Source organism: Acinetobacter sp. YH12052, from assembly GCF_013419835.1.
Classification (GTDB): Bacteria; Pseudomonadota; Gammaproteobacteria; order Pseudomonadales; family Moraxellaceae; genus Acinetobacter; species Acinetobacter amyesii.
Genome location: NZ_VOZI01000005.1, coordinates 1 through 115,343 on the forward strand (window position 1 = coordinate 1; position 115,343 = coordinate 115,343).

The 115,343-nt window shown below is 39.8% G+C and carries 104 protein-coding genes, 1 tRNA gene and 5 pseudogenes (1 of these 110 running past the window's edge); 62 read left to right on the top strand and 48 right to left on the bottom strand.

Translation table 11 applies throughout. The features are described 5' to 3' along the window. The 13 genes and pseudogenes from FTU06_RS04575 to FTU06_RS04630 all read left to right on the top strand — a co-directional run. A pseudogene (locus tag FTU06_RS04575) lies at positions 1 to 108 on the top strand (IS5/IS1182 family transposase); the annotation flags it as partial. Positions 109 to 247: 139 nt separating this feature from the next. Continuing rightward, positions 248 to 562, top strand: a complete 315-nt coding sequence (locus tag FTU06_RS16750; protein WP_257234267.1) for a hypothetical protein — start codon at positions 248 to 250, stop codon at positions 560 to 562. Positions 563 to 969: 407 nt separating this feature from the next. Continuing rightward, complete coding sequence (dnaE, locus tag FTU06_RS04585) at positions 970 to 4,542, top strand: DNA polymerase III subunit alpha (RefSeq protein WP_180145217.1); 3,573 nt, start codon at positions 970 to 972, stop codon at positions 4,540 to 4,542. A 51-nt stretch (positions 4,543 to 4,593) separates the two neighbouring features. Further along, entirely contained in the window at positions 4,594 to 5,436 is an 843-nt protein-coding gene (locus FTU06_RS04590) for an RNA methyltransferase (RefSeq protein WP_078193553.1), read from the top strand. Further along, positions 5,429 to 6,238 (top strand): serine O-acetyltransferase, encoded by an 810-nt coding sequence (gene cysE / locus FTU06_RS04595; RefSeq protein ID WP_180088464.1) that lies wholly within the window; start codon positions 5,429 to 5,431, stop codon positions 6,236 to 6,238. The genes FTU06_RS04590 and cysE overlap by 8 nt, the downstream gene beginning before the upstream one ends. Positions 6,239 to 6,343: 105 nt before the next feature. Further along, the gene (locus tag FTU06_RS04600) at positions 6,344 to 7,258 is read left to right on the top strand and encodes an ABUW_2363 family tetratricopeptide repeat lipoprotein (RefSeq protein WP_168377627.1); all 915 of its coding nucleotides are present in this window, start codon (positions 6,344 to 6,346) and stop codon (positions 7,256 to 7,258) included. Positions 7,259 to 7,425: 167 nt separating this feature from the next. Next, positions 7,426 to 9,393, top strand: a complete 1,968-nt coding sequence (locus FTU06_RS04605; protein WP_373684690.1) for an esterase/lipase family protein — start codon at positions 7,426 to 7,428, stop codon at positions 9,391 to 9,393. A 558-nt stretch (positions 9,394 to 9,951) separates the two neighbouring features. After that, positions 9,952 to 10,074, top strand: coding sequence for a hypothetical protein (locus FTU06_RS16755; RefSeq protein ID WP_257234273.1), 123 nt, complete (start codon positions 9,952 to 9,954; stop codon positions 10,072 to 10,074). Positions 10,075 to 10,412: 338 nt separating this feature from the next. Then, a pseudogene (locus FTU06_RS16760) lies at positions 10,413 to 10,595 on the top strand (diguanylate cyclase domain-containing protein); the annotation flags it as partial. A gap of 286 nt (positions 10,596 to 10,881) precedes the next feature. After that, on the top strand, positions 10,882 to 13,512 hold the full coding sequence (gene mutS, locus FTU06_RS04615) for a DNA mismatch repair protein MutS (RefSeq protein WP_180145223.1): 2,631 nt from the start codon (positions 10,882 to 10,884) through the stop codon (positions 13,510 to 13,512). A 386-nt stretch (positions 13,513 to 13,898) separates the two neighbouring features. Beyond that, positions 13,899 to 14,222 (top strand): ferredoxin FdxA, encoded by a 324-nt coding sequence (fdxA, locus tag FTU06_RS04620; RefSeq protein WP_004651686.1) that lies wholly within the window; start codon positions 13,899 to 13,901, stop codon positions 14,220 to 14,222. Positions 14,223 to 14,360: 138 nt separating this feature from the next. Next, positions 14,361 to 15,083 carry a D-Ala-D-Ala carboxypeptidase family metallohydrolase gene (locus FTU06_RS04625; protein WP_078188751.1) on the top strand — a complete coding sequence of 241 codons (723 nt, stop codon included), beginning with the start codon at positions 14,361 to 14,363 and terminating at the stop codon, positions 15,081 to 15,083. Between the two features lie 131 nt (positions 15,084 to 15,214). Then, positions 15,215 to 15,880: an O-methyltransferase gene (locus tag FTU06_RS04630; protein WP_180054458.1), complete on the top strand. Its 666-nt coding sequence runs from the start codon at positions 15,215 to 15,217 to the stop codon at positions 15,878 to 15,880. Positions 15,881 to 16,091: 211 nt separating this feature from the next. Here FTU06_RS04630 and FTU06_RS04635 read toward each other — a convergent pair whose 3' ends face one another. The 8 genes from FTU06_RS04635 to FTU06_RS04670 all read right to left on the bottom strand — a co-directional run bounded on the left by FTU06_RS04635 (position 16,092) and on the right by FTU06_RS04670 (position 21,942). Further along, entirely contained in the window at positions 16,092 to 16,934 is an 843-nt protein-coding gene (locus FTU06_RS04635) for a universal stress protein (RefSeq protein ID WP_078188753.1), read from the bottom strand. A 130-nt stretch (positions 16,935 to 17,064) separates the two neighbouring features. Further along, the gene (locus FTU06_RS04640) at positions 17,065 to 17,682 is read right to left on the bottom strand and encodes an acyltransferase (protein ID WP_180088222.1); all 618 of its coding nucleotides are present in this window, start codon (positions 17,680 to 17,682) and stop codon (positions 17,065 to 17,067) included. Continuing rightward, positions 17,675 to 18,274 carry a YigZ family protein gene (locus FTU06_RS04645; RefSeq protein ID WP_180048898.1) on the bottom strand — a complete coding sequence of 200 codons (600 nt, stop codon included), beginning with the start codon at positions 18,272 to 18,274 and terminating at the stop codon, positions 17,675 to 17,677. Before FTU06_RS04645 ends, FTU06_RS04640 begins: the two co-directional genes overlap by 8 nt. A gap of 269 nt (positions 18,275 to 18,543) precedes the next feature. After that, on the bottom strand, positions 18,544 to 19,287 hold the full coding sequence (gene lptB / locus FTU06_RS04650) for an LPS export ABC transporter ATP-binding protein (RefSeq protein ID WP_180027056.1): 744 nt from the start codon (positions 19,285 to 19,287) through the stop codon (positions 18,544 to 18,546). Beyond that, complete coding sequence (gene lptA, locus FTU06_RS04655; protein ID WP_180145227.1) at positions 19,287 to 19,853, bottom strand: lipopolysaccharide transport periplasmic protein LptA; 567 nt, start codon at positions 19,851 to 19,853, stop codon at positions 19,287 to 19,289. The genes lptB and lptA overlap by 1 nt, the downstream gene beginning before the upstream one ends. After that, complete coding sequence (gene lptC, locus FTU06_RS04660; RefSeq protein ID WP_180145230.1) at positions 19,843 to 20,385, bottom strand: LPS export ABC transporter periplasmic protein LptC; 543 nt, start codon at positions 20,383 to 20,385, stop codon at positions 19,843 to 19,845. The genes lptA and lptC overlap by 11 nt, the downstream gene beginning before the upstream one ends. 35 nt (positions 20,386 to 20,420) lie before the next feature. Continuing rightward, a complete protein-coding gene (locus FTU06_RS04665; RefSeq protein ID WP_078188762.1) occupies positions 20,421 to 20,960 on the bottom strand; it encodes an HAD family hydrolase in 540 nt (179 codons plus the stop codon). Positions 20,961 to 20,964: 4 nt separating this feature from the next. Continuing rightward, on the bottom strand, positions 20,965 to 21,942 hold the full coding sequence (locus FTU06_RS04670; protein ID WP_180027059.1) for an SIS domain-containing protein: 978 nt from the start codon (positions 21,940 to 21,942) through the stop codon (positions 20,965 to 20,967). Positions 21,943 to 22,297: 355 nt separating this feature from the next. Between FTU06_RS04670 and cysS the strand changes: the two genes are divergently transcribed. The 3 genes from cysS to FTU06_RS04685 all read left to right on the top strand — a co-directional run bounded on the left by cysS (position 22,298) and on the right by FTU06_RS04685 (position 26,541). Continuing rightward, positions 22,298 to 23,719 (top strand): cysteine--tRNA ligase, encoded by a 1,422-nt coding sequence (gene cysS / locus FTU06_RS04675; protein WP_180094295.1) that lies wholly within the window; start codon positions 22,298 to 22,300, stop codon positions 23,717 to 23,719. Between the two features lie 62 nt (positions 23,720 to 23,781). Further along, positions 23,782 to 23,857: transfer RNA gene (locus FTU06_RS04680), tRNA-Gly, on the top strand. Positions 23,858 to 24,444: 587 nt separating this feature from the next. Beyond that, complete coding sequence (locus FTU06_RS04685) at positions 24,445 to 26,541, top strand: TonB-dependent siderophore receptor (RefSeq protein ID WP_180145233.1); 2,097 nt, start codon at positions 24,445 to 24,447, stop codon at positions 26,539 to 26,541. An 87-nt stretch (positions 26,542 to 26,628) separates the two neighbouring features. Here FTU06_RS04685 and FTU06_RS04690 read toward each other — a convergent pair whose 3' ends face one another. Continuing rightward, positions 26,629 to 26,904, bottom strand: coding sequence for a hypothetical protein (locus tag FTU06_RS04690; RefSeq protein ID WP_078193570.1), 276 nt, complete (start codon positions 26,902 to 26,904; stop codon positions 26,629 to 26,631). A gap of 419 nt (positions 26,905 to 27,323) precedes the next feature. Between FTU06_RS04690 and FTU06_RS04695 the strand changes: the two genes are divergently transcribed. Continuing rightward, positions 27,324 to 28,031: a glutamine amidotransferase gene (locus tag FTU06_RS04695; RefSeq protein ID WP_180145236.1), complete on the top strand. Its 708-nt coding sequence runs from the start codon at positions 27,324 to 27,326 to the stop codon at positions 28,029 to 28,031. A 66-nt stretch (positions 28,032 to 28,097) separates the two neighbouring features. Continuing rightward, a complete protein-coding gene (locus tag FTU06_RS04700; protein ID WP_180145239.1) occupies positions 28,098 to 28,727 on the top strand; it encodes a LysE family transporter in 630 nt (209 codons plus the stop codon). An 81-nt stretch (positions 28,728 to 28,808) separates the two neighbouring features. Here FTU06_RS04700 and FTU06_RS04705 read toward each other — a convergent pair whose 3' ends face one another. Further along, a complete protein-coding gene (locus FTU06_RS04705) occupies positions 28,809 to 29,405 on the bottom strand; it encodes a YceI family protein (RefSeq protein ID WP_078188771.1) in 597 nt (198 codons plus the stop codon). A 293-nt stretch (positions 29,406 to 29,698) separates the two neighbouring features. Here FTU06_RS04705 and FTU06_RS16765 point away from each other — a divergent pair, with 293 nt between their 5' ends. Then, positions 29,699 to 30,214: a hypothetical protein gene (locus FTU06_RS16765; protein WP_257234280.1), complete on the top strand. Its 516-nt coding sequence runs from the start codon at positions 29,699 to 29,701 to the stop codon at positions 30,212 to 30,214. 66 nt (positions 30,215 to 30,280) lie between these two features. Here FTU06_RS16765 and FTU06_RS04715 read toward each other — a convergent pair whose 3' ends face one another. From FTU06_RS04715 to FTU06_RS04730, 4 genes are all read right to left on the bottom strand, one after another. Further along, on the bottom strand, positions 30,281 to 30,724 hold the full coding sequence (locus FTU06_RS04715) for a GNAT family N-acetyltransferase (RefSeq protein WP_180145243.1): 444 nt from the start codon (positions 30,722 to 30,724) through the stop codon (positions 30,281 to 30,283). A 205-nt stretch (positions 30,725 to 30,929) separates the two neighbouring features. Further along, positions 30,930 to 31,145, bottom strand: a complete 216-nt coding sequence (locus FTU06_RS04720) for a hypothetical protein (RefSeq protein WP_180010149.1) — start codon at positions 31,143 to 31,145, stop codon at positions 30,930 to 30,932. A gap of 183 nt (positions 31,146 to 31,328) precedes the next feature. Then, positions 31,329 to 33,317: a transketolase gene (gene tkt / locus FTU06_RS04725; protein WP_180145246.1), complete on the bottom strand. Its 1,989-nt coding sequence runs from the start codon at positions 33,315 to 33,317 to the stop codon at positions 31,329 to 31,331. Between the two features lie 477 nt (positions 33,318 to 33,794). Beyond that, entirely contained in the window at positions 33,795 to 34,220 is a 426-nt protein-coding gene (locus tag FTU06_RS04730) for a pilin (RefSeq protein WP_180145249.1), read from the bottom strand. Between the two features lie 444 nt (positions 34,221 to 34,664). Here FTU06_RS04730 and metK point away from each other — a divergent pair, with 444 nt between their 5' ends. From metK to FTU06_RS04755, 5 genes are all read left to right on the top strand, one after another. Continuing rightward, a complete protein-coding gene (gene metK / locus FTU06_RS04735; protein ID WP_078188779.1) occupies positions 34,665 to 35,831 on the top strand; it encodes a methionine adenosyltransferase in 1,167 nt (388 codons plus the stop codon). Positions 35,832 to 36,000: 169 nt separating this feature from the next. Continuing rightward, entirely contained in the window at positions 36,001 to 36,441 is a 441-nt protein-coding gene (locus FTU06_RS04740; RefSeq protein WP_180003833.1) for an SMI1/KNR4 family protein, read from the top strand. Positions 36,442 to 36,592: 151 nt separating this feature from the next. After that, positions 36,593 to 36,937, top strand: a complete 345-nt coding sequence (locus FTU06_RS04745) for a hypothetical protein (protein ID WP_078188782.1) — start codon at positions 36,593 to 36,595, stop codon at positions 36,935 to 36,937. A 146-nt stretch (positions 36,938 to 37,083) separates the two neighbouring features. Next, positions 37,084 to 37,785 carry a VIT family protein gene (locus FTU06_RS04750; protein ID WP_180007742.1) on the top strand — a complete coding sequence of 234 codons (702 nt, stop codon included), beginning with the start codon at positions 37,084 to 37,086 and terminating at the stop codon, positions 37,783 to 37,785. A 135-nt stretch (positions 37,786 to 37,920) separates the two neighbouring features. After that, on the top strand, positions 37,921 to 39,132 hold the full coding sequence (locus FTU06_RS04755; RefSeq protein WP_180145253.1) for a YeeE/YedE family protein: 1,212 nt from the start codon (positions 37,921 to 37,923) through the stop codon (positions 39,130 to 39,132). A gap of 39 nt (positions 39,133 to 39,171) precedes the next feature. On the opposite strand, the gene FTU06_RS04760 is transcribed toward FTU06_RS04755, so the two are convergent. The 3 genes from FTU06_RS04760 to FTU06_RS04770 all read right to left on the bottom strand — a co-directional run bounded on the left by FTU06_RS04760 (position 39,172) and on the right by FTU06_RS04770 (position 41,807). Continuing rightward, the gene (locus tag FTU06_RS04760; protein ID WP_180145256.1) at positions 39,172 to 39,693 is read right to left on the bottom strand and encodes a hypothetical protein; all 522 of its coding nucleotides are present in this window, start codon (positions 39,691 to 39,693) and stop codon (positions 39,172 to 39,174) included. 65 nt (positions 39,694 to 39,758) lie between these two features. Next, a complete protein-coding gene (locus FTU06_RS04765) occupies positions 39,759 to 40,538 on the bottom strand; it encodes a TIGR03915 family putative DNA repair protein (RefSeq protein WP_180145259.1) in 780 nt (259 codons plus the stop codon). A 9-nt stretch (positions 40,539 to 40,547) separates the two neighbouring features. Continuing rightward, entirely contained in the window at positions 40,548 to 41,807 is a 1,260-nt protein-coding gene (locus tag FTU06_RS04770; protein WP_078193581.1) for a putative DNA modification/repair radical SAM protein, read from the bottom strand. Between the two features lie 214 nt (positions 41,808 to 42,021). Between FTU06_RS04770 and FTU06_RS04775 the strand changes: the two genes are divergently transcribed. After that, positions 42,022 to 43,065, top strand: coding sequence for a nitronate monooxygenase family protein (locus FTU06_RS04775; protein ID WP_180145262.1), 1,044 nt, complete (start codon positions 42,022 to 42,024; stop codon positions 43,063 to 43,065). A gap of 220 nt (positions 43,066 to 43,285) precedes the next feature. Here FTU06_RS04775 and dusB read toward each other — a convergent pair whose 3' ends face one another. Further along, the gene (gene dusB / locus FTU06_RS04780; protein ID WP_373684692.1) at positions 43,286 to 44,290 is read right to left on the bottom strand and encodes a tRNA dihydrouridine synthase DusB; all 1,005 of its coding nucleotides are present in this window, start codon (positions 44,288 to 44,290) and stop codon (positions 43,286 to 43,288) included. Between the two features lie 475 nt (positions 44,291 to 44,765). Here dusB and FTU06_RS04785 point away from each other — a divergent pair, with 475 nt between their 5' ends. Both FTU06_RS04785 and FTU06_RS04790 read left to right on the top strand, forming a co-directional pair. Further along, a complete protein-coding gene (locus FTU06_RS04785; RefSeq protein WP_257234281.1) occupies positions 44,766 to 45,140 on the top strand; it encodes a hypothetical protein in 375 nt (124 codons plus the stop codon). A gap of 315 nt (positions 45,141 to 45,455) precedes the next feature. Beyond that, positions 45,456 to 45,626 (top strand): hypothetical protein, encoded by a 171-nt coding sequence (locus tag FTU06_RS04790; protein ID WP_171262568.1) that lies wholly within the window; start codon positions 45,456 to 45,458, stop codon positions 45,624 to 45,626. Between the two features lie 93 nt (positions 45,627 to 45,719). Here FTU06_RS04790 and FTU06_RS04795 read toward each other — a convergent pair whose 3' ends face one another. Together FTU06_RS04795 and FTU06_RS04800 are read right to left on the bottom strand one after the other, a co-directional pair. Beyond that, positions 45,720 to 45,929, bottom strand: coding sequence for an acyl-CoA thioesterase (locus FTU06_RS04795; protein WP_180145267.1), 210 nt, complete (start codon positions 45,927 to 45,929; stop codon positions 45,720 to 45,722). 119 nt (positions 45,930 to 46,048) lie between these two features. Continuing rightward, a complete protein-coding gene (locus FTU06_RS04800; protein WP_257234283.1) occupies positions 46,049 to 46,318 on the bottom strand; it encodes a hypothetical protein in 270 nt (89 codons plus the stop codon). A gap of 190 nt (positions 46,319 to 46,508) precedes the next feature. Here FTU06_RS04800 and FTU06_RS04805 point away from each other — a divergent pair, with 190 nt between their 5' ends. From FTU06_RS04805 to FTU06_RS04815, 3 genes are all read left to right on the top strand, one after another. Further along, entirely contained in the window at positions 46,509 to 47,714 is a 1,206-nt protein-coding gene (locus tag FTU06_RS04805; protein WP_180003816.1) for a DUF1615 domain-containing protein, read from the top strand. Beyond that, positions 47,681 to 48,310 carry an HAD-IB family hydrolase gene (locus FTU06_RS04810; protein WP_180145270.1) on the top strand — a complete coding sequence of 210 codons (630 nt, stop codon included), beginning with the start codon at positions 47,681 to 47,683 and terminating at the stop codon, positions 48,308 to 48,310. Before FTU06_RS04805 ends, FTU06_RS04810 begins: the two co-directional genes overlap by 34 nt. A 176-nt stretch (positions 48,311 to 48,486) precedes the next feature. Continuing rightward, the gene (locus FTU06_RS04815) at positions 48,487 to 48,690 is read left to right on the top strand and encodes a hypothetical protein (RefSeq protein WP_078188800.1); all 204 of its coding nucleotides are present in this window, start codon (positions 48,487 to 48,489) and stop codon (positions 48,688 to 48,690) included. Between the two features lie 87 nt (positions 48,691 to 48,777). On the opposite strand, the gene FTU06_RS04820 is transcribed toward FTU06_RS04815, so the two are convergent. Together FTU06_RS04820 and FTU06_RS04825 are read right to left on the bottom strand one after the other, a co-directional pair. Next, positions 48,778 to 49,872 (bottom strand): acyl-CoA desaturase, encoded by a 1,095-nt coding sequence (locus FTU06_RS04820; protein ID WP_180040084.1) that lies wholly within the window; start codon positions 49,870 to 49,872, stop codon positions 48,778 to 48,780. A gap of 12 nt (positions 49,873 to 49,884) precedes the next feature. Next, positions 49,885 to 50,952 carry a ferredoxin reductase gene (locus tag FTU06_RS04825; protein WP_180145274.1) on the bottom strand — a complete coding sequence of 356 codons (1,068 nt, stop codon included), beginning with the start codon at positions 50,950 to 50,952 and terminating at the stop codon, positions 49,885 to 49,887. A 168-nt stretch (positions 50,953 to 51,120) separates the two neighbouring features. On the opposite strand from FTU06_RS04825, the gene fabR reads away from it, so the two are divergent. Further along, positions 51,121 to 51,795 (top strand): HTH-type transcriptional repressor FabR, encoded by a 675-nt coding sequence (gene fabR, locus FTU06_RS04830; protein WP_372491111.1) that lies wholly within the window; start codon positions 51,121 to 51,123, stop codon positions 51,793 to 51,795. A 64-nt stretch (positions 51,796 to 51,859) separates the two neighbouring features. Here fabR and FTU06_RS04835 read toward each other — a convergent pair whose 3' ends face one another. Together FTU06_RS04835 and FTU06_RS04840 are read right to left on the bottom strand one after the other, a co-directional pair. Continuing rightward, positions 51,860 to 52,657, bottom strand: coding sequence for an alpha/beta fold hydrolase (locus FTU06_RS04835; protein WP_180145277.1), 798 nt, complete (start codon positions 52,655 to 52,657; stop codon positions 51,860 to 51,862). 106 nt (positions 52,658 to 52,763) lie between these two features. Further along, a complete protein-coding gene (locus FTU06_RS04840; RefSeq protein WP_078193592.1) occupies positions 52,764 to 53,027 on the bottom strand; it encodes a PAAR domain-containing protein in 264 nt (87 codons plus the stop codon). 514 nt (positions 53,028 to 53,541) lie between these two features. On the opposite strand from FTU06_RS04840, the gene FTU06_RS04845 reads away from it, so the two are divergent. Next, positions 53,542 to 53,979: a hypothetical protein gene (locus tag FTU06_RS04845; RefSeq protein WP_180145280.1), complete on the top strand. Its 438-nt coding sequence runs from the start codon at positions 53,542 to 53,544 to the stop codon at positions 53,977 to 53,979. Positions 53,980 to 54,089: 110 nt separating this feature from the next. Here FTU06_RS04845 and rapA read toward each other — a convergent pair whose 3' ends face one another. The 6 genes and pseudogenes from rapA to FTU06_RS04870 all read right to left on the bottom strand — a co-directional run bounded on the left by rapA (position 54,090) and on the right by FTU06_RS04870 (position 66,623). Continuing rightward, positions 54,090 to 56,927 (bottom strand): RNA polymerase-associated protein RapA, encoded by a 2,838-nt coding sequence (rapA, locus tag FTU06_RS04850; protein ID WP_180145282.1) that lies wholly within the window; start codon positions 56,925 to 56,927, stop codon positions 54,090 to 54,092. Positions 56,928 to 57,068: 141 nt separating this feature from the next. Continuing rightward, complete coding sequence (locus FTU06_RS04855; protein ID WP_180145285.1) at positions 57,069 to 57,713, bottom strand: RluA family pseudouridine synthase; 645 nt, start codon at positions 57,711 to 57,713, stop codon at positions 57,069 to 57,071. A gap of 133 nt (positions 57,714 to 57,846) precedes the next feature. Then, on the bottom strand, positions 57,847 to 58,551 hold the full coding sequence (locus FTU06_RS04860; protein ID WP_180007925.1) for a phosphopantetheine-binding protein: 705 nt from the start codon (positions 58,549 to 58,551) through the stop codon (positions 57,847 to 57,849). A 119-nt stretch (positions 58,552 to 58,670) separates the two neighbouring features. Further along, positions 58,671 to 59,001 (bottom strand): annotated as a pseudogene (locus FTU06_RS16775) (IS3 family transposase); the annotation flags it as partial. A gap of 338 nt (positions 59,002 to 59,339) precedes the next feature. Beyond that, positions 59,340 to 63,860: a translocation/assembly module TamB domain-containing protein gene (locus FTU06_RS04865; protein ID WP_180145288.1), complete on the bottom strand. Its 4,521-nt coding sequence runs from the start codon at positions 63,858 to 63,860 to the stop codon at positions 59,340 to 59,342. A 21-nt stretch (positions 63,861 to 63,881) separates the two neighbouring features. Then, positions 63,882 to 66,623, bottom strand: coding sequence for an autotransporter assembly complex family protein (locus FTU06_RS04870; protein ID WP_180088185.1), 2,742 nt, complete (start codon positions 66,621 to 66,623; stop codon positions 63,882 to 63,884). Between the two features lie 177 nt (positions 66,624 to 66,800). On the opposite strand from FTU06_RS04870, the gene FTU06_RS04875 reads away from it, so the two are divergent. Together FTU06_RS04875 and coq7 are read left to right on the top strand one after the other, a co-directional pair. After that, positions 66,801 to 68,120, top strand: coding sequence for an MFS transporter (locus FTU06_RS04875; RefSeq protein ID WP_180027036.1), 1,320 nt, complete (start codon positions 66,801 to 66,803; stop codon positions 68,118 to 68,120). Between the two features lie 3 nt (positions 68,121 to 68,123). Continuing rightward, positions 68,124 to 68,759: a 2-polyprenyl-3-methyl-6-methoxy-1,4-benzoquinone monooxygenase gene (gene coq7, locus FTU06_RS04880; protein ID WP_078188555.1), complete on the top strand. Its 636-nt coding sequence runs from the start codon at positions 68,124 to 68,126 to the stop codon at positions 68,757 to 68,759. A gap of 69 nt (positions 68,760 to 68,828) precedes the next feature. Here the strand turns inward: coq7 and FTU06_RS04885 are convergent, their stop codons facing one another. From FTU06_RS04885 to FTU06_RS04910, 6 genes are all read right to left on the bottom strand, one after another. Then, the gene (locus FTU06_RS04885) at positions 68,829 to 69,509 is read right to left on the bottom strand and encodes a hypothetical protein (RefSeq protein WP_180145291.1); all 681 of its coding nucleotides are present in this window, start codon (positions 69,507 to 69,509) and stop codon (positions 68,829 to 68,831) included. Between the two features lie 77 nt (positions 69,510 to 69,586). Further along, positions 69,587 to 70,039 carry a DedA family protein gene (locus FTU06_RS04890; protein WP_373684691.1) on the bottom strand — a complete coding sequence of 151 codons (453 nt, stop codon included), beginning with the start codon at positions 70,037 to 70,039 and terminating at the stop codon, positions 69,587 to 69,589. A 286-nt stretch (positions 70,040 to 70,325) separates the two neighbouring features. Continuing rightward, entirely contained in the window at positions 70,326 to 70,775 is a 450-nt protein-coding gene (locus FTU06_RS04895) for a 2-amino-4-hydroxy-6-hydroxymethyldihydropteridine diphosphokinase (protein WP_078193947.1), read from the bottom strand. Further along, positions 70,732 to 71,112, bottom strand: a complete 381-nt coding sequence (gene folB, locus FTU06_RS04900) for a dihydroneopterin aldolase (RefSeq protein ID WP_168377722.1) — start codon at positions 71,110 to 71,112, stop codon at positions 70,732 to 70,734. The genes FTU06_RS04895 and folB overlap by 44 nt, the downstream gene beginning before the upstream one ends. A gap of 83 nt (positions 71,113 to 71,195) precedes the next feature. Beyond that, the gene (locus tag FTU06_RS04905; RefSeq protein WP_180145297.1) at positions 71,196 to 72,494 is read right to left on the bottom strand and encodes an AarF/ABC1/UbiB kinase family protein; all 1,299 of its coding nucleotides are present in this window, start codon (positions 72,492 to 72,494) and stop codon (positions 71,196 to 71,198) included. A gap of 58 nt (positions 72,495 to 72,552) precedes the next feature. Beyond that, entirely contained in the window at positions 72,553 to 73,281 is a 729-nt protein-coding gene (locus FTU06_RS04910; protein WP_180145417.1) for a HesA/MoeB/ThiF family protein, read from the bottom strand. A gap of 662 nt (positions 73,282 to 73,943) precedes the next feature. Between FTU06_RS04910 and FTU06_RS04915 the strand changes: the two genes are divergently transcribed. Further along, the gene (locus FTU06_RS04915; protein WP_180145301.1) at positions 73,944 to 74,459 is read left to right on the top strand and encodes a pyridoxamine 5'-phosphate oxidase family protein; all 516 of its coding nucleotides are present in this window, start codon (positions 73,944 to 73,946) and stop codon (positions 74,457 to 74,459) included. Positions 74,460 to 74,621: 162 nt separating this feature from the next. Here the strand turns inward: FTU06_RS04915 and FTU06_RS04920 are convergent, their stop codons facing one another. The 3 genes from FTU06_RS04920 to FTU06_RS04930 form a co-directional block, all read right to left on the bottom strand. Next, positions 74,622 to 76,265 (bottom strand): AMP-binding protein, encoded by a 1,644-nt coding sequence (locus tag FTU06_RS04920; RefSeq protein ID WP_180145304.1) that lies wholly within the window; start codon positions 76,263 to 76,265, stop codon positions 74,622 to 74,624. A 310-nt stretch (positions 76,266 to 76,575) separates the two neighbouring features. Beyond that, a complete protein-coding gene (locus tag FTU06_RS04925) occupies positions 76,576 to 77,712 on the bottom strand; it encodes an acyl-CoA dehydrogenase family protein (protein WP_180145307.1) in 1,137 nt (378 codons plus the stop codon). 318 nt (positions 77,713 to 78,030) lie between these two features. Next, positions 78,031 to 78,801 carry a 3-hydroxyacyl-CoA dehydrogenase gene (locus FTU06_RS04930; protein ID WP_078188564.1) on the bottom strand — a complete coding sequence of 257 codons (771 nt, stop codon included), beginning with the start codon at positions 78,799 to 78,801 and terminating at the stop codon, positions 78,031 to 78,033. Between the two features lie 141 nt (positions 78,802 to 78,942). Between FTU06_RS04930 and FTU06_RS04935 the strand changes: the two genes are divergently transcribed. Together FTU06_RS04935 and FTU06_RS04940 are read left to right on the top strand one after the other, a co-directional pair. Then, positions 78,943 to 79,977 carry an AraC family transcriptional regulator gene (locus tag FTU06_RS04935; RefSeq protein ID WP_180088166.1) on the top strand — a complete coding sequence of 345 codons (1,035 nt, stop codon included), beginning with the start codon at positions 78,943 to 78,945 and terminating at the stop codon, positions 79,975 to 79,977. A gap of 200 nt (positions 79,978 to 80,177) precedes the next feature. Continuing rightward, positions 80,178 to 80,531, top strand: a complete 354-nt coding sequence (locus FTU06_RS04940; protein ID WP_078188566.1) for a hypothetical protein — start codon at positions 80,178 to 80,180, stop codon at positions 80,529 to 80,531. 69 nt (positions 80,532 to 80,600) lie between these two features. Here FTU06_RS04940 and prmC read toward each other — a convergent pair whose 3' ends face one another. After that, positions 80,601 to 81,419, bottom strand: coding sequence for a peptide chain release factor N(5)-glutamine methyltransferase (gene prmC, locus FTU06_RS04945; protein ID WP_180063547.1), 819 nt, complete (start codon positions 81,417 to 81,419; stop codon positions 80,601 to 80,603). Beyond that, on the bottom strand, positions 81,419 to 82,507 hold the full coding sequence (prfA, locus tag FTU06_RS04950; RefSeq protein ID WP_078188570.1) for a peptide chain release factor 1: 1,089 nt from the start codon (positions 82,505 to 82,507) through the stop codon (positions 81,419 to 81,421). Before prfA ends, prmC begins: the two co-directional genes overlap by 1 nt. A 368-nt stretch (positions 82,508 to 82,875) precedes the next feature. Between prfA and FTU06_RS04955 the strand changes: the two genes are divergently transcribed. The 5 genes from FTU06_RS04955 (at position 82,876) to FTU06_RS04975 (ending at position 86,836) form a co-directional block, all read left to right on the top strand. Then, positions 82,876 to 83,304: a glycine zipper domain-containing protein gene (locus tag FTU06_RS04955; protein WP_078193959.1), complete on the top strand. Its 429-nt coding sequence runs from the start codon at positions 82,876 to 82,878 to the stop codon at positions 83,302 to 83,304. A gap of 286 nt (positions 83,305 to 83,590) precedes the next feature. Next, on the top strand, positions 83,591 to 84,106 hold the full coding sequence (locus FTU06_RS04960) for a hypothetical protein (RefSeq protein WP_078188572.1): 516 nt from the start codon (positions 83,591 to 83,593) through the stop codon (positions 84,104 to 84,106). Positions 84,107 to 84,285: 179 nt separating this feature from the next. After that, positions 84,286 to 85,293: an LLM class flavin-dependent oxidoreductase gene (locus tag FTU06_RS04965; protein WP_180114051.1), complete on the top strand. Its 1,008-nt coding sequence runs from the start codon at positions 84,286 to 84,288 to the stop codon at positions 85,291 to 85,293. A gap of 231 nt (positions 85,294 to 85,524) precedes the next feature. Further along, positions 85,525 to 86,001 carry an inner membrane protein YiaA gene (gene yiaA / locus FTU06_RS04970; RefSeq protein WP_180145310.1) on the top strand — a complete coding sequence of 159 codons (477 nt, stop codon included), beginning with the start codon at positions 85,525 to 85,527 and terminating at the stop codon, positions 85,999 to 86,001. 262 nt (positions 86,002 to 86,263) lie between these two features. Continuing rightward, on the top strand, positions 86,264 to 86,836 hold the full coding sequence (locus tag FTU06_RS04975) for a flavoprotein (protein ID WP_180133139.1): 573 nt from the start codon (positions 86,264 to 86,266) through the stop codon (positions 86,834 to 86,836). A gap of 997 nt (positions 86,837 to 87,833) precedes the next feature. Here FTU06_RS04975 and FTU06_RS04980 read toward each other — a convergent pair. Continuing rightward, positions 87,834 to 88,670 (bottom strand): pyruvate, water dikinase regulatory protein, encoded by an 837-nt coding sequence (locus tag FTU06_RS04980; protein WP_168377735.1) that lies wholly within the window; start codon positions 88,668 to 88,670, stop codon positions 87,834 to 87,836. Between the two features lie 153 nt (positions 88,671 to 88,823). Between FTU06_RS04980 and ppsA the strand changes: the two genes are divergently transcribed. The 14 genes from ppsA to alr all read left to right on the top strand — a co-directional run bounded on the left by ppsA (position 88,824) and on the right by alr (position 104,325). After that, complete coding sequence (gene ppsA, locus FTU06_RS04985) at positions 88,824 to 91,202, top strand: phosphoenolpyruvate synthase (RefSeq protein WP_111884281.1); 2,379 nt, start codon at positions 88,824 to 88,826, stop codon at positions 91,200 to 91,202. Between the two features lie 82 nt (positions 91,203 to 91,284). Next, positions 91,285 to 92,067 (top strand): RDD family protein, encoded by a 783-nt coding sequence (locus FTU06_RS04990; protein WP_180145314.1) that lies wholly within the window; start codon positions 91,285 to 91,287, stop codon positions 92,065 to 92,067. Positions 92,068 to 92,369: 302 nt separating this feature from the next. Further along, positions 92,370 to 93,437 carry a ubiquinol oxidase subunit II gene (gene cyoA, locus FTU06_RS04995; protein ID WP_180145317.1) on the top strand — a complete coding sequence of 356 codons (1,068 nt, stop codon included), beginning with the start codon at positions 92,370 to 92,372 and terminating at the stop codon, positions 93,435 to 93,437. A 3-nt stretch (positions 93,438 to 93,440) separates the two neighbouring features. Beyond that, the gene (cyoB, locus tag FTU06_RS05000) at positions 93,441 to 95,429 is read left to right on the top strand and encodes a cytochrome o ubiquinol oxidase subunit I (RefSeq protein ID WP_078193968.1); all 1,989 of its coding nucleotides are present in this window, start codon (positions 93,441 to 93,443) and stop codon (positions 95,427 to 95,429) included. Positions 95,430 to 95,433: 4 nt separating this feature from the next. Next, positions 95,434 to 96,054, top strand: a complete 621-nt coding sequence (cyoC, locus tag FTU06_RS05005; RefSeq protein WP_078188581.1) for a cytochrome o ubiquinol oxidase subunit III — start codon at positions 95,434 to 95,436, stop codon at positions 96,052 to 96,054. Continuing rightward, complete coding sequence (locus FTU06_RS05010; RefSeq protein ID WP_078188582.1) at positions 96,054 to 96,380, top strand: cytochrome o ubiquinol oxidase subunit IV; 327 nt, start codon at positions 96,054 to 96,056, stop codon at positions 96,378 to 96,380. Before cyoC ends, FTU06_RS05010 begins: the two co-directional genes overlap by 1 nt. Positions 96,381 to 96,390: 10 nt before the next feature. Next, a complete protein-coding gene (gene cyoE / locus FTU06_RS05015; protein WP_180145320.1) occupies positions 96,391 to 97,269 on the top strand; it encodes a heme o synthase in 879 nt (292 codons plus the stop codon). Positions 97,270 to 97,371: 102 nt separating this feature from the next. Then, on the top strand, positions 97,372 to 99,489 hold the full coding sequence (locus FTU06_RS05020) for a hypothetical protein (protein WP_180145323.1): 2,118 nt from the start codon (positions 97,372 to 97,374) through the stop codon (positions 99,487 to 99,489). A gap of 6 nt (positions 99,490 to 99,495) precedes the next feature. Next, positions 99,496 to 100,284, top strand: coding sequence for a DUF3142 domain-containing protein (locus FTU06_RS05025; protein ID WP_180145420.1), 789 nt, complete (start codon positions 99,496 to 99,498; stop codon positions 100,282 to 100,284). A gap of 157 nt (positions 100,285 to 100,441) precedes the next feature. Then, positions 100,442 to 100,828 carry a 30S ribosomal protein S6 gene (rpsF, locus tag FTU06_RS05030; RefSeq protein ID WP_004696436.1) on the top strand — a complete coding sequence of 129 codons (387 nt, stop codon included), beginning with the start codon at positions 100,442 to 100,444 and terminating at the stop codon, positions 100,826 to 100,828. Positions 100,829 to 100,840: 12 nt separating this feature from the next. Next, complete coding sequence (gene rpsR, locus FTU06_RS05035) at positions 100,841 to 101,068, top strand: 30S ribosomal protein S18 (RefSeq protein ID WP_004278792.1); 228 nt, start codon at positions 100,841 to 100,843, stop codon at positions 101,066 to 101,068. Between the two features lie 9 nt (positions 101,069 to 101,077). Further along, entirely contained in the window at positions 101,078 to 101,524 is a 447-nt protein-coding gene (gene rplI / locus FTU06_RS05040) for a 50S ribosomal protein L9 (RefSeq protein ID WP_078188585.1), read from the top strand. Between the two features lie 239 nt (positions 101,525 to 101,763). After that, positions 101,764 to 103,203, top strand: coding sequence for a replicative DNA helicase (dnaB, locus tag FTU06_RS05045; RefSeq protein ID WP_078188586.1), 1,440 nt, complete (start codon positions 101,764 to 101,766; stop codon positions 103,201 to 103,203). Positions 103,204 to 103,251: 48 nt separating this feature from the next. Further along, positions 103,252 to 104,325 carry an alanine racemase gene (gene alr, locus FTU06_RS05050; RefSeq protein WP_180145327.1) on the top strand — a complete coding sequence of 358 codons (1,074 nt, stop codon included), beginning with the start codon at positions 103,252 to 103,254 and terminating at the stop codon, positions 104,323 to 104,325. Between the two features lie 95 nt (positions 104,326 to 104,420). On the opposite strand, the gene FTU06_RS05055 is transcribed toward alr, so the two are convergent. The 4 genes from FTU06_RS05055 to FTU06_RS05070 are packed head-to-tail and all read right to left on the bottom strand — an operon-like array spanning position 104,421 to position 108,121. Beyond that, a complete protein-coding gene (locus FTU06_RS05055; protein WP_180145330.1) occupies positions 104,421 to 105,155 on the bottom strand; it encodes a proteasome-type protease in 735 nt (244 codons plus the stop codon). A gap of 17 nt (positions 105,156 to 105,172) precedes the next feature. Continuing rightward, positions 105,173 to 105,952 carry a transglutaminase family protein gene (locus tag FTU06_RS05060; protein ID WP_180145332.1) on the bottom strand — a complete coding sequence of 260 codons (780 nt, stop codon included), beginning with the start codon at positions 105,950 to 105,952 and terminating at the stop codon, positions 105,173 to 105,175. Continuing rightward, on the bottom strand, positions 105,949 to 106,551 hold the full coding sequence (locus FTU06_RS05065; RefSeq protein WP_168377743.1) for an alpha-E domain-containing protein: 603 nt from the start codon (positions 106,549 to 106,551) through the stop codon (positions 105,949 to 105,951). The genes FTU06_RS05060 and FTU06_RS05065 overlap by 4 nt, the downstream gene beginning before the upstream one ends. A gap of 22 nt (positions 106,552 to 106,573) precedes the next feature. After that, positions 106,574 to 108,121, bottom strand: coding sequence for a circularly permuted type 2 ATP-grasp protein (locus FTU06_RS05070; RefSeq protein WP_180145335.1), 1,548 nt, complete (start codon positions 108,119 to 108,121; stop codon positions 106,574 to 106,576). 260 nt (positions 108,122 to 108,381) lie between these two features. On the opposite strand from FTU06_RS05070, the gene FTU06_RS05075 reads away from it, so the two are divergent. From FTU06_RS05075 to FTU06_RS05090, 5 genes and pseudogenes are all read left to right on the top strand, one after another. Next, the gene (locus tag FTU06_RS05075) at positions 108,382 to 109,380 is read left to right on the top strand and encodes a YafY family protein (protein WP_180007905.1); all 999 of its coding nucleotides are present in this window, start codon (positions 108,382 to 108,384) and stop codon (positions 109,378 to 109,380) included. An 837-nt stretch (positions 109,381 to 110,217) separates the two neighbouring features. Then, positions 110,218 to 110,427 (top strand): annotated as a pseudogene (locus FTU06_RS16780) (FMN-binding glutamate synthase family protein); the annotation flags it as partial. Between the two features lie 71 nt (positions 110,428 to 110,498). Beyond that, a protein-coding gene (locus tag FTU06_RS05080) for an IS3-like element ISAba20 family transposase (RefSeq protein ID WP_087514472.1) occupies positions 110,499 to 111,574 on the top strand; the annotation gives its coding sequence in 2 pieces (ribosomal slippage) (positions 110,499 to 110,751 and positions 110,751 to 111,574; 1,077 coding nt in all). Between the two features lie 54 nt (positions 111,575 to 111,628). Further along, a pseudogene (locus FTU06_RS05085) lies at positions 111,629 to 111,946 on the top strand (SMI1/KNR4 family protein); the annotation flags it as partial. 177 nt (positions 111,947 to 112,123) lie between these two features. Continuing rightward, the gene (locus tag FTU06_RS05090) at positions 112,124 to 112,705 is read left to right on the top strand and encodes a hypothetical protein (RefSeq protein WP_257226769.1); all 582 of its coding nucleotides are present in this window, start codon (positions 112,124 to 112,126) and stop codon (positions 112,703 to 112,705) included. A gap of 202 nt (positions 112,706 to 112,907) precedes the next feature. Here FTU06_RS05090 and FTU06_RS05095 read toward each other — a convergent pair whose 3' ends face one another. Next, on the bottom strand, positions 112,908 to 113,219 hold the full coding sequence (locus FTU06_RS05095; RefSeq protein ID WP_168369453.1) for a 3-hydroxybutyryl-CoA dehydrogenase: 312 nt from the start codon (positions 113,217 to 113,219) through the stop codon (positions 112,908 to 112,910). Between the two features lie 636 nt (positions 113,220 to 113,855). Here FTU06_RS05095 and FTU06_RS05100 point away from each other — a divergent pair. Next, a complete protein-coding gene (locus FTU06_RS05100) occupies positions 113,856 to 114,899 on the top strand; it encodes a hypothetical protein (RefSeq protein ID WP_180145338.1) in 1,044 nt (347 codons plus the stop codon). A gap of 50 nt (positions 114,900 to 114,949) precedes the next feature. Here the strand turns inward: FTU06_RS05100 and FTU06_RS05105 are convergent, their stop codons facing one another. Further along, a protein-coding gene (locus tag FTU06_RS05105; RefSeq protein ID WP_180145341.1) for a DNA cytosine methyltransferase crosses the window boundary here: on the bottom strand, positions 114,950 to 115,343 show its 3' portion. Its footprint extends 815 nt past the window's final position; the window shows 394 of its 1,209 coding nt (coding positions 816-1,209); its start codon lies off the right edge, out of view; it ends in the stop codon at positions 114,950 to 114,952.

Sequence of the window (115,343 nt, forward strand, 5' to 3'; positions counted from 1 at the left end):
AAAACCTTCAAAATTCTTGCTGAGCGATATCGCAATCGAGGCAAAAGACTAGCATTAAGATTCAATCTAATTGCTGGAATTTATAACTTGGAGCTGAGTGAAAAATGACTTATGAAAGAAATCTAATATTACGTTTACAAAAACTTGAATGAGTACAAAATATCAAAAGAACAGGATTTTATATTCCCCATGGAAACTACACTGACAGCAAAAATTTTCCGCTTAAATTTTTTTCACAACAGCAATATTGATCACTTCAGCAGCATCTGCATCCATTGCTGATTATAACTATGTGACTAGTATTAAAGTAAATGATATTGACTTAGCCTTACCCTTGCCTGCATCAAAAGCAAATGCATTAATCAGCAAAAATCCAGTAAAGCTTAAATATGAATATTCAGAATGTGCCGGCAATACTGAGTTTCATGTCACATCAAAAGGTAAATTTCTAAAATTTGAAATTTATGCTGAGGACAATCCTCAAGTTAAAAATGATTCATTCTATAAAAATAAAAGCAGCTTCGCCCAACTTGGACAAACCAAAGGGGTTGTTTGGATGTAATGGCATAAATCCACTCAAATACGCGATAAAATTCAAATTGGGTCAAAACATCTGATAAGCCAAAATGACTATCAACAATTTGTAAAAGACTTTACCAAAAGTGCAAAATTGGCCAATCCAAATGAAGTTGCATATATGATTTTACTCTCACCACTCATGCAAAATCCGTATTGAAAGAGCCGCATAACTATGATTTACCCTATATTGGCAATCTAGCCTTCAACTTTAAAAATAGCAAATTAATAGCTTTTTCAGTTAATCAAGGTATTGCTTGCTAAACCGTGATTGTCATACAGCGTTTATTGCTTAAACAGTGAATTTATAAATCTGCATAAAGCCATGCAATAAACGCAAGTTTGATCTCAGAGCATGCTAAAATCAGCAGCTGTTTTCGCAGGGACTCATCTATGCACTTTGTACATCTTGGTATTTTTACAGAATTTTCCATTACTGAATCTATTGTACGTATACCTGATCTTGTAAAAGCTGCAGCTGCAGATGAAATGCCCGCTCTGGCCATTACTGACCTTTCAAATCTACATGCTGCTGTAAAATTCTATAAAAAGTGCTTAGATAAAGGCATTAAACCCATATTTGGTTCAACCATTCGTCTGAATGATGCTGAACACAAAGCTACTCTTCTAGCGATGACCAATAAAGGTTGGCGCAGTCTAACAGAGTTGGTTTCTGAAGGTTATATTTCAGGTCAACAGCTTGATATTCCTTGCGTAAAAAAAGATTGGATTTTAAATCAACACCAAGACTTGATTGTTTTACTGGGTATGCAAAGTGATGTCGGCAAAATGCTTTGCTCTTCTAACCCGCAAAAAGCTGAACCCCTGTTAGCTGAATGGGTCGAAAAATTTGGCAATCGTGTTTATCTAGCGATTACACGAACTGAGCGCTCGGGTGAAGAAGACTTTATTCACGAAGCAGTAAAACTTGCGAAGAAATTTAACATTGGTGTAGTTGCTCATAACGATGTGCATTTTATACGTAAAGAAGATTTCGAGGCACATGAAGCACGCGTTTGTATTGCTGATGGCTATGTCCTCGGTGACAATCGTCGCCCTAAAAATTACAGTCCTGAACAGTATTTTAAAACTGCCGAGGAAATGACGGAGCTGTTTGCAGACATTCCAACGGCTATAGAAAATACCTATCACATTGCGCGACGCTGTAATGTGTCATTACGTTTAGGCTTCCATGACCTTCCCGATTATCCAATTCCTGAAGGTCATACAATTGACACTTATTTTGAACATTTATCAAAAGAAGGTTTAGAAGAACGTTTAGCGCATTTGTACCCTGTCGAACAACGTGGTGACGACTGGCCAGAAATTCGTAAGCCTTATGATGAACGTTTAGCTTATGAAGTCGGGATCATCCTGACCATGCAATTCCCAGGTTATTTCCTAATTGTCATGGACTTTATTCAATGGTCTAAAGGTAATGGCGTCCCTGTTGGTCCAGGCCGTGGTTCGGGTGCAGGTTCCTTGGTTGCCTATAGTTTAAAAATTACCGACCTAGACCCACTACGTTATGACCTACTGTTCGAACGTTTCTTAAACCCTGAACGTGTATCAATGCCCGACTTTGACGTCGATTTCTGTATTGCAGGTCGTGACCGTGTTATTGACTATGTTGCACGCACTTATGGTCGAGATGCGGTCTCTCAGATTGCAACTTTCGGTACCATGGCGGCAAAAGGTGCAATTCGTGACGTAGCCCGTGTCTTGGGTAAATCTTATGGTTTGGCTGACCGTATTTCTAAAATGATTCCGACCAAGCCTTTAGGTTTAAGTTTGGAAGAATCCATTGAGGCCGAACCACAGCTAAAAGATATTGTCACCAACCCATCAAATCCTGATAACGACGATGCAGCCGAAATTTGGGAAATGGCACTCAAACTTGAAGGCATTACCCGTAATACAGGTAAACACGCCGGTGGTGTGGTTATTGCACCAACCAAGTTAACCGACTATTCCGCTGTCCTATGTGATGCAGATGGAACTAACCGTGTAGCCCAATTCGATAAAGACGATGTGGAAGCAGCCGGCCTAGTCAAATTCGACTTCTTGGGCTTACGTAACTTAACGGTAATTGAAGATGCCATTAAGCACATTAATGCCCGTCCAGATATCACTACACCTGTCGATATTTCCCTGATTCCTTTGGATGATAAACCTGCCTATGCCGTGTTCGCAGATGCGAATACCACAGCGGTCTTCCAGTTTGAATCCGTCGGCATGAAAAAAATGCTGAAAGAGGCTCGTCCAAGTAAGTTCGAAGAAATTATTGCTTTCGTGTCTTTATACCGTCCAGGCCCCATGGATCTGATTCCTGACTTTATTTTCCGTATGCATGGTGGCGAGTTTGAATACTTACATCCATTGCTAGAAAGTGTTCTTGAACCGACATACGGCATTATGGTTTATCAGGAACAGGTCATGCAGGCAGCGCAGTTCTGTGCTGGCTATAGCTTGGGTGGCGCGGATTTACTTCGTCGTGCCATGGGTAAAAAGAAAGTCGAAGAAATGATTAAGCACCGTCAGATCTTTACTGAAGGTGCTGCAACCAAAGGTATTGATGCAGATACGGCCAACCATATCTTCGATTATATGGAAAAATTCGCAGGCTATGGTTTTAACAAATCCCATGCCGCAGCCTATGCCCTTGTTGCATATCAAACCGCTTGGTTAAAAGCACATTTCCCTGCTGAATTTATGTCAGCAGTGATGACCTCGGAAATGCAGAACACGGACAACGTGGTGTTCTTAATCGATGACTGTCGTATTAATGGTCTTGAAGTCTTACCACCTTCGGTCAATATGTCTTTATATAATTTCCATGCCAGCGATCCAAAAACCATCGTCTATGGTTTAGGTGCGATCAAAGGTGTCGGTGAAGCTGCCATGCAGTCTGTGATTGACTCACGTATCCAAGATGGTCCCTATAAAGACCTGTTCGACTTCTGTCATCGTATTGACCTGAAAAAAATCAATAAACGTACCCTTGAAGCATTGATTCGTGGTGGCGCACTGGATTGTTTAGGTTTAGAACGTGCTGACTTGATGGCACAGCTCCCTGAAGCCGTTCAAGCGGCGGATCAAGCACGCACTAACCGCGAAACAGGCATGATGGACTTGTTTGGCGAAGTGGAAGAAGTTCAGCGTAAACCTGCCAAACCTGTCAAACCGTGGTCAGATGAAGTTCGTCTCAAAGGTGAAAAAGACACACTCGGCCTTTATTTAACAGGTCACCCGATTGATGTGTATCGATCAGAGCTAAAAGCCTTTATTTCACAGCGCATTAATGAGCTTACGCCTACACGACGTGGTGTCACTACAGTATTTGCAGGCCTAGTCGTCGATATTGCCAACTTCCCGAACCGCATGATGGTGACGCTCGATGATGGTACTGCACGTATAGAAGTGTCTGCGAATCACGAACGTTTTAACCGCTTCAAAGATGTGATTCAAAACGAAAAAGTGGTGGTCATTGAAGGTGAAATTTACGAACGTGAAGGTTTTGATCGGCCAATGGGTCGCTTAACTAAAGCCTTCAGTTTGAATGAAATCCGTCAAAAACGTGCCAATGCCATTCAAATTAAATTAACACCTGAACATTTTAGTAAAACGCTATCACGCGACATCCAAAATATTTTACTGCCTTTTTGCAATGTCGATATGTGTACGCATATCCCTGTGCAGTTATATATTGACTATCCATATGCGACGGCTGACATTCATTTGGGCTTAAACTGGAAAGTTGCCCCACTAGATGAATTACTGTCTAAGCTGCGTGACTACTTCGGTAAAGAATCTTTGCATGTCGAATATCATGTCAAATCCAAAGCTGCCAAAGCGGTAAGTTATGAACAAGCCTCTATTCCTGCGCAGGTTCCGCCACCGCCAGATGGGATGAGCATGGATGATGCCATGGATTTATACCAAGCAGAAGCCAATCAATTTTCTTAAAGTTTAAACGCTGTTTGAACTGCTTTTTTAAATAAACATATTGGAAATATCATGAATCAAACTGACAATGCTGCGGTTTCAGCACATCTCTCCCATGTGCGTATTGTCATGGTGAACACAACATTACCCGCAAATATTGGTAGTGCATTACGTGCCATGAAAACCATGGGACTTTCAAAGTTAGTCTTAGTTGCACCGAAGACTTACCCGCATCCGGACATTAATGCCTTAGCTGCCGGTGCTGTCGATTTAATTGATCAAATTGAAATCGTTGAATCACTAGAAGATGCCATTAAAGATTGTCATATTGTCTTTGGTACTAGTGCGCGTAGTCGTACCATCCCATGGCCATTACTTGACGCTCGCCCTGCTGCCGAAATGTCTCTCAAAGCAGTCTGCGAACAACAACAAGAAATTGCCGTAGTATTTGGCCGTGAAGACCGTGGTTTGACCAATGAAGAATTGGCAATGGCCAACTACCATGTCACTATTCCAGTGAATACTGAATATGGCGTCTTAAACGTTGCCCAAGCGATTCAAGTCATTTGCTATGAAATGCGCATGGCCGCCCTTGCACATACTGAGTTAACTGCAAATCCTGATGCCAATATGCATGTTACCGATGACATCGATATGGAATGGGATGAACCTTTGGTGACCCATGAAATGATGGAACAGTTCTACCCGCATATTGAAAAAATGCTGGCAGAGATTGAATTTATGGATCCAAAAAATCCAAGATTATTACCTTTACGCTTGCGTCGCCTATTTGGACGTATACAATTAGATCGTATGGAATACCACTTATTACGTGGCATCTTTAGCCGAGTACAGGCTTTAAATAACGGAACATGGAAAAAATCTACAGACAATGAGGATCAATCTAATGCTTAAGCAGCTCAAAGAAGATATACAGGCTGTATTCGCGCGCGATCCTGCTGCACGAAATACGCTCGAAGTCTTAACCACTTATCCAGGAATTCATGCCTTGATCATGCATCGTATGGCACATGAACTTTGGAAAAAAGAGTGTAAAGGCTCAGCTCGCTTATTGTCTTCTTTTAGCCGCTTTGCCACAGGCATTGAGATTCATCCGGGTGCGAAAATCGGTCGTCGTTTCTTCATTGACCACGGTATGGGTGTGGTGATTGGTGAAACAGCTGAAATTGGTGATGATGTCACCCTTTACCATGGTGTGACCTTAGGGGGCACAACTTGGAATAAAGGCAAACGTCACCCCACCTTGGAAGATGGCGTAGTGGTTGGCGCTGGTGCAAAGATCTTGGGCCCATTTACGGTGGGTAAAAATGCCAAAGTCGGTTCAAATGCCGTCGTGACTAAAGAAGTTCCTGCAAATACTACTGCTGTGGGCAATCCAGCACGCTTTATCACCAAAGATAAACCAAAAGATGAAGCGGAAACACGTCGTCGCGACTATGCAGAAAGTATTGGTTTTCAGCCTTATGCTGCAACCCAAGACCAAACTGACCCGATGTTAGAAGGTATGCGTGTATTGTTAGATCGTATTCAGCACAATGAAAAACGTATGAATAATTTGTGTCAGCGTTTGTCTCTCCTTGACCCAACGTTCAAAAAGCAACAGCTTAATGAACAACCTTTTAGTCAGGAAGAACTTAAAATCATTGAAGATGTGCGCCGCGAATGCGAAGCTCAAAGTAATCAATCTAAAGCTTAACCAAAAGCAATCATAATAAGTTGCCTTTAACTTGCATGTTGTTCAGAGTTTTTTTAGACTGACCAACATGCTTTTTTGTATAAAATAAATTAATGGATGAATCATATGACGCTTAAGCCCTTGGCAGTTGCTTGTATTGCTTTAACCCTTGCCGCTTGTGGAAGCGCCCCAACTAAAAATAATGCTCCTAAAGATGCCATGATTTTTGTAGAGCCTGAACTGACTCCACCGTTCTACGCACTCAACCCATTTAACTACGATGCACCACCTCCTTTTGAATTAAATTTACAAAAAGCTGCAGCACAGCCTGTGACTAAGATGGTGGTAACTAGCCCGACCGACCCATCTAAACAACTGACACTTGAAGAAAACCGTCTGATTATTCCAATTGTAGACAGCAAAGTACGTTCAATGAAATTTGCTGCTTTAGCGGGTGACAATGAAATCGACATTACTGAAATTGATGATTTCTTACAGCTTGTTGAAGGTAAAGCACGTCACTATCCACCACGTTTTGTTCAACGCCAAGAACGTAAAGGGTTTGAACTTAAACTTAAAGAAGTGACGCAAAAACTAGATACCCTTGCATCTAAAGACAACGCATCTTTTGATGTTTTAGTTCGTGCTTTTAAAGCCAGTGTGATGGCACGTAACCTCGACTTAGGTTCTGTATACACCACTAAATCATTAACTTACGCACAGCGTATTTTAAAAATCAACCAAGATGATGCTGAAGCAAACTTCTGGTTCGGTTTTGGTTTATCTGAAGGTGGTGGTCAACGTGAAGCGATCCCATACTTAGACAAAGCGATGAAAGCGGGTGTTCAAGAAGCGTATCTTTCTGCAGCAAATAACTACATTGCGATGGAACAAAAAAAGAACGCAATTCAGGTCTTAAAGAACTATAAAGTGAAATACCCACAAGAAGGCGAAGTCGCTGACCGCTTAATTCAAGAAATTGAAAAGCAAGGCCGTTGGAATGTTTGGCAAGTTCTAAATCCACCTAAAGCTACATCTTAATTGTAACGATTTAGAAAATTCTTTTGAAAAAAGACCGTTTTAACGGTCTTTTTTCATTTAAGGCGAATTGAAAATCCTGACAATTATCGTATGATTTGAAAATATTCAACCCAATGTGCGACCCCTTTATGCAGCTAAATACTAAAACAATACTGCTCCTTGGAATCATGAGTACCAGCGTACTGAGTGGATGTCAGGTCGTCAGTGTCAAAAACCAAAAACTGAACGTCTCCATTGCCAATGAACGTGAAAGTATTATTTCTCGAAACAAACTCAGTGAAGCCAGTTTAAATGTCTTGTCGATGACTGGTCGTGAAGCCAAAGCGTGTATAGAAGACCCGAAAGCCTGTGTTGAGGAACTACAACAGATCCCTCAAATTCAAGACGAACAATTATTGTCTACGGCAAGTGAATTATATTTAGCCAAAGCCATCGAATATGAGTCTTCTTCTGCCTGTAAATTAGGTTTACTGAGTAGCCACAAATCAGAAGAAAAACAAAAAATTGAACAAGACACATATAACAAATGTTTAGATCAACAGCTGACGCTACTGGATAAAAGTATCCGCTATAGCTATGCCTATATGTTTAAAACCAAACGTGCGCCTGCTGACCGTATTTTTGATAACCGCCAAGTTCAAATCCGAGATTTCTATAATCAAGGGATTGCCAAACTGGTCAGCAGCTATGCGCTACGTTATAAACCGCAAGAAGTCACCCAACAGATCAAAGTCGGACAAACCACCTATCATATTGACTTCAGCCACTATCCTGAACTCAAAAATCGTAAAATTGAACAATTGATGTCAACCTATAACCTTAACTTCTCAGGTTTACGTTCAATTACCCGACGAGATGGTTTTGGCTCCGAATTTCTTGTAGTTTTACCCGAAGAACATACGATTGAAACAGGCAAAGCAAAATATATTATCAACCCGATTGATTTTAAATATCCGTCTGGTTCAAATCCTAATATCCATCAAGCGCGCTATTTAGCTGCAACCTTAACGGCTGAACCACTAAGCGCTACAACTACAGTTGATCAAATTTTGAATCAACATGAGTTTCAAATTAAAGCTTACGACCCGTATAAGTATGAACAGGTCAATATTGCCAATAAAAACTATGCGCTTGCTGCCAATTTTTCTGCTCCATATGGTCTTTGGTTAGCACAAAATAACTTGGGTAAGGCAGCTTATTTATCACTGATTGACCGAGATGAAAAACTGACGATGCCGCATCTCTACATGCTTGAACCATATAATCCTGACAAGAAAGTTATCGTCTTGGTACATGGTCTTGCTAGCAGCCCTGAAGCATGGATTCGTCTGACTAACGATATTATGGGCGATTCAGTGCTACGTGAACATTATCAAGTATGGCAAGTCTTCTATTCAACTAATATGCCGATTATTGAAAGCCGCTTCCAAATTTATTCCATTTTGACTCAGACCTTTAGCAAAGTAGACGCCAATGCCGCAGCTAAGAAAGATGCTGTTCTAGTCGGTCATAGTATGGGCGGCATTATTGCACGACTACTGGTCAGCCAAGCCGATACCACACAAGCAGCTTTGAAAATGATGAATTCACGTCAATTAAATCAGTACCGAAATATTCCAGTAGTGAAGCAACGTATGGTGATTGAAGATATTCCAAATTTCAGCCGCGCAATTTTTTTAGCTGCACCTCATCGCGGTACAGAATATGCAGATCGCTGGTTTACCAAAGCCGCTCGAAAAATTATTAAACTCCCAGGAGCTTTTTTATCGGCCATGGGTGATGTGTTAACTCAAGAAGAAGACCTGAAAGATTTATTTCGTGAAATTGACCATGGCTTGATCCAAAATGGACCAAGTGACTTAAGTCATCAATCAAAATTTATCGCGCTCACTGAAGATATTCAGCCACGTAAGGGTTTGAAGTTTCATTCAATTATGGGAAATAACACCAACAGTCAAGATAAAAATATTATGACGGATGATATTGTACCATACACTAGTGCTCATCTAGAGGGTGCTGTTTCAGAAAAAATCATTAAAGGGGGTCATTCAATTCAAGAAACCCCTGAAGCTGTACTCGAACTACGCCGTATATTACGTTTGCATTTGATTGAACTTGGCCTCTATAAACCATAAGGCAATACAGCATTTAAATCGATCTACATATTTTAAAACCGATCTCAGGATCGGTTTTTTTATTTCTGCATTTACTTGAATATGCCATTATTCACGTAATTACTATATAAGCTTTTTTAATCATTTTAAAACTCAAAGGCACTCGTTAAACTTTACATAAACCTCATATTGGAGATAAATTATTGTAAAATAAAGACAAAATATTGTGCCCATTTCCTGATTTTTTATGAGCATATCGAATTATGAAATTATAAGGCTTTAAGTCCCTTCATCTAGACGAAATTGGGGTTAAATCATAACTATATTGAATAAAGTATATATTACGTCAAGTTTATAATCCATTTATCAACCGCTCTACCGCGATGAAGCGGCGAAAAAATTTTGTTTTCGCGGAATCATTATTTTTCTCCTGTATGCCCTGTCATGTACGGGGATTTATCAAGTGATTCCATAACGCAGTTTTGTAGATTCCTCTGTATATTTGGGTAGTGTTTATCACTCTGATCGCATGGGATTTTTCTTTTTTTCCGCATTAACCCCTTATTTTAATGTTTATACTTGTCTAGGCTCGATGTGCGCTGTTGCGATCATATATTACATGCAGCCATGAAGTATGCCTTGGTCATCATCTATGCCTTTGTTGGTATGCGTTTTTATATTGCCATGGTTGCGGGTTGGTAGAACATGACCCACTGACTGGGCTAGCAAACCGTCGTCCGTTATAAGGAGCTTTAGAACAGCTATGGCATTATGCCCTACGCCATCAACAGCCTTTAAGCATCATGGTGATCGATATCGATTTTTTGAAAATTAAAATGATCATTTAGGTCATCAGGCGGGTGACATCTGCCTCACATAAATTACTGAGGTTTTGTCTCAAATCACTAATCGAAATGGTGAGTTAGCTGCACACTATGGCAGCGAAGAGTTTTTACTCCTCTTTAGGGTGTTAACTGAAGCTAAAAATTGAACCTTTGGCAGCCGATTTATTATGCAGAATTTAATCACTCGAACTTCCACATCCAGCCAACCATATGTCTAAATTTGTGAAGATTAGCATCGGTACGGAAACGATCATTCCATCTACATCTGATCAAATTCAGAAATTTATATTGGCTGCCGATCAAGCGCTTTACCTTGCAAAAGGCAGCGGTCGCAACCAATATCGATTAGCTCAGGCTGAAGCGCAGCTTGATGTTTGAGTCAGTCTATCGCTTTGTAAATGTATCCATTGTTGAATTTACACACAGACTTTTTAGCGTTTATAAATAATATTTTGACTGCTTTTTTTACATGCAGACAAACCTTTTCTGGCATTTTCCTGTCACTTTTTTTGCTAGAATCAGCAACACGATTTGTTAACGTACACCTGTGGTTTTGAACGAAGAGACAATATAAATATAAGGACTTTTTCTAAATCCAATTTTCATCAAAACAGTGTTTTTCGTTTAGCAGCGCACAAATTTTTATTTTAAGGTATTTCGTTTCATGCAAGCTGATAATTCCAAAGTTGACCTTTCAACCCTGACCCCGATGATGCAACAGTACATGTCAGTCAAAATGCAAAATCCGCATTCACTGATGTTTTATCGGATGGGTGATTTTTACGAGCTCTTTTTTGAAGATGCACATAAGGCAGCAAAACTTTTAGGAATTACACTAACACATCGTGGTAAAGCCAATGGTGAACCTATTCCTATGGCTGGTGTCCCATACCATGCTGCTGAAGGCTATTTAGCCCGCCTTGTAAAAAAAGGGGAAACGGTGGTGATCTGCGAGCAAATTGGTGAAGTGACAGGCAAAGGGCCGGTTGAGCGCGGAATTGTCCGTATCATTACCCCGGGGACATTAACGGACGATGCACTGATTGCCTCCCATCAAAGTTCAAATTTAGTCGCGATCTGCTTACAACAAAATCAAATCGGGATTGCTTTACTAGACCTCAGTGCAGGTATTTTCAAAGTTCAGCAAATGGACTATCAACTGGAACAATTGGCAATCGAACTTTCTCGTTTAATGCCGAGCGAAATTTTGATTGATGAAGATCTTATTGATCCGAATATTGTCGAGCAAATTAAACGTCAATTAGACTGCCCTGTCACTAAACGTCCAAACGTCGACTTCAATTTAAATAACGCACAAAAAACGCTGTGTGACCAATTTGCAGTTGCCACACTTTCAGGTTTTGGTATTGACCATTTACCTTTGGCGAAAGCTGCCGCAGCGGCTTTGATTCACTATGCAAAAGTGACTCAAAAAACTGCTTTACCACATATCCGCAGCATTCAACTCGAACAAAGTAGTGATTTTGTGGCGCTCGACCCCGTCACTCGTCGTAACTTAGAACTGATTGATCCCCTATTTGAACATGGCACTTCCCTGTTCCAACTTATCAATGATTGCCAAACTGCGATGGGTGGCCGTCTATTAAGTCGTACCTTAATGCAGCCTTTACGAGATACCGCTTTATTGGATGCACGTTTAGATGCATCACAAGCGATGCTGCAAGGCTATCATGAGTCTCCGATCCGCTTAGTTCTCAAAGAAATTGGTGATATTGAACGTGTGCTATCTCGTGTAGCTCTCGGCAGTGCTCGTCCACGAGACCTAGTTCAGTTACGTCAAACTTGTGCACAAATTCCCTATCTTCGACATGCACTTGAACCGATCATTCAGTCACACCAATCTAAGCTGATCGCTCAGTTAAATGATGAAATGGGTGATTTTCACGGCTTACATGAGCGTCTCATGTCTGCCATCGTAGAAAACCCGCCGGTGCTTTTACGTGATGGTAATGTGATTGCTGAGGGCTTCGACACTGAACTCGATGAACTGCGTAAAATTCGTGACCATGCAGGACAATTCCTCATTGATCTTGAAATTAAAGAACGTGAACAAACCGGCATTGCAACCTTAAAAATTGGCTATAACCGTGTCAGTGGCTACTATATTGAACTCACTCGAGCGCAGGCTGAGCAAGCACCTGATCATTATATTCGCCGCCAAACCCTAAAAAATGCGGAACGCTACATTACCCCTGAGCTGAAATCGTTTGAAGATAAGGTGCTTTCGAGTGAGTCACGGGCATTAGCGCGCGAAAAAATGCTCTTTGAGCTATTACTTGATGAGTTACGTGCAGATATTGGCAACTTACAAATGATGAGCGCCGCTATAGCGCAAATTGATTTATTAGCCAATTTTGCCCATCAAGCTCGATTACGAAATTGGTCACGTCCTGAATATAGCCCTGAAGTTGGGATCAAAATCAAAGCCGGTCGTCACCCAGTTGTGGAATCTCTGAGCAAATCAGCATTTACTCCAAATGATACTAGTTTGGACTTTAATCACCGCATGGCGATTATCACAGGGCCAAATATGGGCGGTAAATCGACCTTTATGCGCCAAACTGCCTTAATCAGCTTATTGGCCTACTGTGGTAGCTTTGTCCCTGCCCAATCTGCCATTTTAGGGCCTATCGACCGGATATTTACCCGTATTGGATCTGCCGACGACTTATCTACAGGCAAATCAACCTTCATGGTGGAAATGACTGAAACCTCTCAGATTCTTCATCATGCAACCAATCAATCACTGGTACTGATGGATGAAGTCGGACGTGGTACGAGTACCTATGACGGCTTATCTTTGGCATGGGCATGTGTACTCGATCTCACGCGTCGCATTAAATGTTTATGCTTATTTGCAACGCATTATTTTGAGCTCACTGAATTAGGCAAAGACGCTAATATCGATAACTATCATGTGACTGCTCGTGAGCTTAATGGCAACTTGATCCTGCTACATAAAGTTCAACAAGGCCCTGCGAGTCAAAGTCATGGTCTACAAGTAGCAAAGCTTGCGGGGATTCCTGCAGCTGTGATCAAAGAAGCGCAAAATCGCCTTCGTATATTAGAAACTCAGCAAAAACAGCAACTCAATACGGCTGTACAAACCGATCTATTCTCGGCACTCGCAGAGCCTGAAGTCATCGAACGCGTAGTTGAAGTTGAAAAAACATCGCCCGTACTTGATGCTTTAGCAGATATAGATATCGATAACTTAAGTCCACGTGAAGCACTACAACAGCTTTACGCCTTAAAGGATTTACTTAAGATCTAATTGAGCAATAACGATAGATGAGATATGCAAAGAGCACCTATGAAGGTGTTCTTTGCATTGACTCCATTCAAACGCGTAAATTAGTGAATGTTTGCTATCTACTACTGCGGCTATTCAGCAATAAATTGATAAAAAATTAATGTTGTTAAATGTTTCATGCTTAAAATACACATTAAAAATATTGTTCGATAAACAGATGTAATTTAATCAGTTTTTTGAGTATGATTCTCATTCATTGTGAAATTTACATAAATTGTTCAGTTTTTAGTGATTTTAACAGCACTGCATATAATAATTATCAATAAAAGGAATTGTTAGTTACCCTATTTTTTGCCTAAAATACACCATTAGTTTATTAGAACCATATTTTTTAGGTAGCTGTCGCCATGACCTTTGTTGTCACTGAAAACTGTATTAAATGTAAATATCAAGACTGCGTAGAAGTTTGCCCTGTTGACTGTTTCTATGAAGGTCCAAACTTCCTTGTTATTAATCCAGATGAATGTATCGACTGTGCGCTATGTGAACCTGAGTGTCCAGCTAACGCGATTTTCTCTGAAGATGAGTTACCTGAAGGTCAAGAAGTATTTATCGAACTTAATACTGAACTTTCTCAAAAATGGCCGAACATCACTCAAATTGGTGATCAACCTGCCGACCGTGAAGAGTGGAACGGTAAAGCTGATAAATTACAATATCTTGAAAAGTAATTTTACGCTTTCATGAAAAGATCAGCACATGCTGATCTTTTTTTATACTTAAAGCACACATTTCATTGCAAATTATTCAAATTTTCTCAATCAAATTGGATTAAAATAGAACGAGTTTATAAATAATTGATTTCTATAATGAAGCATTTACTCAAGGGATTATTGTCCGTTGCAATATTCCCTCTTGTTTTCATTGGTTGTACAACTACACCACAAAAACAAGGTCACACTATTACAACTCCCGACGGTAAACGTATTTACATACCTCAAGAAAAAGTGACGACCATCAGACAAGCCCCGCCTAAAGTGGTGCCTTATGCATACAACTCATGGGTCGCGTCTGTTGATAATTTACGTCGCGTTCGAGACTATGAAGTCTTTTTAGAGAAAAATGGTGTAGGCAATATCATCCCTTCATTTGAGCTGATGCGTACTGCACGTGATTGGCAAAAATGTGGTCGCTCAGAATATATGGTGCCTAACCGTGAATTATGGCAAAACCAAATTGCAACCTTACGTGTCTTTAAATATTTAGTTGCGGCCAATATCTTAACGGACTTTGAAGTGACTTCGGTTTATCGTGATTTGCCTTTGAACCAATGTGCCGGTGGTGCAAGTTCATCTCGTCACCTATATAACTCGGCGATTGATTTCCGTATTGGACCTGCGTACCCGCAGCCCGAAGACTACAGTTATATTGAAAATACCAAGTTCCGTTTATGCCAATTTTGGTCACAACACGGGCAGAGTCTCAATATGGGATTAGGTTTATATGCCAGCGGACAAATTCATATTGATACTCAAGGCTACCGTACTTGGGGACCTGATCACTCAAGTCGCTCTTCAATGTGTAATTACTAAAACATTACATCGTCATATCAAGACCTCTTCGGAGGTCTTTTTTGTACATAAAATATTCAAATATAGAACAATAAATTGCGATGTTGGTGGAAAGGTTTAAAATGCTTGCATCAATCACGAGGTGCGACAACATGCAACAAATGTGGACAGACATTGATGCTTACATCGATTCACATTTAATTCCTGAAGATCCAATATTGACCCAAACACTTCAACATACGGATGAACGTGGCTTTCCTGATCATCTTGCTGTAGCGGCTAATCAAGGCATGCTGCTTCAAATGTTAATCCAAATGAACAAGTGTAAACGCGTTTTAGAACTTGGAACTTTTGCAGCCTATAGCACCATGTGGTTAGCACGTGCATTACCTGAAGATGGTTACATTCTGACCATTGAAGGTCGTGATACACATGCTGCCCTCGGTCAAGAAAATATTGATAATGCAAAGCTTGCACAAACGATAGAACTGAAATGTGGTCGTGCGGCAGATATTTTACGTGCCCTTCCTGAAGATACCGAACCTTTTGACTTTATTTTTATCGATGCAGACAAACAGAGCTACCCTGAATATTTAGAATTAAGCTTAAATTTATCTCATTCAGGTACAGTGATTGTTTTAGACAATGTAATTCGTGCAGGTGAGATTCTAAATGCTGAAAACCACAAACCAAGCATTGAAGGTATCCGTGATATGTTCAAAGCCATGCAAAATCATCCGAAAATTTTATCCTGCACGGCACTTCAAACTGTAGGTTGTAAAGGTCATGATGGTTTTGCGATTGCAATCGTCAAATAATCTCAATCGAGGTGTTTTTTAAACACCTCGAATAAAGGTATAAAAAACAATCAATATAATATTTTATTTTAAAAACAATTACCTACAAATACTACACACAGAGTTATCCACAATTTTTGAGGATAACTCTGATTATTTTTAAATCAACAACTTATTATTTATTTACTCGTAATTGTCCGTCTATTAAATCAACTCTGTTCGTTTGCTCAACTTATTTTACAACCAACAATGGAACACTCGAATTTCTGAAAATACTGGTGGTGATACTGCCCAAGAAGAACTGATGGATTTTACTGTGACTAAATGCCCCCAGTACGATTAACTGGATACCATGCTCTTGTTGATAGTCCAGAATATTTTCCGAAACATCGCCATAGCGGTATTCCGTCACCACATCGAGCCCCGCATTGGTTAAATAATTTTTTGGATCATCCAAGATTTGTGGGTGATCTCCAACATAGACCAAATGACATTGCAAAAGTTTAAGTAGGTCACTTTGTGCCACACGCTTCATTAGCTCAACGCATTTAGGCGAATATTCATAGGCAAAAATAAAACGTGTCGGTGGTTTAAACGTTGGCCCTACGGTCATAACGGTACAACTTGCACCACGTATAAAGTTTTCAACATTACTACCAAGCGGCTTATTGCGCTCTGCTGAACGTTCACCCACGCGACCAATTAAAACAATATCGTCATCTTGCAGTACATTAAAACTTTGCTCTAAAAAGTCGCCCTTTTCCTGAATATGGGTGGTTTGAATACCATGCTTATCTTGGATCATTTCAGAAATGTGTTTGAGCAAGTTATTACTATAATCTAACGCTAAATCACTTTGTTTTTGTTCTAACTCCGCGAGTTCTTTCAAGAGCATAGCATTACTTTCAAACCCAATCACTCCACTGATTTCACCTAAGTGATAACTTGCCGGATAGTAATCAAGTATTTGCAGTAAAACCAACTCACGGTGAGTTTGTTTAGCAACCCAAGCAGCAGCATCAGCTAGTGCATTAATGCATGGAGAAGAGTCGATACAGGCGATAACTCGTTTCATGATTAGCCCTCGTTTTATTATTGCTTGGCTATAAAATGTTGTTTGTTATTTTTAACTTATCACAACTCTGTTTCACTGTGCATGCATTTGTGTAAGCATAAAAACGATTTATGACCTATTTGGCGATTATTTATTCACGATATCGAATGAGTTTTGCAGGATTTCCCGCAATGATTGCACGCGCTTCGACATTTTTCGTCACCATACTGTTCATGCCGACCACAGCCTGCTCAGCAATGTGAATGCCATCCTTGATTCCAACATGCGCACCTAGCCAAACATCACGCTCTATCTCAATCCCTTGTGATCGTACAGCTTGCTGATAGATCGGTTGATTGACATCCATTCCATGATCAAAAGCGTATAAATGGCAATATGCCGCCATACGAACCTGATCGTGAATTTTGATACCCACTCGCCCACCATCTAAAATACAGTGATGATTGATCGCCACTTCATTGCCAATTTCAATTGGGCCATGCAGGGTGCAATCTGCAGCGATAAAGCTGTTATCTCCAATGACAATCTTACGTCCTGGTTCGGCAAAAATATGAGCCAATGGCGATATAAAACAGTTTTTACCAATTTCAACAGTTTCCATCGATTTGAGATAGTCTTGATATTCCTGTTGCCAAGCTTCAGCCCAACCACGATTTTTCGGTTTGAGTGACCAATACAACCAAGGCATATAATTCAGACGATGCTTATGTTGCTCTCGATATTTCAATAATGGATCTATTTCATTCACCTTCAGCAGCCTCGATGATATGCAATTGTTCACGTCCGCGAGTTATATCCTGAATTTTTAACTGTAGCGGTTGGATTTGATGAATTTGCAATGATGTAAGTACATTTACGCCCTGCGCTGTATAGTCTTCCTGAAATTCAATTTGCTGCTGATTGAGTTCATATTGGAAAATTGCCCATTCATTAAACTGACAACTAAATTGCACTTTTTTCTTCTCAATAAGTTCAATTTTTTCAGCCTGCAACAGGCATTGACCTGCACAGCCACCATAGGCACGTACCAATCCCCCTGTCCCGAGCTTAATTCCACCATACCAACGATTAACCAAGACCAACACGTTGGTTAGGTCATTCCCTTCTATGGTTGCTAGAATGGGCCGACCTGCTGTGCCTGAAGGCTCACCATCATCATTAAAACGTACGGTATGTCCAATTTTCCATGCCCAACACTGATGTGTTGTTGAGATATCTTTATTGGCTTCGAGAAATTCTTTAACGGCTTGTTCATTTTCCACAGGAACTGCGATGGCTTGAAAACGACTTTTTTTAATGTCTTCTTCATATTCAAACTGTGCGGCGAGTGTAAATGGCATAACGTCTTTAGATCCTCTATCAACGGATATTATAGCGTTTTTTGAAAGACTTACATCCACAAAAAAGCCCCCAATACTGGAGGCTTGATTGAAGACCATTCATCTTTCGTAATCGCATGATTTTTGCAGGTCGTATTTTTAGTTTAAAGTATACTGAATTCTTGTTAATTTTTTAGATTAATCGCTCAGTTTTTGTCATTTCAGACAATAACATAAACCCGTTGAATGAAACTAGCGCCATTCAACGGGAAATTCCTTATTTTATTCAATTAAACAGTAAAATCATCACCAAGATAAACTTTACGTACCGTCTCATCTGCAAGCACTTCTTCTGGAGTACCTTCTGCAATCACTGAACCTTCGCTCACGATATAAGCATGCTCACAAATCGCTAGAGTTTCACGCACATTATGGTCGGTAATTAATACACCAATACCACGATCTTTCAATGTTCTGATAATGTCTTTGATATCACCCACTGAAATAGGATCGACCCCTGCAAAAGGTTCATCTAGCAACATAAATTTAGGGTCTGCCGCTAACGCACGCGCGATTTCCGCACGACGACGCTCACCACCCGATACACTCATACCAAGAGAATCTTTGATGTGTGTGATTTTAAAGTCGGCAAGCAATTCCGTTAAACGTTGCTGACGTTGTTGCTTATTTAGATCTTTACGGGTTTCTAAAATCGACATGATATTTTCAGAAATGGTTAATTTTCTAAAAATAGATGCTTCTTGAGGTAGATAACCAATACCTTTACGTGCGCGCTCATGCATTGCCAAGTCAGACAAATCAAGATCATCTAAATGAATCTCACCTTTATCCATACGCACTAGACCAACAACCATATAGAAACTTGTGGTTTTACCTGCACCATTTGGACCAAGTAAACCCACAATTTGACCACTTTGCATGCTAAAGGACACATCCTTTACCACCCAACGCTTGCTGTAGTTTTTGGCTAAATGCTTAATACATAAAGTTTGAATTTGCGAGGTTTGCTCCATTAATCACGTGCTCCTGGGAAGGACTTAGTGCTTGACGGTGGAATCACGATTTGTACACGACCTGAAGAAGATCCAGATTTATTTGGTGTGCCTTCAGCAACGATGTCACCTTTATTCATACTGTATTTCAGGCTATTACCGCGAATACTGGCACCATCTTGTTGTAACAAAGCACTACCTGTCATGGTGATAATACCTGTTTCAGCATTGTAGACGATTTTCTGTGCTTGACCTTTCGCATAGCCTTTGGCAGGGTCAGTTTTTTGTTGGAAATGTGCTGGCCCACCCGTTGCTGTAATCGTACTGATCTCTTTTTTGCTGTTTAAGTTCGCAACGATTGAGTTTGCCTGAAGCTTCATCGAACCCTGTTCAATGATGACATTACCGGTATACGTCGTAATCCCAGTTTTTTCATTGAATGTTGCACGATCGGCAACCAATGAAATCGGTTGATTACGATCTGAAGGCAAAGCAAAAGCTGCAACCGAACATATCGCCAGTGAACCGAGTAGCACTGTACGTTTTAGGAAAGTTTTTGCAGTTTTTCGATTAAAATTATGGTTCATACTTTCCTCGAATATTAAAAAATTCGTATTGACCGTCGTTTAAATTTGCTTTTAAACCTTGGCTGACAAATTCGGCTTGTGGTGAAATCACCGTTACAGTCTTGTCCGTTTCTATTTCACGCTTTTTTGGAAAAGCAGTTAGTTCCTCAGTACGAAACTCCATTTGCCCTTCACGCATCAATTTCGTTGCAACCACATTGTCACTCAGTACGACTTTTTGGTTATCATCCATACCATTGGCGTGTTTGGCAAAGAACGTGGCATCGACAGCACCATCTTGATAGGTCGATGCTTTCAGATTGACCAAATGAGAAGTTTGCTTTTGCAAATCCTGCTCAAGTCGATCGACTTGCGCACGAATATGCAATTTTCCCTGCTCATCAGTCTGCGTCAGGTTAATGTTTTCAGCTGAGTAAGTCATACTTTTCGAAGAGTCCGCCTGAAGCTTATTACCCTTTCCACCGAAATAGTAAAAACCACCGCTTACTGCAGCAATGACCACAGCTGTCACGTATAAAACTTTAGTATCCATAAGCGGAGATTCAATCCAATGACTGCATCAATTTATTAATAAGGTGCACTTGCATATTTTTCAAGTAGTTCCTGGTATACACCTTTAGAAACTAAAAGCATATCGCAGATTTCACGAACAGCACCACGTCCACCCATCGCCTGAGTAACAAGATCTGCACGACGACGTACTTCTAAATGTCCATTCGGTACGGTCACTTTCATCCCTGCAATAGCAAAGGCTGAAAGATCGGGCCAATCATCACCCATATATAGGCAATCTGAAGGATCAATACCAAACTGTGCACAGGCTTCAGTCAAGGCAACACCTTTGTCTTCACGTCCTTGAAAGACCAAATCGACACCTAAGTCAGACATGCGTTTTTCAACAATATTACTTTTACGGCCGGTAATAATGATGACTTTGATACCCGCTTTTTGCACTAACTTCATGCCCAAGCCATCACGAATATCAAAAGATTTGATTTCATCGCCGCTATTGGTCAACGTTACAAATCCATCACTTAAAATTCCATCTACATCCAGTACCAGTGCTTCTATGTGACGCGCTTGTTCTAGCAATACATACGATGCCATTTTCTTAATTTACCCCAGCCTGAATCAGATCATGCATGCTGATAATCCCAATCACTTTATTGGCATCATCAACAACTACAAATTGTGTAATTTTCTTATCGTTCATGCGTTCTAAAGCATGTACCGCTCGTTCTTCTTGTGAAATCGTCAAAGGATTTTTAATCATCACTTCTAAGACTTTCATATTCACATCAAAGCCTTGCTGTTTATCAATCAAACGACGTAAGTCACCGTCGGTAAAGATACCCAATAAGGTATCGTTTTCATCGACGATCGTGGTGAGACCCAAACGTTTATTTGAAATTTCGTACAGGACTTTATTCATTGGTGTCTCTGGCGACACTTTGGGTAAGTCTTCACCTGTATGCATAAGATGTTTTACATGCAATAACAAACGCTTACCCAACGCTCCAGCAGGATGAGAACGTGCGAAATCATCTGAGGTAAAGCCACGTGCATCCAATAATGCAACTGCAAGGGCATCACCTAAGGCTAATGTTGCAGTGGTACTTGAAGTCGGCGCTAGACCCAAAGGGCATGCTTCTTGAATATTACCCAAGGTCAATGCGACATCAGCATTTTGTGGCATTGGGCCTTTATTGTCGCCACTCATGGTAATTAGAGGAATGCCCAAATGTTTGATCAACGGCATGAGCATCATAATTTCATCACTCTTACCTGAGTTTGAAATTGCAATGAGCACATCACCTTTTACCAACATGCCCAAATCACCATGTCCCGCTTCACCCGGATGCATGAAGAAAGATGGTGTACCTGTCGAGGCAAACGTAGCGGCCATTTTACGACCGATATGACCCGATTTACCCATACCAGTAATCACTAAACGCCCTTTGCACTGTAAAATGATTTCGCAGGCTTGGCTAAAACGATCATCTATTTGCGTCGCTAATACTTGTAAAGCATGCTCTTCAATACGCAAAGTTTCTAATGCGACTTTCTGAAAATCGACTTGATTCGGCATATTTGGTGGATTCAAAGTTGTTATACCTTAAGCCGTGAGAGGTGCGCTCTCACTTTCAAAATAAAAAATTTTCACAATTTTATCATATCTATGCAAATAGCACGTTTCCAAATGTATAAGAATTCATGAATTATGCAGAAAAGATGCATTTCTTCATTTTTATCTTACGGACAGATAAATCAAATTCAGTATTCGAATTAGATTCAGCCCGAACCCAATGATCCTTAAACTCTATTTTTAGCGGCGCAAAGACATCAAGCATTAAAAAATATCTGCTTTTTTGGGTTTTAACTTTATGAAAAAAAATGCTTAGGTTAAGATGAGCCATCTTTTGGTAGAAACAATTTGAAGACCTATGCAACCTTTTGTTCTATATAACTCAGAGCAACGTAAAAAAGTAGAATTCGTACCTCGCAAAGAAGGACATATCGACATGTATGTCTGTGGAATGACCGTGTATGACTACTGTCATATTGGTCATGCTCGAGTTATGGTTGCATTCGACTACATTATCCGTTTCCTGCGCAGTCAGGGCTGGAACGTTAAATACGTTCGCAACATTACCGATATTGACGACAAAATCATTGCCCGTGCCAATGAAAATGGCGAAAGCATTACTGCTTTAACCGATCGCTTTATCAAGGCCATGAACGAAGATGCTGCCAATTTAGGTTGTGCAGCACCTGATGAAGCACCACGTGCAACAGACTATATCGATCAAATGCAGAATATGATTGGTAACTTGGTTAACAAAGGTACAGCATATCCATCTGCAAATGGCGATGTTTATTTTGAAGTTGAAAAGTTTGCCAAATATGGTCGTCTTTCGGGTCGTAAACTTGACGATATGCAGGCTGGTGCTTCTGAACGCGTTGATGTAGAAGTAGAAAAGAAACATCCTTTTGACTTCGTGCTTTGGAAACATGCCAAAGAAAATGAACCTTCTTGGGCTTCACCTTGGGGCAATGGCCGTCCGGGCTGGCATATTGAATGTTCAGCGATGTCGACCTGCTGCTTAGGCAACCATTTTGATATTCATGGTGGCGGTTCAGACTTAACTTTCCCGCATCATGAAAATGAAATTGCGCAATCTGAGGCATCTACTGGTGAACAGTATGTTAATTACTGGATGCATGTCGGCTTTATTAATGTCGATGGCGAAAAAATGTCGAAGTCTTTAGGTAACTTTTTCACTATTCGTGATGTCATGGATAAATTCCACCCTGAAGTGATCCGCTTCTTTATTGTGTCATCACATTACCGTAGCCCAGTAAACTTCTCTGACACTGCTTTAAAAGAAGCGAAAAATACCCTTTCCCGTTTCTATCATTCATTTAAAGCTTATCAGCAAGTCTATGGTGAAAAAACCGTAGAAACTTTGGATGATGCTTTAGTTGAGCGCTTTAATGCCGCTATGCGTGATGATTTCAACACCGCAGAAGCAATTGCGGTATTGTTTGAAGTCAACAAAGAATTGAACCGTGCCGTAAAAGATGAAAATGCTGAACAAGCGGCTGTGTATTATTCGACATTGCGTCACTTGACCAATATTTTAGGTTTGGTGCAACACAACGTAGATGATTTCCTGAAATCTGATATTGGTCAAGAAGCACTAGGCCTCTCTGAAGCACAAATTGAAGATTTAATTCAACAACGTAAAGATGCGAAAAAGGCTAAAGAATTTGCCAAAGCAGATGAAATTCGTCAGTCTTTACTGGATCAGGGCGTAGTTCTGGAAGATACACGTCAAGGTACTATTTGGCGCCGTGCTGATTAATTAAGCAAACAGAAGCATAGAGAGTTGACAGCTGTGTGAAATTCTCTATAATTCACCTCATTGCGGGAATAGCTCAGTTGGTAGAGCATAACCTTGCCAAGGTTGGGGTCGGGAGTTCGAGTCTCCTTTCCCGCTCCAGAATACGAAAAACCCTCATCGAAAGATGAGGGTTTTTTTATGTCTAAATTTTTCTTCAAAGGCTTGTTTTTAGATTTATTTACTCATGTTATGCACATAAAAGTAATTTCGCATTTAGGGATTGAATAAAGAGATTAGCCTTCGGCTGGAGGTACTCTTACGAAACGTTGTTTTTCATTCGGCAAAATGAGATGCGAAGCTTCGCAAGGAAACCATCTTGCGGTGCAATGCACCTCACCAACAAAACTCGTTCACTACCGTCAAATTATTCAACGTATCGCAAAAACATTTTTGATTAGAAGTCGTCCTGTCTCAAACAATTGCGCGTGACATTACCGCGTATCTTTATTATTTGAAGCAAAGTACGCTTCTGATGTTACTGCGTCACCTCAGTTATTTATTATATTGTAGCGACGTTAATAGGCCTTAATTTTCCCCAACGAATAAGGCTTCCCCTATTGCCACACGACCTTTCACCTACCTGTTAAAAAATAATCTGATGAAATGCTCATCTCGCCAATTTTCCTCAATTTTTCTCCATAATTTTCCGTTATTCTTTGCCAAAATTACATTTGGACAACCAAATAATGCACGGCGCGTACACCACACTCAAACTGACCAGCTTAAGTTACGCATTACTTACAATATCAACATCAATTTGGGCCGCAGATACTGTTCAAAATCCGCAAGAATCTGCAGCAGTTCAGCAAATGGAAGCTTTAACATTTGAAGTTCCAACAGCAAGCACTAAGCCCAAAGACCCAGATATCAGTGCTGTAGCAAAAACTATTATAAGCCGTGATGAAATGTTGAAATTTGGCGATCAGTCCATCAATGATGCGCTGCGTCGTGCTGCAGGATTTCAACTCCCCGGTGCTGGCGGTGGTCCACGTGGTGGTGCAGGTGCTGGCGGCATGCGTTTCCGTGGTGGTGCACCCGTTTTCTTAATCAATGGTGAACCTGTACAAGGTGGTCCTCGTGGTGGCATGTCAGTTGTTGATAGCATTACGCCCGAAATGATCGAACGCCTTGAAATCACCAAACAACCGAGCGTCGCTCAAGGCTCTGTTGCTTCATCTGCAGTCATCAATATTATTTTAAAAGAACCATTGAATGGCACGCGCTTAAGTGGATCTGTACGTGCTGGTTATGGCCTAACCAAATCAAATACACGTGAAGAAGAACGCACCAATTTAAACTTTCAAATGGATGGTCGTTCAGACCCTTGGATCTATAGTTTATCTGGCAGCCGAATGTGGAATGATTCAGATACGCTCACCCGTACACAAGATGCAACAGGAACGAAAACCCAGAAACGCATCACCAATCGTACGTCGCAAATGCTCACCCCACGTGTTGAATATCAACTTGATGATCAACAAAAATTGGTCGCTGAAATGTTTTATCGCAACAATAAAAGCAAAGGCACAAGTGGCACCCAAGTCCAAAAAGATAAAAATGACAGCATTCGACTCAACACACGATATGAGCGTAAAGACCAAGGAAATTCCGACAAAATTCGCTTATCAATCGAGCAGCAAAATGAAACAGAATTAACAGAGTATAGAGATTCCCAATCATATATTGATGAACAAATTAATGAATATGGCTTGGGCTACGACGGGGTCCGCAAGTTCGACTCAAAACGCCAAATAAAATTTGGTACTGATCTACGTAGCAATGAACTTGAAAGCAATATTGCAGAGACCTTAGATGAACAATTGTATGCTGCCTATGTTGAAGGAAGTTGGAAATATACGCCGCGCCAAACCTTAACTCTAGGTGTACGCCAAGAGTGGATTGATCGTTCCGGTTTAGAGGATTATCAAGATCAGCATTTGAGTCCTGTATTAGCACACCGTTTTGACTTTAATGAGCAATGGTCACTCCAAACCAACTTGAGTCAGGCTTTTAAAAACCCACGTAGCAATCAATTGATGCCGACTGTTTCAGTTTCTACAGATAGCGATGCAGGGACACTAAACAACCCTGACCGTGGGGGTAATCCTGACTTACGACCTGAAACCATCAATGCTTACGAAACAACCATAGGCTATAACACCCCTGCTGGCGGCGTAAATATCACTGCATATTATCGAGAAATTAATGACTATATCGAAAAATCGATCCTGTCAGAAAATGCTACAGGCGGTCGTTGCGAAACAGGAAATACCGATTGCCGTTTTGTCGAACGCCCATATAACCAAGACAGTGCAACTACTTATGGTGTGGAAATTGCTGGACGTTATGCACTGAAGCAAACGGAGAATGGTCATTCATTTATGTTGAATGCTCAGCTTTCAACTGTACGTGCAAAAATTGAAGAAACTGACGGCTCTGATCGTTTGGCAAGCGATGTTGCACCTTATACCGCAAGTGCTGGTTTATCTTATAACTATCAACCGTGGCGTATTGCAACAAGTGTGAACCTCAATTACACCCCTGAATATACGCGTGCGCTGAGTAATGAACCGTACAATCGCACCAGCAATGAACGTGTTAACATGGATGTGAGTTTTACTAAACGCTTTGATCAAAATTGGTCTGCATCAGTCAATGCACGTAATATTCTCAGCTCAGATTATAAAGAAGTGTTAAAAGAACAAAGTTCTGGCGCGCTATACCAATCTCGTATCAATGAATCAATTCCAAGCTTTATGTTTACCTTAGAAAAGAAATTTTAAACCGTTTCTAAGAGACTGCTAAGAGATTCAAAATAAAAAACCGATACGGACAACGTATCGGTTTTTTTATGCATACACGACCGCAAACTAGCGCTCTATTGCCTTCAACATTTTCGCAATTTTGAGGGTATGTTCCTTCTGCCCTTTTTTCTCTAAGACCTTTTGCTCAACCCACCATAAATATTCAAAAATTTCTGATTCACTTGAATCCTCTTGAATTAATTTAAAAATATTGGGCAAATAATCATCATATTCATCACGTAAAGCAGGAATACGGCGAATCCCTAAGGGGTCCCATTCCTTCAATAAAATTTTATGTATCGCATGCAAGAGACTAGCATCTCGATTATGTTTTGACTGCATACAAGTTCCCTGGCTTATATTTTTTACTTTTAAAATCAGTTATCTAATTATGTGATGATATTAAAAGAAAAATGAACTGTTGTTTGTCGAAGATTTCATCATACGCATCTCTAAACGCTTTTCCATTGGTTTTTCATCTTTTTTTTATAGCAAACCAAAGCTTTATCAAAGTTTCATGCACTTTTTCTCATAAATTTTGCCAATAAAGCCTTTCGGGAATCCCTTACTTCACAGTACAAAGGTTTTAAATGCTAAGTTCAACGATCGAACATAATCACTCAAAGAAAAAAAACAATACGCTTCAGCCAACTTCTATATTTATCTCTTTTCGATTTTGTGAAAAATTTACAGTTTTCCTTTTTATTCTCAGACAATTCAAGCTACATTCTATTTTGAAATCTTAATCCTGAAAAATCCCCATGAGTACTGCATTAAACGAAACCATCTACGTCATTCAACACCTTGCATTTGAAGATCTAGGTTCATTGGAAAATGTATTTTACCAACTGGGTTATCGGGTGAGATACTTCGAAGCTGGTGTCAATGACCTGAGTAAAGCTATGCAACATACAGGGCTTACCATAATTTTGGGCGGCCCGATCGGAGTCTATGAAACTAATGACTACCCTTTCCTACAAAAAGAAATAGACTTACTTAAAGTACGTTTAGAGAGTAATTTACCGACTTTAGGCATTTGCTTAGGTGCTCAGCTTATTGCACACGCATTGGGAGCGAAAGTCTATGCAGGTCATAGCAAAGAAATCGGTTGGAGTACCTTAGAACTTGAAGCCATTACTAACAATATATTAGCGCCGTTAGATCAAGTGCCTGTACTGCATTGGCATGGCGATACTTTTGATTTACCTGCAAATGCACAACTACTCGCCAGCTCGGCAATTTACCCGAATCAAGCGTTTAGCTATGGGCCCAATATTTTAGCCCTACAGTTTCATATTGAAGCAGAAGCACAGGCCATGGAAAAATGGCTGATTGGGCATACATGTGAATTACATAAAGCACAAATTAACATCTCAAATTTACGCATGCAAAGCCAACAACAAGCACCTCATTTAGAACGTGTTGCTCCCCTTATTTTGCAGCAATTTTTACAACAACTTCAGCTTTAAAACAGCTATTAATTTAATGCTAAATGGCTTATAACAGTTGCACTTCAAAACGTATAAGCCATTAGAATGACTCCCTTACTCAGCATTGCGCTCATCCACTTTTTTGCTCTCATCAGCCCAGGCCCAGACTTCTTTTTTGTCACTCAAAGTGCTATTCGACAATCCAGATCACATGCATTATTTGCCGCGTTAGGTATTTCACTCAGTATTTTAGTTTGGTCAATTTGTGCAATAAGTGGCTTACATTTTCTATTTCAGAAAATGGCTTGGTTACAACAATGCCTCATGATTTTGGGAGGCCTATATCTTTTATATTTAGGCTCTCAGTTATTAAAGTCTGCATGGAGTAAAGACCTCGGCACAATAACAAAACCAACCGAGCAAGCCGTACAGAAAAAATCGCCTTTGACGCTGTTATTCCAAGGTTTCTTGACCAATATGGCCAATCCTAAAGCATTGGTTTATTTCACTAGTGTATTTTCCATCGGGATCAGTGCAAAGGTCAGCATTTTTGATCAAAGCTCTTTATTGGCTTTAGTCTTTATTGAAAGTTTGATTTGGTTTGCATTGGTTGCGGTCTTATTCTCAGCACCTAAAATGACCCATTACTATCAAAAATTGAGTAAAAAAATTGACGCAATTACTGGTGGAATCTTCATCAGTTTTGGCTGCCTATTGCTGCTCAATCGCGATTGACCACTCATCAAATACTCATCTACGAGACATAAAAAAGCACCCAAATGGGTGCTTTCCTAACTTAGCTGAGGTAGCTAAATCTTATTTCGCTGCTGCCTTTGCTGTAGACACAGCCGCTTCAGTCGTAATATTTACCGTAATTTTGTCGCCTACATTCGGTACATATGCACCTACACCAAATGCTGAACGATCAAAAGAAGTCGTTGCATTGAAACCAATCGTTTCCGCCTTAGTCATTGGGTGAACGGCTTGCTTGTTCAATACAGCGTCCAATACCACTGGTTTAGTCACATTTTTAACTGTTAAATCACCCGTGATTTTGTATTTAGTTTTGCTGATCGCTTGAACTTTTGTGCTTTTAAACGTGATATTTGGATATTTTTCAGCATCAAAGAAATCAGCAGTTTTTAAATGATCATCTAATGCTTTGACATTAGTATTTAAGCTTGATAATGGAATCGTCACATTCACAGACGAATTTGCAGGTTTTGCATTATCGACATTGATTGTTCCTTGAATGTCACTAAAGTTTGCAGAAGGCGTTGAGAAACCAAAATGATTCCAAGTAAATACTGTTGCTGTATGAGTAGGATCAATTTGATAGGCAACAGGTTTTGCCATAGAAATTGTTGTAACTGATGCTACCGCCAAACCGATTGTTAATGCTTTAAAGTTCATGTTTTTATCTCACTTTCGAATACCAATAAGTCTATAGATTTTTAGCCGTATTACAGCTTTAAAGATAAAACGTTTTGTTGCATGTTTAGAACGATAGTTTTGTAAAATCTGTAGCAGCATCTACAACTACTCTTAATTATTAAATTTCCCATATATTTCAAATAATTAATAATTTATTTAGGCTATGAGCTATTTATCCTAAATTTAGGAAACATCAACCCATCTGAGTCGTAGGTTTTCAAAACAAATCCACTTAAGATTTTTAGACATCATAAAAATCTGAGTACCGAAAAATGACAGAACAATCGCTGGCTATTGAAAAAGCATTAAACACTAAAACGCCCAAAGATGTCGTTTTAGCATTTCTCATGAATACGTCAAAAGAACTCGTTGAAAATGCAACTCAGCTACTGGTAGCTGAAGACGCAGCGTATGTTTCCCTAAACTTCAGCAACCCAGAACTGAAACAAATTGAGCCATGGGCGGGGTCTGGAACAGGCAGAGACATTTATATTTATATCTTTGCCAATGTCGGCACCTACTGGAATATCGACGATTTTCAAATCATGGATATGATCGCTGAAGATGAAACCGTAGCTGTATTTGGTCAATTCACCTACACCTCAGTGTATGCAAAAAATACTTTCACCTCACCTTTTTCAATCAAAGCCAAAGTTCAAAACGGTTTAATCAGCTTTTTCCAATTTATGGAAGACACCTACGCCTCAGCATCATCATTCCGCGTAGGTGGAGAATGGATCATTCAGCAAGAAGCCGACTCAGCTAAAAACTTTAAAGTTTCAGCTTAAATGCTCAGATCCAGCAGCTCTTCACGCAAGAGCTGCTGTTCATTTAGAATAGCCTTTTACATTGAGTTAATGACAGCGATATTGGATAAATCCTGTTTTTTTCGCGATTTGATCATACAGTTTTTGCGCAGTTTCATTATCCTGATGCGTAAGCCAACACACACGGTCACACTGCCGCTGATCACAATATTCTTTCACTTTCGCGATCAGCGCCTTGCCGATGCCCTGCCCGCGATAATCTTCATGGGTATATAAATCCTGCAAATAGGCATAAGGCTGTAATGTCCAGCAGCTCTCATGTTCAATGACATGCACGATCCCAACTACTTGATGATCAATCATAGCTGCAAAGCCATACATATGTTCGCAGTCAGCAGCATTTAACCTGTGCCACGTTCGCTCAGTCACTTCATCTGGCACCTGACTTTTATAAAATTTTAAATACAGCTCCCAAAGCGGCTGCCATTGGTTTTTTGAAATTTCTGTTAAATTTTTAATCTGTATTTGCACGTTTGATGTCTTTTTTAAATGAGCACTGGATTTTTATAACTGAAATAAAGCTTCATGTGTTTAAAACACTTTATTTAATGCGCTCTTTTTTAAGAATAATGAGTCTTGAAAGGACGTTTTCTTATTTGTTTTATAAACTTATCTTTTTTATAAATACGATAGGCAAATAAAAAGCCCGAACAATCGGACTTTTTAACCATTTAGCTTATAGCTTCTCAACCAAAATGCGGTCAACTTGCTTCAACCCTGTATGCTTTTCATGGTTCTTACGGCGAATCTTAATCACTTTGTCTTCTTGCAAATCTTGCAGCATCAATTCTACTGCAACCATGGCTTCAAGCGCTAAGTCCGTGCCTATCCATTTCTGTTCACCAGCATCCATCAGTACAATTTCATCATTTATCTGATCGTAAAGGCTCATCGTTTCCTCACTTGGGGCAACATTGCACCCGTGGCTGAATACTGCATGAATGAATTAATTTTAAACCAATGCTTTAATTCATTCGTTACAAATCGTTATTTCACAATTAAAAATAAATTTAATCTCTGCAATAAAAAACGCCCCTTCTCTGGGGGCGTCTTTATTAAGGTTAATCTTTACAGATTAAGCGGTAATTTCTTTCACAGCAGCAACAACAGCATCAGCTGTGATACCAAAGTGTTGGTACAAGTCTTTTGCTGGAGCAGATTCACCGTAAGTCGTCATACCGATTACACGACCATCAAGACCTACAAATTTCCACCAGTAGTCCACATGCGCAGCTTCAACAGCAACACGCGCACGGATCGCAGCTGGAAGAACCGCTTCACGGTAAGCAGCATCTTGTTTTACAAATTCTTCAGCACATGGCATAGAAACAACACGTACGCCTTCAAGCTGTGCGTAAGCATCCATTGCCAATGAAACTTCTGAACCTGTCGCAATGATGATTGCTTTCAATTCACCTTTTTCTTTTGCAAGAACATAACCGCCTTTCGCAACGTCAGCAATTTGATCTGCTGTACGAGTTTGGAATGGCAAGTTTTGACGAGAGAAGATTAATGCTGTAGGGCCTTCTGAACGAAGCAGCGCAGATTTCCAAGAAATAGACGCTTCTACAGTGTCACATGGACGCCAAGTGTTCAGATTTGGTGTACCACGTAAAGATGCAATTTGCTCTACAGGTTGGTGTGTAGGACCATCTTCACCTAGACCAATTGAGTCATGGGTATACACATGAATCACACGCTGTTTCATCAATGCAGACATACGTACTGCATTACGCGCATATTCCATGAACATTAAGAATGTTGCTACATAAGGAACGAAACCGCCATGAAGTGCAACACCGTTAGCAATCGCAGTCATACCGAATTCACGTACACCGTAATGAACGTAGTTACCCGCTGGGTTAGATTCAACACCTTCTGCGCCTTTCCATAAAGTCAGGTTAGAGCCTGCAAGGTCAGCAGAACCGCCTAGAATTTCTGGAAGCTGCGGCGCAAATGCTTGAATGGCATTTTGGCTAGCTTTACGAGTAGCGATTGTTTCAGCTTTAGCATTTACTTCAGCAATATAAGCATCCGCTTTTGCTGCGAAGTCAGCAGGAAGATCACCAGAAAGACGACGTTTTAGTTCAGCTGCTTCTGCTGGATATTTAGCAGCATAAGCAGCAAATGTGTCGTTCCAAGCAGATTCAGAAGCAGTACCTTTGGCTTTTGCATCCCAAGCTACATAAACATCAGCAGGAATTTCAAATGGACCTTCTGCCCAGCCCAAAGCTTCACGAGTTAAAGCGATTTCATCATTACCAAGCGGCGCACCGTGGCAATCTTCTTTACCTTGTTTGTTTGGTGAACCTAAACCAATAATGGTTTTACAGATAATTAAGGTTGGTTTCGCAGTTTCAGCTTTTGCTTCAACAGTTGCCGCACGGATTGCATCTGCATCATGGCCGTCAACTTTCAGTACTTGCCAGCCGTATGCCAAGAAACGCTGTTCTGTATCATCAGAGAACCAGCCTTCTACTTCACCGTCAATTGAGATGCCGTTGTCATCGTAGTAAACAACTAATTTACCTAGACCCAAAGTACCAGCCAATGAACATGCTTCGTGAGAAACACCTTCCATTAAACAGCCATCACCTAAGAAACAGTAAGTGTTGTGATCTACAACTGTGATGTCTTCTTTGTTGAATTGAGCCGCTAAAGTTTTTTCAGCAAGTGCAAAACCTACAGCGTTTGCAATACCTTGACCCAATGGACCCGTAGTTGTTTCGATACCCGGTGCATAGCCCAATTCTGGGTGACCTGGAGTTTTAGAATGCAATTGACGGAAAGATTTTAAATCTTCAATAGACAGGTCATAACCTGTTAAGTGCAATAGCGCATATTGCAACATAGAGCCATGGCCGTTTGACAATACGAAACGGTCACGGTTTGCCCATTGTGGGTTTGCAGGGTTGTGGTTGAGGAATTCACGCCATACCACATCAGCAATATCTGCCATCCCCATTGGAGCACCTGGATGTCCTGAATTTGCTTTTTGCACAGCATCCATTGCCAATACACGAATTGCGTTTGCAATACGACGTTCGTTAAGCGGGGTTGTCATAGGTCAGAGTCCAAACAAATGGTTTAAAAGAGTAAGATGAATAAGAATTCAAAGATGCGCATATTGTCTTAAAAAAAGCGGAATGGGTAAAGCCTCAGGGGCAAATTTTCGCTAATTATTCCTGCACCACCCGTATTTTGGGCGCTTATTGCTCAATTTCAAGCCTATGCATGTCGTTTATTTTGTATACAGTGACGCTTTTATATGGCGAATCAATGACAGCGCAATGCATATTTAGAGTTTAGTGGCGAAAGCAAACGCTTCGTAATTGATAAAAGTCCAATACATCGAATGGAAATTGTGAATATAAATAGCAGCCAAAGCCGATCCAGATAAATGGCCATTAGAAATATGAAATATGAAATATGAAATATATTCAATAAAAAAACCTATGAATATTTATGAAACTCTAAGAGCATACTCATCCCTGTGAAATCAACACTGATCCAATATCTTCGAGACCCTAGATACAGAACTTTAGATACCACGACATGTAGCAGGTAAATTTCGCTGCGAAATATCATCCGATTGACAATTCCAAGCACCATTTAAATCATCTGGAATATTAAAATAGATCTGCTTTGAGCGAAGAGCAAAATTGACATCTGTTGATTTAAACGTAAAAACCACTGAACACGTTCCTGCCACATCAATAATGTCACTACTCGCAATATATTTGGTACTGATACTTTCATTCAGCGCTGTATTCAAATCTACACAGCTTTGCTCCACTGAATAATTTTCAATCAGTTTTAATTTATAGGGTGAAATCATTGTTAATACTTCAGCCACTTGCGCCCGAGCGACATAGCCATTGTAAGATACAGTAGCAATTGCAGCCAAAATACCGATGATTGCCACCACGATCATAATTTCAATGAGTGTAAAACCAGACTGTTTCATTACGTTTCCCCATTCAACGTAATGACAAATAGGCAATTTGCGTACCAAGTCTCAAAAGCCCGCACTTATTGTGTTTTATTTTTCAAATTAAACGAATAATTGTCGTTTACAGTCATATTCTGGCAGTTCATGACATTCATTATTGATAAATCTCAGGATATTGATTTGATTTTTTCTTATAATTGATTCACTTAAAATGCCACTTTAGGCATTTTAACGCCTAATCCCATTGTTGCTTGTGCCAAAACAAAATATCTCAGTTTTATCTCATCATAAAAAATTAAATTGAGAAATCCATAGCTCATATCAATTTTTTAGATGCCTATATCAATTAAAAAGTCATTGAAATGAATTAATTTCATCCAATTTGGTCATGTTGAGCTAGTCCTAAACGCTTTCTCGATGTAACATATTGCGTCTTTAAATTTAACTGTGATAGGACTTATGCGCGAGTACGCTGTATTTACCTCGGAATCTGTAAGCGAAGGCCATCCGGATAAAATGGCTGACCAAATCAGTGATGCTATTTTGGATGCAATCTTAAAAGAAGACCCATATGCACGGGTTGCTTGTGAAACGCTTGTAAAAACGGGTGCGGTTGTACTTGCCGGTGAAATCACAACAACTGCAAATGTTGACTTTGAAGCGATTGTTCGTAATACCGTAAATGGTATCGGATACCATCATTCAGATCTTGGCTTTGATGGTTCAACTTGTGCCGTGATCAACATGATCGGTAAACAATCACCTGAAATTGCTCAAGGTGTAGACCGTCAAAAACCAGAAGATCAAGGTGCGGGCGACCAAGGTTTAATGTTTGGTTATGCAAGCCGTGAAACTGATGTGCTTATGCCAGCACCGATTTCATATGCGCATCGCTTAATGGAAAAACAAGCTGAACTACGTAAACAAGGCAAACTTGCTTGGTTACGTCCTGATGCAAAAAGCCAAGTAACATTTGCTTATGAAAATGGCATGCCAGTTCGCTTAGACGCAGTTGTACTTTCAACTCAGCACGATCCAAAAATTACTCAAGCTCAATTGAAAGAAGCGGTAATTGAAGAAATTGTGAAAAAAGTGATTCCTGCTGAAATGTTCCATGCAGACACTAAATTCCATATCAACCCAACAGGTATGTTCGTGATTGGCGGCCCTGTAGGTGACTGTGGTTTAACAGGCCGAAAAATCATTGTAGATACTTACGGTGGTATGGCTCGTCACGGTGGTGGCGCGTTCTCTGGTAAAGATCCATCAAAAGTTGACCGTTCTGCTGCTTATGCAGGTCGTTATGTTGCTAAAAACATTGTGGCTGCTGGTTTGGCTGACAAATGTGAAATTCAAGTGTCGTACGCGATTGGTGTTGCAGAACCAACATCTATCTCGATCAACACATTCAATACTGCAAAAGTATCTGAAGATTTGATTATTGCACTTGTACGTGAACACTTTGACTTACGTCCATACGGTATTACTCGTATGTTGAACTTGATCCAACCGATGTACCAACAAACTGCTGCGTATGGTCACTTTGGTCGTGAAGGTTCTGATACCGCATTCACATGGGAAAAAACTGACAAAGTGGAAGCGCTTAAAGCATCTGCTGGTCTTTAATCTTAATGGATTAATTTCTCAAAAAAGCCTGCATTGATTGCAGGCTTTTTTATGGCCCTTATGTCCATAACTAAAACATCTAGGATAAAAATAACTAGTGTAAAAAATATTGACTAAAATTTACGCCTAGCTTATTCATAAAATATCAAAATAATTTAAGAACAATATCATGCCCTTTCCATTAGACTTAAAATTTATTACGGCAACTGAAGAACAATTAGGATTTAAGTTTCCAGAAAAATATAAAGCCAAAATGCAAATTGAAAATGGTGGCGAATTCGGCATTAGCTTTTCTAGTGCGGATGAATTTGAAGATGGTGATGATATCGAAGCATGGTGGCTCTTCCCCTTCCAGGACACCAGCGATGTGAAAAGAATAAAACGTACAACGAATCATCTAGCCGCAGAACATCAATCCATAAGTGAAATCGAAGACTTCCCTGAAAACAGCGTTGCCATTGCACATAACGGCGATGGTAATTATTTATTGATGCGCACGGTTGACGATACACAATTGGGGGAAGAAATATATTTATGGCGCCATGAAGACAGTGAATTTATCTATCTACTTGTGACTTCAATTGAAGAATTATTTAGTCAAAACCCTTAACGCCATAAGTAGATATAAAGCCTTTCAAACTACAAAATATGCTGGATAAAATTACACTAAATCAACAATTTTTGATCGATTTTTGAATATTTTTTCAGCTAATATAAATTCAGCCCATGCTACGGGCATAACAAAAAAAGGAAAGATCAAAATGAATAAATTACTTGTTGCTTTAGGTTTGGCTGCAACTGTTGCACTTGTTGGCTGTAATAAAGACAAAGCGCCAGAAACAGGTGCAACAACTGGTGAACACCTAGAAAACGCTGCTGACCAAGCAGGCCATGACATTGCTGATGCAACTTCAGAAGCGGCTACTGCGACAGCTACTGCTGTAGATAATGCTGCAACTGCAACTGCGACAGCAGCTGATAATGCAGCAGAAAATGCTGAAGCTGCTGCACACAATGCAAAAGAAGCAGCTAAAGATGCGACTGCTGCAACAGCAGGTGCTGTTGAGCAAGGTGCAGCAAACGTGAAAGAAAAAGCTCAACAATAAGCATTCTTTAAAAAAAGCACCTTCGGGTGCTTTTTTTATATTTGTCTTTTGCTCAGCGTGTTGTTTCAATCCATTTTTAACTTGAAATTTAACTGATATCAGGTCAATCTTATGAGGTCATATATATAACAAATTTAGAGAAAAGAATGTCTTATTCACATCATACCGAAAAACATTTTATGGAACGTACAGGTTGGCTACGTGCATCTGTACTCGGTGCAAATGATGGCATTATTTCCGTCACCAGTTTAATTATGGGCATGGCCGCAAGTGGTGCTTCTAGCCATACCTTACTCATTACCTGTATTGCAGGACTCATCTCTGGTGCAACCTCTATGGCTGCGGGCGAATATATCTCTGTGAAATCTCAAGAAGACGTCGAAAAAGCAGATCTTCACATGGAGCATAAAGAATTACAACGTAACCCAGAAATGGAGCTTAAAGAGCTGACTCAAATTTATGTAAATCGTGGGTTAGAGCCAACCCTAGCCCATGAAGTTGCAGTCCAATTGACAGCCCATGATGCACTAGAAGCCCATGCGCGAGATGAAATTGGAATCCATGACAATACCGCAGCAAAACCCGTTCAAGCAGCACTATCATCGGCTTTAGCATTTTCAATTGGTGCACTATTTCCGATGGTTGCGATCTTGATCAGTGCTGACATGCATATTGAAAAAACTGTTATGGCCGTTGGCGTGATTTCCCTAGCACTCCTCGGTGCCTTAGCCAGTTATGCAGCAGGCACTTCTATGTTGAAAGGCAGTCTACGTGTTGCTCTGTGGGGCATTGCAGCCATGCTATTTTCTAGTTGGATTGGTTCTTTATTTAATGTAAATCCAGTTTAATGTTTCTTTTATCAGTTTTACAAATATTGAAAATCAATTATACACAGTAATGTTTGTGTGATTTTTCAACAATATTCATTTTTACAATATATAAAAACCGTAAAATAGAGATACATTTTTTAAGCTTTTTTCTCCATGTCTGTTATTGCTGCGCCAGCCAATCGATCCAATGTATCGATTTGGGTGGCTTTTGTTTTATTAATTTTAGGCACCATTGGTGCTTATCTGGTTGTAGGCGTTAACCAAGCATTGCTATTTTTAATTGGCGGTGCTTTGGGTATGACCCTTTATCACGCATCTTTTGGTTTTACCTCAAGTTGGCGTGTCTTTATTAAAGAGCGTCGTGGTCGTGGCTTGCGTGCACAAATGATCATGTTGGCTTTGGCTGTACTGCTCTTCTTCCCTGCTTTAGGTGCGGGTGAATTATTTGGCAACCCAGTCAAAGGTAACGTTAATCCTGTTTCAATGTCCGTGATGATCGGTGCCTTTATTTTTGGTATTGGTATGCAAGTCGGCGGCGGCTGTGCATCAGGCACCTTGTACACTGTGGGCGCAGGTAGTGCACGCATGATTGTAACGCTGATCTTCTTCTGTACAGGTTCATTGATTGCAACTTCGCATATTCAATGGTGGTTTGACCTTCCCCACTTTGAGCCGATTTCTTTAGTCAAAAGCTTTGGTGTAGTTCCTGCACTGGCATTAAACTTTGTAGTTTTTGCAATCATTGCAGCAGCAACAGTTTACTTTGAAAAGAAACGCCATGGTCAGCTTGAGGTTGAGCCGCAAGCAATGCAACACGGCTGGAAACGTTTTCTACGTGGACCATGGCCATTGGTTTGGGGCGGAATTATCCTAACTTTACTGAACTTTGCCACACTCGCACTTGCAGGCCGTCCTTGGGGCGTGACCTCTGCCTTAGCCGTTTGGGCCGCAAAATCAGCAAGTGTTATGGGGATCGATGTTGCATCTTGGGCATATTGGCAGCAACCTGCAAATGCCAAAGCACTGACCGAATCATTATGGTTTGATATCACGTCGATGATGAATTTCGGCATCATGCTCGGTGCATTACTTGCAGCGAGCCTAGCAGGCAAATTTGCACCGAACTTTAATATCCCAAAACGTTCACTGTTAGCGGCTGTGATCGGTGGTTTGATGTTAGGTTATGGCGCACGTTTAGCATACGGCTGTAACATTGGAGCGTATTTCAGCGGTATTGCTTCAGGTAGTTTGCATGGCTGGTTATGGTTAGTATTTGCCTTCATTGGGAACGGTATCGGCGTCAAACTACGTCCAATCTTCTTCCCTGGCGAACGTCCACAACCTGAAAAACTTACAGGCTGCTAATTTCTGTGAAATAAAAAGCCCCTCAAATGAGGGCTTTTTTTAATCTTTCAGTGCGCCTTTTAGATTACAACCATATTGCATGGTTTCTTGTGCCTGTTTGTATGTGGTATAGCGGTTGATAATAAAATCATAAAATTGGTCAGCATTCGCAAACACCTGACTCAAATCTTCATTTGCGGCATTTGGCAGTTTAACGTCTTTCACCAAGGCTAAGTTCACATGTCCAAGATGATACATTTCAGAAAAATAATGATTCATTACTTCGCAATAGGCAATTTTTGAGCTTTTTAAAGCGGTGTTGGCAACAAAATGCTGATTTAAAGTTTTTAAGTTATGAACATCTAAAGCGGATTGATCTGAAAAAGCCATACTTTCTACTTTTTTTAGTTGGCTAAAATCTTTTGCTAAGGTTTGATTTAATTGTTCAAAGCGTTGTTGTAATCCCGCTGTATCGGCAACTTGATAACTTTGCGGATTGAATGTTTTCTTTTCTTGTTCATTTGCAGAACACGCCGTGAGCGTCATTGCCGTCAGAACGGTTGTAACAAGAAATAATTTCATCAAGGTCTCACTTAAACAATCAAAAGCGCAATCATTATGCCCGAAAACAACTAGATGATTCACACTTAAATCGCTTTCTCATTCATATAACGCCAATAACGACGTGGCACATACTGCACATGTAATTTCATATTACGTCGGGCTTCAATATTGACACTTCTAAAATAATCTTTCCAAAGCTGATCATACAAAACCTCATCATCATCCAGTTCGATATTAAAGGATTGACTATGGCCGGACTGTATTTGCCTATCTATGGTTGTGGCATCCATATCCACTTGATGCACCTGTTTTAAATCATAATAAATGCCATAATTACGTTTTTCATCGTAAATCAGCCAACGTTGATCTTGATAGCGTGATTTGAAATGCCGTTCGATCAAAGGCAATACATTAAAGTCAGGTGAGACTAAACTGATAAACAAGCCATCCTGACATTTTTTAAAGCGCACAAAAGCTTCCATTCGGTGCTTTTCACGCCCCACTTGCTTCGCCCATTGGCTCATCCCTAATACATCAGCATGGCCATAGTTTTTAGACACATCACGCTGTTGCTGGAAGGCATAAATCGCAAAATTAAAACAATATTGAAAAGCCTGCTGCTGCTCGGATAAAAACGCATAATAAAACTGCTTCAAAGCACTTTCAGATGCTTTGAGTTTTAAACCCTGCCATACCCGCTGTGCTTGTTCATCGTGACTAGCCACATCAATGACTTCGGCGAAAAGACCTGCCTGCACTTGCCCATCTGTACAAATCTGAATGTCAAATTGCTTAAATTGAAAGGCCCGAAAAACACAACTTAACAATCCTGTCATCGTGCCATCAAAGACATAAATACTCACGACTGTATCCTAAAAACCGAAGTTCAATTGTGGAGAAATTTGCTGCGTATATTTCGACTGGCCACTTTGCAAAATCTGCTGTCTTATTTGATGAGGCTGTTGTTCACGAATAAATTTGGGTGAATCTTCACAGCGTATAAAGTGCTGCGCCCTATTGTAGGAAATACCCATACGTTTTAATTGGTCGATATGAATTTTACCAAAACGTCGTGCTTGAACAATTTTTTTAGCAGAACGCACACCGATGCCCGGCACACGTAAGATCATTTGATATTCAGCACGATTGATATCCACGGGAAATTGCTCGGGATGACGCAGTGCCCACGCTAATTTAGGGTCAATATCCAATTCTAAATTTGGATGCTCTTCATCGACCAATTCCGTCGCTTCAAACCCATAAAAACGCATCAACCAATCACTTTGATACAGCCGATTTTCTCGTAATAAAGGTGGCGCAGACCCCACAGCTGGCAGCGCACGCTCCTCTTCATTAATTGGAATATAACCCGAGTAATACACACGCTTGAGCTTAAACTCTTTGTAATGACGGTCTGCCATCAGTATGACATCACGGTCAGACTCTTGATGTGCGCCCACCACCATTTGCGTCGTTTGTCCTGCGGGTACAAATTTGGGGACTGTACGTATTATTTTTCGTTCATCTTTGAATTGAATCAAACGATCTCGCACAATACCTAAGTCTTTTTGGACTTCGACATGACTTTTTTCAGGTGCAAATTTTTTTAAACCATCTTCTGTCGGCATTTCTAAATTAATGCTCATACGGTCAACATATAAACCTGCTTCGGTAATGATTTCCTGAGATGCCCCCGGAATGGTCTTCAGATGAATATAACCATTAAAATTTTCTTCTAAACGCAGTTTTTTTACCACCTGCAACATACGTTCCATGGTGTAATCCGCAGATTTAAAAATCCCCGAACTTAAAAATAGCCCCTCAATATAGTTCCGACGATAAAAGTTCATGGTCAAATCGACCACTTCCTGTACCGTAAATGCTGCGCGCTTTACATCGTTACTCCGACGGGACACACAATATGCACAGTCAAAAATACAGACATTGGAAAATAGAATTTTTAACAATGATACGCAGCGGCCATCTTCGGTATAGCTATGGCAAATACCGTTTCCAGTGTTACCCAGACCTTTGTCTTTATTTTGGCGCTTGCTACCACTCGAAGAACATGAGACATCATATTTGGCAGCATCGGCTAAAATTTGCAGTTTTTCACGGATACGTTCAGACATGGGAGAGTTTTAAAACTTAAAATGATCAGAGCATTATTTTAAAATGATCAAGTTCAAAAGTCGGGTCATACATCATCAATACGACATGAGGTGTCGCTTAATTTTAAGTACAGCATTGGTGCAGGCTCCAGACCATTTTGATAAGAAATAACGAATATTATTTGCTTAATTTCACTCGCTTGGGCAAAGTAATTAGAGTGATTGGAGTATGCACATGACTTTATTAGAAAAACTTGGCATCAAACACCCTATATTTCTTGCCCCGATGGCAGGTGTTTCTACACCTGAGCTTGCTGCAGAGGTGTCAAATCAAGGTGGACTTGGTTCACTGGGTTTAGGTGCAAGCAGTGTTGAGAATGCACGTCAGCAAATATTACAAACTCAAGAACTTACTGAACAACCTTTTCAGGTCAATTTTTTTTGTCATGACACAGTAGAACTCGATGAACAAGTTGCTGCCAAATGGATCATGCAATTTAAATCACGCTTTGCTCAATATAATGCAGAAGCTCCAGAAGCACTGAACTGTATTTATCCAAGCTTTAAAGATAATGACCATTTTCTAAACCTCTTACTGGAAACGCGCCCCAAAGCGGTGAGTTTTCATTTTGGCATTCCGCACCCACATCAAATTCAGGCCTTAAAACAAGCGGGTATTTTGACTCTAGTTTCTGCAACCAATTTAGCAGAAGCTAAACTGATTGAAGCTGCGGGTATTGATATCGTGATTGCTCAAGGTATTGAAGCTGGTGGTCACCGTGGCATTTTCAATGAAAACTTCGATAGCAGCGTTAAAACTCGTGACTTAGTTCAGCTCTTGAAACGCCATATTCAATGCCCCGTTGTTGCAGCTGGTGGCATTATGAATGGACATCAGGCCTATCAAATTATGGAGTTGGGTGCAGATGCTGTTCAACTGGGCACTGCTTTTGTGCAATGCAAAACATCAAATGCAAATGAGGCTTATCGCAAAGCACTATTTGATGCGCCCATCACGCAGATTACATCAAGTATTTCAGGCCGGCCTGCACGTGGCATTATCAATAACTGGCACACAGATATTGATACGCCGACTCGCCCAACCGTTCCGGCTTACCCATATAGCTATGATTTAGGCAAACAATTACATGCAGCAGCCAGCAAGCATGGCGTACGTGAATATGGTGCATTTTGGGCAGGAACTAATGTCTCTCAAATACGTGAATTGGAAGCACCCGACTTGATCAATCAATTGGTTTTAGAAATGCGCTTTAACTAAGACCTCGCTCAACGGGTCATTCAAACATGAATGCCTAATAAAAAGCCCTCAACATTGAGGGCTTTTTATGTGCAATTTAGGCTGTCATCGATGCACAATTTAAATATTTGTTTTAGATCATTTGAATAAAGTTAGTTAAATCTATTTCAAATAAATCTAACTAGCTTAAATCGACTTACTTTGTATCACATTGCACAGATCTATTTCGTTTGACTTTAAGTTACTTGGTTTCAAGCAAATTGACCTGATCAACTTGAACATCACTCATGATCTGACCATGATCGAGTAAGTGATTAAAATAGTTCTCGACGACTTTATATTGATCTGCTGTAGATTCAACTTTATACATATTTTGGCGGAACTCATTACTAGAGCGTAAACCTTTGGTATACCAAGCAATATGTTTGCGTGAAATTCGACAACCTGAATATTCACCATAAAAACCATATAATTCAGACAAATGTCCAAGCAATACGTCACGAACCTCCATAATACTTGGCGCCGCCATATGCTCACCCGTCGTCAGGTAATGTCCTATTTCACGGAATATCCATGGGTGACCTTGAGCTGCACGGCCAATCATGACTGCATCGGCACCAGTATAATCCAGTACATATTTGGCTTTTTCAGGTGTATCAATATCACCATTGGCAATCACAGGAATGTTGATCAACGATTTCACATCTTTAATTAAGCTATAACGCGCCGTATTCAGATACATATCTTCACGTGTACGACCATGAAGTGCCAATGCAGCAATGCCAGCTTCTTCGGCGCGTTTCGCAACGCGCATAATGTTTTCATGACCATTGAGATAGCCCAAACGGGTTTTTAAGGTCACTGGCACATCAACTGCATCAACCACAGCATCTAAAATGCGAGCCACCAAGTCTTCATCTTTGAGCAGCGCGGAACCTGCCAACTTATTACAGACTTTCTTCGCCGGACATCCCATATTAATGTCGACAATTTGCGCACCATTTGCCACTTGATAGCGAGCAGCTTCAGCCAGTTCAGCTGGATCTGACCCTGCAATTTGAGCAGAAATAGGCGCTATTTCACCATCAAAATTGGCACGATAAAGACTCTTTTTACTCATGCGTAAGGTCTTATCTGCTGTCATCATTTCACTGACCGCATGACCTGCGCCAAAATATTTGCAAAGTGTACGAAATGGGCGATCTGTAACCCCTGCCATGGGAGCCACCCACAGTTTTCTCTCGATGGGACGATCGAATAATTCTTGAATGACAGGATGTTGACTCAATGTTTTAACCTCTAGCTATATTTAGCAAATGATGCGCGAACCACATTCGAAATCTTCGAAGCCACTTTTAACAATGCTAAATTCAAATGTATGTTCGCAAAATCTGTTGAGCGAAAAAACGTTTTATGGCAATGATTATGCAATTGAATGATGACAATGAACATCAACATCGTTCAACGCTTAAATTGAGGAATTTGAAGCTTCGGAATTGGACGGCAAATTTGCAATGCGATAGTTTAGTAATTCCAAACAAAAATTTCTACGCTTTTGCTTAAGAGTCGTTGAAAGTTATGCATCAGCCATGTAGTTAACACACTATCGATTCAACATCAGACTTTCAGCAGATCTGCCTGTACAGGTGTTACTATAGAGGGATACTGCTAAAATCATTGAAAACTTAAATCTATAAATTCACATCAGTGAGTTAAACTTTATGAAAAAATTGAAAATTCTCTCTTTTATATTTTTCGCTACTTTTCTGACTGCCTGCCAACAACCGAATGACGAGGTGGCTGCAGCTGAAAACCAAAACGCTGATTTAACAACGGAACAAGCGACTCAACAATTTGAGCAGTCAGATGCGCAAATCAGTCAATACCTTGATGTTTTAGATGCTCCAAGCACATCAATCAAGGAAAAAACCCAAGTCTTATGTCATGACTACCCTCATGAATATAAAACTAACTACATGCCTGCCATGCTCAAACTCGCAGCCAAAGACTATACTCAAGATAAAATGTTAAATGATTTGAAGATCGCACAGGACTATTACAAAGAAAAACTCAAAATTGCATGCCCTGCTGAATAACCTCCCTTTCATCATGGCGTCATAATTGTGCGATAAATTGTTATTAAGCGAAAAGTGTGTAAGTTTCGCTGTAATAACAACGTAAAATACACTTCCCGATTTATTCGGGTTTTTCTTTTTTAAAGCCTTTCAAATATAAAACGACAATTGAATGACACATATTATTTTGTGATATATTTCAAACTATTGATTTTTTTGATAAGTTTTTCGTAAATGTTCACAATCTAGACACATAACAACCCATTTTAATTACACTTTTATCATGATTAATACATTAAGTTGTTTTTTCCAAAAAAATAGACTGAAGATTGAATCATGAAAACTTTAAACAAAGTACTTTTCGCTACACTTATCTCTGCTGCTGCTGCAACTACATTTGCTGCTGAAGAACAAAAAGTTGAAGCTGCTGCATCTGAAGCTCAAACAACTGAAGTTGCTCAAGACGCAACTGAAGCGGCTCCTGCTTCTGAAGCTGTTGCAAAATAATTGAGCAAAAATTTAAAAGCCCACAGATTGTGGGTTTTTAAATTCACAGGCATTTTTTAAGTCTTTCGCAGCTGTCAATGAATTTGACTTCAATTATTTAAAATATAAACGTTGAATTTGACGTGCCCGCCGGTTTAAACCCAATACTTTTTTTCTTTGTAAAATGTCTTCTTCACTAAATCCCAAGTGCTGGATTAATTCAGACATAGCTAAATCTGCATGTTCGATCAACACGGCATCTTGTTCAGTTGACCAAACCACTTTTGATACCGTTAATTTGTGCTGGCGTTTTAACTTTCTCATTTGCACAGTATAAAAGACTTTAGACACATCAACAAAAAGCCCACCCGATGTGAGCTTTTTGCACAGACTGAGTATTGATCATCTATCGGATTGAAAAATAGATTTACTGAACGATGATGTTAAAGATTTTCATCCTTCGTGATCATCACTGAGGTTAAAATTGGAACGGCAAAACAAGGTAGTAAGAGTAAGATCCAATATTCCACCATCGGTTTAGCCACAACAAAGTTTATAACGATTGCCCCCAATACCATAACTAACGCAATCAAACCCAAGAAACGACTGAAAAATTTAGCTGGCATAATAATCCCCTTAAAAAATTTATGGATTTCAGCTAGTATATACCTGCATTTTTTATAATCTGTTGAAAATGATATTGGAATATTCATCTATTTAGCTCAAAAAGCATTCTTTTTCCAATCATCCTGACAGAACTGCTTGTTTTTACACGCGTAGATCTCCATAAATAGATTGACAGTCCCCTATGAGGCATATACATATTTATTCATTACTTATGTATTTTGCATAGTATACTGCTCCTGCTTTGTCGCCCCCATATGGCTGAGTTTATTGGAAAATATGAACAAAACTTTTTCGACCACATTATGCTTTAAATCCCTTTCTGTACTGGCTTTATCCATTGGCTTGGCTGCTTGTGGTAATGGTTCATGGTGGAGCAAAGATGAACCCACTATGGAAGCGGAACAGATTAAAAAAGCCATTCCACCTCGCGTGAATGAACGTCTGTCATGGGCCAATGATATCTACGACATTAGTGATCAGCTCGGTATTCCGACCACGAAAGAAAATGTCTGTACGATTGTTGCTGTGGTCGATCAAGAGTCCAATTTTGTTGCTGACCCACATGTGCCGGGACTCGGTGAAAAAGCCGTTAAAGAAGTTCAAGATCGTCTTGAAGAAAAGTTTAAAGATAAATTGGGTGATGGCATCGGTGGTACAGTCGCTGGCTATTTCCAAGATGTGTTAAAAAATCAGCCAAGTCCAGAAGATAACTATTTGAGCCAAATGCGCCGTGTTCAAACTGAACGTGAACTAGACGAACTATATCGTGAAATTTTTGACTATATGTCTAAACATTATCACGTGAGTGCATTAACAGGCGCAGCGAAACTGGTTGGACAAGATATTGGTGAAAAGCTCAACCCCATTACCACTTTGGGTTCGATGCAAGTCCATATAGGCTATGCCAAAGACCACAAACGCCAAGGTGGAAATATTGCGGCACTGCGTACAGACATGTATAGCCAATATGGCGGTTTGTATTATGGCATCCACCGTTTAATGATGTATCCAGCTGAATATGACAAACCAATTTATCGTTTTGCAGATTATAACTCGGGTCGTTATTCGAGTCGTAATGCGGCATTCCAAAGCATGTTAAATGACTTAACCCCTGCTGAGCTCGGCTTAGATGGTGACCTCTTGCTTTATAATAAAGATGGTTCTCCACGTTCTGCAAAAAGCCAGTCTGAAACCGCGCTGATTGCCGTTTTTGCAGAAAACAATGTGATCGCGACGCCACGTCAAATTCGTTCAGATCTTAAAAAAGAAAAAGATCAGGACTTTGAAGATACTTTGACGTATAAAGCGGTCAAAAAGTTGTACCAAGAAAAGACTGGTAAAGAACCGTTTTATGCCATGATGCCTGAAGTCGTAATTTCGGGGCCGAAATTAAGCCGTGATTACAATACCAATTGGTTTGCCACACGAGTCGATGGACGTTATCAAACATGCATGCGCCGCATCAAAAACCTAAAACTCTAGCCTTATTCGATTTTGACGGAACCCTGTGTAATAAAGACAGTTTTACAGGGTTCATCTTCTATTCCCTGCCTAAACGGCATATCGTGCGCCAAGGGATTAAAATTCTCCCTTGGATTCAAGGCTATTATCTCAAGCTATATCCTGCACATGCAATGCGTCCTCGCCTATATGCCGCAATGTTTAGCCAAGCCAACCATGAGCAGGTTTTAAATCAAGCAGCGCAATATGCTGAACATTTGATGGAAGAACTCAATCCTTCACTGTATGAACAATTACAGCAACACCAAAAACGCGGTCATGAAGTCGTATTGGTTTCTGCCTCAGTCGATTTATATCTTAAACCTGTGGCTGAAAAGCTCGGGGTCAAACTGATTTGTACCGAAACAGCAGCCAATGACCAAATACTGACTGGTTTGTATCAAACCTTAGACTGTAGTGGTGAGCAAAAGAAAATTCGCGTTTTGGAGCAATTTAACCTTCAAGACTACGAGTATGTTTATGCCTATGGAAATAGCGATGAAGACCTCGCTATGTTCGAATTGGCCACCCACCATTTCATGAATGGACAGGATAAGCGCCTACCGGAACTCGACTAAAGTCGAGTGATTTAGTTTGTTTTATTAATCAAAGTTAACAATCACAATCTTAAATTTAAGTCGCTCTAATATATGATTAAATTTTGAAAATTCTGCTTTTATTTTGACTTTATAGTGTGCTATTTTTCTCATTAATTAGAAATAATGCGGTCAAATATTAAAAGCGGGAAAAGAATATGAATCAATTCAATCCACCGAAATATGTCAAAGGCCTCCATATTAAATTTGGCGAAAATCCATTTGTTCTCCTTGCTCAATTTGCCTTCTCAGCCACTCGCCAGATGTGGACGAAAGAAGAAATTGAATTGGTCATTCGTATGGCTAAAAAAGGAAATTATATGAATTTGATTAAGATTCTCAAATTACATATCAAAAAGTAAAATAGATATTTCCCCCAAAGTTAATATGAAAAAAGCCATGTAAATGCATGGCTTTTTTTTGATTCAGCAACTCAAGCCTAGCTTTTATTACTTTTTAAATGGAAACGCATATTTCACAATACGTTTGATAACACTGCCGTACTGTTTCACCAAGCTTGCGTTATTATAGTTCAAACCATATTTTTCACATACCGCCTGTACTTTTGGCGCCATTTTACGATAACGACGCGCAGGAACATCTGGGTATAAATGGTGTTCGATCTGATGGCTTAAATGCCCTGTCAAAATATGAAATGCTTCTGAACCGGTAAGGTTTGAAGAACCACGAATTTGACGCATGTACCAATGTCCACGGCTTTCATTTTCAAGTACTTTTTTCGGGAAAACTTCAACATCTTTGGTAAAGTGACCACAGAAAATAATACTAAACGTCCAAATATTACGAAGACCATTTGCCACTAGGTTCCCTGTAAGCACGGGTAATGCTGCAGGCCCTGCAATAAGCGGGAAGAACACATAGTCTTTAAATAATTGCTTGCCGATTTTGGCTTGCATTGGTTTCCATTCTTCTTTAGTCTGCTGTTTTGTTTTGCGACCTTTGAAGTATTTACCCAATTCAAGGTTTTGAATGGCAACACCCCATTGGAACAATAAGCAAAATGGAATGCTATAAATCGGTTGTAATAAATAGCCCGGCTTCCAACGCTGTTCTGGGAACAAACGAACGAGACCATAACCAATGTCATCATCCATACCTTTAATGTTGGTATAGGTATGATGTTTAAAATTATGTGTTTGGCGCCAGTTATCTGCTGTACCCACGATATCCCACTCATAGGTCTGACCATTGAATTTAGGATCGTTCATCCAGTCATATTGACCGTGCATGACATTATGACCCAATTCCATGTTTTCCATGATTTTGGCAAAACCTAAAAGACCTGTGCCCAAAATCCACGCTGGTGGGAACCAACCTGCAAACAATAAAGCACGACCCGCCATAGATGAATAACGAACTGTCGAATACACACGGCGAATGTATTTCGCGTCTTTTTCACCTAAGTCGTCTAAAACTTCTTGCTTAATCGCATCAAGCTCACGCGCAAGTTCGTCTAATTGCGATTGGGTTAACTCACGGTTTTTGGGATTTTTAAAATATTCAATTTTTACAGGCATGTTCATATTTTTTCTACCTTATAAATCAATAACAAGATCTGACTGTGCTGAGTTCACACAAATTTTGAGTAAATTACCCGGCTCTGTATTTTGGCTACCATTGACCATATTTTTAGTCGAACCTTCTACTTTATTGCAGGCACATTTATTACAAATGCCCATGCGGCAACCGTGATTAGGTTTGATATTTTGCTGCTCAAGACTGGCTAGAATCGATTGGCCTTTTGGAATACTGACGGTTTTATTGGATTGTGTAAGTGTGACATTCACAAAGCCAATGTCATCTGTTGCAATTGGGCTCATGCTAAATGCTTCACTCATAAAGCACTGTGCATGATCAAATAACGCTTCGGCCTGAGTGACGAAACCCGATGGACCACATGCAAACACAGTACTGTGCTCAATGTCGTCAATTTGAGCAGCGTGAGCGGCATTTAATCGTGGATCGGCAACATCTTCTTGGGTAAAGAAAATTTGAAATTTAAAGTTTGGATATTGATTTGCCAAAGCTTCGAAGCGTAATTTGAATGCGGCATCATCGTGATACTTAACCCAGTACATTAACTGAATTGGTTGCTCCGCAATTTGCTTGGTTTTGCTCATCGCTTTCAATAAACTCAACATAGGCGTAATACCACTACCCGCAGCCAATAGTAGCAACGGTGTAGAATTTGACACCAAGGTCATATCACCAAAAGGCTGACCAAATTCTAAGATATCACCCACTTGCGCTTGTTCTACGAGCCAAGTACTCACAATACCCGTATTCACTTTTTTTACACTAAGCAATACGTGTTGATCATCTAACTGAGTCAAACTATAAGTACGTTCGTAACGGATACCATTTACGCGAGCAAAAACAGGATGATGCTGACCAGCTTCGCCAATTTTAAATAAACGGTTCACCTGTATGGTTAGGCTGACCATCTCATTTGCTGCATTTTCTTTTTGTACAATTTTGCCGAGTGTCTGATTACCAGACCATAACGGATTAAATTTCTGCAACCAGAAATTTACCGCATTTACGTCTACAACACTGTCTTTGATTGCGTTTAAAGGCTTTTTCGCTTTTTCGAGTACATGCATAATCAAATACAACTCATGGGAGGTTTTTAATTATTATACACATGTATATATATTTGTATATACGATTGTGCATTTAATCGACATTTTCACAAAAGCTATTAGCAGACGCTATAATATGTTAATGTTTTTAATCTATTAAAAAATATGACTCAGTCTGCACAGACGAATATGGTTAACATGTACCAGGAAGAATTACATTCTGAAGCTGAAACTCCACTTGCAGTTCGCACTGTAGGTCGTAAAGCAACGATTACCAAGGAAGAACTGTTTCAGGCAGCGCTTAATTTAATTGGTCCACAAAAAAGTATTTCATCACTGAGTTTGCGTGAAGTTGCACGTGAAGCTGGCATTGCTCCAAATAGTTTTTATCGTCACTTCAAAGATATTGATGAATTAGCCATTGAGTTGATTGATCGAGCTGGCGGTGTGTTACGTCAAATTCTGCATGAAGCACGCCTTCAGGCATCACGCCAAAGCAGTATTATTCGTAGTTCAGTTGAAGTATTTATTCAACAGCTAGATGCCGATGAAGGTAACCTAAGCCTGTTACTCCGTGAAGGCTACACTGGTTCGCATTCTTATAAAAATGCTGTTGAGCGTCAACTTAACTATTTCCAACAAGAATTAAGAGAAGATTTAATCGTCCTAGAACGTTTAAATCAGAGCAAGTTGGCTCATCCTGACATCGTGGCACGTGGTATTACCCAATTGGTGTTTAACATGGGTGCAAAAGTCATTGATCTACCGACAGAACAACGCAAAGAAGTTGCCGAACAAACCATGATTATGATTCGTATGATCTTGGAAGGTGCTCGCCATTTAGACGAAGCACAGATTCGCTAAAAATTAACGGTGAGAAATAAAGGAGACGTTCAGGTCTCCTTTTTTATGAGCAAAATATATTTTTCTAATGCTGTAAGTACTGCATGACGTGTAGCGCTGTCTGTTTCGGCTGCTCCAGAGGGAACATGTGTCCACCTTCAACTACACTATAATCTATACCATAAGTTTTCTTCATTCCGTCAGGCAAACCTTGTTTATAAAAATGGCTGCCATCAGCCGTGATCAGGTGTACAGGCATTTGAGGGGCTTTACGTGGAGTACGCCACCACCATGCAGGCACTGTACGGAAAATTTGTGCTTCCACGGCTTTTGGAATGCTGAGGGTCACGCCACCGCGTTTTTCATCAGCTTGAATGCCTTGTGTAAAATAATCTTCAAAACACTGCGCATCAAAACTTTTAAATAAACGATTATTCCGTAGTGCCGTATAGGCTTCATCCAAATTTGGCCAATGGTCATTACGCTTCAATGTAATTGCTGCTGGGGTAATTTTATCGACTGCTTTGAGCTTTAATTTTTGCATGCCTTCAAAAATTGCGGACTTAGGGCCGATTACGAAAGGTGGATCCATAATGATCAGTTGTGAAAACAAATCTGGACGTTTATAAGCCGCCATCAGGGTGACTAAAGAGCCAAAAGAATGCCCAAGCCCAATCACTTGTTGCTTTGGAAATTGGTGCTCAATATCTGCAATGACTTGTTCGACCAAATATCGCCAATCTTTGGTGATCGGATAGCGCTCATCCATACCAATCAGCGGAATCGCCTTCACATCAAATTGCGGTGAAAAGTAAGATAAAAACTTTCGATAACTCGCGGCAGGAATACCATTGGCATGGGTAAAATGGATCGCGCTTTTCATGTAAAACTCATCTAATCAGCTGATGATGCCACATCATAAAGAGATCAATACGATTTAAACAGGACTCGAAGAGCTTATCTAGATGACCTAAAAGTCAGTATGCAGATTATTTTTGTGAACCGACCATTGATTGATTTGGTAAAAAGGTTGCGCCACAAGTGGTTTTATCTCCAGCAACCACAACACCACGCCCCTTTACCGTTGTACTTTGATCTGCCGCGATCGCAGCCACAGTCGAATTACATTTCGGGCAATAATGTTTCATGCCATTTAAATGCACCGCAATACCATTAATCACAAATGAAGGTTCACATTCTGAAACCACACCACCGTGTGACGTTTTACTACCTAAGGTAATTAAAGATTTCATATTTTTATTTTCTTCTAACGAACTACTGAAATTTGAAGCATTTTAACGGAACTGCCCTCAACTCGCTAGCATCGACGTATAAATTTAACCAAGTCAAAACTTTACTTAACTAAATCATCAAAACACGACATTTTGACAGTTCGTGATCAATCATTTGAATATGATGCTATCGCTATATGTCCGAATACATTTAATCATTTCACTTTCATGATTCAATCGATATCAATAACGACAGCTTATGTCGCGATGCCGATTCTTTTACGAATCAAAGCTTGTATATTAGATATAGCAATGTGCATGAAGTGTAGCGCCCTATTTTAACAATTTCATATTTAACTGAGCTTCGAATCAGAAAATGTTGCATTTCTACACCATGATTATCTTTAGAACGCTCATAGACTGAACACATTATCCAAAACCATTTTTAGTAACTTTTTAGATTTGATACTTAGCACAACTACATATTTATAGCGCAGATAAATAAAGCATAACCATTCTATTTTCAGGAGGTTTTATGTTTTTAATAAATGACTTTGATTTAACTCAACCGCAAAAAGTCATCGTGTTAGACCATACACTGGATGAAACAACCCTATTAACAGAAATACTGGCCTTGTGTAAGACCGCAGACCCAGAGCTGATCGTGGCGGCAAGCAAAGAAGCTGATTTAGTCTTACGTTTATTACCTGAAATACATGATTATTGCGGTGCCATTGCCTTAAAACAGCCGCTATGTAATGACATCAATTTTGATTTACTTACTGCTCATTATGCAACACGCAGCCAAGCAGAACGAAGTACGATCCAAATTCAGTTAGCAAAAAATCATCCGGACTATACAAAGCTCGATGGCATATTTTATATGTTGGATGAACATGAAGATTTTGATCAAGCTGTAGAATTGCTGAAGAATAGTTACTTTTTTTATGCCGATGTCGACAATTTAGATTAAAAATAAATATTACAAAACCTAGACTTAGCTTAAATCTGTCGTGATTGATTTTGTAGTTATAAATATAGCTATAAAAAAGCACCCGAAGGTGCTTTTTTTATAATTTAAAATTATGGCTTAACCACTACCATAATTTGAATCGCTTCTGGTGTAACCGCCAGACCATCAAGCAGCGTTAAACCTTCTTTTTGCAGTTTTTGTAAACGTGCAATTTCGTCTTCACGAATACTTGGGTTGAACTGCTTCAAATAAGTCAAACGGTCAATTTCATACTGCCATTTGCTACCGTAGATTTCTTTGGCTTGTTGTTTAAAGCCCGGTAAGGCACCACGTGCAATTTCCAGCGCTTGCGTATAACGCTGTTCAATGACATCACGACGTGCCTTAACCACTTGGCGGCAACTGTTACCATCAAGATGATGTAAATAAGGACGTAAAATTTCAGGTGCAATTTTTTGCGATAAATCCTGACCTTTTTCGCTCAGTAATACACGAACCAACTGTTGTGGCAAACTTGACGGCAAATTCAATGCTTTTGGTGCAACCACATCGACTTTAAACCACACTTCCATTAACACAGAACCTTGTGGTAAAGCTGCCGATTTCAACACAGCAACGTTGGTACTACCAAAGCTTTGTGTATTAATCATTTCCATCACACTTTCAGTGAATGGATGCTCAAGTGTTAAATACTGAGCATCTTCACGGATCTGTGCTTGGTCACGATAGAACGTCGCCGTCATGCCTTCTTCATCCAAAGTCAGACCCTGAACTTGCATTTGATCCGTTGGCTTGATGATCACGGTACCATTACTTTGCTCATCAAAATCAATGTTTGTAGACGCCATGAAGCGCTTCATAAACATTGGCAAGGTTGTATTGTCATCGTAGTCTTCAAGTGCAGTCACAATTTCTTGTGCCACGATTGGACGGCAAGAGTTGTACTCAAGTAAACGGTCACGACCTTCTTGAAGTTCAGCTTCAAGTGCTTCACGTTGTACACTAACCGCTTCGAGCAAATCTTCAAACTCTTGGCCTTTATCTGCCAACAAACAATCTTTCAGATTGACGATGAAGTTTTCTTGTAAGGTTTGCGCAGTCGGCGAGATATTACAGAAAATATTTAATGCTTCGTTATACCAACGGAACATACGCTCTTGAGCAGTACCAACCAGATAAGGCACATGAATTTGAATACGATTTTCTTGACCAATACGGTCTAAACGGCCAATACGTTGTTCAAGTACGTCTGGGTTGGCAGGTAAGTCAAATAACACAAGGTCCGATGCAAACTGGAAGTTACGACCTTCAGAACCAATTTCTGAACAGAGTAAAATTTGCGCGCCGTATGACTCTTCAGCAAAGTAAGCTGCTGCTTGGTCACGCTCTAATAAGCTCATGCCTTCATGGAACATCGCTGTGCGAATACCCGCATGCAAACGAAGTACATTTTCTAAAGACTCAACCACTGGACCACTACGTGCAATCAATAACACTTTTTTGTGTTTCAGGTCTGTACGCAGACGCTCCATCAACCACATCACACGTGGGTCTGTTTCCATCCACGAGCCATCAAGCTGCGCTTCTTCAGGCCACATTTGTTCACGTAGCTTGCCATCTTTAGACCAGTTTTCAGGTGCAGGTAATGGCGCAGGCTGACAGTCACGACCTGGGAAACCTTGAATCGCTTCACGGGTATTACGGAATAAAATACGACCGGTACCATGACGATCTAATAACTCATGAATAGCACGGAAGCGTTGTTCTGGCTCGTCAGTAATACGATGACCTAATAGTTTTTCAATCGCTGCCAAATGCTCTTCTTCGAGTGGCAGATCAGACATCAGCACTTCAGCAATTTTAGCTGTTTGGTGATACTGCTCTTCTTCATCCAAGAAACGATCAAGCGAACTAAAACGTTGTGGATCGAGCAGACGTAAACGTGCAAAGTGACTTTCTACACCTAATTGTTCAGGCGTTGCGGTTAATAACAGAACACCCGGTGTTTTTTCAGCAAGTTCTTCAACAAGGTCATAACGGTCATTGCCGCCTTCTTCTTCTGACCACATTAAATGATGGGCTTCATCGACCACGAGCAAATCAAAACCAGCTTCAAGCGCTTGTTCACGCAAGTCATCATGGTCGATCATCAAATCGACACTCGCAATGATGCATTGTTCAGTTAAGAATGGGTTGAGGTCTGGATCGTGTTCTTTAATCGATGCTGTACGTGTTAGATCAAATAATGAGAACTCAAGATTGAAACGACGACGCATTTCAATCATCCATTGATATTGCAATGAATCTGGGACTAATACCAAGATACGTTCAGAACGACCGGTTTTAAGCTGTTGATGAATGATCAGACCCGCTTCGATGGTTTTACCCAGACCTACTTCGTCAGCAAGTAATACACGTGGAGCAAAACGTTTACCCACCTCATGTGCAATATACAGTTGGTGAGGAATGAGACCCACACGTGAACCCACTAAGCCACGTAAAGGGCTAGACTTCATATTGGCTTGAAGAAGCAGTGCTTCGATACGCAGGTCATACCATTCTTTATAGTCCACTTGGCTTGCAAGTAAACGGTCTAATGGTTTTGCTAACTGAATACTTGCACCAATCCGTGTTTCATTCAGTGCTTTACGCTCTTCTGTACCATCGGCAAGTTTGCGTACCGCATTATAACGCACCACACCACCACGGTCTTCAAGCGATTCAACAATCCAAATTTGACCTTCTTGGTCTTGGACTTCGTCATTTACATTGAAAACAATACGAGATAAAGGTGCATTGTGACGGGCATAGACACGAGTTTCATCACTTTTCGGGAATAAAATGCTGACCGATCGCTCATCAACATCAATAAGAACACCTAAACCCAGTTCCGTTTCTGTATCTGATAACCAACGTTGACCAATAGCAAACTGCTGCAATTTTTCCACCTTTTTCTCAAGTTCGGTCTGAAAATATTATGCTCAAACTGTGAACGTTATTTGAGCAAAAATCTAGACCATAAAGCAATATATTTTGACATAAAGCCCACTAAATAGTGAGCAGAATTCTTAGGGATTTAAATGATTTTCCTAAAATGGTACAGGACAGTGAAATTCCACTGTTTGCTCTGTTTCAGGATGGTTAAAACTCAAACGCTCAGCATGTAAACATAAGCGCGGCATCAGCTGCTGTTGTTCAGGTGTTGCATACAAAGTATCACCAACAATAGGATGACCTAAATATTGCATATGAACACGAAGCTGATGTGATCGACCGGTAATAGGCGTTAAAACTACACGTGTTACGGCTTGACCCTGAATCTTAAAATGTTCAGTGGCTTTCCAATGCGTAAGTGCAGGCTTATTATGTGCAGAATCGGCAATATGCAGTGGCGGATGTTCTGGGTCATACACGACGGGTACATCAATAGTACCTTCACCTTCGAGCGTACCCGCAACCAATGCCTGATATGTTTTTGAAGTTTGACGTTCTTGAAACTGGCGTGAAATTCGATTTTGCCCTTGACGGGTTAATGCAAAAACCAAAATACCTGAGGTATCACGATCCAAACGATGGATGAGCAAGGTATTCGGTTCAATTTTTAATAATCGATTGATAACACAGTCTTGTAAATCTGCTGTTTTTCCCGGAACTGTGAGTAAACCTGCTGGTTTATGGATCACCATAAAGTCAGTGTCACGATGTATCAGGTGTTCGGTTAGAAAATTACTCAAAGTTCAATCCAGTTCTGATCTCGAAAAACAAGGCGGCAATAATAAAAAGCTTAGCCAACAATTACAATGCACAAAGCTATATTTCCCGACGTATTTTCCGATTTAGAACAAAAATAATTCCAATTGGCTTTGTTTAATCTGTATTGAGCAATTTTTCTAGCAATGCTTTTAAACTTGCACCATCTAAAAAGTCTTCATAACGGATGTTTGCACCATTGGCACGCCACAACCCAATTAAGCTGACCATGGCAATGGAATCGAGCCCATAACTGCGTAAATCGATTAAGGGATCTATTTCCAATGCGTCCATATCTAACTGTTCTGCGATAGCCAATAATATGCCTTTGGCCGACAAGACGAATTCCGTTGGCGCTGACAGATTCCAAAGCCGCATCAAATTATAACTACTCATATGATGGATACCTTGGCCTGATATGGAGTCCACCCACAGAATATGCTGTTCCTGATTATTCAGCACAATTGCGTCATCAACAATACAGATTTGCTCTGTCACGCTGTATAGATGCGGCAAGATCTGTTTCAGCATAGGCGTGATTTGCCCTGCAAAGATGAGCTGCGGGTGTGTTGTTGCATATTCACCGAGCTGCTGCATGCCTTGAAGTAAATCATCACCATATAAATCGACAATTGGAATCTCTAAGGCTTTGGCTTTATTGGTCAGTTGGATCAAATTTTCCATCAGCTGCGTATCTTGTATGCCCTGCTGCATGCGTAAATTTTGTAAACCAACCAGCACCAATACCGACTGTGTTGATGACAGCTGCCATTTCGCTTGAGAAGGTGCAAATTGGATTTTTTTAGGCATTGGGTAAAGCATACGGGCTCGGTAAAAACTCATGTTGGAACAACAGTTATGTTACCGCAGAACCGAGTCTCAAAGTGGCTTTCATCTTATGATGATGTACTTGGAGGTGATTTCACTTGTTGGACAACTAAAACTGAAATTTGAAGTGAGCTGCAAATTAACTTTTGTGGTTGAAGCGCCCCATTTTCTTCAACACACCTTCTGAAAAATCACTTTTTCATGCCTGCTCGCCGATTTTTGCATGTAGTTTTTTTTAGATCAATTTGCAGTTCTATAAGAGCTTTTAATTGATCGAAAGCTTGCAATGAGGCTGCGATCAATTGATTTTCCCAGTCGATAATTTGGTTTTGATAAAATCAAATTCAGCACTTAATTCAACAAGTGTTTTTCCGCTTTAATCGCAGCAAATGCTCACTTAGCTTTAAAATCATTTGAATGATTTCTTCTTGGTCCATGTGCCATAAAATACTGATATATTGATGTTTACAACATCATTTAGGGAGACAAATATACTTATGTCAATTGTCCAAATTTCCTGATCCTTCTCTCAACAAATTTAATACTTTTTTGAAGCCAATTGTTTGAGCTACTGTTTGTGGAAACACACCTCTTTTATTTTTTAATAGCTCTACACCCGCTTTAAGCACTTCAAATATGTATGATTGTAGGATCTTTCTTAAAGGGTTGTGTTACACAAAACCGCTTTATAGACCTATTTTTGTCTAGTCTAAAAATTATTAGATCAGCCATAAACAAGAATTTTTATTAAAACCTTAAATTATCACTTATAATTCAACACCTTAGAAACGCCAATTATAAAACAAGTCAATTGCACGTTCTAAAGACTGACTCGCTTCCAAATACAAACGTTGATTCATTTGATAACGTAAGGTCAGTTTATTCACTGGTGTAAATACCCCTACACCATAACGAATGAATAAATCAGGTGTAATATAACCCGTCAGTGAAACCTGAGTATCATCTCCTGTTCCTTGAGCATCGAGTGCCAAACCACTCAGACCAAATGTACGACCAATTTGATTGGTCAATGCACGTGTACCACCCAAGCCCATACTAATACCGGCTGCTGCAATCGTATTGTTCACATCAGAACGGAAACCTTCCGCCTGACTTAAACCTGAACTTCCTTCATTAATACGACCTGTAATTAAGGCATTTAAGGCTTCTTGTTCAGACAGACCTGCATCGTTATACACCTGAATTGCAGGACTTGATGCCGTACCCGTCACACGAACCCCAACTGTACTACCTTGCACGGCTTTATTTGCATCGATATCTAACGTTGGATTTGCCAATGGTCCATTAAAACGGGCAATCGCACGGTTCAAGTCCAGACTTTGACCATAGGCTTCAATTTTCACACGTTGTGAAACACCGATTGCACCATTGGCACGCATTGCTGTTTCTAAACCACGTTGTGTCAAATTCAAACGACCAATCAACGGAATTCGACTATCAAAACCTTGGAAAATCACTTGATTACCAATGTTCACCTGTACATCTGCGCGAATATCCCAAGGACGTGCCGATTTTAAGATTTCAAGTTGGTTATCACCTTCATGTACCACACGTACATCTGAAGATACCCCAACCACTGTTGCAGACGATTCTGGCATCGAAATCAATGCACGCGGCACATCAATTTTACCTTTTAATGTTAATTTCTTACTGAAAGGCAGCACATCTAAAGATAAATCAGGCGTTACAACAGCGGTGATCAATGGCGCTTGACGGACCAACATTTCATTACCCGTTAAATTCAACTGGATACGTGGATCATTTTTCCAGTCAATATTTCCGGTTAATTTGCCCACACCACGCCCACTGTTAAATGCACCATCAATCGTCGCATGGTTTTGACGTACAGCAGAATACAACTGAATATTGGTCAAGTTCACAGGCAATGAAATCATGCTAATCGAGCCATTTTTCACTCGAATCTCACCATCCATTAAAGGCTGTGACAATGTTCCGCTAATTTTTGCCGCATAAGACAACGTACCGCCCATTGAACGGACATCTTGTATAAATGGTTTTAAGATTTTCAATTGAACTTGGTTAAAGGCCACTTCACCACGGATCGGTTTATTGGCTTTATACGGATCAATAATAATATTGGCATAACCTGTACCAATATCTGGGGCTTTGGTATCGAGTCGAATTTGTAGCCCTTCAGCGACACTTTTCGCAATCAAACCTACTTCGTCATATTTTAAAGTGGATGCTAAATACTGTGGATCTTCAGCCGCTAAACCGAGTAAACCGTCACGAGTCACTAAACGTGCATCAATTTTAGGTTTTGCACCTTTCGCCCAAGACGCTTTCGCATAACCATTCACTTTACCCGTAATCGCCAGGCCTTCAGGCATAAATGCTGCAAAATCATTTAAGTCTAGGTTCTTTGTCACAAAAGATACATTGCCGCGGTTTTTATTCACACGAATCGGCTGATCAAAACATAATTCACTTTGCTGACTCATCCAACAATGCGCACCGACAAATAAGTCAGACTGTGCCGTGTTGTAAATAATCGACGCATTTTGACGCTGTACAAGACGCGTACGCAAGGAGTCAAAATCGCCTTTTTGAATCTGACCGAGCCAATTATTTTGTGCATTAAAACCACCGGCTAACTGCACATAAAATTTTGATAATTTATTCTCAGCACTGACTTTTAACAAATGCGCATTACGTGTACCGGCCAGTGAAATTTGACCTTTCACAATCTCACGGTTGTTACTGCGTAAATTATCCATCGTTGCCGTTAATAAACTTGGTGAAGTCGCAGAAGTTGGCAACTCGCCTTGCACCCGTATTTTTTTCACACTGAATAAATTATTAAAAGCAAAATCATCTATTGCGATATTGGCAGATGCTTGCAGTCGTGGTTGTGCTTGAACATTTAAGTAGCCATAAGCACGTCCACGTAGGCCTGCATAAATTTCATATAATGCCGGTGCATTAATTTTCAATTGTAAATTTTGTGCATTACCTGTGGCTTGAATTTGGTTATTGGCATAAGCCAACAGTAAATTATTCGCTTCAAACTGTTTTGGCATAAAACCAGATTGATTTGAATTAATCACCATCGCCAAGTTACCTTGACCACGGACAGGTTTGTTATTGATCATACCTGCCAAATTCAGACGTTCAATTTGAATACGTTTTAGCGTATCTGACCACACACCACTGGTTTTTAAATTTCCAGATAATTCACCCCGTACATTTGAGGCAAAGTAATGCGGCTTAAAATGCACCAGTGATGCATTGATATCCCAACCAATGGCTTTTTGTAGTAAAACTTGTCCATTGGCAGAAATTTTACCTGCCACGCCATCATGACGTAGCTCGGCTATTTTAATTAATTCAGGTGTACCCGATACTTTGAAAATCAAACTGCCTTTACTTGCGGCAACTTGGCTTGCATTGAGGCCACCATTATAATTCACAGCAAAAGCTTTAAAGCCTCCACCTTGTTTCTCATCATGGAAAGTCAGCGCAGCAGTAGATTTACCTGTTAAATGAACCGTTTCATTTTGCTGTGCTAGTCGGCCTAACAAATCAATATTATTCAGCTGAATAATCTGTTGATTTGGTTTTGCATAACCATTGGCTTTTAATGACCCTGTAATTTGATCGACAGGCGCAGCAGCTACGATGGTTTGCGGATTGAACTGCTGTGCTTGTACATTGGCTTGCCATTTCAGCATACGTTTTTGATCAGGCAATTCTACAACTGCATTACCTTTGAGCTGACCTTTGTCGGCCACATAACTAAAGGCAGGGACATTGAGATTGTTATTTTTCAGATTCAGTTTGGCTTGATATTGTCCAGCAGGCAGAGCACCTTTTTCATGTCTTGACACGGTGGTCGCCACGTTGATGTTCTGCTGACCTTCTGTAAGCGCCAATTGCACATTGCCCGAATCACTACTCAACCATCCAACATATGGCACTGCACGGTCTATATTTTTCCAAGACACATCCATCAGCATCGGCTGAGCTTTATTATTTTTGGCAGGCGCTTGATCGAGTTTTAAATTCCAAGTTTCATATTGGTCAAAATCCACCAACGCCGTCAAGTGCATACCTTTTTCAAGGGTCCCTTTGGACGCAATCTTACTGTTTAAATTTACAGGTAGAAAATCTTGAACCACTTGCGGGATCAGCTTATGTTTTGGATTAATTTTATCCAAACGACCACTTACATCCCAAGTGACCTGATCTTTCCAACTCACCACGCCACCCAAATTGACAGCACCGCCCATCACTTGACCATTTAGGTTAGAAATATCAAGTTGGTTGACCAAGTCCGTACTCATGAGCGCAGTATATTTACCCTCAGGAATATTGGCCCCGCTCAGGTCCGTGTCTAAATCTAAATTGAGACGCTGAATATCCCCTTTGAATTTTGCCAGCCCATTTTTAGCAAAGAGCTTTTGCTCAGTCAGTAAAGGTAAATGATAGTTTTTAAATTTAAGCGCACCAAACATCGGGACATGTGGACGCATTGGATGGACCACTGCCCATCCTGTTAAAAGATCAGGCGTATGAGTTGCCACACCGGCTTGAATCGTATCAAGAGATCCTTTAGCCACCACTTGAATATCATGAATTTTCAGGCTTTCACGTAATGAAGGTAAATTAACAATCCCCACAGCATTTAGCGGATACTTGCCTTCAAATTTCATATTCCCCGAGGCTTGGCGCACGGACAAATACCCCATATCCATACGGGTATCTTCAAATTTTAATTCCGTCCCTGACCAAAGCGCTTCATTTAATTCAATGTCATAGAAATCCACACCAGAACTATGGGTTTTAATCAGCATATGATCTAGATCTGCATGATCGACACGAAGTACGAAAGGCAGACGGATTTCACTAAATGCAAAAGGTTTATCGCTTGGCGGTGTCTTGGTAATAATTTGCAGATTTTTAACATCTGCCTTATTTAAATGAATTTCTTTATTAATAATGGCGCGCCAGCCGAGTGTAATATCGGCACGGTCAATCTTTACATCGACAGGTTTTAGCGTAACGAGGACATTTCGTAGAATAATGCCCCGCCACAGGTTACCACCTTCATATTCATAGTGAATGATTTGCTGACGTTCCAGAACACGGTCAAGTAAAAACTTACTGCCTTTGTCTGTAGAGAACATAACTGCTAATGCAGCCACCAAAAAGATAAGCACGAACACGAAGGTCAAAATGACACTTCGAAGAATACGACGCTTCTTCGGCAGTTGTTCTACCGGCGTTTCGTTTTCTGGTTCTTGCTGCTCTTGTTCAGTCATAAAAAACACATCACCTAAAAATTATAATTGTGAACCAATAAAGAAATGTAAACGAATTGGTTTGCTGTCGTCAGAAAGTCCCGTAGCCACATCTAAACGAATTGGACCAATTGGCGATGCCCAACGTATCCCCACACCTGCGCTATATGCAGTCGGTGTATTAAAGTCTTTATCGTAAGCATTACCGAAGTCACTAAAGACCGCAGCACGCCAACCTTCTTTAAATTGGTAGTTATATTCTAATGAGCCAGTTGCCAAAACTTGACCACCAATTTTATAGCCATCTTCTTCAGCCGCTAAACTCTTATAGTCAAAGCCGCGAATGGTTTGGTCACCACCGGTAAAATAGCGTAAGTTATAAGGAACTTTATCAAAGTTCTCTGTCAGAATATAACCTACATCACTGCGCCCCACGAACTGGTGATTATCATTTTCACCCAATGAATAAATAAAGCGCCAGCCCGCATTCAAGATCGCCATATCAACATCCGAAAGTAAGCTTTCACTTCCGACTTCAACTTTATAGGTTTGCTTTATCCCTTTACTTGGATTCACACGTTTATCAGAGTCGGTTCGAGAAATTTCATAGCCAAACATCAAGGACTGTTGTTCATTGTTGGTATTCACCAAGAATGCATCTGGAATGTCATCACTAGGATTAAGTCCGTCATCAGTAATACGGTCCAAACGATAACGTAAACCAAATGTATGCTGCCAACTACCACGGGGGTTTTTAATAATCCGGTCCACACCCGCTACAGCAGACTCAATGGAAAGATTAACACCTTGACCGACATCATCACGTTCTTCACGTTCATAACCACCAACCAAACTGACATAGTCATTTAATGGATGGTTATATGGGATGTTATAGCGACCATCAATCGATTGACGGATTTTGGATACTTCCATGTTGGCGTCAAAAGAATGACCACGTTTGTTTACAATGGCACGGCGATACTGGCCACGAACACGTGTGCCTGTATCAGTACCAAAACCTGCACCAATTTCTGCACTATTCAGCTTGTCTGCATTCAGTGTCACGATCACAGGGACTTTTTTATCTTCGCGTGCTTGCGCTTTTAAGCGATCTTGTTCTGCTTGTTTGGCATCTTGCGTATCTTGCAAACTGCGTAATTTAGAGGATTGCTCTGCATCATTCACCCCCGCAAATTGGTCTTCATCAACCACTTTTTGCGTGACTTCTTTATTCGACATCACTTCAGTTTTATCTTTCACCACTTGTGAACTTTCAGACAACTGATTTTGATCGACCAAGGTTTGAATATCCGGGGGCAGTTCAAGCGGCTTTTCAATCGGGTCTGGTCGAATCGCATCAACCAAGGTGTAGTTAAAATAGCGCGAGTTCGTCAGGTTATTGGCCAAACCATTCACACGCCAGAAAGTATAGTCAGCACCGTCTTTCCACGTCACCAAGCTTTCTAAAATATCGCGATCCAATGGAAACTCTGCATTCGGATCACTCATTCTAAATTCGACTTCGCCCAGCTTATAACGCTCGCCCGTTTCAAAGCGCAAATTGATATCGGCTGTATTTTGTGGTTGAGCCACTCTTACATCGTGCAAACGCCAGTACGAGTCGAAATAACCGTTATTAGTTGCTGCATCATTAATTCGGCCTTTCGTCGTTTCGTATTTACCATGATTAAGAATGTCACCTTCTTCCTGATCTGGTAATACACCAATCACCTGAAACTGAGCTTGGTTCGCCCCAGCCCCAGAAAATTCAACATTCTGTTTTTCAATTTGCACAGGCGTATTTGGTGTAACCAATACACGAACTTTGCTGTCAGACACTTTTTCAAATTTGAATTCAGATTGATAGAAACCCACGGCTTGCGCGGCTTGATTGGACAAGCTACGTAATTGAGGCAAAGCTGATGGAAAATCACTAAAGGATTCTTGAGTAAAACTTGAAAGCTTGCCTTTAATATTGGCTTTGAGATCTTCCAGTGCCGCACCGTAGGCTTTACTCGACGTTTGACTGGTATTATGTGCTGATGTAATTTCAACATCCGCACTAATTCGTGGCACTTTTGCCGTGTTCATCTGACGTGGCGGACGTACTTTATATAATAAGCGCTTGAAAATACCCGGCTCTGCATCATCCTCAACTGTTGGGTTATGCAGCTCTTGCAGAGTATTGGCATTTTCATTTCGTGTCGCGGTAATTTCATTATCCGAACGAATTTCACCCATGAGCTGATCAATATTGACTGGCGCTTGGTTAATTTCCGTTAACTCTTTTTGGGTAATATCTGCAACAGCAACTTCTGTTTGCTGTGTTGCACGGTACTCCTGCGCTTGACGTTTGGCTTCTTCAGCAACTTGGAAGATTTCATTCGCCATGTTTTGATCAACAGGTGTCACGGGTAAGTTTTCTAAATCTTCAAACTCAATGGGTTTAAATTCTTGTAGTTGAGTTCCTGCTTGCTGCTGTTCTTGCAGCATTTTCATGCTATCAACAGATTCTTCTGGTTCATTTATATTTTCAATTTTTTCAATTGCTTCAGGCGTCGATAGCCCTTGCTTTACAGCCTCATCCTTGATTTCAGCAACAATCTCTGCTTTTGTATCGGTAGATGTTGGAACCGTTTCTGCGGGAGTTTGGGCGAAACTATGCTGAGCACACAAGGTCAAAAAGATGCTCATATATAGACTTTTATTGCTATGATGCTGTCGTATGCAGTGAGCCATACTGTGATGAAGCATTGTTTTTTTAAACTTGATTTTTGCAGGCATAGCAAACTCTAACAAATTTCATTATGTAATGGACTTAGTCAACCAGATGTAGAGCTAAAGATCTTATATCTATTGGTTTTTCGCCATCTCCAAACTCAAAAACATATTACATGATTTTTTTAGAGATTTTACCAATCACTCACATTTCTTAATAAAACTTAATGTAGCAAGACGCTTATGAATAACAACGAACATCTGCTAGGTACACGCCGTTTCCTGCCTATGTTTTTGACCCAATTTTTTGGGGCGCTCAATGACAATGTCTATAAACAGGCTTTATTGTTGGTCATTACCTATGGATTAATCCAACAACAGGCATTACCCATCAGCACGCTAAACAATCTGGCTGCATTATTGTTTATTTTACCCTACTTTATTTTTTCAGCGACAGCGGGACAGATCGCAGATAAGTTTGAACGTTCACAACTTGTCCGTGGCATCAAAATTTTAGAAATTATCATCATGATCATCGGCAGTATTGGCTTTCTGACCGGTCATTTATGGTTATTGTTGCTGGCTTTATTTTTGATGGGGACCCATTCGACATTTTTTGGTCCAATCAAATATGCAATTTTGCCTGAAATTTTAAAGCCCAATGAGCTGATGTCAGGCAATGCGCTCTTCCAATCGGCAACATCCATGGCAATTTTATTCGGGATGATTTTGGGCGGTGCAGTGATTGCTTCATCTCAAGGCAATTTAATGTGGATCAGCCTGACGGTAATGACCATCGCCATTTTAGGTTATATCACCAGTCGTTTTATTCTTAAGCAAAATGTCACAACACCTGATTTAAAAATCGATTGGAACTTTTTCCGTACCAGTTACCAAACGATGAAATATGCCAAAAGTTTGCCGCTGATTTTTACCATTTTATTGGGGAACTCGTGGTATTGGTTTTATGGTGCAACCTACCTCACCCAAATTCCACAAATGACCCAGCAAAACCTACATGCCTCTGAAAATGTCGTTAGCTTGCTATTGACCTTTTTCTCTGTCGGTGTGGGCGTGGGTTCATTACTTTGTCGTAAATTAGGCGGCACTCAAGTCAATATTAAGATGGTTCCCATCGGTGCTGTAGGTTTAACGGTATTTGCACTGTATTTAGCATTTAGTTTGACCCTCGTCCCGACTCAAACTGGCCCACTCATTACCCTTTCAGAAGTTTTTCATCAAGGTTGGGGCTATTACCATGTCATGATTGCCGTGACTTTATTGGGTATTAGTGGCGGTTTTTACATCGTTCCGCTCTATGCAATGATGCAAGCATACTCTCCACGCTCACATCGTGCACGAGTCGTTGCCGCAAACAACATTTTAAATGCGGTATTTATGGTATCTTCTGCTATATTTTCAATTATCATTCTAAGTGTTTTAAAGATTGATATTAAAATACTTTTTTGTATAACCGCAGTGCTCAGTGCTATCTTTTGTATTTGGCTGCTATTACACATCAAACCTTTGCTTCAAACTACGCAAGTCTCTCTGGAGGATTAATCCATGCGTCAATTTACAGGTGTCGACAAACTTATTCACTCATTTGATCAGGCCTTACGTAGTTTAGTTCCCGGAGCAACGGCTGCACATCGTGAAAACCCGTCTGTTGCTGAAAAAACGCAACTTGCAGTCAGCGAAGCACGCCATGTGGCAGGTCTAATGCGGGTCAACCATAGTGGTGAAGTGTGTGCTCAAGCGCTTTATCATGGCCAAGCCCTCACCGCGAAACTGCCGAACGTACGCCGTGAAATGGAACAAGCTGCGATTGAGGAACAAGACCATTTGGCTTGGTGTGAAGACCGCTTAAAAGAATTAGACAGCCATACCAGTCTGCTCAACCCTGTTTGGTACGGCCTTTCTTTTGGGATGGGTGCATTGGCAGGTATTGCCGGTGATAAATACAGCCTAGGTTTTGTCGCTGAAACTGAGCGTCAAGTGAGCCTGCATTTAGAAGATCACATCCGCCAACTTCCTGAACAAGACGAACGTTCACGTAAAATTTTAGTGCAAATGAATGAAGATGAGCTGCATCACCGTGATACAGCACTCAATGCAGGTGGTGTAGACCTTCCTGTTCCAGTTCGTATTGCCATGACTGGTATTTCAAAGCTGATGACCAAAACCAGTTATTACATTTAATGCTTTTCTAATGATTGTCGCTAAGTTTTATAAATAGTGAACAAAAAGCCTGCAATGATGCAGGCTTTTTCATAAGTAATGTTTTGACTCTAATACAATAATTCCTTCGCCATCAAAACAGTTTATAGGCCGCCATCGACTTGGTGTAAACCAATCAAAATTCAAACTATAAAGTTGCTCAGTGGACGGATAACCTGATCCACCTAATTCAAGCAGCCATCCTGCCGGACAAATTTCCTTTTGGTTATTAATCACAACAGAATGATCATGTGCCAATTCCAGCAATAAATGACGATCCAGCTCAAATGCAATAACATCAAATCCAGCTATTTGAATAGGCTGTGGAAAACGAGCCGAAGTCAGACCTTGACGAATATCAGTCATCTGTTCCAGAGTATAGTCGGTTTCAAATGATCGGTTAATCCACGTGCCTTCAGGCAGTACAACCTCTCCAAAGTTTAAGGGTTCCTGCAACTGTATATGAATTTTCTTTTGATGCTGCCACTCTGCATAGTCAGAACTAAGATCTGAAATCACGAACAATCCCAGCGTTACTGCAACAAATAAAGGGAAAAACAATACGCCAGATAAACCAATTTTAAGTACCGCATTTACTTTATATGGTCGATTTTTTTGCTTTTTATACCAATTATTCCAACTCAACCAAATCGCAATGACAATAAATAGCACCAAAATCGCAAAGCAAATAATAAGGAAACCTCCCGCACCCGCACCATAACCTAAGCCCATATTGCGCTCACTAAATATCCCTTTAAATCTTTTGATTATGTTTTGACGATTTTATCAGATCAGCCACGTTCACTTTATCAATGTTGATGATGCTTACGCCACCACTTCAACACCGTATAGAGCACACGGAAGAATACGATACATAAAATAACGGCAATAACGATGTAAATATCTTGATGATAAGACAACATTTTCGCCCAAAACAGATGTAAATAATGACTCATTTGAAAGCCAATCGTAGCGACCAACATCGCCCAAATAAAACAGGCGACCAGATTAATCAGCACATATTTCCAAACAGGATAAGCACGCACACCGACTGCAATAGGTAAAATAGTTCTAAAACCCCAAGCAAAGCGCATAAATAAAATGGTCAAAATAGGATAACGTTCAATAAACTGGCTCGCACGATCGAATTTTTGTGCAAATTCAGCATTAGTCTGGATGAGTTTTTGCCCATAGCGAGCGCCCATTTGATAATAAAACTGATCGCCAATAAAACTGCCTAACATCGCCACTGCAATCAACATTGGAAATGAAGTATGTGTTGATGGACGTCATAGGCGCCAATCATCAGCACTGTTTCTCCTTCAAACAATGTGCCAATAAAAATCGCAATATAGCCATAGTGCTGAATCAGATCCGTCCAGTTCATATCATTATTTGGAAGCTAAAAAGATAATGTAATCCTGAGACAGCCTATACGCTAGCGCATACCATGACAGGATTTGAATATTTTTGTTATTGTCTACTTGGGATATTTAGGGACATTTGAAATATCACTCATGTGCATTGAAAACATTTCGTTTCATTCGCTCAATCCACTAAAACTTTTTGGCAACTCACCATAGGAAATTGATGTGCTGGATGTTCAAACATTTCATTTTTCCAAATGTCGAACATTGGTATTTTAACATCGAGTGCTAAAGGCAGTTTTTTCGGATTAAATTGCATGTGCGCTAAGCTTTCGCCCCACGCGATCAGATCCAGATCCAAAGCGATATTATGAGACGGACGAACACGACCTGAGTCTGCTTCCATTTTTTTCAGTAAGGTGCTGATTTCATCTACAGATAAACTGCTTTTCACCAAACAAGCTGCATTCCAATAATCCGCCCCAATGCCATCACGACAAGGAATCACATAAATTTTGGAAAATTCAACATGACCCAAAGCCTGAATTTGACGTAAAGCCTGTTGAAAATGCGGTTTGGGATTGAAATTACTCGCCAGAGCTAGGGCGAAAATCGTTTCGGTGGCGTTCAAGACGAATTCCTACAGAATTGGCTTGCGCGATAATGGCAGGCTTCCGGATGCTAATCATAATAGATTCAATGCTGTCATAGGTAGCAAAAAGTGCATCAATCACCAGTTTTGCTGCATGTTCGATCAATTTAGGTTGAGCAGTTTGAATGACTTTGGCTGATATTTCGCAAATTTCAGCATAATTCAAGGTATCTTCAAGCTCATCTGACTGAGCCGCCTGCGCTAAACTGGTTTGAATATTGAGGTCGAGCATCAAAGGCTGAATAATTTGACGCTCCCAATTGAAACAGCCGATGACGGTCTCAACTTTCAAACCTTCAATGATAATTGCGTCCATTCTTACACTCAAATTAAAATCTTAAACATCGATAAAATCCTCCTGTTAAAGAAGGAGGATTTTATTTATATCTTGCGGCTAAATTATTGCTTCAACAATAAATTAGGGTCCATAGTCTGCACCATTTGAATACGCTGGTCTGCATAAATATCAGTATATGGCGCAAGGATGCGCATAAAGCGGTCGAAGTACAACATTTGTTTGAATAATAAAGCGAAGTCACGTGGGAAGCGAATACCATGACGCTCTCCGACTTGTACCATATCCATCATGATGTCATTCAAATCGGCAGGCTTTGAGGTTAATAACTCTTGCGGATCGGCCAAAAGCACACCGCTAAATAAGCGTTCTAAGTCGGCAGCTAAGACTTGTGTGTCAATTTTGACAGCCGTCATGCCCATTTTCAGCATATTTTCAGCCATCAAGTTGTAGTCAGTTTTTTGTAGGGCATCCATAAACGCAATACATGCTGTCCACACTTCAGGTTTCAACTGGCCCACGATACCAAAATCGATGAAGCCAACTCGACCATCTTCAAGCAGCATCAGGTTGCCTGCATGTAAGTCTGCATGGAAACTGTTACATAACATCAAGCTGCCAAACCATGTATTCATCGCTGTCACCAAAACTTGCGATGGATCTTTAGCGACTTTCTTGACCACATCAAAATCAGTCAATGGTACGCCGTATAAACGCTCCATGGTTAAGACACGACGTGTTGAATATTGGTGATAAACCTTTGGTGCTGTTGCGGCTTTATTTTGAGTTACGTTCAGATAATTCACAAAGTCGTCAAGATTTTGAGCTTCTTCAATAAAGTCCACCTCACGTACCATGCGAACTTTAATTTCTTCAACGATATCTGCAAGTGAGGCAAATTTAACTTTGGATACAGCTTTTTCAACCAGTTTAGTAGCCCAATGTAAAACGTTTAAATCTGTATAGAGAATCGTCTCGACACCCGGTTTTTGCACCTTTATAACGACATTTTCACCACTGACCAATTTAGCGGCATGCACCTGTGCAATCGATGCAGAAGCCAAAGGCTTTTCATCAATTGAAGCAAATATTTCATCTAAATTACGACCAGCAAATTCTGAACCCAATACCTGCTGCACATAACTAAACGGCAATGACGGTGTCTGATCTAAACAGCCTTGAAACTCTTCGACATATTCACGTGGAAATAAAGAAGGTGTACTGGCAATAAATTGACCTAATTTAATATAGGTTGAACCTAGCGATTCAAAAGTTTCACGCATTAATTTTGCGTTACTTGGTTTTTCAGTTGCATATTTAAAGCCGGCTTTCGCCGCAACGACTGCGGTCTCACCCATTCGGGCAACCGAGCGAATTCCATCTAACCAGATATTGTTTTTCATAATGTCTTAGAAAAAAATAATTAACGTGAGTGTAGCAAAAAAATAAGGGCTTGCTTCTTTATCTTGCCTGACAGATTGGACAATCGGGATCTTTTTCAAAAGCGAGAATTTTTTGCTTCATTGACCGACCATCCCACAACAAAAGCTTTTGTTTCAGTGCCGTCGTCCCTAAACCCAAATAGAGCAAGGCATGATGTGCTTGCAAACTTGCCATAACATTTGGTGTGGTTGCAAGCACACCCGAGTCTGCACAGCGCAAACTTTCACTGGTATGATGTTCTTTTGGAAATAAACATTCATAACAGGCAGCATCGGCTTCAACCATAAATAACTGCCCTTGAAAGCCAATTGCAGATGCACTAATCAGCGCCACATTATTTTCTACGCAGCTCACATTGACCAAATAACGCGTGCTGAAATTATCACAACCATCGAGAACCAAATCTTGCTGTGAAATCAATGCCTTTGCGTTGCTTTCATCTAATTTTGTGGTATAGCTTTGCACTCGGATATGCGGGTTAATTGCTTGTAAGCGTTTAGCCAAAATTTCTGATTTATAAAAACCTACATCGTTTTTGGTATACGCGATTTGTCGTTGCAAATTACTGATTTCAATTCGATCTGCATCGATTAAAGTAATTTGTCCGACGCCTGCACGTGCCAATAATTCGGCTGTGGTACACCCAATTCCACCACACCCTACGATGAGTACATTGGCAAGTTTTAGCTTCTCTTGTGCATCGATGTCCCATCCATCAAGCAATATTTGACGGCTGTATAAATGCATTTCATCATCACTTAATTCAAATTCAGATGTTGATTCATTCGATTTAAACGTAGACAAAGTATTTCCTTATTAAAATTCGTCAAGCATAAAAAATGGGCGAGTTTGTATCGCACGCAAAAGATTAAAACACCGATATCCATCAAATGTTGTTCGAGTACAAACCCGAAACAGTGTAAAAACACCCTGCTATTTGAGCAAGACAATATACAGCTTAAAGTTAAAATAAATGCTCTGTAGACATGGTATTTTTCTTAGTTAGCGTATCTTCAATTACACTATTTAAAATACAGTATCTCAGACACCTTAGTATGTAGAAACATCATAGAGGTATAGCGTATACATGTTTTAAAAATAATAAATTAAAAATATAGTTATATTTTTAACCGTATTTAGTTGCACTAGAGCTGCTTATATTAGGTTAATTTTAATGATTCTTTTCTACCTTAGCCTCAAAAAATAAAACTTAATTCAAGATATTTTAAGCGTTTATGTATGCAAAGAGATTTAATCCGTAGGTATATGTATGAATTCAGTGAGAATTAAATTGCTGACATAATATGTTCGATAAACTTATGAGCTAACACACATTATTCAAATACTTTGTGCTCAGTCATATTTACCCCTTTATCCCCAAAGTGATTACTTAAAAGTGGAGAATAAAAATGTCACAAGAATACATTGAACAAGATCAGCGACAAAAATTATGGAAACTCATTAAAGACGTGCGTTTCACCATGATTAGCCATGTCACTGACAAGCAAGAAATTCATTCTCAACCTATGACCATGCTTAATTCTGATAAGATGAATGAGCATGAAAATATCTATTTTCTTATGAAAGAAAACAATGACCTTGTAGAGGCAGTCAATGCAGGTCGTAATCATCTTGGATTAGCATTCGCTAAACCTTCAGACGATATTTATGTATCAGTTAGTGCTCATGGAGAAATCAGTACAGATGCGGCCCTAATCGATAAATTATGGAAACCTTGGGCTGAAAACTGGTTCGATGGCAAGACTGATCCTACTGTTCGTGTTTTGATAGCTAATGCTATTAGTGCAGAATTCTGGAATGTCAAAGACAATAAAGTCACCCATTTATTCAAAGTTTTGAAGGGCAATTTAACGGGTAAAACTCAAGAACTTGATACTGAACATAATACCCTGAACTTAAAATAAATGATTTTATTGATTTGAATTAATGCTTTAATTTTAGGTTAATTTGGATTGTCCCATAGTTAGTCAAGTGCATATATGATCTCGAATGAATGGTTTCACCAGCTCAAACATCAATTTAAAAAAGGCTGCATCAAGCAGCCTTTTTTGCGTATATAAATTGACTCAACTGACCTTTTGAATTAATTGCGCTTTGGCCACTTCTTGTTGCTTCAACAAATTACGTTGGATTTTTCCACTCGATGTTTTAGGCAACCCATCCACAAATTCAATTTCTTTTGGATAAGCATGCTTGGATAAACGAGATCGTACATAGGCTTGTAGTTTATCCATGAGTTCAGAACTTGCTTGATATTGTGGTTTCAATACCACAAAAGCTTTGACCAATTCAGTCCGCTCAGGATCAGGCTTACCAACAACTGCCGACTCTAAAACCTCTTCACATTCTAATAATGTGCTTTCCACATCGAAAGGCCCAACACGATAGCCTGACGTTGTAATGACATCGTCTGCACGACCTACAAAATCAATGCCGCCTTCTTCGTTTAAACGAACGGTATCACCGGTTAAATAGTAGTTCCCGACAAAGGCTTTACGGTTATTGCCACCATAGCCTGTGAACCACATGAGTGGAGATTGCGACCAATCTAATGCCAATGTTCCAATGCCACCACGTTCAATTTCTTGATAGTCTTTATTAAGCACCGCGAAACGATGACCCGGTATAGCAAAACCGGCTGAACCCACTTTTTTGTAGTGTTCTAAGGCATGATGATTTGCAATCACCATGCCGAGTTCCGTTTGTCCATATTGGTCATAAATATTGACGTTTAAGTCGTGATTAAACCATTGAATCACTTCGGGCGTTAGTGGCTCTCCTGCACTACTCACAACCCGTAAATGTGATTTTAGGGATTCATCAAATTTTTCTTTAAAACCAAAGAACATACGAAATGCCGTTGGTGAACCGGTCAAATTACTGACTTTATATTTTTTGATGACTTGAAGTGCATGATCAACACTAAAAGTACGTTCATCCATAATAATGCTGTGTCCTAAACTTAATGGCCCTGCAATTCCATAGTACAAACCATAAGCCCAACCCGGATCTGCCAAATTCCAAAATGAATCTTCATCACGCAAATCAACCGCATGTGTCATATACCCTTTAAATGCCAATAACGCTTTGTGTGGCACAGGTACAGACTTGGCCAAACCGGTCGTTCCCGATGTAAACATCATTAAAAATTCATCGTCAAATGAACGTGGTACTGAGTTATATGTGGTGTCATGAAGTTGCAGCTCTGACCAAAAGTCAGGATCTGTCTGAATTGCTTGATCGGCATGCACGGTTAAAATATGTGGTAAATCAATATGATTGAGTTTTGATCGTTGCTCAGTGTTGGTTACAATCAGCTTTGTTCCCGCAGTTTGCACCCGATGCTCAATCGCTTTGGACTCAAATGCCGTAAACAAAGGCTGATAAATTGCCCCTATACGCCATGTTGCCAATACGGTGATCAATAACTCTGCAGTACGGGGTAATAGACCTGCAATGCAATCACCTGCTTTTAGCCCAATGCGCTGATAATAATTTGCCAATTGTGCAGAAGCTAAATCTAATTGCTCAAAAGTCCATTGTTCAGATTCACCATTTTTACCTTCCCAGATCAGTGCAGTTCGATTTTGCCCAACATAGCGCCCACAACATTCATCATAAGCATTGATTGAACTTGGCGTACCGACCAATTGTTCTGCAACCATTTTTTCAAAATTAAAATCACGATATGCTTGTTCTAGTGTCTTCATGACGACAATTCCTATCCTGTTCTCTATGATTCAAAGTGCAAGACTTTGAGGTTTATTCATCTTGTTGTTGTACCACTGCGTACTAGTGACGATTCCTTTGCCACATCCGCTTTAACTGCTTTTCCATACACCGATTGCAATGTCGGTTTTTTAGTTTTGAAACTTATACTCTTCGACAATCTATTCGTAAACTACCTATTTTTAGACTGTCTATACCTAGATAACCATGTTTGGATGTGCCCTGCAATTTCCATAACCATCAACGCCATTGCAGGGTTTGAACATCGACCAAAGTCTATTTCTTAACCAGCTATCCTTTGGTTACTTCACGTGCAATCACCAGACGTTGAATGTCCGACGCACCTTCATAGATTTGACTGACACGCACATCACGATAAATTCGTTCTACTGGAAAATCAGATACATAACCATAGCCCCCATGGATCTGAATCGCATCTGAACACACCCGTTCAGCCATCATCGATGCAAAAAGTTTCGCCATCGAGGCTTCTTTTAAACATGGAAAACCTGCATCTTTTAACGTCGCTGCATGGAAAATCAATTGACGTGCTGCCTCAATTTGGGTGGCCATATCCGCGAGGCGAAATGCCACGGCTTGATGCTGAACAATCTCCACCCCAAATGCCTTTCGTTCATTAGCATATTCAACGGCTGCATCTAATGCCGCACGGGCCATACCCACAGACTGCGCTGCAATACCAATTCGACCTGACTCTAAGTTCGATAAGGCAATTTTATAGCCTTCACCCTCTTGGCCTAAAAGACTATCCGCAGGAATACGACAGTCATCTAAAACAATAGTTGCTGTATCGGAACAATGCTGACCCATTTTGTCTTCTAAACGCGTTACGATATAACCCGGCGCATCCGTTGGTACTAAAAAGCACGAAATCCCTTTTTTACCTGCAGACTTATCCGTTACCGCAAAAACCAAGGCTACTTGGGCATGTTTTCCTGTGGTAATAAATTGCTTGGTGCCATTTAACACCCACTCATCACCATCACGCTCCGCTTTACATTCCAACGCACTCGCATCTGAACCCACTTGTGGTTCTGTTAGGCAAAAACAACCTAACCATTCGCCTGTGGCTAATTTTTTTAAGTATTTTTCTTTTTGTGCTTCTGTACCATAACGCTGCGTAATGCCACATGGCAGTGAATTTTGTACGCTAACAATTGTGGAAATCGCACCATCGCCAGCAGCAATTTCTTCTAAGGCAACAACCAAAGACACATAGTCTAAACCTGCACCACCCCATTCGTCCGAAACCGTCATGCCTAAAGCACCTAGCTCACCCAGTTCCTTAAGTTCTTGTGCAGGAAATGACGCCGTTTTGTCACGCTCTGCAGCCGTTGGTTTCAGTTTTTCTTGCGAATAACTTCGCATCATGTCCTGAACCATTTTTTGTTCATCATTTAAAATCATGAGACTTCCTTTTCTAAATCTTTTATAGCGTGTATAGCTTTAATTTTTGGATAACTGCGGAATTAAAAATACTTTGGCTGTATAAAGCAAAGTTGGATACACGACGACGTCATTTGCAACTGTCTGAGGCAGGACGCCATTAATCTCAAATGTTTCTGCGACCTATAAATCAATAAATACTTGATGACGAGTTTTGCAAATGACAATGGTTTTGGTTACTTTTGCCGAAACAAAAGTAATGAGATGAGCTACTGTCAACGAAGTTATTCTCGATAAGACTCCGTCGTAGAAGCCTGAATAAGCAGTTTTAATAAATAACTATTTAGGCTGCATACGAATCGCGCCATCAAGACGTATCACTTCGCCATTGAGATAAGCGTTTTCAAAAATATGCGTCACTAATTTTGCAAACTCTTGTGGTTTTGCTAAGCGTGGTGGGAAAGGCACCATTTGCCCCAAAGCATCTTGTACATTTTGTGCCAAGCCTTTGAGCATCGGCGTTTCCATAATGCCCGGAGCAATGGTCATCACACGAATCGACTCACGTGCAAGCTCACGTGCAAGAGGTAATGTCATTGCAACCACTGCCCCTTTAGATGCTGCATAAGCCGACTGACCAATTTGACCATCAAAAGCTGCAACCGACGCCGTATTCACAATCACGCCACGCTCTTCTTCACCTGCTTTTAATTCATATTTAGCAATCAGTTGTGCCGCATAGCGCAGCATGTTGAATGTACCTGAAACATTAATATTTAATACTTTTTGGAACATCGCCAAATCATGTAATCCGTCACGCCCTAAAACTTTTGCAGAGGGTGCGATACCTGCACAGTTCACTAAGCCATTGAGTTGACCAAATTCAGCTTCAACTTGTGCAAAGAAAGCGCCGACCGCTTGTTCATCAGTGACATCCAATTGAACAAATTTGGCATGATCACCTAGTTGACGTTGCATCGCTTCGCCATGCTCATGATTCATATCCACAATAATCACTTTGGCACCCAAGCCAATCAGATGTGTTGCTGTCGCAGCGCCTAGTCCTGATGCACCACCTGTCACAACAAAAACTTTTCCTTTAATGTCCATAGCATTTCCCTATTTACGATGTCTTGTTTTAAATTCGACTTAAGATGCAGAGTAAACAGAGAATTTATTCAGTACAATTTCCAAATGTTGCATCTTTTCTGATGTATTTGGACAATTCTGAACAAGGACCTATCCGCACATATGCCGAAGCATGGACTCGAATACAGCAAAGGGACGATTTCTATCGACTTGGTGCATGAAGCATTACACGATGCGCAAAAAAAGCACTTTGATATTTCTGCTATTTTACAAAAGTCTGGTATACCCTCAGAGTTACTGCTATCGAGTAAAACCAGAGTTTCCGTTTCACAATATGCGGCTTTATGGACTCATCTTGCAGATGTGATGGATGATGAATTTTTTGGCATGGATCGGCATGCTATGCGACGTGGTAGTTTTAAGCTACTGTCGAAAATGGTCATGCATAACAGCACATTGGGTGATGCACTAAAGCAAATCCTACAATTTTTAAATCTGGTTTTAGATGACTTACATAGCGATTTAACCATTGAAGATCACTTTGCTTATATCGTGATCTATGACCAACATGCGCCTAAACGCATGTTCAGCTATGCCACATATTTAATGCTCATCCACACGCTACTGTGCTGGCTAAGTGGTCAACGGATTTTATTAAACCAAATCCAATTTAAATGTGATGCACCGCTTGATGATCACGACTATAAAGTTCGCTTCTGCGAAAATATTCATTACCAAGCCAGTCAAAACTATATACAGCTCGATGCCAGTTATTTAAGCCTTCCCATCAAACAAGACACACGTTCCTGGTATCAATTCCTACAACAAACGCCTGAAAACCTCTTGGTTCGTTTTAAAAACCCGTATGCACTTAGCAGCCAAATTCGCAAACAACTCTTAGACGTTTCTCCTGCCGAATGGTTAGAGTTTTATGAGTTGGCAGTCAAAATGAATATGTCGGAAGCCACGATGCATCGCCGTCTTAAAAGTGAAGGTGTGAGTTATCAACAACTCAAAAATGATATCCGACGTGATACTGCCATCGATTTTTTAACCCATACCGATAAAAGCTTACAAGATATCAGTGAAGAACTAAATTTTCATGATCCGAGTGCTTTTCATCGGGCTTTTAAAAAATGGACAGGTGTCAGTCCCGGTGCGTATCGACAAAATAATGCGCCTGAATTCAAGGCCTAAAATTTGATTTTCGCTATTTATAAATTGAATATTCATCTAATTAATAGAAAATCAATAACTTAAAAATATTCAATAAATAGACTGACCATTCATCCTTGAACGATTGCTACTTTAGTCTAATTAGGTTATTTTTCACTCAATTTAAAGCACTTTGCTTATTTATATTCCAATTCTCCTGCATCTCCTTGAAAGGCTTTCCTATGCTTAAGATGATTGATGTTCTTGAACAACAACTTGTTCAAAACTTTTCAGATTCTCTTTTCACTCAGATTGACGCAATTGATGAACTGTTTCATGAACAGCTTAAAACTGTCGCAGATATCGATTTGCAAAATTTGATCTCACAATTTTTTAGCACTGAAAATGCAGTTGAAGTTGCTCATGCACTGGATATCCAAGCAGATGACATTGAAGCAATTCAAGCAGGTGCAAATCTAAAAGATGAAAATTTAGTGAATGCAACTGCAAAAATTATTGCTTACTGTCTTGCAGTAGAAACAGCAGCTTTAGAACAAGTTGAAGTTTTCGATAGCTTACAAGACTACCCAATGTAAGCATTGATCGAATATAAAAATAAAGCGCATTCAATGCGCTTTATTTTTGACTATTTATCTAACACTAAATCAATGTTGCCACTGACCTAAGCTGACACGGTCATTACCGCCATAATCTTTTATAGTCCGAACATTTCGATATCCAGCCTGCAAGAACAAATGTCTGACCGATTCACCTTGGTCATAGCCATGTTCGAGCACCACCCAACCATTCACGGTTAAATGTTTTTTAGCTTGAAGAATGATTTGCTCAATATCTGCAAGCCCATGATTGTCCGCAACCAAAGCACGTTCAGGCTCTGTCGCCAAATCTTTCATGTGTACATCATCAGCATCGATATACGGCGGATTTGACACAATTACATCAAAGAAAGCACGACCAAAGGGTTTCAACCAAGAACCTAAGACAAACTGCACATGTTCAAGATCATGCTTTTTGGCATTAAACTCAGCAACTTCCAAGGTAGGTTCGTAAATATCCGAAGCTACAATTGACCAATCTGGACGTTCACTGGCTAATGACAAGGCTACAGCACCAGTTCCTGTTCCTAAATCGACCACACGAGCATCTTCAGGAAGTTCTAAACGGAGTACAGTTTCAACGAGTACTTCCGTATCAGGACGTGGAACCAAAGTATCTTTAGTCACTTTTAAGTCTAGCGTCCAAAATGGCTGAGAACCTGTGACATAAGCCAAAGGCTCACCTGCTGCAATACGAGCAAGACTGTCGACATAGAGTTGTTCTTGTTCTGCCGTCAATTCTTGATCCTTTTTCATGATTAAATCAAAAGAATCAATCTTGGTGATGTGCTCTAACAACCACGCATTTTCCTGACGTTCATAACTTTCAGGTTCACCACGATAGGCCAAAGCCTGTGCAATATTCATCAGCCACCATTCTGCTGTGCTAATAACGCCAACTGATCGGCTTGATATTCACGATGCAAACTATCTAGCAATTCAGTCAAATCACCTTCCATCACTGCATCCAACTTATACAGCGTTAGGTTAATCCGATGATCAGTCATACGACCTTGTGGATAATTATAGGTACGAATACGCTCAGAACGGTCACCAGAACCTACTAAGTCACGACGCATTTCAGATGTCGCGGCATCTGCCGCCGCACGTTTGGCATTTTCTAAACGAGAAACCAACAGCGCCATCGCTTTGGCTTTGTTTTTATGTTGTGAACGTTCATCCTGACATTCTACAACTGTACCCGTTGGTATATGGGTAATACGCACCGCGGAGTCAGTTTTGTTAATGTGCTGACCACCTGCACCAGAGGCACGATAGGTATCAATACGTAATTCTGAAGGATTAATTTCAACACTTGTGTCTACATCAATTTCCGGCAAAATCGCAACAGTACATGCCGAAGTATGAACACGACCTTGTGACTCTGTTGCAGGAACACGCTGTACACGATGTGCACCACTTTCAAATTTCAAACGACCATATACACCTTCACCATTGATAAGGCAAATCACTTCTTTATAACCGCCATGTTCGCCGTCATTTTCAGACAGCACTTCAATACGCCAACCTTGTGATTCAGCATATTTACTGTACATTCGATACAAGTCACCAGAGAAAATTGCAGCTTCGTCACCACCTGTTCCGGCACGAATTTCTAAATAAGCAGAGTTCGCATCATTCGGATCTTTTGGAATCATCAGAATGTTTAAGTCTGCTTCAAGCTGACCGATCAAAGCTTTATTTTCTTTGATTTCCTCAACGGCCATTTCTTTAAAATCTGGATCCGTCATCATTACTTCAGCAGTCTCAATATCTTCTTCTGCTTGACGGTATTTTTTCCAAACTTCAGTGATTTCAGATAAATCACTATGCTCACGTGACAACTGACGGAAACGTTTGTTGTCTGAAATGACTTCTACATCTGCGAGTAATGCATTTAATTCTTCGTGACGGTCAGAGAGCTGATCTAATCGTAAACGTAACGATTCTTTCATTTTTCAAAAAATCTCAATACACAGGCTCTACCGCTAAACTTTCACGGATATGCCAAAATTCAAAATAATGGCGCTAGTGTACCGATAATGGGTCTGAAATGACATATATATTGTTTTTTGGCCTATCAATGACCCTAAATATCAAAGTGTGAACTTCATCACTCCTACCTTTCTCCATAAAGTCGTACAGATTTTCAGCATTCGACCTTTTTTTTCACAATATTAATAAAACTTATACAAACTAGACACTCAAATCACTAAATAAAGTGAAAGCTCTCCATATTTATAGCGAATAGTTTTGTTACATTTACTGCCATCGAAATGATTATGAAAAAGTCCTCGCGTTTATGAAGGACATGGAGTGAACTATGAAACTGAATACTCTTTTAATGACAGCCACTCTAGCAACTGCTTCTATGTTCACTGTGTCTGCAAATGCAGATAGTACAACACGCGTTGCTGCAGCTAGTGCATTAGGTAGTGTTGCAGGTACTGCAATTGGTAAAAACATGGGCGGTAATACCGGCGCTACAATTGGTGCTGCTCTTGGTGGTGCTGGTGGTGCTGCGGTAGCAAGTAATAAACGTAACCGTACAGAATCTGCTATCGGCGGTGCTTTAGGTGGTGGTACAGGTTATACCGTTGGTAAAAGCATGGGCGGTACAAACGGTGGTTACATCGGCTCTGCACTAGGTGCTGCTGGTGGTGCTGCTCTAGGTAATAAAATCTCTAAAGATAAAGCCTACGACAAACACCAAGAACGTAAATACAAAAAACGTTACCGTCGTCGTCACTAATTCAAAATTAGTGAGTCCGTATTGGATCGTGAAAAGAGCACCTTCGGGTGCTTTTTTTATGTATCGCCTTTTTTCAAATGATAAATACAATTTTATTTATTGCACCTCAAATATGTAGAGTTGATCCACTCTATCCATGTGATCAATCATGTAGAAATAAAGTGCAAAATTTACATTGCAGCAACGGAACACATATTTTATTTCACATCACGCTCCAAATATTCGCTATGTGTTTTCATATATTGATATCAACAGATAAACATCATGCTTCGTAAGGAGTTTAAAAATGAAAATTAATAAAATTCTATTCAGTGCAGCAATTGCCGCTTCAGCGCTTACCATGACTGCTACACATGCAGGTAATAGCACCAATACTGCTTTAACTTCTGCTTTAGGTGGTGTTGTTGGTGCAGCAATCGGGAACCAAGTTGGCGGCCAAACTGGCGCAATGATTGGTTCAGCAATTGGTGGCGGTGCAGGTGCAGCAGCATCGGCAAACAAACGTGACCGTAATGGTGCCATCATCGGTGGTGCACTTGGTGGCGCAGGTGGTTATACCGTAGGTAAAAACATGGGCGGCACAAACGGTGGTTATATCGGTGCTGCACTTGGTTCAGCCGGTGGTTCTGCACTAGGTAAAAAAGTGTCTGAAGACCGTCGCTATGATGATCGTTATGATGATCGCTATGACCGTCGTTATAACAACCGTGGCTATCGTACCAATAATTATAGCTACAATGACCGAGGCTACCGTGGAGACAATGGTCGTCACTTAGGTTGGTACAAAAACGGTAAACGTTAATCGATATATTTCAATGGAAAAAAATCAGCACCTTCGGGTGCTTTTTTTGTATATAAAAAAAGTTTAGATATATCTAAAGTTGTCTTTTTACACCGCCCCACGACCATATCGAATTTATTCGATATACATTCAGCTTTTTATATCGTATTATTTCGATATAAAGATCTCTGAGAGAAAACATGCGTACTCTAGCCGATACAAAATTTTCAATACTTGAACTCGCACCTGTTCGAGATGATAAAACCATCGAATTTTCACTCAAACATGCACTCCAGTTAGCACAAAAAGCGGAACAACTTGGCTATGAGCGTCTATGGTTAGCCGAACACCACAATATGGATGGCATCGCAAGTTCTGCAACTGCGGTTTTACTTGGTTATCTCTTAGCAAATACACAATCCATCAAGCTCGGTTCAGGCGGGATTATGTTGCCCAACCATGCACCTTTGGTTGTCGCTGAACAATTTGGCACGCTTGAAACGCTATATCCCGGCCGTATTGAACTCGGCTTAGGTCGAGCACCAGGTACAGACCAAACCACCATGCGCGCACTACGCCGTGGCCGTCAGGAAACTGAAGATCAATTTCCACAAGATGTCCTTGAGATATTGCAATATTTTAAAGCACCTGAGCCACAGCAGCGCATCATTGCTACACCAGGACAAAATACACATGTTCCCGTATGGCTTCTAGGTTCTAGTTTATTCAGTGCACAACTCGCTGCACGTTTAGGTCTACCCTATTCTTTTGCTTCACATTTCGCACCACGCATGCTTGGACAAGCAATTCAGCTCTATCGTGAAAATTTCCAAGCATCCGAATATTTAGATCAACCTTATGTCTCTATGGGCGTACCAACGGTTGTTGCTGAAACAGATGAAGAAGCAGAATATCTAGCAACAAGTGCATATCAGCGAGTTTTAGGTTTAATGCGTGGTCAAAGTTTAAAACTCAAAGCTCCAGTCAACAGTATGCAAGGCTTATGGTCTGCTGCAGAAAAGATGTCTGTTGATAATTTCTACGCTATGGGACAAGTCGGTTCAAATGCAACCGTTCGAGCAGGTTTAGAAAACCTGCTTACTAAATATGACGTTGATGAATTTATTTTCACCTGCGACATTTACGATACCGATAAGCGCATTGAAAACTTCGAGCGTTTAATGCAAATCAAAAATGATCTCGCTTAAGACTCTCAACTTAATGATCTAATCCAAGCGTTTAATCCGTCTAAAGGCAGGATTGCGACTACGTTTTGTGGTTCTTTAGACGGATAGCAGTCAACAGATAATATGGTTTCGGCTAACAACGACCATCACTACACTTAAAAACCATCATTGCCTCAACGAAATAATTGCTTTACTCATTTTTATTACTGTATAAATATTAAACATAAGCAAAACAAAGAGAAAAATAAGCAGATGAGCCAATATATTAATAAACCCACACCCGCATTTATCGCAGCAAGTTGGTGTGCACTGATCTTAGGCGCTGTGGTGTTTTGCATAGGTTTATTCAATGCAAATATGATGTTGAATGAAAAAGGCTTTTATCTCATTTTATTGCTCTATGGATTATTTTCATCGGTTTCACTACAAAAAATCATTCGTGACCGTTTAGAAGGAATGCATGTCACTGCAATCTACTTCGGACTTTGCTGGGCATCCGTCATTATTTGCCTTGTACTTCTTGCCCTTGGCCTTTGGAATGCTGAACTGGCATTAAGTGAAAAAGGTTTTTACATGATGGCTTTCCTAATGAGTTTGTTTGGTGCAGTTGCTGTACAAAAAAATATTCGTGATATGGACTATTTACGTACACACACCGACCAACCCGAACTTAAACATTCAACCACGAGTCAGCTTGACTATAACTCACCAGATGATGAGCCACTTTAAACTTCGCCACATTTATAGATCTCAAAAGCCGTTCATGCAGGTCGCTCATTGTTATATCGATCTGCTTGAGCGAAAGATGAACTTCAACGCATAAAAAATCAGTTCACTCCTAGAAATCTATAAATGACAAGGGCCAAGCAAATCAATTCTAGACAAATTGCATGACTCATCAGACTGAAATAACGCTTTACCCCAACTGGCCCATCACAGAATATATTCCTATCTAAGACTCAACTAAAAAAAGAAAAGACAAGGAATAAATATGGCCAACAAGCAGGATGCAACCCACCATATTTTTAATAATCATCTAGAGGATTTTGAACACTTTCGTGGAACGATCATCGGTTCAGAACAGATCAAAGATTATGATTTTAAGAATCAAAAAATCGCCATTATTGGGATAGATCAGCATGTGGTCTCTGAACTACATCATCTATGTCAGGTTGCAGATAACATCATGGTCTATCAAATCAAACCGCAATTTGTTTTACCGCGTACTGAACGTCTATTGAATAAATTAATTCAACATCCACTGATTGCAAAAAATCGACGTTTATTTAGCAATCGTATTAAGAGTATTTTGGCGATTCGGTTTTTAGAAGATCAAGTGCCGAACCATTGGTTAAGACATTTACTCAGTCCAAATACCGCAATTCAGAACAAAACCTTCCTAAAATCTGATCATTATTATGCAGCATTACAGCAGCCAAACTGCATCTTAAATACTTGGCCAATTGCAAAAATTCAGAGTAATTCAATCACGGCTTTAGATGAACATACGTTTGAGTGTGATGTCATTGTGCGCAGCGAATCTAACCAATCCAAAGAAAAGTAATGACATTGCAATTATTTTCACATGACATCTATTAAATTTTTGTGATTGATCAAAAATCACAATACCAAAAGCCATCTCTGGCGGCTTTTGGTAGCTCCCCTACTATATTGGATACTTTCATTCGATAAGGCTAAGGATTCTTAAAAATCCATAAATGAAAATAGCTTTAATCGTGCTACATGCTTTTTCAGCGCTCAGACTTAAATCATGCTTCCGACCTGCACCAGCAGCTACAGCGAGTTTATAGACGTGCAATTTTGAATAGTTATGATCAATTCTTCATGAAAACTTTATTTCAAACCAATAATTTTTTCAGTGCTTATTTTTTTTACACAGCTCTATTTACTCCTTAACTGTAAGTTGAAAAATTTATATTGATGCTTATGTTCAACCGATATTTACCTATATTGTTATCTATATTTAATAGGAAAATAACAGATTGAAATCCAGTTTAAATATCAATTTATATCGGAGTTTAGAGCCTGAATGTTATTAATTTGACTATTTTTCACCCACATCAATTAAATAAATGATGCCATTTCTTGATATTTAACACCTAAAAGCTACTATTTGATCATTTTTTATTCTATTTTCTGCCTATTTTTTAGCATTTAAATCATTAATTTTTGAAAACTTGATCATAAATTAAACCAAATACACTAAATCTAATATTTACACCACTCAGATCAAGAGGATTATTCGGGCTTAATTCATAGATAAAAACACAGCACAGCACGGATTATTTTAAGAAATTAAAGCTGTCAATTTGTCCATATTCAATAATTTTTTGGGCAGAAAATTCCACCTAGTTTACACGCATTTAAACCCTAAAATTGCTCATATTTTAAGCCCAAATTTCGTTAATTTTTTTCATCAATATTTTAAATATTTATCATTCATTAAAAGTATGACAAGCCAGAAATTAATACTATTTTTATATAACTCACACAGAAATTGATTATCATCAAAAGAGCCACCGAAGTGGCTCAATTTACACTTAACCAATACGACGTTTCAGTCCAGTCATTTGTAAAACACGAGTTGAAATCTCTTCAATCGACATTTCCGACACGTTCAGGTATTTAATCCCTTCTGAAATATAAATACCTTCAATCGCACGTAATTCCATCTGGCACTGACTAAAACTTGCATAACGGCTATTGGCTTTACGCTCTGAACGAATTGCTACAAGGCGCTCTGCATCAATCATCAAGCCAAATAACTTATGTTTATGCTCACGTAAAACTGCAGGTAAACGGTTGTCATCCAAGTCTTCTTCTGTCAACGGATAGTTCGCTACACGAATACCAAATTGCAAAGAGAGATAGATGGAAGTCGGTGTTTTACCCGAACGTGATACCCCGATTAAAATTAAGTCGGCTTTGTCATAATGACGAGTACGTGCCCCATCATCGTTATCTAAAGCAAAATGCACCGCATCAATACGTGCTTTATAAGACTCAGAATCTGTTACTGCATGGGTTTGACCGACTAAAGTTGTAGGAGCTGTGCCTAACTCGTCAGACAGTTTACTAATAAGCCCTTCAAAAACATCAAGATTTACTGCATCTGCAGTATTAATAATGTCACGTACATACGGGTCAACAAGGGTATCAAACACCAAAGGCTTTTGACCGTCTTGCTGCGCTCTAAGATTGATCTCTGCAACCACATTTGTAGCTGCTTCTTCAGAGGTAATATATGGAATAATATGAATGTCAAAATCTACATGAGGGAACTGGGCTAACAGTGAATGACCAAGCGTTTCTGCGGTAATCGCTGTCCCATCCGAAACAAAGAAAACACTACGCTGAATCTGTTTACCTTCTGACATTAAAATTCTCCTCCAAAATTTGTCTTAGTGCTATATAATCTTTATAGTAAACCATCTTACATGACTGTCACTTAGTAAATTTAGAATGCTAAGTAATTTGTTATAATTTCATGCCAAGATAGTGATTAATACTGCAAAAGTGGAGTAACAACTTTGGAAGCGCGCGTAATTGGTCTAGAAAAATTAGGGAAACACGACGTAGAACTCGTGGGTGGTAAAAACTCATCATTAGGTGAAATGATCAGCCATCTAGCAAATGCTGGTGTATCTGTTCCTGGTGGTTTTGCTACTACAGCTCAAGCATATCGTGAATTCCTCGAGCAAAGTGGCCTAAACGCTAAAATTAACGCTGAACTTGCTGCACTCAATGTTGACGATGTAAATGCACTTGCTGAAACTGGTGCAAAAATCCGTCAATGGATTGTAGACACTCCGCTTACAGCTGAACTTGAAACAGAAATTCGTGAGGCTTTCACAGCTCTTTCAAACGGCAACCCTGATATCGCGGTTGCCGTTCGCTCATCTGCAACAGCAGAAGACTTACCAGATGCTTCATTTGCTGGCCAACAAGAAACTTTCTTGAACATCCGTGGTATCGACAACGTCCTTATTGCGATTAAAGAAGTATTTGCTTCACTTTATAACGACCGCGCAATTTCTTACCGTGTACACCAAAACTTCGCACATGACGTCGTTGCGTTATCTGCAGGTGTTCAACGCATGGTTCGCTCTGAAACAGGTGCAGCTGGTGTAATGTTTACACTAGATACAGAATCTGGTTTCCGTGACGCAGTTTTCATCACAGCTTCTTATGGCTTGGGTGAAATGGTTGTACAAGGTGCTGTAAACCCTGACGAATTCTATGTATCTAAACCACTTTTAAATGCAGGCAAACACGCTGTATTACGTCGTAACCTTGGTTCTAAACACCAAAAAATGATTTATGGTGAAGAAGGTGCTGCAGGTAAGTCAGTGGTTGTTGTAGACGTTGAAAAAGCAGATCGTCAACAATTCGCTTTAAATGACCACGAACTTCAAGAACTTGCTAAACAAGCATTAATCATTGAAAACCACTATGGTTCAGCAATGGACATCGAATGGGCGAAAGATGGCGATGATGGCCAAATCTATATCGTTCAAGCACGTCCTGAAACTGTGAAGAGCCGCCAAAACGTGGGCACAATGGAACGCTACCTTCTTAAACAAAAAGGTAATGTGATTTGTGAAGGTCGTTCAATCGGTCAACGTATTGGTTCTGGTCGCGTTCGTATCGTGACTTCGATCAAAGAAATGGACAAAGTTCAAGACGGCGACGTACTTGTATCTGACATGACTGACCCAGATTGGGAACCAGTAATGAAACGTGCAGCTGCGATTGTCACTAACCGTGGTGGCCGTACTTGTCACGCTGCGATTATTGCACGTGAGCTTGGTGTTCCTGCAATTGTAGGTTGTGGTAATGCGACTGAAGTATTGACTGACGGTCAAGAAGTGACTGTTTCTTGTGCTGAAGGTGACACAGGCTTTATTTACGAAGGTGCTTTGGACTTTGAAATCCAACGCAATTCTATCGAATCTATGCCTAAACTTCCGTTCAAAATTATGATGAACGTAGGTAACCCTGACCGCGCATTTGACTTTGCTCAAATTCCTAACGAAGGTGTTGGTCTTGCTCGTCTTGAGTTCATCATCAACCGTATGATCGGCGTACATCCAAAAGCATTGCTTAATATTGACAGCCTACCACGTGAAACTCGTGCTGCTGTAATGTCACGTACTGCGGGTTATGCATCTCCTATCGAATTCTATGTTGAAAAACTAGTTGAAGGTATTTCTACACTTGCTGCAGCGTTTGCTGACAAACCAGTGATTGTTCGTATGTCTGACTTTAAGTCAAACGAATATGCAAACTTAATCGGTGGTAAGTTATACGAACCTGAAGAAGAAAACCCAATGCTTGGCTTCCGTGGTGCAAGCCGTTATGTGTCTGATAACTTCCGTGATTGCTTCGAACTTGAATGCCGCGCACTGAAAAAAGCACGTGACGAAATGGGCTTAACCAACATTCAAATCATGATTCCTTTCGTACGTACTGTTGCTGAAGCGAAACGTGTTATTGAATTGTTAGCGCTTAACGGTCTTAAACGTGGTGAAAATGGTCTTAAAGTGATCATGATGTGTGAACTTCCAACTAACGCATTGTTGGCTGAACAGTTCCTTGAACATTTCGACGGTTTCTCTATCGGTTCTAACGACTTAACTCAGTTAACACTCGGTCTAGACCGTGACTCTGGTATCGTTTCTCACCTATTTGATGAACGTGATCCAGCCGTTAAAGCACTTCTTTCAATGGCAATCCATGCTTGTCGTAAAGCTGGCAAATACGTAGGTATTTGTGGTCAAGGTCCTTCAGATCACCCTGACCTAGCTAAATGGTTAATGGAACAAGGCATTGAGTCTGTTTCGCTTAACCCAGACTCAGTATTAGACACATGGTTCTTCCTTTCTGAAGAAAAAGCTCAACAAGCTTAATAAACTGTGTTAAAAAAAGACCCACATGTGGGTCTTTTTTTTTATTTATACTTTTACAGACGTTTTTTGAGATTTTAGTTTTATGCAGATTTACTTGGCACGAAATAACCAACAAGCTGGTCCCTACACCTTAGAACAACTTAACCAAATGCTCGCGAGCCAACAAGTGTTACTCACGGACTTGGTTTGGCACCAAGGTATGACCGAATGGAAAGCTTTGGGTGAACTCACTCAAGGTCAGTTGGTTTATATGCCTGCAGGATATACTGCACCAACAGCATTCGAATCAAATCAAACTGCAACTACGCCATCAAATACCTATGCACAGCCTCAAGCGGTACAAGAGCAAACTAGCCTAGCTAGTATTCCTAAACGTGTCCTGGCTAAAATCGTCGATTTACTGCTTTGGATACCGGCAACTTTTATCTTAACGGCATTTTTTAATCCAAGTGAAAAGACACAATTTGCCAATCTAAATGAACAGTTTATGCAAGCTGTGATGACCCCAAATGCTGACCCTAATGTTTTACAAGCACTACAAACACAAATGGTTGAGATGTTTCCCAACCAAGCTTGGATTGCAATGTTTGCTTACCTCTTCATTATGCTTTTCATTCAAGCGTATTTGATTGCTAAATCAGGTCAAAGCATTGGTAAAAAAATCACCAAGATTAAAATTGTAGATGCCGAAACCAGTCAACCTGTAAACCTCATGCGTGGCTTCACTTTACGCAGTGTTTTATTTATTTTCCTGAACTTTTTATCAATGCCATTAAGCGTAATCATCGATTCCGTTTTTATTTTCGGCAAGAAGCGTCAAACCTTGCATGACAAATTGGCAAAAACCAAGGTAATAAACCAATAATTTTCACTTTTATTCAGGGATGAATTTCTCATCCCTTTTTTGTGCATTATATTGAAATTAAAATAAAATTTAGATAAAAAAAATACAATCCCGACTAGCAAAATAGGGTTTTAATACAGTCATTTAAAGCATCTTTATGTATAGCTTAGTTTGCCGATATCAGGCATAATGCCCTACAACGTAGCGGTGTCGCATCATTGTGACTGTTTTTTCATGTCTGAAAAAATCACAATCATGCGACACTTTATTCGCTATCCCAAATTTTAAATTTAGGGAATGGGACTCTTCACCGAGGTTGTAAAATGAGACAAACAATTTTAGCTGTATTGTCTTTATCTGCGATAGCTGCACTCTTAACTGGGTGTGGTGGTGATATGGTACTTCTAAACTCAAAAGGTCCAGTTGCTGAAGGTCAGTCAAACCTCATGCTTACTGCGATCTACCTAATGTTGTTGGTCGTTATTCCATCAGCACTTATGGCTCTTTGGTTTGGTTGGAAATATCGCGCGTCAAATAAAGATGCAGACTATGCACCTACTTGGGCACACTCGACTGCAATTGAAGTTGTAGTTTGGGGTATTCCCGTAATTATTATCGCTATTTTAGCTTGGTTAACTTGGTGGGGTTCCCACAAGTATGACCCTTACCGTCCACTCGAGTCAGATAAAGCTCCTTTAACTGTTCAAGTTATTGCTGAACAATTTAAATGGATCTTCATCTACCCTGAACAAGGCATCGCGACTGTAAACGAGATCCGCTTCCCTGAGAAAACTCCTGTAAGCCTTCGTTTAACATCTAACTTCACAATGAACTCATTTTTCATTCCGGCGTTAGGTGGTCAGATTTATGCTATGGCAGGTATGCAAACTCACTTGAACTTATTAGCTGATGAAACTAGTCCTGCTGAAGGCTTCCGTGGTTTCTCTTCTAACTATTCAGGTTATGGCTTCTCACAAATGCGCTTCCGTGCACATGCTGTGACTGATGCTCAGTTTGCTGAATGGGTTTCTGCTGTTAAAGCTGGTAATGGTTCTTCAGTTAATCCTGAAGCGGTTCAAAAAACTGTTTTAGACCAAGCTGAATTTGCAACCTTACGTGACGGCAACCGTTCTAAACACCAGATCGAAGTTTTAGTTGCCAAAGCAACTACTCCTGAAGAGAAGGCTCTAGCTGAAGCAATGAAGCCTTACCCTACTAAGCCACACCCAGTGACTTATTACTCTTCAGTAGAACCTAAATTGTTCGAATCAGTGATTAACAAATACATGAGCAACTACCACGGTGCTGATTATACAGCTACTGTTGGACACGAAGCTGCTGCTTCTGAAGCTCATGCAGGCGTTGAACATGCGACTGTTGCAGGGGAATAAGACATGAGCTTATTAGGTAAGTTAGGACCAGATGCAATTCCACACGATCCAATCGTGTTGGTTACTGTTGCAATGATGATCCTTGGCGGTATCGCAATTGTTGCTGGTATCACCTACTTTAAAAAATGGGGCTACTTGTGGAACGAATGGTTCACATCTGTAGACCATAAAAAAATTGGTATCATGTATATCCTCGTGTCAATTGTCATGCTTGTGCGTGGTTTTGCCGATGCGATTATGATGCGTCTTCAACTGTTCCTTGCAAAAGGTGGCGGTGAAGGTTACTTACACCCAGAACACTATGACCAGATCTTTACTGCCCACGGCGTAATCATGATCTTCTTCGTAGCAATGGGTCTAGTTGTTGGTTTAATGAACGTTGCTGTACCACTCCAAATTGGTGCGCGTGACGTAGCATTCCCATTATTAAACTCTCTAAGCTTCTGGTTATTTGCCGGCGCTGCGGGCTTAATGATGGCTTCTCTTGCAATTGGTGAATTCGCTGCAACAGGTTGGATGGCTTACCCTCCACTTTCTGGCATCGAATACTCTCCAGGTGTAGGTGTAGACTACTATATCTGGGCACTTCAGGTTTCTGGTCTAGGTACGCTTCTTACTGGTGTTAACTTCTTCGTTACCATCATCAAAATGCGTGCGCCTGGCATGAAACTTATGGACATGCCTATTTTCACTTGGACTGCATTAGTTACTGTAGTGCTTATCGTTGCAACTTTCCCAGTTTTGACTGCGACTATTGCAATGCTTTCACTTGACCGTTACTTCGGCTTCCACTTCTTTACAAATGACATGGGTGGTAGCCCAATGTTGTATGTAAACTTGATTTGGACTTGGGGTCACCCAGAAGTTTACATCTTGGTATTACCTGCTTTTGGTATTTACTCAGAAGTTACTGCTGTGTTCTCACGCAAAGCGTTGTTCGGCTACAAATCTATGGTGTACGCAACTGTAGCAATTGGTGTTCTTTCACTGGTTGTTTGGGTTCACCACTTCTTTACAATGGGTGCTGGTGCCAACGTTAACGCGTTCTTCGGTATCATGACCATGATCATTGCGATCCCAACTGGTGTGAAAATCTTCTCTTGGTTATTCACCATGTACAAGGGCCGCATCACCTATACAACTCCTATGCTTTGGACACTTGGCTTCCTTGTGACTTTCGGTATTGGTGGTTTAACAGGCGTATTAATGGCAGTTCCACCAGCGGACTTCTTAGTACACAACTCTTTATTCCTTATCGCTCACTTCCATAACGTAATTATTGGTGGTGTTGTGTTCGCGATGTTCGCGGGTATCATTTTCTACTGGCCAAAAATGTTTGGTTGGAAACTGAATGAAACTTGGGGTAAAGCAGCGTTCTGGTTCTGGTTCTTCGGTTTCTACTTTGCATTCATGCCACTTTATATCCTTGGTTTCATGGGTATGACTCGTCGTTTGAATACATATGACAACCCTGAATGGGATCCGTACTTAGCGATCGCTTTATTTGGTTCTGTATTGGTTGCTATCGGTATCTTCTGTTTTGTTATGCAAATTGTTGTTGGTTTCCTTCAACGCAAAGACAACATGGACGTTACTGGCGATATCTGGGATGGTCGTACTCTTGAGTGGGCTACTTCATCTCCTTCACCATTCTATAACTTTGCTTATCTTCCAAAGATCAATGGTATTGATACTTTCTGGACTGACAAAGAAAATGGTGTTGCATACGCTAAACCAACTACCTATGAAGACATCCACATGCCAACAAACCGTGCGGCTGGTTTCGTAATTGCAATGTTTATTACAGTTATGGGCTTCGCATTAATCTGGCATATTTGGTGGTTAGTCGTTGTAACTTTCATTGCTTCAATTATCAGCTTCATCGTTTCTTCTTTCACTAAGAAAGTTGACTACTATGTTCCAGCTGCAGAAGTTGAACGTATTGAAAATGAACGCTACGCGCTTCTTGAAAAACATTTGAAGAAGGACTAAGACAATGGCTGAAGTACTTCATCACGACAACCACGGACATGACGAACATCATCATCACGATGATACTGACATCACTGTCTTTGGTTTCTGGACTTACTTGATGAGTGACTTGGTTCTTTTCGGGACACTCTTCATCGCGTTCGCTGTATTAAGTAGCCACGTTCCAGTGGGTACGCCAAGTGCACAAGAGCTGTTTGGTGAATCTTTAGGTTTCGTTTTAACTGAAACTTTCGCCCTTCTTATCTCTTCTGTAACTTTTGGTTTTGCTGTTCTTGCAGCATACAAGAAAAATGTTGGTCAAGTTTTAACTTGGTTAGCAGTTACTTGGGTATTTGGTGCAGCCTTCATTGGCATGGAACTTTATGAGTTCAATCATTTAGTTCATGCTGGTCATGGACCAAGCACAAGTGCGTTCTTATCTGCGTTCTTTACTTTAGTTGGTACGCACGGTATTCACGTAACTTCTGGTTTGGTATGGATGCTTGTGTTGATGTTCCAAATCAAGAAATATGGTTTGACACTTCCAAACACTCGTCGTCTTGCTTGCCTAAGCTTGTTCTGGCACTTCCTTGACATCGTTTGGATCTGCGTATTCAGCGTTGTTTACTTGATGGGAGTTATCTAATGAGTCACGATCATAACTCTGCTGGTGCAGCTCACGGTAACGTTAAACAATATACAATCGGTTTTATCCTTTCTGTTCTACTTACCGTAATTCCATTCGGTATGGTAATGGCAGGTGGTTTTAGCCGCGGTCTATTGGTTGCCGTAATCGCGATTACTGCGGTTGCTCAGGTTCTTATTCAGTTAGTTTACTTCCTGCATATGAACTCTTCTTCAGAGCAACGCTGGAACGTGATTGCATTTGTTTATACAATCCTCACAATTGCTATCCTTTTAGTAGGTTCTGTGTGGATTATGAACTACCTTCACTTCAACATGATGATCTAAACTGGTCGTCATGCTGAAAAAGTATTTATTCCTGACTAAACCAGGAATTCTCTTTGGTAACTTTGTTACCGCTTTGGGTGGCTACTTTGTAGCTGCCCAAGGTTCTGTAGATTTCCTTCTGTTGCTTCTTACCCTCTTAGGCACCCTCTTTGTGGTCGCTTCTGGATGTGTTGTCAATAACGTTATTGACCAAGACATCGACTCAAAAATGCAACGCACACAAAATCGTGCGATGGTTAAAAAATCAATCTCGATTCCTGTTGCTTTAGTTTTTGCTTTAGTTTTAGGTGTAATTGGTTTTAGCATTTTATGGTTCTGGGTAAATGCTTACGCTTTTCTTTTTGCTGTTATTGGTTTTGTCGTATACGTTGGTTTTTACAGCTTATGGACAAAACGAACAACAATTCATCAAACCATTATCGGCAGTCTTTCTGGCGCAGCACCACCTGTAATCGGGTATACGGCTGTTGCAAACCAGTTTGATTTAGGTGCATTACTGATTTTTATTGGTTATGCATTTTGGCAAATGCCTCATTCTTGGGGAATTGCTGTTTACCGATTTGATGATTACAAAAATGCAGGTATTCCAATTTTACCTGTAGCTCGTTCAATTCACCGTACCAAAGTTGAGTCTTTGGTTTATGTGTTTTTGTTCTGCATGACCATGAATGGTTTATACTTTTATGGTTATGCCAATTGGATTTATATGATTGTCCTGAATGCCTTAAGTCTGTATTGGATTTATTTAACCATTCAAGGATTCAAAGCTGAAGATGATCAAGTTTGGGCAAAACAATATTTCATGTTTTCGGTCAAATTGATCACAGTGATTAGTTTAATTTTTAGTTTTACTTCCACTGCCCCTCTAAAGCCAATTGTATTTTTTTAAAAAAGATAGAGTTTTACTCTATCTTTTTTTATTTCTAGGCATCTTCAATCAACTTTCCCCACTTGATATCATTGCACCTACAATTATAAATAACTGTGCCTTATGTCTTCTCAACAAAAAATTCTTCGCTCTGCTCTTTTCACATCATTTATTCCTTTTGGCATTTTCTTTAGTGCACACAGTCATGCAGGTATGGATGTCTATTGTGAACCTTCGACTGAAATTCAGACCACTGCCTATACTGCATGCAATGAATTGCCTGCGCTCACGCCGGCAAATGACAATCAAACCAATATGCTGCTGTTGCTTAGCGATTTAGGCATTGCCAAATTTAATATTCAAGAAGAAAAATCCACTTTATGGACAACTAGCTATAGCAAAGTTCCTTTTGAAGTTTCCAGTCTTTTAGTGAATAGCCACAATAAATTGCCAAATGCACGCAAACCTCTAAAAGCACCAGATTTAAGCTATAACGAGCATTGCAATAGCCTGCAAAATGGTGCGCACGCGTTTATTCAACAAGTCAAAACGGACACTAAGCTTTCAAGCAGTGAAAAAGACATGTTGATCCATGAGCGTGAAAAAATTAATAATTGTGAAAACACATTAGCTTTACTGAGCGTGAATCCAAATTGGTCTGCCGCTGCACGTCAATATGTATCCTATCTAAATGCAACGATCTCTTTTTATAATACTAACTTTTCCACAGCGACTAAGATTTATTCAGTACTAACCAATGTTGATCAAGCGTGGTTAAAAGAAACTTCTCAATATATGCTGATTCGTAGCACCTTAAATGAAGCCTATCAAAGTGGTGTTGGTAAATATGGTGATTTAGTACATGACAAACTCAATCAAAACTTATTAACCACTTTTTTTAATAACATTACTCAGTACTTTAAGCTCTATCCGCAAGGTCAATATGCAGCAAGCGCACGCGGTTTATTAAGACGTGGTTTTTGGCTGAGTGGTAAACACGATTTACTGATCAATGAATATGTCTGGCAAATCAATCATCCAACATCCAGCGTCTATAATTTAGAATTGCCAAATCTACCTTATGAATTAGATCGACATGTTTTTCAAAGTAATAGACTCAATGTCAAAAATTTGAAAGATCCATTTTTTCTTAGCATTTATGACCTTATGCATATGCGCAAAAAAGAAACGGCAGATGATGTGGTCATTTCATGGGCTGAGTTAAACGCACAGAAAAATTATTTTAAAGACTCACCAGAACTGTTCCAGTATTTGCAGGCAAATCACTTATTTTATGTGCAAAACAAAGCACAAGAAGCACTCAAATATCTGCCACAACAAGTACCGAGCAGCATCAACAGTTACCTACAGTTGAGTCAGCTACTACTTAAAGGCCGCATTCTGGAAGCTAGTGGGCGAAATCAAACCACTCAAAAATATTGGGAAAACCTACTTTCCATCAGCAAAACCGCCGAACAACGTGGATTGGCTGAACTTATGCTCTATCGCTACTATGCTCAACAGCAAAATACTGCACAATTTATTGGTTCTTCAGCCAAAATCAAGCAAGCTTATCTACAGCAACAATATTTAGTCGATGCAGCGAATGAACAAAGTTTAATGTCTGTGGTCAAAAATAACGTGGCCACGCAAGATCAAAAAAATGTTGCGCTTTATACCCTACTAAATAAGTCATTGGCTTATCAAAACTTTGATTTATTTAACCAAGCGTATCGTGAATTACCAAGCAACGCGGCTCAATTTAATACTGAACAAAACACTGCGGCGAAGTTTCGCAATCAGCCATCATTTGCAAATTTCTTATGGAAAGGTGCAAGCGTGAGCAATTCGATTAAATGTCCTGACTTGGCAACTTTGACCCAACAATTGCAAGTCAACCCAAAAGACCTGAGCCTTAATTTATGCTTAGGTGAATATGCGCGTAGTTCACAAGCCTATACCATACTAAATCTCAACTACCTGCCTGATCATTCACTGCAAAGTTTCAAGGGTACTTATTTTGCCCGTGGCGATGTATATAAAAACATTATTAAAACAGGGACAAAATCTGAATTAACGGCTTATGCGCTGTACCGTGCCATTCAATGTTATGCGCCAAGTGGCAATAATGAATGCCAAGACAAAGATGTAAATAAGTCGGTTCGAAAACAATGGTTTGATCAAATCAAACGCGACTATCCAGAAACCAGCTGGGCTAAATCTCTAAAATATTATTGGTAATTGATGATGATTTTGCAGGTGATCAAGTGGTCAAGAACATTTCGACTTTTGCTTATCTTGAGTATAGGTTTGTGCTCTGCTTGCACACCTGCCCAATCTGGAAAAACACAACAGGCTCAAACCAAATTACAGCAACGTGTTGATGCAGCACATTATTCAAGTTTTTGGATTTGGGGCAATATTTCTAGTAGCCCCTACTTACAGCAAGCCACGGAGCTCTATATTTTACAAGGTGAATTGAATTGGAATAAACCTTTAAAACGATCCGAGTTTATCCCTCAAGGCATTCAAGTCCTCCATAAACCACAGCAGAAAATTTGGATTGTAATCCGTAGCCATCATTTACAATGGTCAAATAACAATATTCAGCAAATTTTGCAGCGGCTTAAACATTGGGAAAATAACGGCAATCAGATCCAAGGCTTACAAATCGATTTTGACGCCAAAACTAAAAATATTCATCAATATGCCTTATTCCTTGAATATTTACGAAAGCAACTACCTCAAAAATATCGTTTAAGTATTACAGGTTTAATGGATTGGACCAATGTTCAAGATCAGCAAACGCTCAGTGTATTACGACGCAATATTGATGAGATCGCCATTCAAACTTATCGCGGTAGTACCACGATCGAAAATTACACGAGTTATCTGAATAAAGTCTCAAAATTAAAACTACCCTATAAAATAGGCCTCGTACAAAATGGCCGTTGGCACGCACCTCAACATTTAATTCAAGATCCTTATTTTAAAGGTTATGTGGTGTTTTTATTGCGTACCGCTAATCGGCCTTAAACCATAAATAATTCAAGCATTTTAAATCCATGCCTTGTATTTCAAACCTAAACGCTCTAAAATTCACGCTTCGCAATTATTGCGACACAACTTTAGTTGTGACTCCTTGCTTCAATCAATTAATGATTGGGGCTGCCTAAACCGTAAGGAGCTGACAATGCGTCACTACGAAATCGTACTATTGGTACATCCAGACCAAAGCGATCAAGTTGTGGGTATGGTAGAACGTTACCTAACTCACATCAAAGAAGCTGAAGGTCAAATCCACCGTCTTGAAGACTGGGGTCGTCGTCAATTGGCTTACCCAATCAACAAGATCCACAAAGCTCACTACATTCTTATGAATGTTGAGTGTGGTCAAACTACTCTTGATGAGCTAGAAGAATTGTTCCGTTACAACGATGCAATCATTCGTAGCCTTATCATCCGTCGTGAAAACGCTATCACTGAAGAGTCACTATTGGCTAAGAGTGCTGAAGAAAAACGTGCGCGTAAAGCTCAACGTGAAGAAGCACAACAAGCTCAAGACTCTGCTGAAGCATAAGGAGAACATAACATGGCACGTTTTTACCGTCGTCGCAAGTTCTGCCGCTTTACAGCTGAGAACGTTACGTACATCGACTACAAAGATATCGACACTTTAAAACAGTACATCACTGAAAACGGCAAGATTGTTCCTAGCCGTATTACAGGTACTAAAGCTCGTTACCAACGTCAATTAGCGCTTGCTATCAAACAAGCTCGCTACTTGTCTTTGATCCCTTACACTGACAATCATAAGTGAGGTTGAGCTGTGGATATTATCTTATTACAACGCATTAAAAACCTTGGTAAATTAGGCGATAAAGTTTCAGTTAAAGCTGGTTACGGCCGTAACTTCCTTATCCCTCAAGGTAAAGCAGTTGCTGCTACTGAAGCTAACACTGCTGCATTTGAAGCTCGTCGTGCTGAACTTGAGAAACAAGAAGCTGAAGTATTAGCTGCTGCTCAAGCACGTGCTGACCAATTGAACGAAGTTAACATCGTGATCACTGCTAAAGCTGGTGACGAAGGTAAACTATTCGGTTCTATCGGTACTCGTGACATCGCTGACGCGTTAACTAATGCTGGTCTTGTTGTAGACCGCGCAGAAGTTCGTTTACCAAATGGTGCGCTTCGCAACACTGGTGAATTCAACATCGCAATCCAATTGCATCATGATGTTGTTGCAGAAGTTCTAGTTACTATCGTAGCTGAGTAATTTCTTGCAAAGAAAAGAGCATGCTTACGCATGCTCTTTTTTTATCTGTAAAAAATAGTGCTCCAACTTTTTTTATATTTTCAACTCTTCATTCAATTCAATGTATGACGAATTAATCGGAAATACTTGTTCGCATTTCTGTAGAAAACGCCTATCATTTCAGTTCAATGAAGAGTTGAAAAAACTGTAATTAGCACCCATTTCCATCACATTAAATGGTTTCAGCATCAGGGATTTTTATGTCACAGGCGAATGCCAGCAAGCCAAACTCTACGCCAACAGCAAAAACCACAGAACAAAGTTCGTTGAAAGAGTTTCGTACCCCACCCCATAACCTTGCGATTGAACAAGCTGTGCTTGCTGCACTGATGACCGTTGCAGAATCTTTTGAGCAAGTGGGTGATGTACTGACTGAAGCTGATTTTTATGCGACTCGTCATAAATATATTTTCCGTGCCATCGACCAGTTATCAAAAGATAGCTCACCTTATGATGCGGTCTTGGTCAATGACTGGCTGATTAAACAAAACTTGCTGGATGCTGCAGGTGGTGAAGAATATCTGATGCAACTCATGTCAGATTCACCTTCAAGTTTCTATAACCTTGAAACTTATGCTGCAAAAATTAAAGAATTTTCCACTTTACGCAGCATGATTAAAGTCAGCTCAGAAATTTTACAAAATGCCTATGACACCAAAGGTCGTACGGTCAGTGAAATTTTAGATCTCGCAGAAACCAATATTTTCTCTATTGCTGAACAACACAATAACAACGCCAAAGCCCAAGGGCCGAAAGCGATTAACTCAGTTGTTGCTAGTGTTTTTGATAAGTTAAATGAACTATCACAAACGGAAGGCAGTATTACCGGTTTAACCACTGGCTTCGTTGAACTCGATAATAAAACTTCAGGTATGCAAGCAGGCGATTTAATTATTGTTGCCGCACGTCCATCTATGGGTAAAACAACTTTCGCCATGAACTTGGTTGAAAGTGTATTGTTTAACAATAACTTACCCGCTCTGGTTTATTCAATGGAGATGCCAGCCGACTCCATTGCGATGCGTTTAATTTCCTCCTTTGGTCGTGTACATCAAGGGCATTTACGTGCCGGTAAAATGGATGCAGATGAATGGTCTAAAGTGACCAGTACCATCGTGCATTTACAAGAAAAGAACTTATACATTGATGACTCCTCAGCGCTACCGCCAACGGAAGTACGTGCTCGTGCTCGCCGTATTGCAAAAATGCATGGTGGTAAGCTCGGTTGCATCATGGTCGATTACTTACAGTTAATGAAAGTCCCAGGTATGGGTGATAACCGTGTCGGTGAGATCTCGGAAATTTCACGAAGCTTAAAAGCACTGGCTAAAGAAATGCACTGCCCAGTAATTGCACTGTCACAGTTGAACCGATCACTGGAAAACCGTCCAAATAAACGCCCAGTGATGTCCGACTTACGTGAATCAGGTGCAATCGAGCAGGATGCCGATTTGATCATGTTTATTTACCGCGACGAGGTTTATAACAAAGAGTCTAAAGAAGCAGGTACTGCAGAAATTATTATTGGTAAACAGCGTAACGGTCCAATTGGTACTGTGCGTCTTGCCTTCGAAGGTCAATACACCAAATTTAGTAACCTCTCTCCTGAGTTTTATGCTCAGTATGATGATGAAGAGTAAAGACTCTTTATCATCCATTAATTCATCGACCCTGTAGGAGTATTTAGGGTGCGCCAAGCTACAGTTTATATTGATCAACAAGCACTTCAATATAATTTAAACCGTGTCAAACAACTTGCCCCAACCGCTAAAATTGTAAGCATGGTGAAAGCCAATGCTTATGGACATGGAGTTAAAGACTGCTTAGCAGCCTTAGAAGACAGTGATGCCTTCGGTGTTGCCTGCCTAGAAGAAGCCTTAGAAATTCGTGAACTGGGTTATGAACAACCCATTACTTTAATTGAAGGCATTTTCTCAGATGATGAAATGCAAATTATCATCGATAAAAAAATTGAATGTGTGGTGCATCATAAGCAACAACTAGATTGGTTACGTGCACATAAGGATGCCTATATTGCTCAAGGTCTGAAAGTTTGGGTCAAACTCAACAGCGGTATGAACCGTTTAGGCTTTAAAGTGCCTGAAATTATTGATGTCATCAATGCTTTAAAGGCGGAAGGTTTTACTTGCGTACTGGCGATGCACTTTGCCAATGCAGACGCAGAAAATCATCCTTTAAATGACCAACAACGTGAACAATTCTTACACGTAAAAGAAGCTTGTGCGCCAATCATGGGTTCGTGCTGTAACTCGGCTGCGATTTTCAAATGGCCAGAACTGAATTTTGATTTTGTTCGCCCAGGCATCATGCTATATGGCGCGACACCTTTCTCAGACCGTTCTGTAGAAGCATTAGATCTTAAACCGGTGATGACCTTTACCGCTGAAGTGATTGCTTTAAATACCATTCAAGCTGGTGAATCTGTGGGTTATGGATCGACTTTCGTTGCAGAACAAGAAATGAATCTTGCGATTGTGTCGATTGGTTATGGTGACGGTTATCCACGTGCCTTCCCTAAACAAAACTATGTATCCATCCATGGACAGAAAACGCGTGTGATTGGCCGTGTTGCCATGGATATGATTGCGATTGATATCACTGGTATGCATGCACCAATAGGCACTGAAGTTGAGCTTTGGGGTAAAGACCGTTTAGTTGATGACGTTGCAGAAGCAAACGGAACCATTGGCTATGAATTATTATGCCGTATGAGCGCGCGCCCTGTACGTAAATTAGCTTAATTAGCCAAATCAAAAAGCCCAGATCAATTCTGGGCTTTTTTTTATCTCGCTTTTTTTATTCGCTTTTTAAATTGATCTATTCGTAGATCAAATCGTTATTGAAAATAGTCAGCTGTTGGTTTTGCCAATTCGATTAAGCCCTGACGCAATGCCTTTGACCAACCTTTACTGATCATGGTGAAATATGGGTCTTCTTCATAAATGCGCTTACCATTTGGTATTTCTAAACTGTCCTTTTTATAAACCAAAGCATCTAAAGGCATACCTACAGACACATTTGAGCGTATCGTTGAATCAAAAGAAATTAAGCTACAACGCATTGCTTCATCGAGTGGCATATCGTAACGCAAAGTTCGGTCGAGTATCGGCTTGCCATATTTGCTTTCGCCAATTTGAAAATATGGGGTATCCGGTGTCGCACAAATAAAATTGCCTTGCGGATAGATGTTATATAACTGCATATCTGCACTACCAATTTGACCGCCTACCAATAAACTACAGTAATAATTACTTTGTTCTAAAGTATCGGATGTGACATCTGAGATGACTTTTTTTAAGGTATGCCCAACCAATTCAGCCACTTCGAACATCGTATTTACACTATATAAATTCGGCTCTTGTTTGACCTCTAGTTGATTTTGTAAATGCCCGATGACTGCTTGTGTTGTGGCTAAATTTCCAGAGGTTTGGATGGTAATAAATCGCTCACCCGCAATACCAAAGGTATAAAGTTTACGAAAAACTGAAATATGGTCAACACCTGCATTTGTCCGTGTATCACTGATAAATACCATGCCATCTTTTAACCGTAATGCACAACAATAGGTCATTTTTATCCCTCAAATGATTAACAACTCAGCACTTGTACAATTGAGCTCATAGACTCAATACCACCTTTATCACGAACACCTCGAACTGGAGCTACATCCCAGTAGTCCCGCCCAATCGCGACATAGATATGTGATTGTGGTGTAAATAGCTGATTACTGACATCAAAACAATACCATTTATTTTCGATATAGACTTCTACCCAAGCGTGACTGGCAAGGTGGCTAGTATTCGGTACAAATAAATACCCAGAAATATAACGTGCAGGAATACCCAAATAGCGACACATTGCGATCATGACATGGCTATGATCCTGACATACCCCTTGCTTATGATGAAAAGCATCAATCGCTGAAGTATGAACAGATGTTTGATTGGAAACATAGGGAATATGCGCCAAGATTGCTTCAGCCAAAAAAATCAGATTGGCACGATTGATACGAGGGACATAACAATCGGCAAAACTTTTCATGTGAATATCGCACTGCGTACTCGACGTTGGCTGTAAAAACAATTTTGGGTTTAAATCATCTGCATTTGAATCAGTTGAGCTCAAATTCATCTCTACGATGCCCTGCGCCATAATGGTCATTTGCAAATAAGGTTCGCGCTGAGTTGTGGTCAACCACACATTACCAAAAGTATCCAATTGCATATCACGCTGCCCCGGCACACTCACATCCCAATTTTGCACCTGTTGGTGTGCATTGGTGGACGGGGTCATTTTGATATATTGAATGCTTCTGTTTACCACATCAGTGTAAACATAATGGGTCTGATGGTTGATCATGAGCCTCATACAGCCACCTCAAACATATTTTGGATATGATCACTGAAATGGTAGAAGTTTTGGCTATTCGGCTGCTGTTTAAGTGCCAACCATGCCTCTTGCACGCTTTCCCATCCAAACTGAACTAAAGCCATGACAATATGTTCAATCTTCGCTAGGGTGTGTTGAATGTCCTGCTGCATGCGTAACTGGCGATCAAGCTGCTCTATGGCTTGTCCTAAACTAAAAAATAAAAATACATCTTCAGATTCGGACTCTAAAACATCTTGGCAATCTGTTACCACGTCACAGATATAACCTGGGTTATCACTCGCATTACGAATTAAACGGCTGAGTTCTGCATAACTTTTTGCTGAAAGTACACCCCTTAAGTCCTGAATATTACTTTGCGCATATTGAAATTGGCTGGAAAATGACGCCGGCTGCTCCGCATTTAAAACTAACTCATTCATTGAGTCGGCATCAAATGCTGGCAAACAAAAAGCATGTGCATAGTTCAATGCCGTATCAACATCTTGAAAAGGGAAAATACTGCATAAATATTGAGTACGTGCTAAATAACGCCCCAACCAAAAAATATGTTCTGCATTACTGTTTAATAAAATCATGTTTTGCTCCTTCACTGGAGTGCTATGAGCGTAAATCGTCTACTACCCACGTATCTTTAATGCCGCCGCCTTGAGAAGAATTCACTACCAATGAACCTGCTTGCATCGCGACACGAGTTAAGCCACCCGGTACAATTTCAGTTCGATATGGTGAACTCAGTACAAATGGGCGTAAATCGATATGGCGTTCCGAAACACCCGCCTCACTTAGGGTTGGGCTGACAGATAAATTTAAAGTCGGCTGTGCAATATATAAATGTGGTGCTGCGGCCACTTTATCTTTAAAGCTATTTAATTCTTGTAAAGAAGCTTGTGGACCGATCAGCATGCCGTAACCACCTGAACCCTGCGCTTCTTTGACCACCAATTTTTCGATATTCGAGAGCACATAATCCAATTCGTTCTGCTCACGACATTGATAGGTCGGCACATTTTTCAGGATCGCTTGTTCGCCTAAATAGAAATGAATCATTTTATCCACATATGGATAAATCGATTTATCATCTGCTACGCCTGTTCCCGGTGCATTTGCAATGACCACATTATGTTGCATATACGCTGACATGAGCCCTGCTACGCCCAAAGTACTGTCAGGTTTGAAACATAATGGATCGAGAAAAGCATCATCCACACGACGATAAATTACATCAACCTGTTGTCGGCCTTTAATGGTTTTCACATAAACCTTATCGTTTTCTACATAAAGGTCACGCGATGTCACTAAGGGTACATCCATCTCCCTTGCCAAAAAAGCATGTTCATAATAAGCACTGTTAAAACGCCCTGGGGTTAAAACCACGATAAACGGGTTATCGACGTAGGCATTTTCTGCAAGAATTTCACGTAAAAGCTGCGGATACTGCTCAATCCCCATGATGTTGCTTTGCTGGCAAAGTTCAGGCATCAGTTTTTGACTGATCTTACGGCTTTCTAGCATATACGACACACCAGACGGTGTTCTAAGATTATCCTCAAGGACGTAAAATTCGCCTGATTGATCTCGGATGATATCAATGCCACTGATTTGGCTATAAATTTTACCTTTTAGCCCATGCATATACATTTGTGGCAAATAGGCTTCATGGGTTAAGACTTGCAGTTCAGGAATAATTCCTGCTTTTAAAATATCTTGTTGATGATAGACATCATGTAAAAACAGATTGAGTGCTTTCACGCGCTGTGCACAGCCTAGAGATAAATTATTCCATTCCTTTCGTGCAATCACACGAGGAATAAGATCATAAGGTATGGTGCGTTCAATGCCCTCATCTTCGCCATACACTGTAAAGGTAATGCCTTCATAGAGAAAATGTTGTTTTGCAACCTGATTCAGCTGCTTCAATTCATCAAGCGTATGCTGTGATAACCACTGCTCTATCCGTTGGCATGATTCTTTAGCTACCGTTTTGCTATCGCGCATTTCATTAAAAAAATCCGAATAAAATTGATTAAACAGCGCATGTCCTCGAGCAAGTGGTAAAGTTTTTAATGTAGAGACAGAAGTATTGACTAACTTTGCCTCATAACCCTCAATTCCATTTGAAGTTGTATTACGATTTTCTTTCAGCATAGCAACTCCATGTTTTTGTCATGTTTTGTAAATCAGATAAAGCAATATATATGCCATCAATACATATGCTGCTTCTCTTTGATTATTTATGCATCATTTTTGCAAAGTGGTACAGCATGTAACTGCTCAAGTTGTGTCAAATTGCGTTATTAAAATCATCTTAGTTTTTTCAGATGAAGACTTGCTTAACGCAGGAAGATTTCTTATTGTGTCCCACAGCATCATTTTATTCATTTAAGTCCAAGTTCAAGCACTAGATTATGTCTTCACAAGAAAAAGAAACGTCGAACAGCCTCTATCGTCAGTGGCAAATTCTTTCACGACTGTCCACAGGTAAGTGGATGGGTACGCGTGAATTACAAGAAATACTGAACCGTGAAGGCATTGATATCAGCCTACGCACCATTCAGCGTGACTTAAATCAAATTTCTCTGCGTTTCCCAATTGAGAGTAGTAAAACAACTCCACAAGGCTGGCGTTGGCGTTCTGATGCACCGATTCAAAGCTTGCCACATATGACTAGCTCACAAGCGGTCACCTTTATGATGGTTGAGGAACACCTAAAACATTTGCTTCCACCAAGCTTAATTGAAGAAATGAATCCTTGGTTTGACCTCGCACGTCGGAGCCTGTCGTCGCAAAATAATGTTCGTCAGTGGATTAACCGCGTGCGTATCGTGCCAGCAACTCAGCCATTGATTCCACCAGTGGTTGAAAAGGCCGCACAGCAATCGATTTATGAAGGTTTACTACAAGACAAACAACTTGAATGTCTATATCAAGGTCGTGGACAGCAAAGCGAAGAAAAGACCTATATTTTAAATCCACTGGCTTTGGTCCAAAAAGGTGCAATTATTTATTTGGTGTGCACACGTCATGACAAAACAGACATCCAAACCTTTGCTTTACATCGTTTTAAATCTGCTACGGTCTTAAATTCACGTGCATTACACCCTGTCGATTTTGATATCGATGCCTATATTGACTCTGGAGCGCTTGGCTTCCGTGTGGACTTCAATAAGCCGACTGAAATGATTCAGCTCAAATTAACCATGTCGGAATCAGAAGCAGTTTATTTTGAAGAAAGTCAGCTAAGTAAAGATCAAGTGATTCAAAAAACCGAAGATGGCTGGGTTGAAGTTAGCGCAACAGTACCATTTACCTCTCAGTTAACTTGGTGGCTACGTAGTTTTGGTAAAAAGATTCAGAAAATTGAACCTGAAGAAGTCGCTGTCGTTGTACAACAACGCAATGACTAAACTGATCTAAGGTTTTCTGCTACCTTAAATACTAACTAATGTTACGCACATAAAAGTAATTTCGCATTTTAAAAATGATTTTTAAGTCTATTCGACGGAGTCTTACATCTAGGGCTTAAATAAAGGAATTAGCCTTCGGCTGGAGGTACTTTTGTTTCGGCAAAAGTACCCAAAACCATTGTCATCCGCAAAACTCGTTCACTAACGTCTACTTATTCAAAGTATCGCAAAAACATTTTTAAATAAATGTAGTCCTGTCTCAAACACTTGCGGATGACCTTACCGCGTATCATTCTTTTATTTGAGGTGACAACTTCTAACGCATAATGAATATCTAGTACATTATTTATGCTTAGATTTTCCCTTAAAATATCAACACATAAAAAAGTCCCAACGCTGGGACTGGATAATTTCTTAGAATATTTTTGTAATTTTAGTCGTTTAGGTCAAAGGAACTACAGCATAAGTATCTGCTGAATACCTTATGCCGTAGCGCTAATTTCTCATGGCTATAATCAATTACTGACATAGGCAGGCTAGGTCGGCATTATTATAACGAATAGATTTCATAGTCATATTCAGCACCTCGTGTTTAGAAAGTAAAATCACTTTAACCTCCATTTTGTACACTGTGAAATAACAAGAACCGCGCTACTTTTCATAAATTTTCTTAAAGAACATTTCTGCTTTTCTTATCTGATTTGGCTTTAAATGAAAATTTAAAAATTCTTATGTACTATTTTTATAAAGCTACACTGAATCAACAAATTAACGCTTGAGCATTGTACATAAACTCGGCAAATTAATAGAAACTGAGCTCATAAGATTTTTTAAAACATGCCAAGTCCAGCACAAACTATCAGACATAAACTTTTAAATACTTTTTTCTCTCGACATTCCATTTGGTTTGCTTGTATTTTTATCTTCCTACTCATTTCGAGTTTTCATTTAGGTTATTCCCCTCGCTATATTCAATATTTTATTCCACAAACCTTATTGAATAGCATCTGGGTCATTACTGGGCTTTTGAGCTTATTGGGCTTATATGGTAATCCTCCCTAAAAATAATTGAGTTTAAAAGTAGAAAATCGAATAACCTTGATTTAAGGAGATTTTCTATGAAAACATCTAAGTATTCAGACAGCTTGATCATGAGTATCTTGAAGCAAGCTGAAGCAGGAACACCCATACCGAACTTGTGCCGCGAACATGGTATGAGCTCTGCTACATTCTACAAGTGGAAGTCCAAATATGGCGGCATGGATCTTTCAATGATGACGCGGCTTAAAGAACTTGAGGCTGAAAATGCCCGTTTAAAACGCATGTATGCTGATGAGCGGCTAAAGTCAGACATCTTGCAAGATGCACTTTTAAAAAAGTTTTAAGGCCTGTTCAGCGAAAGTCACTTGCTCAGCAAGCTACTGAGCAATTTAAGATTTCAATCAGCATGGCCTGCTTAATTTTTAAAGTCAGTCAAACGTGTTATCGCTATAAAGCTCGTTTAGATGAAGAGAATCAACAGATTGCCGAATGGTTGATTCAATTAACCAATGATCATAAAACATGGGGCTTCAAGCTTTGTTTCCTGTATTTGCGTAATGTTAAAAAATACAAATGGAACCACAAACGTGTCTATCGCATTTATAAGGAGCTTGAGCTTAATTTAAGAATCAAGCCTAATAAGCGGATTAAACGAGAACAGCCAGAAACCCTTGCAGTACCGACAGCTAAGAATGAATCATGGTCAATGGACTTTATGCATGATCAACTCAGTGATGGACGTAGTTATCGAGTTCACAACGTGATTGATGACTATAATCGCGAGTCATTGGATATATTGATTGACTTTTCATTGCCAGCAGAACGTGTACTGAGAGGACTTGATCAGCTCATTGAATGGCGAGGCAAACCTAAACGCATTAGAACCGACAACGGCCCAGAGTATATAAGTGAGCTGATGGAAAAGTGGTGTGATCAGCATGGTATTGAGCATGTATTTACTCAACCAGGCAATCCACAGCAAAATGCATATGTTGAGCGATTTAATCGTACAGTACGTTATGAGTGTCTAAATCAATATTTATTTCGAGATCTGAGCGAGGTGCAGGACTATACAACTGACTGGCAGTACTTTTATAATCATGAACGACCTCATATGTCAGTAAATGGTTGTCCACCTATTTTTAAACAATAACAAGGCTTTAGATTTTCTACCCATTAATTCAATTAAAAATGGGGGTATTACCGTGCAGATCTATTTAAAGATCAAGAATACGGACAATGGGGCTTAAAATTATATTCTATTGAGGAGGTAACTTTTGCTTCAAAAATTTATAAAATTAATCGTAATAATGACGCTCTTCAAAGTGACTTAATTATTGGAGAGTTCTATGGAGATTCAGACTTATTGTTGGTTCGATGTGATCCTAATAGTAATGATTACGGCTCTATTTTTGTTGTCTTACCTATAGATCAAAGACAAGATTGGTACGTTGTTGCTAATACTTTTGAAGAATTCATTAATAAATTTTATGAAACTCAGGGGGATAAATTCTGGGAACCTTAAAATTATATGCTGGATATAAGCCTCATTTAAAATAATGGCTGTTATAAGAAATGAAAAAAACTAGACCGAAGTCTGGTCTTTAAGTTTTAAAAAACATATAAAAATTAATAACATATTTTAGTTTTTTCTTTACTTTAAAATGAATGTCTAAATACACTAGAGAATGGTTCTATGAATATGAAAACTGAACCTTGGATTGAGGATAATGACCCCTTAAAGCCCTATTATGGAAAATTGAGTAATAAGGAATATACCGATATTTCTAATATATTTACTTTATGGATTAATCATAAGAATTATATTGATCCTTCAATAATTTCTAAAAATAAAAAATTAAATTTATTAGATTTTTCAAATAGATATAAAGAAAAATGTAATCAAGCCTTATATGAGCTGCTATGTGAGAGCCTAAAGCAAACAGATGGATATCTCTATTGGCTACCTATGAACAATGTAAAGAGTGAAAATATCTTTGCCGCATATTCTCCAGCAATGATTGCTAAGACCCCAATAGAAGCCAAGTATTTAGATTATGCTTCTCGCTCTTTTCTGCAAATGCAAAATGGTGGATATGCCATTGTTGAAAGCAACCTAAATTTTATAGCCCTGGTTATTGATGGCTACTATATGCAGGTAGCATTACATTCAAACTTTATGAATGAGAAATTTCAAGAATATCTCGATAGTTGGAACGAGATCGAAAAAAACCTTGATGAAACTACAGCACAGTGCCTTTCACACGCTCATTCTATACAGTAGAAATTAAAGAGGAATGAAGTATGCAAGTACCCTATTTAACATAATAGCTGTTATACAAAATGAAAAAGCCTAGACACTGGTTTAGGCTTTAAAATTTAAAAAATAAATAAAAATCAGCATCATATACTCTGTTTTAAAACTTCGTATAACGTGTATTATGTTAATTTTAGGAAATCTTTAGAATCACTATGAAAATTATCAATTACTTTATATTGTTTTCTATACAATAGTTTTTCCATTTATTTTTAAAGTCTTCCACGGCTTTCTCTGCGTCTTCCTCTTTGGTATAGACAGCTGATTTCTTTGCTTCATCTACTATCTGATTGAAAATTTCACCTTCCTCTTTGAAGAGGTTGCTATAAATACTTTTAGCTTTTTCTACGTCTGAACCCATTTGATGAAAAGTCATTAATGTGTCTGCTGCATATGCAATTCCATCACATTGTTCATTTTCCTCAGCATATGAAAAGGAACTAGTTAGTAACAATATTGAGAAAATTATTGGTTTTTTCATAATGGGAAATTTCATTTTAAAAATGAATACTAAAAGATTTCTATGGATATTAAAATCAATTCAATTCTTCCCCCATTTAACATAATAGAGGTTATACGAAATGCTTTTTAAAATATCCTTGTTTTTCATATAGTTAAAATTTTTTCATCCCCCTAAAAAACAACAAAATACCGACTTGGAAACAAGTCGGTTTCTTTTTGAGCAATTTTGATACTTCTTGCCAATAAAATCGATTAATATTTAATCAATTTGTCATTTTTCTCTGCGTTATCAAGCCAGCGCTTGCTTAAATTATCCCCAATTTCTGCGGACAACTCTTGGGATAAAAATCTACCAATTTTGTACGCCTGAGCGCACATGAATTTAGGGATTTTGCGGATGTTCACAATCCCCTGTATTCAATATCATGAAGTCATAAGAGAACAGGATGTTCCGCAGAATAAAAATAAATAATCGCACAAGGATCGGCGGCACGACAGGAGTTATGCCAAGCGAACCAATACGAAAAAGCCCGACAGGATGTCGGGCTTTTTTATGTCTTGAATCTAGATTTCGTATAAGAGATTTTATGTTAAATAGATAATATGAAAATAAAGGAGTATAAACTTATCACTTTGTTTTATATGGGTTTAAAAAGTGGATAAGTTTTATAAGTTTCTTAATTTGTTACATATTCAATTGCAGATGTATGAGAAATTTGATAATTGGAAGCATCTTGAAATTTTAACAGCACATTGTTCCAACTACATTATTAAGCAAGATAACGAATTTTCTGGTTGGTTCGTGGACTATGATGAAGATGCGCATAGATTTCCTGATGTCATTATTAACACACCTTATGGAAATTGGGGAATTGAAGTTAAAAGTAGTAAATCAAAAAACTGGGAAACCCTAGGAGGGAGTATCAATGAATCAACCAAAGTATCTGGACTAACTGAAATTTTTATTTTATTCGGAAAAAATATTGATAATCAAATAAATATAAAAATTAAAGAGTTTTCTAAATGTGTAAAAAGTGTCGCTGTAACACATTCACCTAGATATTTAATTGATATGGAAATAGATAACGGAAAAGATATTTTTTCTTTATTAAATACAACTTATCAGAGTGTTTGTAATCACAATCAACCATTTGATATTTTTAAAGAATATTTTAAAGAAAAAGCTAGGAGGTCAAATACTAAATTCTGGTTTCTTAGTGATGATGAAAATGAAAGAAGTTCAGAAACCTACCAAGAGTTAGAGTGGAAATTTTTTAATCAACTTTCAGCTGAAGAAAAGATTGAATTAATTTCTGAAGCGATCATTTTATATCCATTAGATTTATTTGGATACTCTACAGCAAGATATGGAAATTCGAATTTATTTTTTCTCGGAAGAAATGTTGTCTCTAACTCTATGAGAGATATTTTTTCAGCTGGAGGAAAAGTACTTATCGATGGAGAACTTGCATCTAAAAGATATCAGTTACTTTTAAAGGATGAAATTCTCCATAAAATATCTGAATTGCTTAATTCAGAACCTACTATTGAAATGAAAAATAGATATCAAACTAATGATTCTTATATTATTAGATGTGAGTGGATTAAGGCTATAACTCAGGCTTTAGAAAGCATACTGGAACAAGAAAATGTGAAAAATAAAATACTTAGTATATTGTTTATGAGGGTTGTGGGTTAAATATGAGCACCATAGTTATATGAAATAACTATGGTTTTTATAATTTTGAATTACTTAAACAACTTTGGCCATATTTCACTAAGATGTTTACCAATTGCAAAGCCTAATAATGGTGGAACTGCATTACCAATAATTTTATATGCTGAGGATGCTGATACTGAATTATTCTTTCCATGATTAAACACAAACTCGTAGTCAGGTGGAAAGCTTTGAATTAAAGCACATTCACGAACCGTTAAGCGTCTTTGTGGTAAATGAAATTCGGCTAAATTTATTCCGCCATTTTCTTGAGATAATCTTCGAAATTCGATATTGCCATGATGCTCTGCCCGAATTGTCGGTGCTTGCCCACTCATATTAACTTCAATATTACCTTGAGTTTTTTTAAATAATTTAGCTTTTGAATAGGCTTGCTGACTTTTATCTGATTCTGCAAATTCAGGC

Excerpts from the sequence above, each read along its gene's own strand:
- FTU06_RS04835 (WP_180145277.1), bottom strand. The coding sequence starts at position 52,657 with ATGAAAAGCGCGATCCATTTTACCCATGCCAATGGTATTCCTGCCGCG.
- FTU06_RS04665 (WP_078188762.1), bottom strand. The coding sequence starts at position 20,960 with ATGGCATCGTATGTATTGCTAGAACAAGCGCGTCACATAGAAGCACTG.
- cyoE (WP_180145320.1), top strand. The coding sequence starts at position 96,391 with ATGCTGAAAAAGTATTTATTCCTGACTAAACCAGGAATTCTCTTTGGT.
- folB (WP_168377722.1), bottom strand. The coding sequence starts at position 71,112 with ATGGACGCAATTATCATTGAAGGTTTGAAAGTTGAGACCGTCATCGGC.
- FTU06_RS04915 (WP_180145301.1), top strand. The coding sequence starts at position 73,944 with ATGTCACAAGAATACATTGAACAAGATCAGCGACAAAAATTATGGAAA.
- FTU06_RS04645 (WP_180048898.1), bottom strand. The coding sequence starts at position 18,274 with ATGCCATTTACACTCGCCGCACAGTTTGAATATGAAGAAGACATTAAA.
- FTU06_RS04590 (WP_078193553.1), top strand. The coding sequence starts at position 4,594 with ATGAATCAAACTGACAATGCTGCGGTTTCAGCACATCTCTCCCATGTG.
- FTU06_RS04865 (WP_180145288.1), bottom strand. The coding sequence starts at position 63,860 with ATGACTGAACAAGAGCAGCAAGAACCAGAAAACGAAACGCCGGTAGAA.
- FTU06_RS04920 (WP_180145304.1), bottom strand. The coding sequence starts at position 76,265 with ATGAAGACACTAGAACAAGCATATCGTGATTTTAATTTTGAAAAAATG.
- FTU06_RS04840 (WP_078193592.1), bottom strand. The coding sequence starts at position 53,027 with ATGAAATCTTTAATTACCTTAGGTAGTAAAACGTCACACGGTGGTGTG.
- FTU06_RS04990 (WP_180145314.1), top strand. The coding sequence starts at position 91,285 with ATGCAGATTTACTTGGCACGAAATAACCAACAAGCTGGTCCCTACACC.
- FTU06_RS04695 (WP_180145236.1), top strand. The coding sequence starts at position 27,324 with ATGAGTACTGCATTAAACGAAACCATCTACGTCATTCAACACCTTGCA.
- FTU06_RS04845 (WP_180145280.1), top strand. The coding sequence starts at position 53,542 with ATGTTTTTAATAAATGACTTTGATTTAACTCAACCGCAAAAAGTCATC.
- rpsR (WP_004278792.1), top strand. The coding sequence starts at position 100,841 with ATGGCACGTTTTTACCGTCGTCGCAAGTTCTGCCGCTTTACAGCTGAG.
- FTU06_RS04705 (WP_078188771.1), bottom strand. The coding sequence starts at position 29,405 with ATGAACTTTAAAGCATTAACAATCGGTTTGGCGGTAGCATCAGTTACA.
- FTU06_RS04825 (WP_180145274.1), bottom strand. The coding sequence starts at position 50,952 with ATGCATGTACTCGAAAAAGCGAAAAAGCCTTTAAACGCAATCAAAGAC.
- fdxA (WP_004651686.1), top strand. The coding sequence starts at position 13,899 with ATGACCTTTGTTGTCACTGAAAACTGTATTAAATGTAAATATCAAGAC.
- FTU06_RS04870 (WP_180088185.1), bottom strand. The coding sequence starts at position 66,623 with ATGCCTGCAAAAATCAAGTTTAAAAAAACAATGCTTCATCACAGTATG.
- FTU06_RS04770 (WP_078193581.1), bottom strand. The coding sequence starts at position 41,807 with ATGTCTGAACGTATCCGTGAAAAACTGCAAATTTTAGCCGATGCTGCC.
- mutS (WP_180145223.1), top strand. The coding sequence starts at position 10,882 with ATGCAAGCTGATAATTCCAAAGTTGACCTTTCAACCCTGACCCCGATG.
- prfA (WP_078188570.1), bottom strand. The coding sequence starts at position 82,507 with ATGAAAGAATCGTTACGTTTACGATTAGATCAGCTCTCTGACCGTCAC.
- FTU06_RS04760 (WP_180145256.1), bottom strand. The coding sequence starts at position 39,693 with ATGAAATTATTTCTTGTTACAACCGTTCTGACGGCAATGACGCTCACG.
- cyoC (WP_078188581.1), top strand. The coding sequence starts at position 95,434 with ATGGCTGAAGTACTTCATCACGACAACCACGGACATGACGAACATCAT.
- cyoA (WP_180145317.1), top strand. The coding sequence starts at position 92,370 with ATGAGACAAACAATTTTAGCTGTATTGTCTTTATCTGCGATAGCTGCA.
- FTU06_RS04605 (WP_373684690.1), top strand. The coding sequence starts at position 7,426 with ATGAGTACCAGCGTACTGAGTGGATGTCAGGTCGTCAGTGTCAAAAAC.
- FTU06_RS04625 (WP_078188751.1), top strand. The coding sequence starts at position 14,361 with ATGAAGCATTTACTCAAGGGATTATTGTCCGTTGCAATATTCCCTCTT.
- metK (WP_078188779.1), top strand. The coding sequence starts at position 34,665 with ATGCGCGAGTACGCTGTATTTACCTCGGAATCTGTAAGCGAAGGCCAT.
- yiaA (WP_180145310.1), top strand. The coding sequence starts at position 85,525 with ATGAGCCAATATATTAATAAACCCACACCCGCATTTATCGCAGCAAGT.
- FTU06_RS04775 (WP_180145262.1), top strand. The coding sequence starts at position 42,022 with ATGACTTTATTAGAAAAACTTGGCATCAAACACCCTATATTTCTTGCC.
- FTU06_RS04910 (WP_180145417.1), bottom strand. The coding sequence starts at position 73,281 with ATGCATTTATACAGCCGTCAAATATTGCTTGATGGATGGGACATCGAT.
- FTU06_RS05020 (WP_180145323.1), top strand. The coding sequence starts at position 97,372 with ATGTCTTCTCAACAAAAAATTCTTCGCTCTGCTCTTTTCACATCATTT.
- lptC (WP_180145230.1), bottom strand. The coding sequence starts at position 20,385 with ATGGATACTAAAGTTTTATACGTGACAGCTGTGGTCATTGCTGCAGTA.
- FTU06_RS04790 (WP_171262568.1), top strand. The coding sequence starts at position 45,456 with ATGAAAACTTTAAACAAAGTACTTTTCGCTACACTTATCTCTGCTGCT.
- FTU06_RS04965 (WP_180114051.1), top strand. The coding sequence starts at position 84,286 with ATGCGTACTCTAGCCGATACAAAATTTTCAATACTTGAACTCGCACCT.
- FTU06_RS04810 (WP_180145270.1), top strand. The coding sequence starts at position 47,681 with ATGCATGCGCCGCATCAAAAACCTAAAACTCTAGCCTTATTCGATTTT.
- FTU06_RS05025 (WP_180145420.1), top strand. The coding sequence starts at position 99,496 with ATGATTTTGCAGGTGATCAAGTGGTCAAGAACATTTCGACTTTTGCTT.
- cysE (WP_180088464.1), top strand. The coding sequence starts at position 5,429 with ATGCTTAAGCAGCTCAAAGAAGATATACAGGCTGTATTCGCGCGCGAT.
- FTU06_RS04875 (WP_180027036.1), top strand. The coding sequence starts at position 66,801 with ATGAATAACAACGAACATCTGCTAGGTACACGCCGTTTCCTGCCTATG.
- FTU06_RS04600 (WP_168377627.1), top strand. The coding sequence starts at position 6,344 with ATGACGCTTAAGCCCTTGGCAGTTGCTTGTATTGCTTTAACCCTTGCC.
- FTU06_RS04885 (WP_180145291.1), bottom strand. The coding sequence starts at position 69,509 with ATGGGCTTAGGTTATGGTGCGGGTGCGGGAGGTTTCCTTATTATTTGC.
- FTU06_RS04635 (WP_078188753.1), bottom strand. The coding sequence starts at position 16,934 with ATGAAACGAGTTATCGCCTGTATCGACTCTTCTCCATGCATTAATGCA.
- dnaE (WP_180145217.1), top strand. The coding sequence starts at position 970 with ATGCACTTTGTACATCTTGGTATTTTTACAGAATTTTCCATTACTGAA.
- FTU06_RS05095 (WP_168369453.1), bottom strand. The coding sequence starts at position 113,219 with ATGAAAAAACCAATAATTTTCTCAATATTGTTACTAACTAGTTCCTTT.
- FTU06_RS04955 (WP_078193959.1), top strand. The coding sequence starts at position 82,876 with ATGAAACTGAATACTCTTTTAATGACAGCCACTCTAGCAACTGCTTCT.
- FTU06_RS05090 (WP_257226769.1), top strand. The coding sequence starts at position 112,124 with ATGAAAACTGAACCTTGGATTGAGGATAATGACCCCTTAAAGCCCTAT.
- FTU06_RS04930 (WP_078188564.1), bottom strand. The coding sequence starts at position 78,801 with ATGGACATTAAAGGAAAAGTTTTTGTTGTGACAGGTGGTGCATCAGGA.
- FTU06_RS04860 (WP_180007925.1), bottom strand. The coding sequence starts at position 58,551 with ATGCTTTACCCAATGCCTAAAAAAATCCAATTTGCACCTTCTCAAGCG.
- fabR (WP_372491111.1), top strand. The coding sequence starts at position 51,121 with ATGGTTAACATGTACCAGGAAGAATTACATTCTGAAGCTGAAACTCCA.
- FTU06_RS04815 (WP_078188800.1), top strand. The coding sequence starts at position 48,487 with ATGAATCAATTCAATCCACCGAAATATGTCAAAGGCCTCCATATTAAA.
- tkt (WP_180145246.1), bottom strand. The coding sequence starts at position 33,317 with ATGACAACCCCGCTTAACGAACGTCGTATTGCAAACGCAATTCGTGTA.
- FTU06_RS04745 (WP_078188782.1), top strand. The coding sequence starts at position 36,593 with ATGAATAAATTACTTGTTGCTTTAGGTTTGGCTGCAACTGTTGCACTT.
- prmC (WP_180063547.1), bottom strand. The coding sequence starts at position 81,419 with ATGAATATTGCACAGGCTTTGGCCTATCGTGGTGAACCTGAAAGTTAT.
- FTU06_RS04805 (WP_180003816.1), top strand. The coding sequence starts at position 46,509 with ATGAACAAAACTTTTTCGACCACATTATGCTTTAAATCCCTTTCTGTA.
- FTU06_RS04785 (WP_257234281.1), top strand. The coding sequence starts at position 44,766 with ATGAAAAAATTGAAAATTCTCTCTTTTATATTTTTCGCTACTTTTCTG.
- coq7 (WP_078188555.1), top strand. The coding sequence starts at position 68,124 with ATGCGTCAATTTACAGGTGTCGACAAACTTATTCACTCATTTGATCAG.
- FTU06_RS16765 (WP_257234280.1), top strand. The coding sequence starts at position 29,699 with ATGACAGAACAATCGCTGGCTATTGAAAAAGCATTAAACACTAAAACG.
- FTU06_RS05075 (WP_180007905.1), top strand. The coding sequence starts at position 108,382 with ATGTCTTCACAAGAAAAAGAAACGTCGAACAGCCTCTATCGTCAGTGG.
- FTU06_RS04800 (WP_257234283.1), bottom strand. The coding sequence starts at position 46,318 with ATGAATATTCCAATATCATTTTCAACAGATTATAAAAAATGCAGGTAT.
- FTU06_RS04630 (WP_180054458.1), top strand. The coding sequence starts at position 15,215 with ATGCAACAAATGTGGACAGACATTGATGCTTACATCGATTCACATTTA.
- FTU06_RS04820 (WP_180040084.1), bottom strand. The coding sequence starts at position 49,872 with ATGAACATGCCTGTAAAAATTGAATATTTTAAAAATCCCAAAAACCGT.
- FTU06_RS04975 (WP_180133139.1), top strand. The coding sequence starts at position 86,264 with ATGGCCAACAAGCAGGATGCAACCCACCATATTTTTAATAATCATCTA.
- FTU06_RS04940 (WP_078188566.1), top strand. The coding sequence starts at position 80,178 with ATGCTTAAGATGATTGATGTTCTTGAACAACAACTTGTTCAAAACTTT.
- rpsF (WP_004696436.1), top strand. The coding sequence starts at position 100,442 with ATGCGTCACTACGAAATCGTACTATTGGTACATCCAGACCAAAGCGAT.
- FTU06_RS04980 (WP_168377735.1), bottom strand. The coding sequence starts at position 88,670 with ATGTCAGAAGGTAAACAGATTCAGCGTAGTGTTTTCTTTGTTTCGGAT.
- FTU06_RS04925 (WP_180145307.1), bottom strand. The coding sequence starts at position 77,712 with ATGATTTTAAATGATGAACAAAAAATGGTTCAGGACATGATGCGAAGT.
- FTU06_RS04755 (WP_180145253.1), top strand. The coding sequence starts at position 37,921 with ATGTCTGTTATTGCTGCGCCAGCCAATCGATCCAATGTATCGATTTGG.
- FTU06_RS05010 (WP_078188582.1), top strand. The coding sequence starts at position 96,054 with ATGAGTCACGATCATAACTCTGCTGGTGCAGCTCACGGTAACGTTAAA.
- FTU06_RS04720 (WP_180010149.1), bottom strand. The coding sequence starts at position 31,145 with ATGAGCCTTTACGATCAGATAAATGATGAAATTGTACTGATGGATGCT.
- dnaB (WP_078188586.1), top strand. The coding sequence starts at position 101,764 with ATGTCACAGGCGAATGCCAGCAAGCCAAACTCTACGCCAACAGCAAAA.
- FTU06_RS04750 (WP_180007742.1), top strand. The coding sequence starts at position 37,084 with ATGTCTTATTCACATCATACCGAAAAACATTTTATGGAACGTACAGGT.
- FTU06_RS04795 (WP_180145267.1), bottom strand. The coding sequence starts at position 45,929 with ATGAGAAAGTTAAAACGCCAGCACAAATTAACGGTATCAAAAGTGGTT.
- lptB (WP_180027056.1), bottom strand. The coding sequence starts at position 19,287 with ATGGAGCAAACCTCGCAAATTCAAACTTTATGTATTAAGCATTTAGCC.
- FTU06_RS04740 (WP_180003833.1), top strand. The coding sequence starts at position 36,001 with ATGCCCTTTCCATTAGACTTAAAATTTATTACGGCAACTGAAGAACAA.
- FTU06_RS04700 (WP_180145239.1), top strand. The coding sequence starts at position 28,098 with ATGACTCCCTTACTCAGCATTGCGCTCATCCACTTTTTTGCTCTCATC.
- FTU06_RS05065 (WP_168377743.1), bottom strand. The coding sequence starts at position 106,551 with ATGATTTTATTAAACAGTAATGCAGAACATATTTTTTGGTTGGGGCGT.
- FTU06_RS04960 (WP_078188572.1), top strand. The coding sequence starts at position 83,591 with ATGAAAATTAATAAAATTCTATTCAGTGCAGCAATTGCCGCTTCAGCG.
- FTU06_RS04905 (WP_180145297.1), bottom strand. The coding sequence starts at position 72,494 with ATGAAAAACAATATCTGGTTAGATGGAATTCGCTCGGTTGCCCGAATG.
- FTU06_RS05070 (WP_180145335.1), bottom strand. The coding sequence starts at position 108,121 with ATGCTGAAAGAAAATCGTAATACAACTTCAAATGGAATTGAGGGTTAT.
- FTU06_RS04670 (WP_180027059.1), bottom strand. The coding sequence starts at position 21,942 with ATGCCGAATCAAGTCGATTTTCAGAAAGTCGCATTAGAAACTTTGCGT.
- FTU06_RS04730 (WP_180145249.1), bottom strand. The coding sequence starts at position 34,220 with ATGAAACAGTCTGGTTTTACACTCATTGAAATTATGATCGTGGTGGCA.
- FTU06_RS04890 (WP_373684691.1), bottom strand. The coding sequence starts at position 70,039 with ATGTTGATTGCAGTGGCGATGTTAGGCAGTTTTATTGGCGATCAGTTT.
- cyoB (WP_078193968.1), top strand. The coding sequence starts at position 93,441 with ATGAGCTTATTAGGTAAGTTAGGACCAGATGCAATTCCACACGATCCA.
- FTU06_RS05055 (WP_180145330.1), bottom strand. The coding sequence starts at position 105,155 with ATGACCTATTGTTGTGCATTACGGTTAAAAGATGGCATGGTATTTATC.
- FTU06_RS04935 (WP_180088166.1), top strand. The coding sequence starts at position 78,943 with ATGCCGAAGCATGGACTCGAATACAGCAAAGGGACGATTTCTATCGAC.
- cysS (WP_180094295.1), top strand. The coding sequence starts at position 22,298 with ATGCAACCTTTTGTTCTATATAACTCAGAGCAACGTAAAAAAGTAGAA.
- lptA (WP_180145227.1), bottom strand. The coding sequence starts at position 19,853 with ATGAACCATAATTTTAATCGAAAAACTGCAAAAACTTTCCTAAAACGT.
- FTU06_RS04690 (WP_078193570.1), bottom strand. The coding sequence starts at position 26,904 with ATGCAGTCAAAACATAATCGAGATGCTAGTCTCTTGCATGCGATACAT.
- FTU06_RS04685 (WP_180145233.1), top strand. The coding sequence starts at position 24,445 with ATGCACGGCGCGTACACCACACTCAAACTGACCAGCTTAAGTTACGCA.
- FTU06_RS05060 (WP_180145332.1), bottom strand. The coding sequence starts at position 105,952 with ATGAGGCTCATGATCAACCATCAGACCCATTATGTTTACACTGATGTG.